We start from the raw sequence: 113,898 nt of genomic DNA, 5'->3' as shown, positions 1-113,898 counted from the left end.
CCCCCGAGGAGCCCGCTGCCACCGCCGAGAAGGTGGCCGCGGACGCCGACGCCGACGAGCAGCCGGAGTCCGAGGCGGAATCCGAGGTCGAGGAGGACGACGGCCTGCCCGTCTTCGAGATCTCCGACCGCCGCGGCTCGATCACGGCCGACCGTACGGGCATCACCTTCCGGCTGGACGGCGAGGAGGCCGACTTCCACTGGGACGAGATCGGCGCGGTGGAGATCGACACACCGCGCTTCGGGCGCAGGTTCACCGTCACGGTGTACGTGAGCACCCGCCGGTGGTTCGAGGCGAACGTCGACGCGACGTCCCGGAGCCAGCTCAAGGAGTGGGCGGCGCAGCTCGACGCGGTCCTCGACGCGCGCTTCGAGGACGCCGACGCGGAAGAGGCCGAGGAGCCCGCGGCTGTCGACGCGGCCGACGCGGCCGACACAGAAGCGGACGCCGAAGCCGAGGTCGACGCCGACAACGACGCCGAGCGGAAGGCCGAGAGCGCCGACGCCGAGCCCGCCGACGAGACCCCCGCCGCCAAGGCCACCCGCCCGTAACCGCACCTCACCACCCCGAGGCGGCCCGCGTCCCCCCGACGCGCGGCCGCCTTTCGGCGTCCCCGCGCCAAGGGCCGCCCGCCCGGCCCGCGCCCGGCCCGCGCCCGGCTCCCGCCCGGCTCCCGCCCGGCTCCCGCACGCCCCCGTAGGGCCCGAAACACCCAGGCCAGAGGGCCCTTTCCGGCGTTTGCACTGTGCAAAGACGGGACTACCCTGGAAGAAGCCGAAGGGAGTCCTCATGACACATTTCGGTACCGTACGACAGCGCCTTGCCAACCCGCGCGTCGCGGCCATGGCGGCGGACCCCGCCGACGAGGAAGGCAGCCGACGGCGCGCCGAGGTCCTGGGAGAGGTCGCCGCGGAAGGCACCGTGGGTCTGTTCCGCGTGCTGCGCCGGGCGACGGCCCGGGACCGTGAGGTCGCCGACATCCGCGCCAGCGCGCTCGTCCACGCCCTGCCGTGGATCAGCGCCCTCGACGGGCACGACGTGCTGCTCCGGGCGCACGTCCACGACAAGCAGACCGTCGGTGACCTCAGCTCGGGCGAGCGGGTGGAGCTGTGCGAACTCGTCGCCCGCGCGGAGCACGAACACAACCGCCAGGGAGCCTGATCCGAGGCGAGCACCCATGATCGCCGCCCGCATACCCGCCCCGACCCCCGCGCCCGGCCCCGCTTCCGGGCACGAAGAAGCCGAAGCGCTGGCCGACGCGCTGCTGACCGCGTCCCGGCTGCTGGTGACCGTCACCGTCCGCTCGCTGCACACCGTGGCGGAGGCGCTGACGCTCCCGCAGTTCCGGATGCTGACCGCGCTGTACGAGCGGGGGCCGCTGAACCTGTCGACGCTGGCGGAGGAGTTGGACGTACAGCCGTCCACGGCCATGCGGATGAGCGGTCGGCTGTCCGCCGCGGGTATGGTCGCCCGGGACACCCTCCCCGACGACCGCCGGGCCTGCGTGATCTCGCTGACCGGTGAGGGGCGGCGGACCGTGGCCGAGGTGACCGAGCGCCGCCGGGGCGCGGTCGCCGGGATCGCCGCCCGGATACCGCCGCGGCAGCGGTGCGTCCTGATCGAGGGGCTGCGGACGTTCACCGCGGCGGGCGGGGGACCGTACGACAGGGGCGCGGGGCCGTAGGAGGCACGAGGATCGGCCCGCGCGCGAGTCCTCACCCCAGGGCGAAGTAGCGCACCCACACGTACAGTCCGCTCACCGCGACCGTCACCGCCGCGACCGGAGCGCCGTACCGCGTGAACGTCCAGAAGGAGATCGGCGTCCGGTTGCGTTCCGCGATGCCGAGCACCACGACGTTCGCCGACGCGCCGATCGCCGTCGCGTTGCCGCCGAGGTCGGCGCCGGCCGTCAGCGCCCACCACAGAACATGGCCGTGTCCTGGCCCGACCGTGTGGACCAGGTCCGCGGTGACCGGCGCCATCGTGGCCACGTAAGGGATGTTGTCCACGATCGCCGACAGCGCCGCCGAACCGCCGAGCAGCAGTGCCGAGGCGCTCAGCGCGTCACCCCCGGTGGCGTCGGCCAGCGCGCGCGACACCGCGCCGACCACCCCGGTCTCGATCAGCCCGCCGACCATCACGAACAGCCCCGCGAAGAAGGCCAGCGTCGGCCACTCCACCTCGGCCAGCACCTCCTCCGTACGGACCGGGGTGACCGCGATCAGCACCCCGGCGCCCAGCAGCGCGACGACGCTGGGCTCGTAGTGGAGCAAGGGGTGCGCCACGAACCCGGCCACGACGGCGGCGAGTACGGTCAGGCCCTGGGCGAGCAGCCGCCGATCGCGGATCGCGGCGCGCGGGTCGAGCGCCAGCACCGCGGCGGCGCGCTTCTCGTCGTACACAAAGGACTTGGCGAACATCACCCGGCACATCACGACCAGGACGGCGGTCAACAGCGCGGCCAGCGGGGCGAGATGGACCAGGAAGTCGTTGAAGGTCAGGCCCGCGCGGGTGCCGACGATGATGTTCGGCGGGTCGCCGACGAGGGTGGCGATGCCGCCGATGTTGGACGCCAGCACCTCGGAGATCAGGAACGGCGCCACGGGCAGGGCCAGTTGCTCGCACACCAGCAGGGTGACGGGCGCGACCAGCAGGACCGTGGTGACGTTGTCCAGCAGCGCGGAGGCGGCCGCGGTGATCACCACGAGCATGACCATGACCCGGAACGGCCGCGCTCTGGCCCGGCGGACCGCCCAGATCGCCAGGAACTCGAAGAGGCCGGTCCGGCGCAGCACTCCGACGATCATCATCATGCCGAGCAGCAGGAAGACGACGTTCCAGTCGATGCCCGCGCGGGTGGAGAAGAAGGCCGCGTCGGCGTCGGTGGCCCGCAGCGCCAGCATCGCGGCCGCGCCGCCGAGCGCGGCGGCCACCCGGTGCACCCACTCGGTGACGATCAGGACGTACGCGCCGGCGAAGACCGCGAGGGCCGCCCACGCCTGCCAGCCGCTCACGCGGGGTGCGCCGGGTGGGGTATCAGGCTTGCGGCGGCGGTGAGTTCGAGCACGGGAGGTCCCTCGGTCCGGCGGCAGGGGTCGCCGAAGCGACCGCCGACCAGACTTCCCGGCACACCGGGGACGACCTTACGCTCCGGCGCGGCCGCTCACCAGCGTCCGCCGGGAGTTGACGGCCGACGCCGGAAGTTGGCGGCGTCCGCCGTAAGTTGGCGTTGGCAGCGGACGCCGGGGGGCACGGCCGGTCACGACCAGCCGTACAACTCCTTGAGGCGGTCCACCACGAGGTCGAAGCGGGCGCGGTCCAGGGCGCAGGCCTCGCGGCGCATGCCCTGGTCGTGCAGGCGCAGCACCCGGTCGAGGGAGACCCAGGAGTCGCGGCCCTCGCGGTCCCAGGGGCCCGCGCCGATCCCGACCCACTCGCGGTCCTGGTCGTGCCGCTTGCTGGAGAGCTGCACGGCCAGCAGCGTGCCGCCGCTCTCCCGGGCGACGACGAGCACCGGGCGGTCCTTGCCGCGCCCGTCCCGCTCCTCGAACGGGACCCAGGTCCAGACGATCTCGCCCGGGTCGGGGTCGCCGTCGTGGACCGGGGAGTATTCGGTGCGGACCCGGCCCACGGCGTTCGGGTCGGCCTCGGTGGTGGCGTACGGGCCGGCGGCGCCCGGGAATTCGGCGTGATCGTCAGTGAAGGTGGTCATTCGCAAGACGGTAGCCGTACCCGCCGGGCGGGGTGCCCGGTGGGTACGGCTTTGGGTACAGCTTTGGGTACGACCTGCGGGTGCGGCTTGCGGGTGCGGCCGTGCGGCCTGCCGTTGGCCGCGTCCGTCACCAGCGGGCGTGCACCTGGGCGCGGATACGGCGGTCGTACAGGTCGCGTACGGCGGCCAGCGTCGTGTCCGGCAGCGGCGGCAGCGCGGCGGCGCTCGCGTTGGCGCGGGCCTGCTCCACCGAGCGGGCGCCCGGGATGACCGAGGTGACGCCGGGCTGCTGGATGATCCAGCGCAGCGCGGTCTGCGCGGACGTCGCACCCTCCGGGGCGAGTTCGGCGAACTCGGCGGCCGCCTCCAGGCCCGTGTCGTACTCGACGCCGGAGAAGGTCTCGCCCTGGTCGAACGCCTCGCCGTGCCGGTTGTACGTCCGGTGGTCGTTCGCGGCGAAGACGGTCTCGCGCGTGTACTTGCCGCTGAGCAGGCCGGACGCGAGGGGGACGCGGGCGATGATGCCGACGCCCGCCTCCGCGGCGGCGGGCAGGACGTCCTCAAGCGGCTTGAGCCGGAACGGGTTGAGGATGATCTGCACGCTGGCGACGCCCGGGCGGGCGATGGCGGCGAGGGCTTCGGCGCAGGTCTCGACACTGACCGCGTAGGCGGCGATCCGCTTCTCCGCGACGAGGGTGTCCAGCGCGTCGAAGACGGCGTCGGTCGAGTAGACGGGGGTCGGCGGGCAGTGCAGCTGTACGAGGTCGAGCGTGTCGACGCCGAGGTTGGCGCGGGAACGGTCGTTCCAGGCACGGAAGTTGTCGAGGGAGTAGTTCTCCGGGAGCTGGTCGGCGCGGCGGCCCATCTTGGTGGCGACGAAGATGTCCGCGGCGGGGCGGTCGCGGAGGTAGCGGCCGATCAGCTGCTCGCTGCGGCCGTCGCCGTAGACGTCGGCGGTGTCGAAGAAGGTGACGCCGGCGTCGACGGCGGCGTCCAGTACGGCGATGGCGTCCTCCTCGCGGACGTCACCCCAGTCGGAGCCCAGTTGCCATGTCCCCAGTCCGACGACGGAGACGTTCCGGCCGGTCTTGCCCAGTGGTCGCTGTTCCATCCCCCGATGCTACGAGTTCGGCCTCCGGCCTTTCCCCGCGAGCCCACGTTCCGCGACGACGCGCACCCCAAGGCCAGGCAGCGCGAGCCCGCTGCGCGAGCACCCGCCAAGCCCGGCACCGCCGATCCGGCCCCTCCCGCGTCCCACCGCGGCGGCGAAAAAAGAGCGAACGCCCGCCCTGCCCTCGCGCTGACGCGCCCCTACGTCGCCGAATTCGTCATCGCCCGGCGAGCGGCCCCGCAGAGTCGTCACGCCAAGATGGGCGCCCACCCTCTCCCCGCCGCGACGGCGGCACGCGAATGGGACCGACCCGGCGGTGCCAGACCCGGCAGCAGCCTCGCGCAGCGAACCCCGCAAGGTCGTCAAGCCGAGGTCGGCGCCCACCATCCCCCCGCCGCCACGGTGGGACGCGAACAGGGCCGACCCGGCGGTGCCCGACCCGGGGTCAGCTCGCGCAGCGAACCCCGCAAGGTCGTCACGCCAAGGTCGGCGCCCACCCTCTCCCCGCCGCCGCGGCGGGACGCGGACTGTACCGACCCGGCGGTGCCCAACCCGGCAGCAGCCTCGCGCAGCGGCTCGCGCCGAGGGGCGCGGCGCCCCTACTGGTCCGCGCCGCGAGGGCTCACGTGCGGTGACGGGCCCAGCTCAGGGCCGCTACCGCGCCGACCGTGACCGTCGCGGCCGCCGCCGGCAGGTAGACATGGCGCCACTGGTCGTCGGAGACGCGGCTCAGCCGGGCCCCCGTACGTGCCACGGCGTCGTGCCCGACCTCGGCCAGGTGGGAGCCGGAACCCAGGGCGGCGGGGCCGGACCCGGCCCCGATCGCACGGTGACCGGCGCCCCCGCCGGGCAACCGGGACTTCAGGCCCACCGCGGACTGCCGCACCCGGTCCTCCGCCTTCGTCGCGGACCCCCGCAACCGCTCCGCCGTCTCCTGCGCCTTCGCCTTCGCCCGCGCGGGCACATCCACCTTCGCGGCCAGCTCCTCGACGGTCGCGCCGAGCCGCGCCCGCGTCTCGGCGATCTCCCGTTCCAGCTCGGCGAGTACGGGGTCGGCGCTCACCACGCCGGGGGTGTGACCGTTGTCGCGCGTCATCGCTTCGCCCTCTCCCTGATCGTCTCCAGGTCGTGCCGCATGCTGCCCATCGCCTCGCCCGGCACGGGCGGCACCGCCCGCTTGACCTCGTGCCTCCCGATCAGCGCCATGACCCCCGCGAGCAGCATCAGACCGCCCGCCACGATGAGCGCCGCGGCCCACAGCGGCAGCGGCATCGCGAGGGCGGCGATGGCGCCGAAGATCAGTACGGCCAGGCCGAAGAAGGCCATCAGCCCCGCGGCGCCGAAGAGACCGCCGCCGATCCCGGCACGTTTGCCCTTCCGCGTCAGCTCGGTCTGTGCCAGCCGCAGCTCCTGCCGGATCAGGTCCGAGAGCTGCTCGGTCCCGTCCTTCACCAGCGTGCCCACGGATCGGCTGGACCCGTTCCCATTCGCCACGACCCTCACCTCCGTCGCCGTCGTCGCGGGCGCCCCGCGACTCGGGGCTCCTTTGTCGCGTCTTTCCGTTCCACGCGCTCGGAAACGGAGCAAATCCCTCCACCCCTCCCCACGTCACCACGCAAAGGAGCCTCGGAGCCACACTCGGTCACCATCTACGTCCCGGTTGACCGCCTCCGCCGCAGGCGTACGCTCATGCATAAAGTGCGTAAATGTGCGTAAAAAGGAGCGAGGTGGAGTCATGACGCCGTCCGGCTCGGACGCCAGACACCGCAGAGCGCTCGTGCTGAGCGAGGTCGTCGCGGAGGGGGTGCCGGGGCTGTCCCGCGTACTGCGGCGGGCCGCCGCGGGGGACGAGGACGCCGCCGGGATCCCCGTCGCCGCCCTGGTCCACGCGCTGCCCGGCGTCAGCGCCCCGACCGGCCTGGAATTCCTCGTACGCGCCCGTATCGGCGACACTGACCTGGCCGGCGACCTCACCCCGGGCCAACGCGTCGCCCTGCTCGAACAGCTCGACCACGCCCCCTGCCTGAACCACCCCCTCCCCTGACCTGCCGAACCGCCCGGAGGCCCCGGCCCGCGTACGGCCGTATCACTCGGTGTGTTCCACGTGGAACACACCGAGTGATACGGCCGGCACCCGTACGCCGCCGGAAAGGTCGGCCCGAGGGGGGTCGCGTCAGTAGGGGGGTTGGCGGGCGGAGGGGAGGCGGAGGCGGAAGGTCGCGCCCTCGCCGGGCGCCGTGTCCAGCTCGACCCGGCCGTGGTGCGCCGTCGCCAGCGCCGAGGCGATGGCCAGCCCGAGGCCCGCGCCCCCGCCCTGCTGGCGGCTGCGCGACGCGTCCACCCGGTAGAAGCGCTCGAAGACCCGCGCGGCCTGCGCGGCGGTCAACCCCGGCCCGGCGTCCGCGACTTCGAGCACCCCGCTGCCCGCCTGCGTACCGACACCGATCCGTACCGGCGTGCCCGGCGGCGTGTGCGCGACCGCGTTCCCGACGAGGTTGGTGACGACCTGCCGCAGCCGGGCCTCGTCGCCGAGCACGGGCGCAGGACCCGGCGGGGTGCCGGGGCCGCCCGGCCCGGTGAGGGAGACCTCGCGGGTCGGGTCGAGCGCGGTCGTGTCGTGCAGCGCGTCCACCGCGAGCGTGCGCAGATCCATCGGCGCAAGCTGCACCGGCCGCTGCTCGTCCATCCGCACCAGCGTCAGCAGATCCTCGACCAGACCGCCCAGCCGTACGGACTCGCTCTCGATCCGGGCCATCGTCCGCTTGACGTCGGCCTCGTCGGGCAGCGCGCCCATCCGGTACAGCTCGGCGAAGCCCCGGATGCCGGCCAGCGGGGTGCGCAGCTCATGGCTGGCGTCGGCGACGAACCGCCGCATCTGCTCCTCGGACTCGGCGCGCGCGGCGAACGCGGACTCGATCTGCGCGAGCATGCCGTTGAGCGCGTACGACAGCCGCCCGGCCTCGGTCCGCGGGGACACCTCGGGCATCCGGTGGGACAGCGGGCGGCCCGCGGCGATCTCGGCGGCGGTCGCCTCGATCCGCCGCAGCGGCCGCAGCCCGGCCCGGACCGCGAACCAGCTCGCCACCCCGAGCAGGGCCGCAACCACGGCCCCGATCAACCAGAAGCCGGTGCTCAGCCTGCTCGTGGTGGACGACACCTCGTCCAGGGAGGCGGCCACCACGATCCCTGCGGGCAGCACGGTCGTGCCGTAGCGGGCGACGGCTCCCGGCGGTACGGCCCGGCCGGCGGTGTCCACCGGGTCCACCGGCACGATCAGCACCCGCCAGCGCCCGCCGCCGTGGTCGCTGGCGACGTCGAAGGGCTTGTCGAGCCGCGCCCGGAGTTCGGTCGCGTCCATCGCGGGCCACAGCGGCCGCGGGTCGCCCACGGCCACCGGCAGCCGGAACTGCTCGGCGATCCGCCCGTCGGCCGCCGCGAAGGCCACCACGAACTGGCTCGGCAGCCACGGCCTGGCGCCGTCCGGCCGGTCCGCCCTCGGCGGCGGGATGCCCTCGGTGCCGAGCCGCTGGGCGAGCGGCTGACCGTACCGCTGGAGCTGCTGGTCGACCCGCTCGACGAGCTGGCCGCGCACCGAGCCGAGCACCACGGTGTCGCTGACCGCGAGGCCCAGCAGCACCAGCACCATCGACAGCAGCACCAGCCGGGCCCGCAGCGACAGCGCCGACGGGCGGAACGCGGACAGCGGCGCCCGGCGCACGGCTCAGTCCTGGCCGGGCGCGGGGCGGCGCAGCACATAGCCGACGCCCCGCACGGTGTGGATCAGCTTGGGCGCGCCGTCCGCGCCGGAGTCCACCTTGCGGCGGACGTACGAGATGTACGACTCGACGATGCTGAGGTCGCCGCCGAAGTCGTACGCCCACACGTGGTCGAGGATCTGCAGCTTGGAGACGACCCGGTCGGTGTTGGCCATCAGATAGGCGAGCAGCTTGAACTCGGTGGGGGACAGCGAGACGGGCCGGCCGCCGCGGAGCACCTGGTGGCCGACCGGGTCGAGTTCCAGATCGCCCGCGACGAGCCGACCGTCGTCGGTCGGGCCGCCGGTCCTGCGCAGTATCGCCCGGATGCGGGCGATGAGTTCCTCCAGGCTGAACGGCTTGGTGACGTAGTCGTCGCCGCCCGCCGTCAGCCCGCTGATCTTGTCCTCGACGCCGTCCTTGGCGGTGAGGAAGAGCACGGGCAGCCGGTCGGGCGCGCCGGAGGCGGACCGCGCGTGCGGCCCGGACTCCTCGCGCAGCCGCCGTACGACGGCGAAGCCGGTCATGTCCGGGAGCATCACGTCGAGCACGACCAGGTCGGGCCGCTCACGGGCGACCGCGGCCAGCGCGTCGGCGCCGGACGCGGCGGAGACGACCTTGAAGCCGACGAACCGCAGGGACGCGGAGAGCAGTTCCCTGATGTTCGGCTCGTCGTCGACGACCAGCAGACTGGCCTCGGGCGTGTCCATGAGCGCTCCTCCCCTCCGGGGTCGGTCGTACGGCACCGCACGCGCGGCGGTACGGGGACGGTGGTTCGCCCACCGCCGACGGTGGCCCACTCGGACTCACGGTCATACGGTACGACCGTCGTACGTTCCGGAGCCGTACCGTACGCCCTGGCAGCGTAAGCGGAGGATCAGTTTCCGGTACCCCCGGTGGCGCCCGCGCGGCCCGTACCGCCTCCGCCGAACCCTCCGAAGCCGCCGAACCCGCCCGGGGCGCCGCTGCCCTGGGTGACCGTGGTGGCCGCGATGTCGCCGTCGGCGTTCTTGCTGCCGAGGACGGTGACGCTCTGCCCGGCCTTGAGGTCGGAGACCTTGCCCTCCTTGGACTCGGTCACCTTCGTGGACTTGCCCGTGGTGATCTTGACGATGTTGCCCTGCGCGTCGGTGACATAGATCGTGCTGCCGTCCACCAGCTTGACCGTGCCGACGGTCAGGGCGCCGGCCGCCCCCGTACCCGAGCCGGTACCCGCGCCCGCGCCCGTACCCGTACCTCCGCCGAAGCCGCCGAACGTACGGCCGCCGCCCGCGCCGCCGGTCGCGCCCGCCGTCGGGAAGCTGAAGCCGCGGCCGGCCGTCGGGGAGTTCTGGAGGTGGTGCTTCTCGACCAGCGCGCCGACCGAGAAGGCGCCCGCGGCCACCACGCCCGCCGACAGCAGCAGCGTCAGCCACGGCAGCTTGCGCCGCGGCGGGGCCGCCAGCTCGGCGGAGATGTCCCGCGCGTCCGGCGGCTCGGCCAGGATGTCCTCCGGCCGCTCGGCGAGCACCCCGGTGGGACTCTCCAGGATCTCGCCCCGTTCCAGTACCTCGATCTCCCCGACCCCGGGCGCGGTGTCCGGCCGGGGCTCGGTGACGCGCGGCAGCAGGTCCGTGTCGGCGTCGGCCTTGACAAGCTCGGTGCGGCGTCGCGCCATCTCGGCTTCTCCCTTGTCTCTTAGTGAAGTCACTCGTGCCGCAGGGCCTCGATGGGCCGCAGACTCGCCGCGCGGTTGGCCGGGTAGCTGCCGAAGAACAGCCCGATGGCGACGGCGATGGCGAACGCGCCCCACACCGACTCCGGGATGATCACCGGTTTGATGCCGACGATGGTGAAGCGTGAGCCGATCAGCCCGGCCAGCACCCCGAGCCCGCCGCCGACCAGCGACAGCAGGGTCGACTCGGCCAGGAACTGCCCGAGGATGACGCCCTTGGGCGCCCCGATCGCCTTGCGGATGCCGATCTCCCGGGTCCGCTCGGTCACGGTGACCAGCATGATGTTGGTGATCCCGATCCCGCCGACCAGCAGCGAGATCGCGGCGACCGCGCCGAGCAGGACGGTGAAGGTCTTGTTGGTGTCGGCCTGGGTGTCCAGCAGGGACGCCTGGCTGCTGACCCGGAAGTCCAGCGCGTTGGCGTTCTTGATGCCGTGGGTGCCCATCAGCACGGTGGTGATCTCGTTCTGCGCCGGCGTGGTGGCGTCCGCGGACTTGGCCTCGACGAGGATCTGGCTGATCGGGCCGAAGCCGGTGAAGGCGTTCTGCACGGTCGGCAGCGGCGCGACCACCGTGTCGTCCGGGTCCTGGAAGCCGGTACCGCCCTTGGTCTCCAGCACACCGACCACGGTGAACGGGGTCCCGCCCAGGACGATCTTCTTGCCGACCGGGCTGACCGCCCCGAACAGATCGGTGGCCGTGGTCGAGCCGATCACCGCCACCTTCCGGGAGTTGAGCACGTCGTCGGCGCTGAAGTAGTCACCCTTGGCGACCTTGCTGTTGGACGCCTTGAAGTACGCCGGGTAGGTGCCGACGACCTGGCCGACGGTGTGCGAGGTGCCCTCGTACAGCGCGGTCTGCGAGGTGGTGACCTCGGGCGCCACCGAGTCGATGTCGGGCGCGTCGGCCGGGTCGGCCAGCGCCCGCGCGTCGTCCACGGTGAGCGGCTTGGTGCTGGTGGCCCCGGAGGAGCCGAAGCCGCCGCCCGAGGAGACGGTCAGCGAGTTGGTGCCCAGCTTCTCGATCGAGTCCTTGACGGACTGCGAGGAGCCGTTGCCGACCGCGAGCAGGATGATGACCGCGGCCACGCCGATCAGCACCCCGAGCATCGTCAGCGCGGAGCGGACCTTGTTGGCGGCGAGCCCGCCGAAGGCGAACCGCAGCGTCTCGAAGGGGTTCACCGGGAGGCACCTCCGCCGGTCAGCGCGCGGGACCCGCTCCGGCTGGTGTGCGGTGCGTCCGCGGCGGCCTGCCGTACGTCCTCGACGACCTGGCCGTCGACCAGCCGGATGACCCGCTTGGCGTGCCGGGCCACCTCGTCCTCGTGGGTGATCAGGACGACGGTCCGCCCGGAGGCGTTGAGCCGGTCGATGATGGCGAGCACGTCCTCGGTGCTGTGGCTGTCCAGGTTTCCGGTCGGCTCGTCGGCGAGCAGCATCGCCGGGGCGGTGACCAGCGCGCGGGCCACCGCGACCCGCTGCTGCTGGCCGCCCGACAGTTCGTTGGGCCGGTGGTCGACGCGGTCGGCGAGGCCGACCAGGGCGAGCGCGGCCAGCGCGCGCCGCCGCCGCTCGGCGGACTTCACCCCGGCGTAGGCGAGGGGCAGTTCGACCTGGGCGAGCGCGGGGGTGCGCGGCACCAGGTTGAACGACTGGAAGACAAAGCCGATCTTGCGGTTGCGGACCAGCGAGAGCTGGTGCTCGTCCAGCCCGCCGACGTCGATGCCGTCCAGCAGATAGCGGCCGGAGGTCGGGACGTCGAGGCAGCCAAGGATGTTCATCAGGGTGGACTTGCCGGAGCCCGAACTGCCCATGACCGCGACCATGTCGCCCTGCTCGACCACCAGGTCGACGCCCGGCGACTCACCGGTCGCCGGGTCCACCGGACCGCCCAGCGCGCGGACGGTGGCGTCGCCGTGCCCGTACGTCTTCAGCAGCGCGCGCACCTCGATGACCGGCGCGGGACCCCATGGGCTCTCCGCCGGCTCGTCGGGGACGTCCGCCCGGCGGTGGAGTCCGGTCCGGCCCAGGCCCAGCCGCCTGCTCAGGGCCGGTGTCATCCGCGGCCACCTCCGCCGCCGAAGCCGCCGCCCGCGGACCGGAAGCCGCCGGCGCCGCCCGCGCCGCCGAACCGGCCGCCGCCCGCGCCGATACCGCCGGGGAAGGCGCCGCTCGGGAAGCCGCCGTTGCCCGAGGAGGCGACCGTCGGGATCTGCACCTGCTGGCCTTCCTTGAGGCCGCCGGTGATCTGGTCGGTGCTGTCGCCCTCGACGCCCACGGTGACATCGGTCCGGGTCGTGGAGCCGTCCGCGTTGACCACCAGGACGGTACGGGCCGCGCCGGTGCCGGAGACCGCGGCGGTCGGCACGCTGAGCGCGTCGCTGACCGTACCGGTGACGACCTGGATGCTGGCGCTCAGCCCGGTCCGCAGATTCGACGTGTCACTGGTGATGCCGAGCGTGGCCGCGTACTGCACGGCGCTGCCCGACGAGCCGCTGCCCGAACTGCTGACCGGGAGCGAACTGACCGAAAGCACCTTGGCGTCCAGCACGGTGCCGGACTCGGCGTTCAGCGTGACGGTGGCGGTCTGGCCGGGCTTGACCTTCAGCGAGTCGGCCTCGGAGAAGTCCGCGGTGACCTGCATACCGCTGGGGTTGGTCAGCACGACGAAACCGCTGAGCGTGCCGGAGGACGAGGAGGAAGAACTCGACGAACCGCCGCTGCCCGAGCCGGAACCGGCGCCGGAGCCGCTGCCGCCCGTCCCCGAGACCGTGTCGCCCTTGGCGGCCGCCACCGAGGCGACCGTGCCGGACACCGGGGCCTTGAGCACACAGCCGTCCACCGCGCGCCGGTCGGCGGCCACGGCGTTCTCCGCCTGCGTCACCTGGGCCTGCGCCTGGGCCAGTTGGGCCGGGTCCACGGTGGGCGTGGGGTCCGGGGTCGGGGTCGCCGCCTCGGCGCCGCGACCCCCGGAAGAGCCGGCGGAGCCGGAGTTCGCACCGGTCGAGGCCGGCAGCTCGCCCTCCTCGACCTTCGTCAGATTGGCCTCGGCGGCGGTCAGTGAGGCCTCGTCCTGCTGGAGGGCCGCCTCCGCCGAGGTCGGGTCGACCTTGGCCAGCACCTGGCCCTTCTTCACCTTGTCGCCCGGCTTGACCTTGACCTCGGTGAGGGTGCCGCCGGTGGTGAAGTTCAGACCCGCGTCGCTGGGGGAGGAGAGGGTGCCCGAGCCGGAGACCGTGGCCTGCACCGTGCCCCGGGAGACGGTCACCACCCGCGCGCCACCGGTGTTCGGGGACTTGTCGCCGTCGTCGTGCACCGCCGCGTAGGCGCCGCCGGCGGCCGCGAGGACCACCACGCCGAGCACCGAGTTGATCAGGACGGCCCTGCGCCGCCGTGGGAGCACCTTCATGGCGCGCATCCTGGCCGCCGCCGCCTTTGAAGCCCTGGGAGAACCCTGGGAGTTCCCTGGGAACCGGCACCTCCCGTACACCTTCGGGACACCCGGCGAAACGGTCCGTTTCCGGCGAAAAGGTCCGGAGCACGCGGTTCCGGGGCGCCGGGCGGGCCGGGATTCCCCGGAAACTCACAGCTCGGTCCCCGACAGTCCCCACCTGCGTGCGGTTCAGTCTGGCCGTCGCCTGCGTGCTGTCCGTGTCCCGCGCGCGCACGCGGGCGGCATCTCTCATTGCAGCGCCTTCCCGAGGAGACCACGGACATGACCTGGACCACCGGCCGGCCGTCCGCACCGCTGACGGACGCGCCGCACACTGACGGACACGGCGATTCGCGCGGCAGCGGCGGCGCACCCGGTACGGACCGGCGGCTCACGGCCGCCGGGCGCAACGCGCTGCGGGCCGGAGCGGGGGTCGCCCTGCTCGCGTCGGGGGCGCTGCTGCTCACCGCCTGTTCCTCGGGCTCGTCCTCCGCGCAGGCCAAACCGTCCGGCTCGGCGTCCGGCGCTCCGTCCGACGCCGGCAAGGGGACGGGCACGGGTGAGCAGTCCATGGAGGCGTACCGGACCTGTCTGTCGCAGCACGGCCTGAAGATCCCGACGTTCGCCCGGCGCTCCCCCGGTGAGTCCGGGGGCCCGGGAGGCGGCGGCTTCCGCGGCGGGCAGGGCGGCTCCGGGCGGCCCAGCGGCGGCTTCGGCGGCGGTGGTGGCGGCTTCGGCGGCGGTGGCGGCTTCCCGGGCTTCGGCGGGGCCTCGCCGGACGCGGCCACCCAGAAGGCGCTGGATGCCTGCAAGTCGCTCCAGCCGAAGTTCGACGGACAGGGCGGCGGGCAGGGCGGCGCGAACAACAGCGCCTTCCAGGCGTTCACCAGCTGCCTCAAGGACCACGGGGTCGTGCTGCCCACGCCGTCGCCGGGCGCGACCAACGGCCGCGGCGGCGGGGGTTTCGGCGGCTTCCGCGGCGGGTTCGACACCTCCGACCCGAAGACGGCGAAGGCGTACGACACCTGCAAGGCCCTGCTGCCGCAGCGTCCCTCCGGCGGCCCGGCCGGCGCCACCCCGACCGCGACGACCTGACGCCAGGAGTCCCCCGGGGCGGCCGCCCGAACCGCGGCCGCCGCCGGGGCACTTGCGCCCGCTCGGCCCAAAGGCGGAGGGCCCGCTACCAGGCGAAGGACTCCGGCGCCGGACCCGGCCCCGGGAAGATCCCGTCCAGCGCGTCCAGCAGCTCGGCGGACAGCGTCAACCTCACTGCCCGCAGCGCCGATTCCAGCTGCTCCGCGGTCCGCGGCCCGACGATCGGCCCGGTCACCCCGGGCCGGGTGAGCAGCCAGGCGAGCGCCACTTCACCGGGCGCGAGGCCGTGCTTGTCGCACAGCTCCTCGTACGCCTCCACCCGCGCCCGTACCGCCGGATCGGCGAGACCGGCGGCCGAGCGGCCGCCCGAGGTCCGGGCGCCGCCGCCCTCGCGCTCCTTGCGCAGCGCCCCGCCGAGCAGCCCCTGGTGCAGCGGCGACCACGGGATGACGCCGAGGCCGTACGCCCGGGCCGCCGGGATCACATCGGTCTCGGCGCTGCGCTCGGCGAGGTTGTACAGGCACTGCTCGCTGACCAGGCCGAGCGAACCGCGCCTGGCGGCGGCCTCGTTGGCCTGAGCGAGATGCCACCCGGCGAAGTTGCTCGATCCGGCGTAGAGGATCTTGCCCTGGCGGATCAGGACGTCGATCGCCTGCCAGATCTCCTCCCACGGCGTGGCCCGGTCGATGTGGTGGAACTGGTAGACGTCGATGTGGTCGGTGCCCAGCCTGCGCAGGCTCGCCTCGACCTCGCGGCGGATGTTCAGGGCGCTCAGCCGGTGGTGGTTGGGCCAGGACTCCTCGTACCAGGGGGTCCCGTCGTTCGTCATGTTCCCGTAGAGCTTGGTGGCCAGCACCACCTTGTCGCGGCGGCCGGGGTCGCGCGCGAACCAGCTGCCGAGGATCTCCTCGGTGAGGCCCTTGCGCTCGTCGATCCCGTAGATGTTCGCGGTGTCGAAGAAGTTGACGCCCGCCTCCAGGGCGGCGTCCATGATCGCGTGCGAGTCCGGCTCGTCGGTCTGCGACCCGAAGTTCATCGTGCCCAGCACGAGACGGCTGACCTTGAGCCCGGTGCGTCCGAGCTGCGTGTACTCCATCGCCCCAGCCAACACCTTGGAGTGCGCTCCATCGCAAGCCCCGGACCCGGACCGCTCCCGCCGCCGGGGACACGGAACGGCCCGCCGTCGTATCGAGGGCTCACGACGGCGGGCCGGACACAGGGCCGGAGACCGCGCGGCTACGGCAGGGTGAGGATCTGGTACGAGTCGCCGTAGGTCTTCCACTTCAGCGGCGGGTCGAGGTTGAGGTTCCCCGCCTGGAGGAAGACCCGCTGTTCGGTGTCGACGCGGCTGGTGTCGTCGTGGGCGTCCTCGGTCTTCATCGCGGCCTTGCGGGCGTCGAGGAAGGCGTTGAGGTAGGTGGTCTCGTTGCCGCCCTGGGCCGGCGTCTTGGCCTTCTTCATCGCGGTCTTGCGGATGCCGCCGAAGCTGGTCGAGTCGTCGCCGGGGCCGTGCATGACGATGGCGTCGTAGTAGATGAACTGGCCCAGCGTGCCCAGGCCGTCGGACTTGGCCTGGTCGACCGACGGGTTGAAGTACACCCGGTCGCGCTCGTCGTTCTGCGCGGTCTGGAAGACGGTGTCCTTGGCGGCGGTCTTCCACGCGCTCTCGAAGGCCGAGCCGAGGCCGGAGTGCGAGTCCGAGCCGTTGACCTTCTTCAGCGCGGGCAGGTACTTGGCCAGGCCGTTGCCCGGCTCCAGGTCGGTGTAGTGCTGGACGAGGTCGAGCATGTCGCCGGTGCCCGAGCAGAAGCCGATGATGCCCGCGGTGTAGCCGCGGCCGTCGCCGATGTCCTCGATGTACTTGTACTGGCCCTTCCAGTCGAGCGAGGAGTTCTCCGCGGAGGAGACCAGCTCCATCGCGATCTCCTTCTTGTGCGGGTCGGCCAGACCCGCGGCGCTCGCCTTCGGCGTGACGGCGGCCGGGTGGACGGTGGCCGCGTCGCTCGTGGCGGCCAGCGAGAGCGAGGCACCGCCCGCGGCGAGTACGCCGACGGCGGCGATCATGGCGATCCGGCGGCGGGAGCGGCGGTGGAGGGGAGCCCCGGTGGGGGTGCGGGGGGAGTGCTGCATGTGCGTCTCCGTTTCCGGCCGTCGGTCGAACGACCCCTGCGGGAAGCTAGGTTAGGAAAGGTTCCTAATCAATGGAGAGCATTGAAGCACCGGGACGGCCGCCCGCCAAGAGGCCGGAACGAAGACACCTCGACCGGGTGATCCTCACCCACCCGCCACAGCCGCCCCTCCGACACCGCCGTCACAACGGGCCGGGCCGCCTCCGCTGACCTAGCCTGGCGGGCATGGAGCAGATGACTGACGCCGAATGGCGTTCCTTCGCAACGACCGGCACCCGCACCGGCAAGCTCGCCGTCACGCGCAAGGACGGCCGCCCGCATGTGACCCCCGTCTGGTTCCAGCTGGACGACACCGACCTCGGCAACCCGGTCGTGGTGTTCAACACCGGACGCGACTCGCTCAAGGGCCGGGCACTGCGCCGCGACCCGCGCTTCGCGCTGTGCGTGGACGACGAGCGGCCGCCGTACTCCTTCGTGCTGCTGGAGTGCACGGCCGAACTCGTCGAGGACCTGGCCCCGCTGAAGACCTGGGCGATCCGGATCGGGACCCGCTACATGGGCCCCGAGCGCGGCGAGGAGTTCGGCGCGCGCAACGCCACACCCGAGGAGTACCTGGTACGCGGCCGGGTCGACCGGGTCACCGCGCACCGGGACGTGGCGAGCTGACCACCGGCCCGGCTCACCCGTAGGAGAGCTTGGAGCAGGGGTCGGCGTCCGCGGCGCGGGCCTGCTCGGTGACGGTCTTCGGCAGCGCCTTGGGGGTCGCCGTCTTCTCCGCGCTCTTCGCGAAGTCCTGGCCGACCACGAGATTGATGCCGCTGATGTCCAGCGGCACGAGCTGGGCGCCGGGGAAGAGCGTCGCGAGCGACTTGGCCCCGGTGGCGTTCGCGGATCCGTACTCTATGCGGGTCGTCGGGTGGTCCTGCGACTTGGCGGTCGCGGTGCCGGTGACGGTGAAGTCGTCCGCCGTGAGCTTGTCCGCGGCCTTGCCCGCCAGGCCGTCGGTGGTCGTGCCGTTGAAGACGGTGACGGCGATGCCGGTGCCGTCGACGGTCGGCGTCGGGGTGGGCTTGGGGGTGACCTTGCCCGAGGCGTTGACGCCTTCCAGGGTGCGGTCGGCCCGCAGCTCCGCGAAGAGGTCGTCGACGTCCGGGTGGACCAGGTCTATCCGCGCGCCGGCGTACTTCCAGGGCGCGGTGATGAACTGGATGTTCTTCAGGTCGATGTTCTTGAGCGACAGCCCGAAGGACACCAGCTTGGCAGCGGTGCCCAGACCGGGGTCGACGGTGAGCGAGCTGGTGGCCGCGTTCGCCAGCGGCAGCAGGGTGGTCGGGTCCATGCCCTCGCCCTTGACCTTGCTGATCAGCGCGGACAGGAACGCCTGCTGGCGCAGCATCCGGCCGACGTCGGAGTTGTCACCGATGCCGTGCCGGATACGGACGTAGTCCAGGGCCTTCTGGCCGGAGAGATTCTGCATGCCCTTGCTCAGGACGACCGAGCCCTTGTAGCGGAGATTGGGGTTCAGATCGCCCTGGTGGATGTCATTGGGCACGCACACCTCGACGCCGTGCACGGCGGAGGTCATGGCCGCGAACCCGGCGAAGTCGACCACCATGGTGTGGTCGATCCGCAGGCCGGACAGCTTCTCGACGGTGTTCTGGGTGCAGGCCGGGTTGCCCTTGGCGGTGTCGCCCACGGAGAACGCGGAGTTGAACATCGCACTCGGCTGGTCCGGCGACCAGCTGCCGTCCGGCAGCAGGCACTTGGGTATCTCGACCAGTGAGTCACGGGGTATGGAGATCCCGACCGCGTGTTTGTGGTCGGGGTAGATGTGCAGCACGATCGTGGTGTCCGAGCGGCCGATCGGGCCGGACTTGGCACCACCGAGCTTGGCGTTCTCGCCGGAGCGGGAGTCGGAGCCGATCAGCAGGACATTGACGGGCTTGTCACCGTTCGCGTCCGCCTGCGCCGCCTTGGGGCGGTCCTTGCTGAGTCCGGCCGCGTCGAAGGTGTCGATATTCGCGTTCAGTTTGAGATAGACCGCGCCCGCCGCGCCGGCCACCAGCACGACGAAGGACACCACGATCGCGGTGATCCAGCGCTTCTTGCTGCGCTTGCGCTTGCGCGCACGAACGCCCATTCCCACACCTTCGGTCCGGTGGCTTTCGCGCACACGACGAGGCCCCACATTTATCACTTGCCCCGGCCCGAATGTATGACGCCGGTCACACCAACCACCGGGGTACGGGCGGAAGACCGGCGGCCACTGTACGCGCCGAGAATGTGAGTAACCGCAAATGCGAGAAGCGTGACGACCGGGGAAGCCTTTCCGGCATTTCCCCGATTACGGCCGCCGGGCTTACGGGCGGCGGACTTACCCGCTCCGGGGCTTACGGAAGCCGCGCTTACGGGCGGGGGCGTACGGGAGCCGTGCTTACGGGTGCGAGGCGTACAGGAGCGGGGCTTACGGGAGCCCGGCTCACGGACTCCCGGCTTACGGCAGGAGCGCTTCGTCGAGCGTGCGGACCGGGTGGAAGAGCCCGTCGAGTCCGGTCAGGGCGAGCAGCTTCCTGGTCGGCCGGTGGACGCAGACCATCCGCACCCGGCCGCCGTTGTCCAGCACCTGGTGCCGGGCGCGGACCAGCAGCGACAGGCCGTAGCAGTCGATGAACTCCACCGCGCCGAGGTCGAGGACGACCAGCAGCGGCTGCGGCCAGAGCGCCGCGGCCGTCAGATGCGGGTCCACCTGCCCGGCGCTGCCCAGGTCGATCTCGCCGCGCAACTCCACGACGACCGCCCCGCCCCGCCGGTGGGTGCGGGCGTACGGGGTCGGCGGCGGGACGCCGTCACCGGGCCGGCTCGCCTGCTCCGGCCGCTGTTCCCCCTGCTGCAACCCGAATCCCTCTCGTCACATCGGCCCCCTGAGTGACCTACGGTAACCGTATCCACGCGGACGCGACACACGGGAGGGCACCGAGGGTACCGGGGGTGGTTATTCACCCGTACGGGTGCGGATCGCGGTTACTCCGCGTCACAGCTCGCGCTGGAGGGAATTCAGCCAGTCCACGGATTCGGCGGGGGTCAGGGCCACCCGGTCGAGCGCGTCCATCGCCTTGGTGTACTCCACGACCTCGTCGTGCTTGTCGATGTAGAGCGCCCCGGTGAGCTGCTCCAGATAGACCAGGTCGGGCAGGTCGGACTCGGGGAAGCTCAGCAGGGTGAAGGGACCGCCGCCCGCCGCGTGCCCGCCGGTCGAGAACGGCAGGATCCGTACGTCCACATTGGGCGCCTCGGCGGCCTCCAGGATGTGGCGGACCTGGTCGCGCATCACCTCGCGGCCGCCGAACGGCCGTCGCAGCGCGCCCTCGTCCATCACCGCGACGAAGTGGGGTGCCCGCTCCGACACGAGGAGCTTCTGCCGCTCCAGGCGTAGACCGACTCGTCTTTCCACCCAGGGTTCGGCTGCCTCGGGATGACCAAGCCGGATCACCGACCTTATGTACTCCTCGGTCTGGAGAAGGCCGTGCACGAACTGGACCTCGAAGACACGGATGAGCGCCGCCGACTCCTCCAGACCGACGTACGTCTGGAACCAGGTCGGCATCACCTCGCCGTATCCGTGCCACCAGCCGGCCGCGTTGGCCTCCCGGACCAGGCCGAGCATGGCCAGTCGCTCGCCCTCCTCGCTGACGCCGTACAGGGTCAGCAGGTCGGCGACGTCCCGCTCCTTGAAACTGACTCTGCCCAGCTCCATGCGGCTGATCTTCGACTCGGAGGCGCGGATCGAGTAGCCCGCGTCCTCCCTGGTGATGCCCCTGGACTCACGCAGCCGCCGCAGCTGCGCTCCGAGCAGCATTCGTCGCACGATGGACCCGCCTCCCGGCTGCCCTGCGCTCATAGGTCACGCTCCGCCCTTAGCTCATCAGCAGTCTGCCACTAATGCACTGCGCGCAGTACCCATTCCGTCACTCTCCATCGTCACGTGCATCAATTCCTTGCAGATGCACGTGCAGACGCTCTTGCATCGCGGGGTACTGATCCATGAGCATGGTGGCTGTGCAGATACTTCGGGGGCACGTATGAGGGCTGAGGCCGCGGCCGTGCTGGAGCCGTTATGGCAGGGTGTGCTCGCGCCCGAGCGGCTCGCCGCCGGCAACGGAGCGACCTGCGAACTCCCCGCCGCCCTCGAATCGGTGCGCGAAGCACGCCAGTTCACCCGCAGTACGTTGCAGCGCTGGGACCTTTCCGGGCTGCGCGACTCCATGGAGCTGGTCGCCTCCGAACTCGTCACCAACGCGCTGCGCTACGCGGTGCCGGTCGGTACCGCCGGCGCGCCCGTACGGCTGAGCCTGGTCCGGTGGACCTCACGGGTGGTGTGTGCGGTGCGTGACCCCAGCGGGGTCGCGCCGGTCACCAAGGACCCCGATTTCGTGGCCGAGACCGGCCGCGGACTGCACCTGGTCGACTCGTTCAGCGAGAACTGGGGCTGGCACCCGCTGAGCGGGGCCGGAAAAGTCGTCTGGGCACTCTTCCTCGCGCCCGGCGGCGGCCGGGATTAGCGGCCGACGGCCGGGATTACCGGCCCTTATGTCGCCATTACTTCCGACCGTTACAGCGCAAGATGGTCGAATTCGCCTGCCTTCACACCGATGATCATCGATTCGATCTCGGCCCGGGTGTAAATCAGCGCGGGACCGTCCGGAAAGCGTGAATTGCGCACGGCGACCTCGCCGTCGGGCAGCGCCGCGAACTCCATGCACGTTCCATTGGCATTGCTGTGGGCGCTCTTCTGCCAGACCGCGTCCGCAAGGTCCGCTGCGGCCATTCCATTGTGCGTCCGGCGCATCAGCCACTCCTACCAAGTGCCTTGTCTGGTACCGGAGATGATAACTCGTAAGGGAGGCACGTGCATGTGCACGTGCATGTGCACGTGCAGTCACGCGGGGTGATCTTCAGGGGGGACCGTACAGCCCGTCCGGGGGGCGGAAAACCACGACGGATACGCCCGTTCGGTCGGATACGATATTGACAGTCCGTAGACGCTTTATTCACTCCGCGCAACGAAATGGGAGCAGCCTGCAATGGCTCGTCACCTCATCACCTCCGCCCTGCCCTATATCAACGGGATCAAGCACCTGGGCAACATGGTGGGGTCCATGCTCCCGGCGGACGTCTACTCGCGGTATCTGCGCCAGCGCGGCCACGAGGTGCTCTACATCTGCGCGACCGACGAACACGGCACTCCCGCCGAACTCGCCGCCAAGGAGGCCGGACTGCCGGTCGACGTCTTCTGCGCCCAGGCGCACGACGCGCAGAAGGCGATCTACGACGGCTTCGAGCTGTCCTTCGACTACTTCGGCCGCAGTTCCTCGGCGCAGAACGTCGACATCACCCAGCGCTTCGCCCGCCGCCTCCAGGAGAACGGCTTCATCGAGGAGCGGGCGATCCGCCAGGTCTACTCGCTGACCGACGAGCGCTTTCTGCCCGACCGCTACATCGTCGGCACCTGCCCGCACTGCGGCTACGACAAGGCGCGCGGCGACCAGTGCGAGAACTGCACCCGGGTGCTCGACCCGACCGATCTGATCGACGCGCGCTCGGCGATCAGCGGCAGCAGCGCCCTGGAGGTCCGCGAGACCAAGCATCTCTTCCTCCTCCAGTCGAAGCTGGCCGGCGAGGTCGAGGCGTGGATCGACGCCAACAGCGAGGACTGGCCGACCCTGGCGTCCTCGATCGCCCGCAAGTGGCTCACCGAAGGGCTCCAGGACCGGGCGATCACCCGCGACCTCGAATGGGGTGTCCCCGTCCCCGCCGACACCTGGCCCGAACTGGCCGCCGAGGGCAAGGTCTTCTATGTCTGGTTCGACGCCCCGGTCGAGTACATCGGTTCCACCAAGGAGTGGGCGGACGCCGCGCCCGCCGGCGAGACGCGGGACTGGAAGTCGTGGTGGTACGAGGCGGACGACACCGTCCGCTACACCCAGTTCATGGCGAAGGACAACGTCCCCTTCCACACCGTGATGTTCCCGGCGACCGAGCTGGGCACCCGCGAGCCGTGGAAGAAGGTCGACTTCGTCAAGGCGTTCAACTGGCTCAACTACTACGGCGGGAAGTTCTCCACCTCGCAGCGCCGCGGCATCTTCACCGACGCGGCCCTGGAGCTGCTGCCGGCCGACTACTGGCGCTACTTCCTGATCGCCAACGCGCCGGAGTCCGACGACACGTCCTTCACGTGGGAGCTGTTCGCGTCCTCCGTCAACAAGGACCTCGCCGACACCCTCGGCAACTTCGTCAACCGGGTGCTGTCCTTCTCGCGCAAGCGGTTCGGGGACGAGGTGCCCGCGGGCGGCGTCGCCGGGGACGCCGAGGCCAAGCTCGGCGAGCAGATCGCCGGGCTGCTCGCGGAGTACGAGGGGCATCTGGAGGCCGTCCAGTTCCGCAAGGCGGCCCAGTCGCTGCGGGCGCTGTGGAGCGCGGGCAACTCCTACCTGGAGGAGAAGGCCCCCTGGCTGGAGATCAAGACGAATCCCGAGGGCGCGGCGCTCACGCTGCGCACGGCGATGAATCTGATCCGGCTCTACGCGGTGGTCTCCGCGCCCTTCATCCCGTCCTCCGCGGCCGCCATGCGGTCGGCCTTCGCGCTGCCCTCGGACGACGCGCCCTGGATCACCCCGGAGGAGGCCCGCGCCCTCACCGCGGTCCCGGCCGGCACGCCCTTCACGGTCCCCCCGGTCCTCTTCGCCAAGATCACGGAAGAAGACCTCGACTCCTACACCACCCGCTTCGGCGGCGACCCCGAAGTAGCTGCGTAGTCACGCTGCTACGTACGGTACTGTCTGATCACGGGAGACGGATATGCCCAGGAGGCCCGCGATGACGTGGACGGATGTCCTGAACGGCAAGGCCGAGCACATGGCCACGGATCTCGAGGGTTTCAAGGTCGAGGTCGTAGGGGGGCGGATCATCGTGACGCCGCAGAGCAATGTGCAGAGCTGGACCATCTTCGAGGTCCATGACGCCCTGCGTGCCGCCGGAATCGGCCGACGGCAGATCCTGTCCGACGTGCTGTTCACCTTCCCCGGCGAGGGCGGCCGTTGCCCGGACATCGCGGTCGTGGAGGAGGGAGCCGCGACGCCGTACTCGTACGAGGATCTGCTCGCCGCCGTGGAGATCGTGTCCACGAAGGAGGACGTCAACGACTACGAGATCAAGTTCCTCCAGTACGCGACCTACGGCGTCCCCGTCTATCTGCTCATCGACCCCTTCCGCGCCGAGTGCCTGCTCTACACCCGGCCCGAGGGCGGCACGTACCAGAACCACCAGAAGTTCATCTACGGCGAGACCGTCCCCCTCCCCCTCCCGGAGGGCATCACGGTCGCCATCCCGACAGAGGAGTTCCAGCGCAAGGACTGACACGCCGGCGCAGGCACGCGGCTGCCCGTGGCGGGCGCACCCGCGCGTGGATGCTGCGGACCGCCGAAAAAACGAGCCCCGCCGGCGACTGAGGCGACAGACCAGCCCCGCCGGCGATTGAGGCGGAGGAGAAGCCGGGCCGGCGGGGCGGGTCGAGGTGGGCGGGGGAAGCGGACCGCGGGTCAGGGGGTCTTGGGGGCCGGCCTGCGCAGCTGAATGTGCAGCTCGCGCAGCCGCGCCTCCTCGACCTCCGAGGGCGCCCCCATGAGCAGATCCTGCGCGTTCTGGTTGAGCGGGAACGCGATCGTCTCCCGGATGTTGGGCTCGTCCGCGAGCAGCATGACCATACGGTCCACGCCCGGCGCGATCCCACCGTGCGGCGGCGCGCCGAAGTGGAACGCCCGCAGCATGCCGCCGAATTCGGCCTCGACCGTCTCCCGCGAGTACCCGGCGATCTCGAACGCCTTGTACATCACCGCGGGTTCGTGGTTCCTGATGGCGCCGGAGGACAGCTCGATGCCGTTGCAGACGATGTCGTACTGCCAGGCCAGGATGTCCAGCGGGTCCTTGGTCTCCAGCGCTTCGAGCCCGCCCTGCGGCATCGAGAACGGGTTGTGCGAGAACTCGATCGCGCCGGTGTCCTCGTTCTTCTCGAACATCGGGAAGTCCACGATCCAGCAGAAGCGGAAGACGTTCTCCTCGAAGTGGCCCGCGCGCTTGGCCGCCTCGACCCGCACCGGCCCCATGATCTTCGAGACCTCGTCGAACTCGCCGGCCCCGAAGAAGATCGCCGTGCCGGGCTTGGCCCCGACCGCGGTGACGAGCGCGGCCACGTTCTCCTCGGTGAGGAACTTCGCGATCGGCCCGGTGAGCGCGTTGTCGTCGCCGACCCGCACCCAGGCCAGGCCCTTCGCGCCGAGCGAGACCGCGTACTCGCCGAGCGAGTCGAAGAACTTGCGCGGCTGCTCGGCCGTGTCGGGCACCGCGAGCGCGCGGACGTGCTTGTCCGCGAAGGCCTTGAAGCCGGATCCGGCGAAGATCGCGGAGACGTCGACGAGCTCCAGCGAGGTGCGCAGATCGGGCTTGTCGTTGCCGTACTTGACCATCGACTCGCGGAACGGGACCCGCGGGAAGGGCGAGGTGACGGTACGGCCGCCGCCGTACTCGTTGAAGAGGTCGGTCATGACCTTCTCGATGACCCCGAAGACGTCCTCCTGCTCGACGAAGCTCATCTCGACATCGAGCTGGTAGAACTCGCCGGGCGAGCGGTCCGCGCGGGAGTCCTCGTCACGGAAGCAGGGCGCGATCTGGAAGTAGCGGTCGAAGCCGGAGATCATCAGCAGCTGCTTGAACTGCTGGGGGGCCTGCGGCAGCGCGTAGAAGCGGCCGGCGTGCACCCGGGAGGGCACCAGGAAGTCACGGGCGCCCTCGGGCGAGGTGGCCGACAGGATCGGGGTGGCCATCTCGTTGAAGCCGAGCGCGGTCATCTCGCGGCGCAGGAAGGAGATGACCTGGGTGCGCAGCATGATGTTGCGGTGCATGCGCTGGCGGCGCAGGTCGAGGAAGCGGTTGGTGAGCCGCATCTCCTCGTTGGCGTTGTCCTCGGGGAAGACCGGGAACGGCAGCGGGTCGGCGGCGCCCAGCACCTCCAGGGAGGTCACCTCGACCTCGACCTCGCCGGTCGGCAGCTCCGGGTTGACGTTCTCCGCCGAGCGGGCCACGGCCCGGCCGTCGACGCGGACCACGGACTCCTTGGACTGGCCGCTGAGCTGGTCGTACACCGCGGAGCCGGGGCGGACGACGAGCTGGGTGAAGCCGTAGTGGTCACGCAGGTCGACGAAGAGGATGCCGCCCAGATCGCGGCGATTGTGCAGCCAGCCGGACAGGCGGACGTCGGAGCCGACGTCGGTGGCGCGCAGTTCGCCGCAGGTGTGGGACCGGTACCGGTGCATCATTCGTCCTCGACGCTGGTGTGGTTCGGGATGGGGGGTGGCCGGGCCAGCGGCCTCGCACAGCCTACCGGCGCGCCGGGCCGGTGCCCCATCGGTATACGTTGCCCCACATCGGGTCAATCCACATAAACTGTAAAAATGCGCACCGAGGACGTCCTTGCGGCAGTGGGCTGCGGCCTGTGGCAGTGGGACTGGTCGACCGGCACCGCGACGCTGGACAACCGGATGGTCCGGCTGCTGGGACTGTCCGGCGGTGCCTGCACGATCGCCACCTCGGCCGTCAAGGAGCGTCTGCACGCCACCGACTACGCGAGCCTGGCCTGGGAGATCTCACTGGCCAGGGCGGACGGCACGGTGGCCGAGGCGCCGGTGCGGGTGGTGGACGAGGAGGGGGCCGTACTGCGCACGCTGCGCATCCGGGTGCGGCCGCAGGGGAGGCTGGTCTCCGGCACCGCCTGCGAAGTGCGCGCTTCGGCGGACGACACCACGGACAGCCGCAGCTGGGGTCTGCGGCGCGCCCGGGAGGCGTTCCTGCTGGACGCCGGGCGCGCGCTCGCCGAGGCGGATTCCACGGCGGAGGTGCTGCGGGTGGCGGCGACCCTGTCGATGCCCGGCTTCACCCCGGACGGGCTGGCCGTCTTCGCGGTGACCGGCGACCGGCTGACGATGATCGGTCACCACGGGCAGGAGTCCGTCTCGGCTTTCATGATGGACATGCCGCTGACCACCGACTATCCGGCCGCCGCGGTGGTCCGCGCCGGGCAGGCGGTGTACCTGCCGAGCCCGGAGTCGTACGAGCAGCGGTTCCCGGTCACCTGGCCGATGGTCAAGCCGTACGGGCGCAGGTCGTGGGCGTATCTGCCGCTGGTGGTGGCCGGGGTCACGATCGGCGCGTGGATGGCGGCCTTCCGCGACCCGGTGGAGTTCACGCCGGACGAGCGCTCGGTGCTGACCACCGTCGCCCGGATGCTCGCCCAGGCGCTGTCCCGCGCCCATCTGCACGAGTCCGAGCGGGCGCTCTCCGACGGTTTGCAGCGGACGATGCTGCCGGCCCGCGAGCCGGGCATCACCGGTATGGCGGTCGCGGCCCGCTACGTCCCCACCGGCGGCGGCCTCCAGGTCGGCGGCGACTGGTACGACGTGATCGCCCTGCCCTCGGGCCGTACCGCGCTGGTGATCGGCGACGTCCAGGGCCATGACGTACGGGCCGCCGGGCTGATGGGCCAGCTGCGGGTGGCGCTGCGCGCGTACGCGGCCGAGGGGCACGGGCCCGACGCGGTGCTCTCCAGGACCTCCCGCTTCCTGGCCGGCCTCGCCGAGGAGTCCCAGACGGACGACGTACGGTTCGCGACGTGCCTCTATCTGGAGGTCGACCCGGCCGACGGCACTCTCGACGTCGCCCGGGCCGGCCACCCGGAGCCGGCGATCCGGCTGGGCGACGGCACGACGATCATCCGCCGTACGCCCGGCGGTCTCCCGCTCGGTGTCGCGCCCGACACCGACTACCCCACCACCCGGCTGGTCCTGGAGCCGGGTGAAGTGCTGATGCTGTGCACCGACGGGCTGATCGAGACCGGCGGCCACGACCTGGAGACCGGCTGGGACCGGCTGCGGCAAGTCTTCGAGAACGGCAACGCCGACGATCTGGAGGGGCTGGCCGACTCCATGGTCCGGGCCGTGCACGGCCCGGCCTCCCATCACACGACCGGCCCGCTGACCGACCGCCGCGAGGACGACATCGCCCTCCTGCTGCTGCGGCGTGACCCGGACGGCCCCACCTGCGCGGTCCCGGTCCGCCGTACGGTCATCACCGTCGCGCAGTCCGACCCCGGGCTGGTCCACTCGGCCCGGGAGGACATCCGGGAGCTGCTGCACGACTGGACCTCGCCCGACCAGCTGGAGTCCGCGGTGCTGCTGGTCTCCGAGCTGGTCACCAATGTGCTGGTGCACACCGACGACGAGGCGGTGCTGATCGCCCACGTCACCGGGATGCCCGGCACCCGGCGGCTGCACATCGAGGTCGCCGACCGCTCCGACGAGATGCCGCACCGGCGCTCCCCCGGCGAGATGGCCTCCTCCGGCCGCGGTCTGCTGCTGATGGAGGAGCTCGCCGACTCCTGGGGGGTCGACCCCCGAGGCGACGGCAAGTGCATCTGGTTCGAGCTCTACGAGGTCAGGCAGCAGTCCGAGCGGTGAACCGCCGGGCGGCGACCGGGCTCACTTCCCGTACGGGGAGTCCGCGGGGATCGTGCCCAGCCGGCCGGCCTGGAAGTCGTCGAAGGCCTGGGCCAGTTCGGCGTGGGTGTTCATGACGAACGGGCCGTACTGCATCATCGGCTCGCGGATGGGCAGGCCGCCGAGCAGCACGACCTCGAAGTTGGGCGAGCGGGACTCCTGGGTCTCCGCGGCCCGCAGGGTGAGCGCGTCGCCCTTGCCGAAGACGACCGCCTGGCCCATCCGGAACGGACGGGACTCGGGACCTGCGAAGCCGCGCCCGGCGAGCCCGTAGGCCAGCGCGTTGAAGTCGGCCCGCCAGGGCAGCGTGACCTCGGCGCCGGGGCTGACCGAGACATGGATCATCGTGATCGGGGTGTGGGTCGAGCCCGGACCCGGGTGGCCCCCGAGGTCGCCCGCGATCAGCCGGATCAGCGCGCCGCCGTCGCCCGAGGTGAGCAGCTTGAGGCCGTCGGCCCGGATGTCCTGGTACTTGGGCGCCATCATCTTGTCGGCCTTGGGGAGGTTCACCCACAGCTGGAGGCCGTGGAAGAGGCCGCCGCTCATCACCAGCGACTCCGGCGGCGTCTCGATGTGCAGCAGCCCGGACCCGGCGGTCATCCACTGGGTGTCGCCGTTGGTGATGGTGCCGCCACCGCCGTGCGAGTCCTGGTGGATGAAGGTGCCGTCCATGATGTACGTGACGGTCTCGAAGCCGCGGTGCGGGTGCCAGGGGGTGCCCTTGGGCTCTCCCGGCGCGTACTCCACCTCACCCATCTGGTCCATCATGATGAACGGGTCGAGGTGCCGGTAGTCGATGCCCGCGAGGGCGCGGCGGACCGGGAAGCCCTCGCCCTCCAGGCCGCTGGGCGCGGTGGTGACGGCCAGCGCCGGGCGCGGCCGCGCCTCGGCGGGCGCGGTGACCCGCGGCAGGGTCAGTGGGTTCTCTACGGTCACGGCGGGCATGACGGCCTCCTTCAGGATGCTTCGCGTCCAATTTAGTTGAAGGCTTAACATCTAGCAAGGCGTGACTATTCCGTCACCCACTTCCGGGGGGAGACGGCTCAGCCGTACATCCGGCGCATGGTGAAGTCGACCATCTGCTCGACCGCCTTGGCGTCGAAGACCATCCGGTGCTGCCCGTCGATGTCGAGCACGAAGCCGTACCCGGTCGGCAGCAGGTCAAGCACCTCGGCCCCGGTGATCACGAAGTACTTGGACTCCTTGCCCGCGTACCGGCGCAGCTCCTTGAGGGAGGTGAACATCGGGATGACCGGCTGCTGGGTGTCGTGCAGCGCCAGGAAGCCCGGGTTCTCACCGCGCGGGCAGTACACCTTGGAGGTGGCGAAGATCGCCTGGAAGTCCTCGGCCGACATCGAGCCGGTGGTGAAGGCGCGCACCGCGTCGGCCAGCGACGGCGGGGACGGCTCGGGATAGGCGGGCGACGGCTCCGGATAGCCGCCGGACATGGGTGCGGACCCCGGGACCGGGCCGCCGGGACCGGCGTTCACACTCTGCTCGTAGCCGTACACGGCCCCCAGCCTAACGAAGCCCGCAACCGCCGGGACGAGTAAGTCGTCACATCGACCGGGCGAGGGGTTGCGTCTTATTACCGACGGGTAGCATGATTTTGTACGACCACTTGTCCCCTTCACCCCCCGATTCACACCCCCGACCGGTTGTGACAGCAGCAGCAGCGAGACGGAGCCGTCGTCATGGGCCACTACAAGTCGAACCTCCGCGACATCGAGTTCAACCTCTTCGAGGTCCTCGGCCGCGACCAGCTCTACGGCACCGGTCCGTTCGCGGAGATGGACGTGGAGACCGCGAAGGACATCCTCGGTGAGCTGGCACGCCTGGCCGAGACCGAGCTGGCCGAGTCCTTCGCCGACGCCGACCGCACCCCGCCGGTCTTCGACCCCGAGACCGGCACCGCGCCGCTCCCGGAGAGCTTCAAGAAGAGCTACCGGTCCTTCATGGCGGCCGAGTACTGGCGGCTGGGGCTGCCCGAGGAGATCGGCGGCACCACCGCGCCGCGCTCACTGATCTGGTCGTACGCGGAGCTGGTGCTCGGCGCGAACCCGGCGATCTGGATGTACTCCTCGGGCCCGGCCTTCGCCGGCATCCTCTACGACGAGGGCACCGAGGAGCAGAAGAAGATCGCCGCCCTCGCCGTCGAGAAGCAGTGGGGCTCCACGATGGTCCTCACCGAGCCGGACGCGGGCTCGGACGTCGGGGCCGGCCGCACCAAGGCCGTCGAGCAGGAGGACGGCAGCTGGCACATCGAGGGCGTCAAGCGCTTCATCACCTCGGGCGAGCACGACCTGGCCGAGAACATCATCCACTACGTGCTGGCCCGTCCCGAGGGCGCGGGCCCCGGCACCAAGGGCCTGTCGCTGTTCATGGTCCCCAAGTACGAGTTCGACCCCGAGACCGGTGAGCTGGGCGAGCGCAACGGCGTCCACGCCACCAACGTCGAGCACAAGATGGGCCTCAAGGCGTCGAACACCTGCGAGATGACCTTCGGCGACAAACACCCCGCCAAGGGCTGGCTGATCGGCGGCAGGCACGACGGCATCCGGCAGATGTTCCGGATCATCGAGTTCGCCCGCATGATGGTCGGCACCAAGGCCATCGCCACCCTGTCCACCGGCTACCTCAACGCGCTGGAGTACGCCAAGGAGCGGGTGCAGGGCCCGGACCTGGCGCAGTTCATGGACAAGACCGCGCCCAAGGTGACCATCACCCACCACCCCGACGTACGCCGCTCGCTGATGACGCAGAAGGCGTACGCCGAGGGCATGCGCGCCCTCGTCCTCTACACCGCCTCCGTCCAGGACGCGATCCAGGCCGCCGAGGCCGCGGGCGAGGACGCCGGGCAGCTGCACGGGCTCAACGATCTGCTGCTGCCGATCGTCAAGGGCTACGGCTCGGAGAAGTCCTATGAACAGCTCGCCCAGTCGCTCCAGACCTTCGGCGGCTCCGGATACCTCCAGGAGTACCCGGTCGAGCAGTACATCAGGGACGCCAAGATCGACACCCTCTACGAGGGCACGACCGCGATCCAGGGCCAGGACTACTTCTTCCGGAAGATCGTCCGCGACCAGGGGCAGGCGCTGACCGGCCTGAGCGAGGAGATCAAGAAGTTCCTCGCCGAGGCCACCGGCGGCGAGGAACTGGCCGCCGCCCGCGACCAGCTCGCCAAGGCCGCGGTGGACCTGGAGGCGATCGTCGGCACGATGCTCGCCGACCTCGCGGCCACCGAGCAGGACGTCCGCTCCATCTACAAGGTGGGGCTGAACTCCACCCGGCTGCTGCTCGCCTCCGGCGACGTGGTGATCGCCTATCTGCTGCTGCGCGGCGCGAGCGTGGCCGCGGCCAAGCTGCCGGACGCCTCGCCGAAGGACGCCGCCTTCTACACCGGCAAGATCGCCGCGGCGAAGTTCTTCGCCACCGACATCCTGCCCGGTGTCGGCACCCAGCGCGCGCTGGCCGAGGCCGTCACCCTGGACGTCATGGACCTGCCGGAGGAGTCCTTCTGACCCACGGCCCCGACGCCGCCAAGAACAGCGCGGGAGGGGGAGCGGAAGAGGGTTGGAAGAAGAGTCCAGGAGTGCCGTCACCCGTCCGGTGACGGCACTCCGGCATCCCTGTGGGTCGTCCCGGCGGCCGAATCTATGCTGGCGGTCATGAACCCTCAGCACCTTCAGCACCATGGCTTCGACCGCACCCACACCGATGATCTCGCCCTGTTCGTCCAGGCCGGCCCCTCTCCGTACCACGCGGTGGCGGCCGCGGCGGCGCGGCTGGAGAAGGCCGGGTTCCGTCAGGTCGAGGAGTCGGAGCGGTGGGAGGGCGGGCCCGGCGGCAGGTACGTACTGCGCGGCGGCGCGATCGTCGCCTGGTACGTGCCGGAGGGCGCGCGGCCCGAGACGCCGTACCGGGTGATCGGCGCGCACACCGACTCGCCGAACCTGCGGGTCAAGCCGCGCCCGGATATGGGCTCCGCCGGCTGGCGGCAGGTGGCCGTGGAGGTCTACGGCGGCCCGCTGCTCAACAGCTGGCTCGACCGCGATCTGGGCCTGGCCGGGCGGCTCAGCCTGCGCGACGGCTCCGCCGTGCTGGTGAACGTGGACCGGCCGCTGCTGCGGGTCGCCCAGCTCGCGATCCACCTCGACCGCGGGGTCACCGACAACGGGCTGCTGCTGGACAAGCAGCGGCACCTCCAGCCGCTGTGGGGGCTGGGCGAGGCGGACGACGGCGATCTGATCGACTTCCTCGCCGCCGAGGCGGGGGTGGCCGCGCGCGAGGTCGTCGGCTGGGACCTGATGACGCACGATGTGCAGCCGCCCGCGTATCTCGGCCGGGACCGCGAGCTGTTCGCGTCGCCGCGGCTGGACAATCTGCTGTCCGTGCACGCCTGCGTGGCCGCGCTCGCCGCGGTCGCCACCGGACCCGCCCCCCTGCCGTACATCCCGGTGCTGGCCGCCTTCGACCACGAGGAGAACGGCAGCGAGTCCGACACCGGCGCCCAGGGGCCGCTGCTGGGCAACGTCCTGGAGCGCTCGGTGCTGGCCCGCGGCGGAACGTCCGAGGACCGGCTGCGGGCGCTGGCCGGTTCGGTCTGTGTCTCCTCCGACGTCGGCCACGCCGTGCACCCCAACTACGCCGAGCGGCACGACCCGACGCACCACCCGCGGGCGAACGGCGGGCCGATCCTCAAGACGAACGTCAACCAGCGCTACGCCACGGACGGAGCCGGGCGGGGGATCTTCGCCGCCGCGTGCGAGCGCGCGGGCGTGCCCTTCCAGCACTTCGTGTCCAGCAACGCGATGCCGTGCGGGACGACCATCGGTCCGATCACGGCCGCGCGGCACGGCATCACCACCGTCGACATCGGTGTCCCGATCCTGTCGATGCACTCCGCCCGCGAACTGTGCGGCGCCGACGACCCGTTCCTGCTGGCGAACGCGCTCAAGGCGTTCCTCCAGGGCTGATTGCCGGACCCGCGACGCGGCGGCAGCGTGGACATCGGGGACCGGGGTAGGCGAGCCGATGACCGCATGACCGTCACATCGACTGAGGGAGGCGGGCGTTGTGGGCATCGGAGGCTGCATCATCCTGATCGCGATCGGCGCGATCGTCACTTTCGCCACGGACTGGCACGCGAAGGGCGTCAACCTGGATCTGCTCGGCCTGATCATGATGGCCGTGGGCATGATCGGACTGGCCGCCTATGTGAGCATCTTCAAACGCCGGCGGATACCCCCGACGGCGGACGGCGACGTGCCGCCCGTCGTGGAGGAGCGCTACTACCCGGGCGGCCGTTACTGAGCCGGTGACTCCCGCGGCCCTTCGTCCATGCCGGCGAGCACCAGGGCCAGCCGGGAGTCGCCGTCCACCGTGATCCGCACCGGAACACCCCAGTCCTGCTGATGCACATGGCAGGCCGGATATTCGTTGTCAGCGTCGTCGTCGCAGGAGGCGGCCATCGCCGAGACATGCAGCACACCCTCGGGCACCGAGGGGTCGAGGACGAGGTCACGGAACAGATCCGTGCCCTTGCCCGCGCCCTCCGCCAGCAGCTCCGGCGGGGTGGCGCCGACCAGCAGCCGGGTCGAGGGGCCGTACCGCTCGTCCAGCTTCTGCCCGGCGGGCGCGGAGAAGACCACGTCCAGCCGGAAGGCCCCGGCCGTGACCTCGGTGGCGGCCCGCTGCGTACGGTGGGCGACCGGCTCCACGCGCACCGCCTCCTCGGGCAGGTGCAGCCGGGTCAGCCGGTGCCGGGCGGACTCCACCACCACGATGTCGTCGTCCACCACCATCGCGTCGGACGGCTCGCGCAGATCCGTCGCCAGCGTGGTGACCTCACCGCTCACCGGGTCGTACCGCCGCAGCGCGTTGTTGTACGTGTCGCTGACCGCGACCGAGCCGTCCGGCAGCGCGGTGACGCCCAACGGGTGCTGGAGCAGCGCCTGTCCGGCCGGGCCGTCACGGTGGCCGAAGTCGAACAGCCCCTTGCCGACGGCCGTACGGACCACATGGCCGTCGCCGTCCGTGGCCCGCTCGACCCAGCGCAGCGCCGAGGTCTCGGAGTCGGCGATCCACAGCCGGGCGTTCTCGCCCTCGCCGCCGGTCGCGGACAGCCCGGACGGCTGCGCGAACCAGGCGTCGCCCGCGCGCCCGTCGACCAGGCCCTCGTTGGTGGTGCCCGCCGCGACCTCGACCCGCTCGGTGGCCGGGTCGTACGTCCACAGCTGGTGGACGCCGGCCATCGCGATCCACACCCGGCCGTCGAACCAGGCCACGTCCCACGGCGAGGACAGATCCACCTCGCGGGCCGGACCGGTGGTCGGCGAGCCCTGCCACCACTGCTTGCCGGTACCGGCGACGGTGGTGACCCGGCCGCTCTCGACGTCCAGCCGGCGCAGCGCGTGGTTGACCGTGTCGGCGACGATCACGCTTCCGTCGGGCAGCAGCGCGAGGCCCTGCGGTTCGCTGAACCGGGCGGTCGCCGCGTCCCCGTCCACCAGCCCGCGGGTACCGGTGCCGATCCGCCGTACGACGCTCTCGCCGTCGGCGGCCAGCTCCACCAGCGCGTGCCGGGTGGAGTCCGACACCAGGTAGTGGCCCGAGCCCGGCAGCGCGACGCCCTTGCCCGGGAAGCGCAGATCGGTCGAGACCGGCTCGGGCGGTACGTAGGGGCCGTCGCCGCGCCGCAGCGTGCCCTTGGCGGCGTGCTCCTGCTCCAGCCGGGTGATGAGCTTCTCCAGCGCGTGCGCGTGGCCCTCGCCCGCGTGCTGCGCGACGACGTATCCCTCGGGGTCGATGACGACCAGCGTGGGCCAGGCCCGCACCGCGTACCGCCGCCAGGTGGCCAGCTCCGGGTCGTCGAGCACCGGGTGGTGCACCTCGTAGCGCTCCACCGCGTCGACGACCGCCTGGTGCTCCGCCTCGTGCACGAACTTGGGGGAGTGCACACCGACGATCACCAGGGTGTCCCGGTGCCGCTCCTCCAGCTCCCGCAGCTCGTCGAGCACATGCAGACAGTTGACACAGCAGAAGGTCCAGAAGTCGAGGATCACGATGGATCCCCGCAGGTCGGCGAGGGTGGGTTGGTTCTCGCCTGTGTTCAGCCAGCCGCCCTTGCCGATCAGCTCGGGGGCCCGGACGCGTGCACGTGCAGTCATATCCCCATCCAACAGCATCACCGGGGGTAGGCATTCCCTCATGAAATACGTGGTGCGGGAGAAGATGTTCGCGATCGGCGACGACTACTGGATCGAGGACGAGTCCGGCCGCCGGGCGTTCTTCGTCGACGGCAAGGTGCTGCGGCTGCGGGAGAACCGGGAGAACACAGACGCGTCGATGCTGATCGCCATCGCGGTGTGCGTCGACCGTCTGGTGGAGCGCGAACACGAAGAAAAAGAGCACGGGGAGAGGTGAATCCGGCGGCCGCGCGCCCCCGGCCTCCCCCGGCCCCCGGTCCGGCCGCGATCCGCCGCGGCCGGACCGGCTACGGCGTCGGCAGCCCCAGCACGCGATCGCGCAGCACCGGAAAATCCGCCCGGGTGGCCGTCACCCGGGCGGGGTCGATTTCGACGGTCAGCACCTGCTCGCCGGGGCCCGCCTCGGCGAGCACCTCGCCCCACGGGTCCACCACCATGCTGTGCCCGGCCTGCTCCACCCCGGCGTGCGTCCCCGCCGTGCCGCACGCCAGGACATACGCCTGCGACTCGACGGCCCGCGCCTGGACCAGCACCCGCCAGTGCGCCAGCCGCCGGGCCGGCCACCCGGCGGGAAGCACCAGCATCTGCGCCCCGGCGGCGGTCAGCAGCCGGAACTGCTCGGGAAAGCGCAGGTCGTAGCAGGTGGCGAGGCCGAGCACGGTCTCCGGGAGGCGCGCGGTGACGATCCGGGTGCCCGCCGACATCAGCACCGCCTCGCCCTCGTCGAAGCCGAAACGGTGGATCTTGCGATAGGTCGCCCGCAGCTCTCCGTCGGGTCCGAAGAGCAGCGAGGTGTTGTAGAGCGATCCGTCCAGGTCGCGTTCCACCACCGAACCGGCGTGCAGCCACACCCCCGCGGCGCGCGCGGCGGCGCCCATAGCGGTGGCTGTCGGGCCGTCAACCGCGCGTTCCGCGGCCGCCGCGAAGTCGTCAACGGCGAACGCGCCGACCGGCCACAGCTCCGGCAGCACGACAAGATCCGTGCCCACCTGGCCGCGTACGAGAGCCGCCACTCGGTCCCGGCGGTCGCCGGCCGACTCCTTCGGGTCCACATCGATCTGCATCAGCGTTGCGCGCATCTGTACACCGCCCATACGTTGGGTCGTCAAGCCGGGCCTACCATCGTCACTCGAAAGCACTGCGTGGGCGCCCGCGCGCAGCGTAACTTAGGCGCCAACCACCACGACCGCGCACCGACCGTCGAGGGGTCCCGTGACCGTCCACAGCAAGCTCCAGCCGTACATCGACGCCTGGACCCACTCAATAGAGTCCATCAACGAACTGGTGTCGCCGCTGACCGAGGGGGAGTGGAACCGCCCCACGGAGTGCCCCTACTGGTCGGTACGTGACGTCGTGTCCCACATCATCGGCTTCGAGTGCGAGCTGCTGGGCGATCCCCGTCCGATCCACAGCCTGCCCAGCGATCTGCGGCACATCACCAGTGAGACCGCCCGCTACACCGAGGTCCCGGTCGACATCAGGCGGCACCACACCGCGCCCGAGATGACCTCGGAGCTGGAGTACACGATCATCCGCCGCTCCCGGCAGCTGCGGAACGAGTCCCGGCAGCCCGACGCCGACGTGCGCGCGATCAGCGGCGGGCAGACCACCCTCGAAGACCAGTTGTGGGGGCGGGTGTTCGACGTGTGGGTGCACGAGCAGGATCTGCGCCGGGCGCTCGACACTCCGGGCAACCTCGCCTCGCCCGCCGCCGTGTTCGCCCGCGACCGGCTGCTGGGCGCGCTGCCGAAGCTGGTCGCGCACGACGCGGGGGCCAAGCCCGGCTCCGCGGTGGTCTTCGACGTGCACGGCCCGCTGGAGTTCATGCGGACCGTACGGGTCAACGCGGAGGGCCGCGGTTCCATCGACTCGGCGGTCTCGCTCGGCCCCGCGGTGACCTTCGTGGTCGACTGGGAGACCTTCCTGCGGCTGCTCGCGGGCCGGGTCAAGCCCGCGGCGGTCCGTGACGAGCGGCTGAAGGTCGAGGGCGACCCGGAGTTGGCGGAGTCGATCCTGGCCAATATCGCGGTCACCAACTGAGCCACCGCGGAGGCCGGTTGGGCCTCCGCGGTCGCCGACCGCGCGTCCTCGGGGTCCGACCGGGCCGTCGCGGTCGCCAACCGGGGTGAGGGACCAGGAGAGTTGAGGGAAGGCCGGTCATTGTACGGGCAGTGACCGGCCGACCACGCAGGACCGGGGTTCCCGGTGGGAGAGCGGGGGCGGGCGAGTAGGGTGAGGCGCACTCACCCGCACCGCTTGAACGCCGGCGCCCGCACGCCACCCGCGTACGCCGCCGGCAGGTCAACGCCCCGGCACGGCGGTCGGCTCGCGGGCCCCGCCATGAGGTACCGACTGATGTCAGCCCAAGGCTCTCCGTTATCCGGCCCGTCGGCCTCCGCCGCGCCCGTTCCGGACGGCGGTTCGCGTGAGCGGTCCGCCGTCCGGACGGTGGGACCACCGCTGGCCGCCGCCATGGCGGCGGGCGCGGCCTGCGCCTGGGCGGCGGTCCGCGCGACCGCCGGGGACCGCCCGGTGGTCACCGCCGCGGGCGCGCTGGCCGCGGTACTGCTCGGCGTCGCCGTGGCACTGGCCATGTCCCGGCACCGGCTGACCCGTGAACTGCGCCACCGTACCGACGCGTTGCGCGCCGAGGCGGCCCGTACGGCCACCGCGCACGCCGTCGCGGCCAAGCGCGCGGCGATCGAACTCGACGCGGCCCGGCGGGCGGTGCGCTACGCGGAGGTGCGGCGGCGTACGGCGGCCGAGGCCGAGGCGTCGCTGCGGGCCGCGCTGCGCACGGAGACGGCCAGGGCGGCGGTGCTGGAGGGCGAGACCGCGCGACTGGCCGAGGTGACCGTGCCGCTGGCGCTGGAGGGGCTGCGGGCGGGCGGTTCGGCCGAGGACGTGCTGGCCGGGCTGCCGCGGCCCACCGGGGTCGCCCATCAGCGGCTGCTCGACGTGGTGGTCCGCGAGATCGGCGCCGCCGAGCGGATGCGGGCCGCGGGGACGGCCGCGTGCGCGACCACCGCGGGCCGGATAAGGGCGCTCACCGCGGCCACCCTGGCCGATCTGCGGCAGATGGAACGCCGGCACCGCGACCAGGTGCTCGGCGATCTGCTGCGCCTCGACCACCGCACCGCGCAGGCCGGCCGCCTGGCCGACCGCATCGCGGTGCTCACCGGGTCGCCGCCCGCCCGCAGTTGGGCCGAGCCGGTGATGATCGGCTCCGTGCTGCGCGGCGCCTCGGCCCGGATCGACGGCTGGCGGCGGGTGCGGCTGCACCCGGCCGGTACGGCGGCGGTGGCGGGTGACGCGGCCGAGGGCGTCATGCACGCGCTGGCCGAACTCATGGACAACGCCTGCGCGTTCTCCCCGCACTCCCGTGAAGTCCATGTGCGGGTGCGGGAGTCGCACGCGGGCGTGTACGTCGTCGTCGAGGACGCCGGGGCCGCGATGCCGGACGACACCCTGGCCCGGGCGCAGAAGCTGGTCTCCGGCGACCCGCTGGACGCGCGGGCGCTGTCGGGTCCGCGGCTCGGTCTCGCGGTCGTCGGCTGCCTGGCCGGGACGTACGGGCTGCGGGTGACCTTCCGGCCGTCGTCGCTCGGCGGTACGGCGGCGGTGGTGCTGATCCCGCCGGGGATCGTCACGCCGGGCGCGGTGGAGGAGCCGGGCGCCGGCGCGGGGCGGTACGCGGACGGCGGCGGGCCGGTCGCCGAGGCGGCCGGGCCCGCGGCGGGCGCCTCGGCGCAGGTGCCGGGACAGGCGGCGGGGCCGGTGCCGGGGGCGGTCCCGGGGCCCGTGGCCGGGCCGCTGCCGCGGCGGGCGCGCGGGCACTCGCTGGGCGCCTCGCGCCACGACGACCTGGCCGCCGATCCGCCGGCCGCGTGGCTGGAGCCGTCGGGGGACGGGCCGCCGCGGCCGCGGCCGCCGAGGGAAGACCCGTCGGCGCCCTCCCGCTGAGGACTCGGTCCCGCCCAGGGGTTCAGTCGCTGACCGCCGCCCGGTCCGAGCGGTGCACGCTCTCCACGCGGCTGACCGCGATCCGCTCCCGCTCCAGCCGCTCACTGCGCCGCCGCAGCCGCAGGATCTGTGTGGTGCCGACGGCCTGGAGGACGAAGACGCTGCTCCAGGCGATGCGGTAGTTGTCGCCGGTCGCGTCCAGCAGCACACCGATCGCGAAGAGCGTGATCACGGACGCGGTGAAACCGCCGATGTTGACGATCCCGGAGGCCGTCCCGAAGCGCTCGGGCGGATTGGCGGGCCGCGCGAAGTCGAAGCCGATCATCGAGCCGGGCCCACAGGCGCCGAGCACCACGCACAGCACGACCAGCAGCCACAGCGGATCGTGGCCGCCCGGCCAGCCGAGCACCACCACCCACATGACCGCCGTCGCGCCGATCACCCCGAGGGTCAGCGGCATCCTGGCCTCGTGGTGACGGGCGATCAGCTGCCCGAAGAGCATCCCGAAGACCATGTTCGCCACCACCACGAGGGTGAGCAGCCCGCCGGCCGCGCCGCGCGAGAGCCCCTGGTCCTCGACCAGATAGGGCATCCCCCACAGCAGCAGGAACACCATCCCGGAGAACTGGGTGGTGAAGTGCGCCCACATGCCCAGCCGGGTGCCGGGTTCGCGCCAGGAGTCGGCGATCTGCCGCCGTACGTAGGCCATTCCGGCGTGTTCCGCGGGCGCGGGCTCGTATCCCTCCGGGTGGTCCTTGAGGAAGACGGCGACCAGGATCAGCACGAGGGCGCCGCCCAGCGCCGTGCCGAGGAAGGTCGGCGTCCACCCTGCGGAGTGCAGCAGCCGGGACAGGGCGACGGTCGAGATCAGATTGCCCGCGACGCCGAAGAGCGCGGCGCCCTGCGCGATCAGCGGACCGCGCCGGGCCGGGAACCACCGCGAGCCGAGCCGCAGCACGCTCACGAAGGTCATCGCGTCGCCGCAGCCGAGCACCGCGCGGGCGCCGAGCGCCATCCCGTACGAGTGGGACAGCGCGAACGCCCCCTGCCCGGCGGTGAAGAGCACCGCACCGAGCATCAGTACGCGCTTGGTGCCGAGCCGGTCCACCATCAGGCCGACGGGTATCTGCATGCCCGCGTAGACCAGCACCTGGAGGATCGAGAAGGACGACAGCGCGGAGGCGCCGATGTGGAAGCGGTCGGCGGCGTCGATCCCGGCCACACCGAGGCTGGTGCGGTGCACGACGGCGACGAGGTAGACGAGGGTGCCGACGCCCCACACGAGTACGGCGCGACGCCCTCCCGGTGGGTCGCCCGGTATCGGTCTCCCGGTCACGACTCGCCCCGGGCCAGCGTCTTGACCCAGGACACATGCCGGTCCACCAGCCGCGCGGCGGTGTCGGCGGAGCCGCCGCGCAGGGCTTCGAGGATCTCGGCGTGCTCGGAGATGTTCTTCGCGACCCGGCTGGGCACGGCGTGCATGGTGGCCACGCCCATCCGCAACTGCCGGTCGCGCAGCTGGTCGTAGAGCTGGGCGAGGATACGGTTGCCGGCCGCGCGGACGATCTCGGCGTGGAAGCAGCGGTCGGCCACGGCGAAGGCGGCGAGGTCGCCGGCCTCCGCGTGGCCGCGCTGCTCGGCGAGCGAGTCCTCCAGCCGTGTGATCAGCTCGGCGGGCGCCGCGCCGACCACCTTGGCCACGGCGTACCGCTCGACCAGCAGCCGGGTCTCCACGACGTCGGCGATCTCCTGCGCGGAGACCGGCAGCACCAGGGCGCCCTTCTTCGGGTAGAGCTTGAGCAGGCCCTCCGCCTCCAGCCGCAGCAGCGCCTCGCGCACGGGCGTACGGGACACCCCGACCGCGTCGGCGAGGTCCCCTTCGGTCAGCAGCGTGCCGCCCTCGTAACTGCGGTCGAGCACACCGGACTTGACGTGGAGGTAGACCCGCTCGGCGGCGGGCGGTGACTTGGGGGCGGCGGGCGGCGCGGCGACGGTGGCATCCATGATGCGCACATCATAGATACAACATGTATCCCGGCGTAAGACGGTCCGCGATTCGGACGGTCCGCGATTCGGACGTTCCGGGAGGCGGCCCTACGATGCCCTCCGGATGCCGCCCGGTGAGCGGGCGGCGGGGGAAGGGCGGGAACGTGTCGGACACGAAAGAGCACGTGGGCGAGGGCGTGGAGGTTCCGGCGGCGGCGCGGCCGGTGCGCCATGAGCTGGTGGTCGCCCTGGTGATCACCCTGGTGGGCGTGCTGGTGGCTGGCGGCGCCTTCGGTCTGTCGCGGGAGCGGTACAAGGTGCTGCGGACCACCAGCGGCACGATGCGGCCGACCTTCCCGGCCGGTACCGAGGTGGCCGTGCGGAAGGGCGGCGGCGCCGGCGTCCGGCGCGGGGACGTGGTCTACGTCTCCATCACGGGCTGGAACCCGGACCCCATGAACACGCTGCGGCGGGTGATCGGCGTGGGCGGCGACCATGTCGTCCTGGGCGCGGGCGGCCCGCTCCAGGTCAACGGCGAGGACGTCGACGAGCCGTATCTCTACCGCGGTGTCTCCAACGGCCCGTATGCCGTGGACATACGGGTCCCGCAGGGGCGGATCTTCCTGCTCGCCGACGACCGGACCGACTCGGTCGACTCGCGCATGCACCTGTCCAAGCACGACGGAACCGTCCCGGTGGCAGAGGTGATCGGCCGGGCCCAGCCCGGTGTGAACGCGCTGGTGCCGTACTTCGTGGTGATGCTCCTGGCCGCGCTGACCGCCTTCGCGTCCCTGGTCACGTCCCTCGTCCTCTGGTCCCGCACCCGCCGCGTCCGCCGCACCCCCCGCCCCACCCCCACCGTCACCTGGGGTCCCCGGCCCTGAGCGACTCCAACAGCGCGATCTGCCCCAGGTGGGCGAAGCAGTCGTCCAGTTGGCCGCCCAGCCGGTCCGCCACGCTGTGCGCGTTCCCCAGCGTGACGCTGACCACCACCCGCCCGAGGTCTCCGTCGGGCGCGGCCGCGAGACAGCGCTCGGCGATGCCGTGCGCGGCCTCCTGGTAGGCGAGCAGCGTGGCCCCGCCGGGACTCCGGAAGGCGGCGGCCGCCGCGGCCGAGTGACCGAATCCGGTGTCGGCCGGATCGGCCGGGCGCCCGAACCGGTCCGCCCAGCCGTCGGTCAGCCAGAGCTGCGGCAAGCCGGTCAGCTCGGACAGATTGCGGTCCTGGCCCCGGGCGATGTGCCAGGCGAGCCACCCGACGCTGTTGGTGGCCGGGGTGAGCCGATGCTCCAGAGCGGTGTCGGTCAGGCCCTCGACGGCCGCGACGAACTCACGGCGGACCCGCCGGAAAAGGGTCAGCGTCAGGCTCTGCCAGCCGTGCTCGATCGTCACCGGTCCACCGGTCCTTTCGCCTGCCGCTGTGGGACAGCGCGGGCATGGGCAAGGTGGGGGGAACGTACCAGGGGGCATCGAGCGTACCGGCGAGCGCCCACGCCGATGTCTTCGTGCGGGAGTTGGGCGCGCCGAGTGGCTGAGCGGCGGCGGGGTCAGGGCCTGATGGTGCTGACCAGGTCGGCCGTCGAGACCAGGGTGGACTGGATCGTCGGCGCCAGGCCGGTGGAGGCGAGGCAGAAGCCGATCAGCGCGCAGAGCACCGCGTGGCTCGGCTTGAGCGACCGGTTGCGCATCAGCAGCACGGCCATGAGCGCCAGAAACAGGACGACGGAGACGGAGACGACCATACGGCCGATGGCAGCACAGACCGGCGGGCCCGTACGGTCAACACGCAGACGGAGGGCCGGACGTCCACACGTCCGGCCCTCCGTTCCTTCGCGCCGAAGGGCGCTATGCCCAGGTGAGCAGCCGCTTGGGCTGCTCCAGGATCGCGGCCACGTCGGACAGCACCCGTGAGCCGAGTTCGCCGTCGACCAGCCGGTGGTCGAAGGAGAGCGCCAGGGTGGTGATCTGACGGACCTTCACCTTCCCCTTGTGCACCCACGGCTGTTCCCGGACCGCGCCGAAGGCGAGAATCGCGGACTCCCCGGGGTTGAGGATCGGCGTACCGGTGTCGATGCCGAAGACACCGACGTTGGTGATGGTGACCGTGCCGCCCTGCATCGCTGCGGGCGAGGTCTTGCCCTCGCGCGCGGTGCCGACCAATTCGCCGAGGGCGGCGGCCAGTTCGGGCAGCGTCTTGTCGTGCGCGTCCTTGATGTTGGGCACGATCAGGCCACGCGGGGTGGCCGCGGCGATCCCCAGGTTCACATACGACTTGTGGACGATCTCCTGATTGGCCTCGTCCCAGGCCGCGTTGACCTCGGGGTGCCGCCTGATGGCGACCAGCAGGGCCTTGGCGACCAGCAGCAGCGGACTGACCTTGAGGCCGGCGAAGGCCGGGTCGGCCTTGAGCTCCTGGACCAGCTTCATCGACCGCGTGATGTCGAAGGTCACGAACTCCGTGACGTGCGGCGCGGTGAAGGCGCTGGAGACCATCGCCTGGGCGATGGCCTTGCGGACACCCTTGATCGGCACCCGGGTCTCGCGCGCGTGGTCACCGGCGGGGATGGCGGCGGCCACCGGTGGCAGCGGGGCGGGCGGCGCGGCGGCCGCGCGGATGTCCTCGCGGGTCACCACGCCGTTGGGGCCGGTGGGAACGACCGTGGCCAGGTCGATGCCCAGGTCCTTGGCCAGCTTGCGCACGGGCGGCTTGGCGAGCGGCCGTTCCTTGCGGTCGTGGCCGTTGAGCCCGGCGGGCGCGGGCGCCTGCGCGGCCGGCGGAGCCGTGGGCTGGGGTTCCGCGGTCGCGGGACCCTGCGCCGCGGTGGCCGACTTGCGCGGTCGCCGGGTCGTGGACGACGGCGCGACCCCGTAACCCACCAGCACCGCCTGCCGCTTGGTCTCCGGCTGCGGCTCGGGCTCCACGGTCGCGGGCCCCTGCGGGGCCGCCTGCTGCGGCACTTCGGCCGCGGGCGCGCCCCCGGCCGACTCCCCCGCGTCCACCACGATGATCGGCGTGCCGACGTCCACCGTCGTGCCCTCGTCGAAGCGGATCTCGCTGACCACCCCGTCGTACGGGATCGGCAGCTCGACGGCCGCCTTGGCCGTCTCCACCTCGCAGATCACCTGCCCGTCGGTGACCGTGTCACCGACGGCGACGTACCACTTGAGAATCTCCGCCTCCGTCAGCCCCTCGCCGACGTCGGGCATCCTGAACTCGCGAAAGCGCTGTGCCTGTGCGGTCATGACTGTCACAACCCTCTCCTCAGAACGCCAGCGCGCGGTCGACGGCGTCGAGTACGCGGTCCAGGCCCGGGAGGTACTCCTCCTCCAGGCGGGCCGGCGGGTACGGCGCGTGGAAGCCGCCCACCCGCAGCACCGGGGCCTCCAGGTGGTAGAAGCTGCGCTCGGTGATCCGGGCGGCGATCTCGGCTCCGGCGCCGTAGAACACCGGGGCCTCGTGCACCACGATCAGCCGGCCGGTCTTCTCGGCGGACTCCTGGATGGTGTCGAAGTCGATCGGAGACAGCGACCGCAGGTCCACCACCTCCAGGCTCCGGCCCTCGTTCGCGGCCGCGGCCGCCGCCTCCAGGCACACCTTCACCATCGGCCCGTAGGCGGCGAGGGTCAGATCCGTGCCCTGCTGGGCCACGACCGCCTTGTGCAGGTGGCCGGGGACGGCGGAGGTGTCGACCTCGCCCTTGTCCCAGTAGCGCCGCTTCGGCTCGAAGAAGATCACCGGGTCGTCGCACTCGATGGCCTGCTGGAGCATCCAGTAGGCGTCGTTCGGGTTGGACGGCGTGACGACCTTCAGGCCCGGAATGTGCGCGAAGAGCGTCTCGGGCGACTCGCTGTGGTGCTCGACCGCGCCGATGCCGCCGCCGTACGGGATGCGGATGACGACCGGCAGCTTGACCTTGCCGAGCGCGCGGGCGTGCATCTTGGCCAGCTGGGTGACGATCTGGTCGTACGCGGGGAAGACGAAGCCGTCGAACTGGATCTCCACGACCGGGCGGTAGCCGCGCAGGGCCAGACCGATCGCGGTGCCGACGATGCCGGACTCGGCGAGCGGGGTGTCGATGACCCGGCCCTCCCCGAAGTCCTTGTGCAGACCGTCGGTGATCCGGAAGACGCCGCCGAGCCGGCCGACGTCCTCACCCATGATGAGGACCTTCGGGTCGCTGTCGAGCGCCTTGCGCAACGACTCGTTGAGGGCCTTGGCGATGGCCATCTGGGTCATGTCAGTGCCCCTTTCCGTTGCCGTGCGCGGCCGCGTCCTCGAAAGAGGCCTGGTAGGCGGCGAACTGCGCGCGCTCCTCGTCGACGAGCGCGTGCCCGTCGGCGTAGACGTTCTCGAAGATCGCCATGGTGTCGGGGTTCGGCATGTTCCGCACACCCTCGCGCACCCGCTTGGCGAGCGCGTCGCTCTCGGCCGCCAGATCGGCGTAGAACGCCTCGTCGGCCACGCCCTCCTTGTCGAGGTGGACGCGCAGCCGCTCGATCGGGTCCTTCGACGCCCACTCCTCGCGTTCCTCGTCGCTGCGGTAGCGGGTCGGGTCGTCGGTCGTGGTGTGCGCGCCCATCCGGTAGGTGAACGCCTCGACCAGCATCGGGCCCTGACCACTGCGGGCGTGCTCCAGGGCCGCCCGGGTGACCGCGAGGACCGCGAGCACGTCATTGCCGTCGACCCGGACGCCGGGGAAGCCGTAGCCGGCCGCGCGCTGGTAGATCGGCACCCGGGACTGCTTCTCGGTCGGCTCGGAGATCGCCCACTGGTTGTTCTGGCAGAAGAACACCACGGGCGCGTTGTAGACGGCCGCGAAGGTGAACGCCTCCGCGACGTCGCCCTGGCTGGACGCGCCGTCGCCGAAGTACGCGATGACCGCCGAGTCCGCGCCGTCCTTGGCGACGCCCATGGCGTAGCCGGTGGCGTGCAGGGTCTGCGAGCCGATGACGATCGTGTACAGCTGGAAGTTGTTCTCGTTGGGGTCCCATCCCCCGTGGTTGACCCCGCGGAACATGCCCAGCAGGTTCAGCGGGTCCACGTCACGGGTCCAGGCGACCCCGTGCTCGCGGTAGGTCGGGAAGACATAGTCGTCCGGGCGGGTGGCCCGTCCCGAACCGATCTGGGCGGCCTCCTGGCCCAGCAGTGAGGCCCACAGCCCCAGCTCTCCCTGCCGTTGCAGGGTGATCGCCTCGGCGTCGAAACGGCGGGTCAGCACCATGTCGCGGTACAGGCCACGCAGCTCTTCCGGCGTCAGGTCGATGGAGTACTCGCTGTGCTCGACGCGCTCGCCCTCGGGGGTCAGCAGCTGTACGAGCCCGGGCTCGCCCCCACGGCGCTTCGCGCCACCGCGGGTGGTCCTCCCCCTGCCCTTGGCGGGGGGGCCCCCAGCGGCAGTGCTCTTCACGCTCACGTTCGCTCCTCCGTCTGTCCGGCCCCCGGGATCCGCCGGGCGACCAGTGCGGCTCACCTGGTCCGACGTGACGCACGGGGTGTGTGCGGCATGGCCGAGCCAGGCGTGACAGTGCCCTGGCGAGTGGCCTGCAACTCAGACGTTACCTATAACGGAAGACCTCTGCGTACGCGTAGCGCACAGTTTCTGACCTGCGGTTTTGCTTGGATCTCCTAGTAAGTGCGCGTTACCGCAGGCCATCGCCGGGACAACGGCACCGTATCCCGGAAACGGACAGTCCGTAAGAGGCGAGGAGATCACGGGAGTGCGACGCTGGGAGCGTGGACGGAAACGGAAGTATCCGGGTATTCCTGCTCGACGATCACGAGGTGGTCAGGCGAGGCGTTCACCACCTGCTGTCCGGCGGGCGCGAGGACGGTGACGGCTCCGGCATCGAGATCGTCGGCGAGGCGGCGAACGCGGCCGAGGCGATGGCCGGCATCCCCGCCGTACACCCGGATGTCGCACTGCTGGACGTACGGCTGCCCGACGCCAGCGGGGTCGAGGTGTGCCGCGACATCCGCTCGCACGACCCGTCGGTGAAGTGCCTGATGCTGACCTCCTACGCGGACGAGGAGGCGGTCTTCGACGCGGTCATGGCGGGCGCGTCCGGTTACGTGCCGAAGGTGATCCGCGGCGACGAGCTGACCGCGGCGGTCAGGGCCGTGGCCACCGGGAAGTCGCTGCTCGACCCGTCGGCGGCGCGCGAGGTGCTGGAACGGCTGCGGAAGGGGGGCACCCGGGCCGGGGCCGCCACCGGGCCGGCCGGCGAGGCCGAGGCTCCCGGGGCCTCCCCGGGCCGGGAGGCCCGTTCGGGGGCCGCCGGGCTGACGGACGTGGAGCGGCGGACCCTGGACCTGATCGGCGAGGGGCTGACCAACCTCCAGATCGGGGAGCGGCTGGGGCTGGCAGAGAAGGCCGTGAAGAAGCAGGTCGCGTCGCTGCTGACCAAACTGGGGATGGAGCCGCGGTCGCCGCTCGCGGACGTGTACACGACGCGGACGCACGGGGGCGGAGGCCGAGGCGGCGGCGGAGGCGGCGACGCCTCGCACGGGGAGCGCTGAGGGCATACGGCGGGGCCCGGGGGCGCGCCGGACGGGCGGGGGCGCGCGACCCGGCCGCGGGGCGCACATGATCATGGGCCGCCATTACCAGGTGGCGACCACCCGGCGCCACTCCGCGTGATCGCGTCCTTTTGGTGATCTACGCTGAGCCGCGTGAAGGGCACGGCAAAGCGGCCGCCCGCGCTGACCGCTCTGCTGCGCCGCTACGAGCATGCGGGTACCCCGCTGACCTGCGATCCAGTCCCCCAGGGCTTGCTCAACCAGGGCTGGCGGATCACCACTACCAGGGGTGTTTTCTTCCTCAAGCAATACATTGCCCCGGATACGGCCGATCCGGGGATCATCGTGCGGCAGCACCGGGCGACAAGGGGCCTGGTCAGACTGGGTGTACCGGCCGCCGCGCCGCTCGCGGACGAGGACGGGCACACGGTCGCCACGATCGGCGGCCACGGTTACGCGCTGTTCCCCTGGATCGACGGCAGACACCGCGAGGGCACCGAACTCAGCGAGGTCCAGTCGCAGCGGCTGGGCGACCTGCTCGGCCGGGTGCACACCGGCCTCGCCCGGGTCCAGCCGCCCGCGCACGCCGGGCGCCATCCGAGCGCCGACCCGGGCCGTACCCACGCCCAGATCGACCAACTGCTCGCGCTGGTCCGCGGACACCGGCCGTACGACTCCTTCGACGAGCTGGCCGAGCACCGGCTGCTGGAGCGCCGCTCGCTGCTGAGGCGCCACGCCCACCGGCGGCCGCCCGCCGCGGAAGGGCAGGTCAGCGGCTGGGTGCACGGCGACTTCCACCCGCTCAACCTGCTCTACCGCGGCGAGGAGCCGGCCGCGATCGTGGACTGGGACCGCCTGGGCGTACGCCCGCGCGCGGAGGAAGCGGTCAGGGCGGCCGCGATCTTCTTCGTGCACCCGGTGGACGGCTGTCTCGACCTGGGGAAGGTACGGGAGTACGCCCGCGCGTACCGGCGGGCGGCGGGGATCGCCGTCGCGGAGGTGGCCGCCGCCGTGCACCGGGTGTGGTGGGAGCGGCTGAACGACTTCTGGATGCTGCACTGGCGCTACCAGCGGCGCGATCAGCGCTCCGACCCGCTCTTCCCGGCCGCCTCCGCGCTCGCGGTGTGGTGGACGCAGGAGTTCGGGGCGGTCCGGGACGCCTTCACCGACTAGAACGCCCGGCTGAAGGCGTCCTCAGCCGGGCGGTCAGGGATCGTGTACGGCGGCTACGGGGTCGCCGGGCCGCCGTCGGCGCCGCCGTCGGCCGGGTCCGTGGGCGGGTCCGTCGGGATCGTCGGGTCGGTGGCCGGCGGGGTCGTGGGCGCGGTGGTGGGCGGACTCGTCGGCGCCTTGGTCGGCGGGGTCGTGGTGGCCGACGGCGGCGGGGTGGTGGTCGGCGCCGTCGTGGTGGGGGTCTCGGTGGCCGTCCGCGTCTCGATACCCGTCGGGTTCGTGTTCAGCTCGCCGTTGCCCGTCGGCTCGCCGGTGGGCTCGTCGTCGGGCTGACCGGCGGTTTCCTGCGTGGCTGTCGGCGAGGTGGTGTCCGAGGGCGTGCCCCCGCCGTCGCCGTCGCCGCGGGTCGCCAGAAAGACGCCCAGGGCGATGACGACAATCGCGACGATCGCGAAGAGCACCGGCTTGAGCCAGGGGTTGCCACCGCCACCGGACGGGGGACGCCCGTCGTAGCCGTGCACGTCGTCGTGGCCGCCGCCGGACAGGCCGGCGAGCAGCGGCGGGCCGAGTTCCGCGGTGTTGCCGCTGTGGGCGCCGCCCTGGGCGACGACGGTCGGCCTCGTGGGGTACTGCGTCCGGGGGGCGACGGCGGTGACGGCGCCGGTGTTCCACATGCCGCCGGTCCAGCCGCCCTGCTGGGTGAGCGCCTGGTGGGCGTAGCCGACGACGGCCCGCATCTCCTCGGCGTTCTGGAAACGATCCTCGGGCTGCTTGGCCAGCGCCCGCAGCACCATCCCGTCCAGCTCCGGCGGCACCCGCTCATTGGCCTGCGAGGGGACCGTCGGGTCGTCCTGGACATGCTGGTAGACCACCGACAGCGGGCTCTCCCCGGTGAACGGCGGGCGCAGCGCGAGCAGTTCGTAGAGCAGACAGCCGGTCGCGTACAGATCGCTGCGGTGGTCGACGGTCTTGCCGAGCGCCTGCTCCGGCGACAGATACTGCGGGGTGCCCATGACCATGCCGGTCTGCGTCATGGTGCTCGCGGCGCCGTGCAGGGCGCGGGCGATGCCGAAGTCCATGACCTTGACCGCGCCGGTCATAGTGATGATCACATTGGCGGGCTTGATGTCCCGGTGCACGATGCCGTGCTCATGGCTGTAGGCGAGCGCCTCCAGCACCCCGGAGACGATGACCAGCGCCTGGTCGACCGGCGGCGGGGTGGGCCCGGTGAGCAGGTCCTTGATGGTGTGGCCCTCGACCAGCTCCATGACGATGTAGGGGACGGTACCGGTGGCCGTACGGTCCTCGCCCGAGTCGTAGACGGCGACGACCGCGTGGTGGTTCAGGCCCGCGACGGCCTGTGCCTCGCGGGCGAACCTGGCCTTGGAGACCGGGTCCTCCGCCAGATCCGTCCGCAGCAGCTTCACCGCGACGATCCGGCCGAGCCGTACGTCCTCGGCGGCGAACACCTCGGCCATACCGCCCCGGCCGAGCTTGCCGGTGAGCCGGTAACGGCCTTCGCCGACCAGGGTGCCCACACCCCACTGGCCGGAGCTCTCCGGCGCTCCGGTGGCGGCGGTCGTCTCGTTCGGGTCGACCATCAGTCCTCGGTCCTCGCCGTCGTTCGTCCATCGTCGTGTGCGGGCGCGGGAGGTGTGCCCTGGTGCGCCACCGTACCGCTTTTCGCCGTCCGTACCGGCCGGTCCAGCGGGCGGGGGCGGCCCGGAACAAGGCTGTGACAAGCGGTCCCGGCTTTGTGCGCGGACGATGCGCATCAGGTGACGAGATGGTCAACGAACTTGACGTGCCGGTGCGATCGACCAGACTTGGCGGGCGGGCTCGGGGACAAGTGTGTCCCGATAGCACTTCCAGGGGGTAGCGGTACCGATGAGCGGGGACGCCACGCAGGGCGAGTACGGGGGGCGCTCGGTCGGCGGCGGGCGGTACGTACTGCGCGACCTGCTCGGCCGGGGCGGTATGGCGTCGGTGCACCTGGCTCACGACACCGTGCTCGACCGGCCGGTGGCCGTCAAGACCCTGCACACCAACCTCGGCAACGAGCAGTCCTTCCGCGAACGCTTCCGCCGCGAGGCGCAGTCCGTCGCCAAGCTCAACCACACCAACATCGTCTCCGTCTTCGACTCCGGAGAGGACACGATCGACGGCCACCATGTGCCGTACATCGTCATGGAGTACGTCGAGGGCAGTCCGCTCGGTGACGTGCTCGCCGCGGACATCGCCCGGCTCGGGGCGATGCCCGCCGACAAGGCGCTGCGGATCACCGGCGACGTACTGGCCGCGCTCGCCGTCAGCCATGAAATGGGCCTGGTGCACCGGGACATCAAGCCCGGCAATGTGATGATCACCAAGCGCGGCGTGGTCAAGGTCATGGACTTCGGCATCGCGCGGGCCATGCAGTCGGGGGTGACCTCGATGACGCAGACCGGCATGGTGGTCGGCACCCCGCAGTATCTGTCCCCCGAACAGGCGCTTGGCCGCGGGGTGGACGAGCGGTCCGATCTGTACTCGGTCGGCTGTCTGCTCTTCGAACTCCTCACCGGGCGGCTGCCGTTCGACGCGGACTCACCGCTGGCGATGGCGTACCAGCATGTGCAGGAGATCCCGCCGGCGCCGTCCGCCTTCAACCGGGCGCTGAGTCCGGCCGTGGACGCGCTGGTCGCCCGCGCGCTGCGGAAGAACCCGGCCGAGCGCTTCCCGACGGCCGACGCGATGCACGACGAGACCGACCGGGTGCTCGCGGCCACGCAGGCGGGCACCCCGCCGCGGATATCCGGCGGTCCCGCGCCGACCGGCCGGGGCGAGGCCGTGTCCGCCTCGGTCTTCCCGCCCGCGCAGGGGCCGGTGCGGACCCCGCCGCCGCAGATCCACACGCCGTACGCGCCGCCGCCGCAGCAGCAGGGCGGTTTCGGCCCCTCGACCCCGATACCGTCGGCGTACGGCTATCCACAGCAGGGCCCGCAGACACCGCCGCCCAACTCCGCGTACGGCACGACACCGCCGCCGAACCCCGCGTACATGGCGCCGCAGCCCGGTCCCGGCTCCGTGCCGCCGCAACAGCGGCGGCCGGTCGGCGTCGGAGGGCCGGGCGGGCCCGGCGGGCGCGGTGGCAGGTCCTCCAACGCCACCGTCGCCATCGGCGCCACGGTCGCGGTGGCGGCCATCGCGGTGATCGTCGTGGTCATCGTCGCCATGACCCGGGGCGGCTCGGACGACAGCGCGGACCCGGGCGAGAGCACACCGCCGGTCACCACGGCCGCCACCACGGCGACCACCCCGAGCCAGGCGGAGGCCACGGACGAGGTCGTCAAGGGCGACCAGAGCCGGACCATCGACCCGGAGAAGTGCACGAACTCCCACAACGACCTGATCAACCCCGGCAAGCCCGACATCGTGACGATGCCGAACTTCCAGTTCCTCTACGTCGACTCGGTGGTCGCCTGCGTCAAGGCCGCCCACTGGAGTTACCACATCAACTACGTGGACGAGCAGCAGTGGGGCAAGGGCGCGGTCGTGTCGCAGTCGCCGAAGTACCTGGACGACTACAACCCGAAGACGGACGGCGAGATCCAGATCTCGGTCTCCACGGGCAAGGGCGCCAGCTGACGTCCCGACCGCGTCCCGCACCTCCCGCATCTCCCGTACCGACACCCGCGCCCCCGCCGTTTCCCGGCGGGGGCGCGCTGGTGCGGGGACGCGCGGCGCCCGGCCGCGCGGGGCCCGCTAGAGGTACGGGCCCGAGTGCGCGCCCTGGTGGGGGTGCTGCTCGTCGTCGTGGCCGCCGACGCCCGGCGGAAGGGCGCGGCGCATCTGCTCCAGCTGGGCGCGGGCCGCCATCTGCTGGGCGAACAGCGCGGTCTGGATGCCGTGGAAAAGACCCTCCAGCCAGCCCACCAGCTGGGCCTGGGCGATCCGCAGCTCGGCCTCGCTGGGCACGCTGTCGTCGGTGAACGGCAGCGACAGCCGGTCCAGCTCCTCCACCAGCTCCGGCGCGAGCCCGGCCTCCAGCTCCTTCACCGAGCTGGCGTGGATCTCCTTGAGCCGCACCCGGCTGGCCTCGTCGAGAGGAGCCGCCCGCACTTCCTCCAGGAGCTGCTTGATCATGCTGCCGATCCGCATGACCTTGGCCGGCTGCTCGACCATCTCCGTCACCGGGATCTCACGGCGCTCCTCCCCCTCACCCGCGGGTGCGCCGCCCAGCGCCATACCGTCGGGCCCGACGACCAGGACCTGCGGATTCTGCGCGTTCTCCGGCGACCGTTCGTTCATCGGCATCTCCATACCTCCATTGTCCCGCACCGGGCGAGCGCCCGGCCGCCTGCCCCCGGAGCATCCCTCGTCAGGTGAGCGTACGAACGAAGGCCGTGGGCCGGGCGATCCGTGGGCGCCCTCCGGCCGGGCGCGTACCCACGGCCCCGCCGGTCATGTCCGCCGCAGTCTCAGCGCCAGGAACCCCAGGCCCAGCCCGACCAGCAGCAGCCCGGCGCCGATCAGCAGCACCCGCATCACCCGCCGGGCGGGACCGTCCGTCCGGTCCGACGGCGCGTCGTCCCGCTGCCGGACCTGCTCGGCCGCACCGTCGGGAGCCTCCGCCGGGGCGGAGGTGGGGCTGACGGCGGCCGGTACGAGCGAGGGCGCCAGATCCGTCCGGTCCGTCGTGCTCGGGCTGCTCGTCCGGCCGTAGCCCTGCTCGTAGCCCCAGCCGTACGGCGGTGCCTGCGGGCGGGCCCCGGACGTCGGGGGGCCGGACGGCCGTGGCGGCGTCAGCGGGCCCGCCGGGTGGGGCGGGCGCGGGGGCCTTGGGGCATGCGTCGGGGGAGCGGGCGGGGGCGCGGAGGGAACGGCACTCGGGCTCGCGGTCCCGGTGGGCGGCGGGCCGGGGACGGGCGCGGCGGCCGGGGGCGTCGCCGTCGGGGTGAGGGGGACCGTGCCGACCGGCGGAACGGATGGCGCCACCGAGCCGGCCGGATCGTGCGCGGCCGGGGAGGGGGTCGGGGACGGACCTGTCGGGGAAGGGGGCCGGCCGACCGGCGGGTCGGGCACGGGCACGGTCGGCGTGGGGGCCTGCGAGGCACCGGGCGACGGGGGCGGCAGCCCGGCGGCCCCCGACGGGACGCCCGCCGCGAGCAGCGCGCCCGCGACGAGCGCGGGTGCGCCGACGCGTACCGCCGCCGTCGTGACCGCAGCCCGCAGGGCGCTTCGCCGCCTGCCCGCCGCCGCACACCGCACGTCCGCCGCCTCCCGCCGAACCCTGAGTGTCCTCAGCGTCACACGCGGCGATGTTTCCGGCATCGCGGGCGGCGGGCAGGCGGAGCGGGGGCGGCTCCCGGTCGGATGATCAGACCGTGAGCAGCACCTTTCCGATGTGTGTGCTCGCGTCCACGATCCGGTGGGCCTCGGCCGCTTCCGCGAGCGGCAGCGCGCGGTCCACGACCGGGCGGACCGTACCCGCCTCGATCAGCGGCCAGACGTGCTCGCGCACCGCGCCCACGATCGTGGCCTTCTCGGCGGGCGGACGGGGGCGCAGGGAGGTCGCGACCAGGGCGGCGCGCTTGGCCAGCAGGGTGCCGAGGTTGAGTTCGCCCTTGACGCCGCCCTGGAGGCCGATGACGACGAGCCGGCCGTTGACGGCGAGCGCGTCCACGTTCCGCTGGAGGTACTTCGCACCCATGATGTCGAGGATGACATCGGGGGTGACGGCCTCGGTGAAGTCCTCTTCGCGGTAGTTGACGAGGATGTCCGCGCCCAACTCCCGGCAGGCGGCGAGCTTGTCCGCGGTGCCGGCCGTGACCGCGACCTTCGCGCCGACCGCCTTGCCGAGCTGGATCGCCATGGTGCCGATACCGCTGGACCCGCCGTGCACCAGCAGCGTCTCGCCCGGCCGCAGATGGGCGACCATGAACACATTGGACCAGACGGTGGCCGTCACCTCCGGCAGCGCCGCGGCCGTGACCAGGTCGACGCCCTTGGGGACGGGCAGGAGTTGGCCGATGGGGACGGCCACCTTCTGGGCGTAGCCGCCGCCCGCGAGCAGGGCGCACACCTCGTCGCCGACCGACCACCCGGTCACACCGGGTCCGACCTCGGCGATCCGCCCCGAACATTCGAGGCCGGGGTAGGGGGAGGCGCCGGGCGGTGGCGCGTAGAAGCCCTGGCGCTGGAGGAGGTCAGCCCGGTTCACGGCCGTCGCCGCCACATCCACGACGACTTCGCCGTCGCCCGCCACCGGATCGGGTACCTCTGCCCAGGTCAGCGCCTCCGGTCCGCCGGGCCGGGGAATCGTGATCGCGTACATGCAGGCGAGGCTACTCCGGCTGAACGCGCGGGCCGGTGCTCCCTTCGCCGTTCACCGCCCGGGTGATCCCCGCCAGAGTGTCGCGCAGCCAGCGGTGCGCCGGGTCGGTGTCGTGCCGCAGGTGCCAGGCCATGGCGAGTTCCATGGGCGGCAGCCGCAGCGGGATGTCGTGCACGGTCAGCGGCATCACCCGGGCGGCTCGGTCCGCGAAGGCCGAGGGCACGATGGCGAGCGCCGCCGATTCCAGCGCGAGGAAGCAGGCAGCGCTGAAGGTCGGGACGGTGGCCAGCACATGGCGGCTCAGCCCGAGTTCACGCAGCCGGTCGTCCACGACGCTGTGGGTGCGGCCCCGGCGGGAGGCCGTGATGTGGGGGAGCGCGGCGAAGCGTTCCAGGGTGAGGGGAAGGCGCGGCGCGGCGCCGTGCCGAAGGTCCGACGACCGTACGGGCGCGTCCGACCGTACGACGGCCACGTACTGGTGCTCGTAGAGGAACATGCTGCGGACGTCCGGCGGGAGTTCGGGCAGCGCGCCGAGGTCGAGGTCGACCCGGTCCCGCAGGTCGGCGGGGTTCTCGTCTCCCTCGGGAAGGATGCGCAGCCGGACGCCGGGGGCCTCGCGGGCGACGCGCGCGGTGAGTTCCGGGCCGAGGACGACCGCCACCCCGTCGTTCGTACGGAGGGTGAAGTCCCGCCGGAGGTCGGCGATGTCGACGGGCGGGGGTGGCCGGAGCGCGGCGAGCGCCTGGGCGAGCGCGGCCTCGACCTGGGGGCGCAGCTCAAGCGCGCGCGGGGTGAGGGTCAGCCCGCGGCCGGACGGTACGAGCAGCGGGTCGCCCACGACGCGGCGCAGCCGGGCCAGGGTGCGGCTCATCGCGGACGGGGAGACGTTCATGACGGTCGCGGCCCCGGTCACTCCGCCTTCGCGCAGAAGGGCGTCGAGGGCGGGCAGCAGGTTCATGTCCGGCAGGAGCATTCCTCCAGTGTGGCATCCATCGTTGCGTTCGACGCAAGGGTCACTTGACAACCAGGACCTTGTGATCAAAGGTGGTCGGCCCGCAGTCTGGACGGGTGATCGACAACCTGCATCGGATCAGCCCCCGGAAGCGCGGTATCGCGCTCCTGGTCGCGGGCTGCTTCTTCATGGAGAACCTGGACGGCACCATCGTGTCCACGGCCGCCCCGCGGATCGGCGCCTCACTGGGGGTGTCCGCGACCGCGATCGGCCTGGTCATCACGGCGTATCTGCTGACGCTCGCCGTACTGATACCGCTGAGCGGCTGGCTCACCGCGCGCTTCGGCGCCCGGCGGGTCTTCCTGGCGGCGATCGCGCTGTTCACCCTCGCGTCCCTGGCCTGCGCGGCCGCGTCCGACCTCGGCGTCCTGGTCGCGCTGCGGGTGGTGCAGGGCGCGGGCGGGGCGATGATGGTCCCGGTCGGACGGCTGGTGGCGATGTCCGGGGTGGCCAAGCCGGACCTGCCGCGGATCGTGTCGTACATCGTGTGGCCCGCGCTGCTCGCACCCGTGATCGCGCCGCTGCTCGGCGGTGTCATCACCACCTACGCGAGCTGGCGTTGGCTCTTTCTGATCAACATCCCGCTGGGGATCCTGGCCTTCGCCGTCGCCTGGCGGCTGATCGAGGGCGGGCCCGCGGCCGAGGTGACGAAGCTGGACTGGCTCGGGGTGGTGTGGACGTCGGCCGGGCTTGGCGCGCTCACGTACACCGGCCATCTGCTGTCGGGGACGGGCGGCTCGTGGGCCGCGCCCACGGCCTTCGGCGCCGCCTCGGTGCTGCTGCTCGCGCTGGCGGTCCGTCATCTGCTGCGTGCCGGTGATCCGTTGATCGACCTGGGGACGCTGCGGACGCAGTCCTTCCGGGCGTCGGTGTCGGGCGGTTCGGCGTTCTGGGTCGCGGTCGGGTCGGTGCCCTTCCTGCTGCCGCTGCTCTTCCAGGAGGTGTTCGGCTGGAGCGCGGTCAGGTCGGGGTCGCTGGTGCTCTTCGTCTTCGTCGGCAACATCGGGATCAAACCGGCCACCACCTATCTCTTCGGCCGGTTCGGCTACCGGCCGCTGCTGGTGGTCTCGGGCGTGGCGCTGGCCGGGTCGATGGTCTGCTGCGCCTTTCTGACCGCTGGCACACCGCTCTGGCTGATCGGCGCCATCGCGGTGGTGAGCGGCGCCGCCCGGTCGCTCGGTCTGACCGGATACTCGACGCTCGCCTTCGCGGACATCCCGCAGGAGCGGATGCGGGACGCCAATACGCTCAACGCCACGGCGAACCAGATGGCAGCGGGCCTGGGCATCGCGGCGGCCACGGTGGCGCTGCGGCTCGGCGGCCCGATCGCCGACGGACTCCTGGGCCGTACATCGGCGGCGCTGTCGTACGGGGTCGCCTTCTGCCTGCTCGCGCTCGCCGCGCTGGCGGCCGTGGCGGGGGCGGCGCGGCTGCATCCCCGGACCGGGGACGCGCTGCGCGGGCGCGTACCGGCTCCTCGCGAGCGGGCGCGGGCGACCCGGGTCGGCCCTCCGGGGGCCGGCGGGGACCGCTGATCCTGTCGGCCGGGCCGGTGCCGCACCCGGTGGCCCTCCATGGCGGCGGAACCGGGTTCGCGGCCATGGTGGCGAGCCGCGTTCGCGCCCATGGGCGCGGAATGCGGTGGGGACTACGCCAGAGGCGCGGTCGCCGGGCCCGCGCGGTGGATCGCGATCACCCGGTCCGTCGCCTGGAGCGCGCCGGCCTCGGGGTCGTCGTGGTCGAGCAGCCGGTGGCCGCGCTTGATCGAGACGACCAGGTCCTGGATCTCCCGGGGCGCCTTCCCGACCTCGGCTTTGGTCACCGGGCGTTCTATCAGGTCGAGGCCGCTGCCGTAGGTGATCAGATCGTCCATCACCCGGCCGACGCTCGGGCTGAGCATGGAAAGACCGAGCAGCCGGCCCGCCGCGCTGGAGCTGGTGATCACCGCGTTGGCGCCGGACTGCCGCAGCAGCGGGGCGTTCTCCTCCTCGCGGACCGAGGCGACGATGTGGGCGCGCTTGTTGAGCTGGCGGGCGGTCAGCGTGACCAGGACGGCGGTGTCGTCGCGCTGCGCGGCGATCACGATCTCCTTGGCGCGCTCGACCTCCGCGCGCAGCAGCACGTCATTGCGGGTCGCGTCGCCGGTCACGGCCACGAAGCCCTCGTCCGCGGCGGCCTGCACGACCTTGGGGCTGGGGTCGACGATCACGATCCGGTTCTGCGGGACACCGCGCCCTATCAGGGTCTGCGCCGCCGAACGGCCCTTCGTGCCATAGCCGACGATCACCACATGGTCGTACAACGTGCTCCTCCAGCGCTTGAGACGGAACTGCTCCCGGGTGCGCTCGGTCAGCACTTCCAGGGTGGTGCCGACCAGGATGATCAGGAAGATCACGCGCAACGGCGTGACCAGGAAGGTGTTGCTCAGCCGCGCACCCGTGCTGTACGGCACGATGTCGCCGTAACCCGTCGTCGACAGCGTCACCGTCGAGTAGTAGAGCGAGTCCAGGAACGACACGGAGCCGTTGGCGTTGTCGTGGTAGCCGCCCCGGTCCGCGTACACGATCACCACGGTGGCGGCGAGCACCAGCAGCGCGAGGAACAGCCGGCGGCTGACCTGGAGCAGCGGACCCGCGGCCGGGCGCGGGAAGCGGACGCGGAACGCCGTCTGGGCCCGAGGCGTCACCTCGGCGCGGCCCGCGGCGGCGTCGTGACCGGGCAGCTTCACAGAGCGTTCCCCCATGCCGGGCCGAGCACTCCGGTGTCGAGCACGGCCGTCTCCTGTCCTGCGCGGGCACCATGTGGCGGAATGACCGCCATGCCTTCGGCGGCGGCCAGTCCGCGGAGCATCGCCGGGCCCGCGAAGTGCAGGGGGCGGGCGGCGGACTCGTCGTCGAAGACTACCGGGACCAGTCTGGTGTCCACCGGGTGCCCCGGCACATCCGTGGTGAGCGGCGCCGCGTACGGGGCCGGCGCGGGGCGGCCGGCGAGCGTGCCCAGCAGGGGGCCGACGAGCGTCAGCACCCCGCACACGGCGGCCAGCGGATTACCCGGAAGCCCGATCAGATGACCGTTCCCGGAGGGGAGTTCGGCCAGCAGCATGGGGTGGCCCGGGCGTACGGCGACCCCGTCGACCAGCAGTTTCGCACCCATGGCGACGAGCACCGAGTGGACATGGTCGACCGGGCCGCCGGCGGTCCCGCCGGTCGTGACCACCAGGTCGGCGGAGCTCACGGCGATCGCCCGGCGCAGCACCTCGGCGTCGTCCACCAGCCTGCGTACGGCGGTCACTTCGGCGCCGAGCCCGCGCAGCCAGGAGGGCAGCATGGGGCCGAGCGCGTCCCGTACCCGGCCGGAGCGCGGCACCCCGTGGTCGAGCAGTTCGTCGCCGAGCACCAGCACCTCGACCCGCGGCCGGGCGGTGACGGTCAGCTCGTCGTACCCGGCGGCCGCCGCCAGGCCCAGCACGGCGGGCGTCACCACCGTGCCCGCGGGCAGCAACTCGTCGCCGCCGCGGCACTCCTGGCCCCGCTGCCGCACCTCCTGACCCGGCGTCGGCGCGGTGTGCGGCGGCCGCACCCGCAGCCACTCGCCGTCGGTGCGGTGCTCGGTCCTGCCGTACTCGCTTCTGAGCACGGCGGTCGCGCCGGGCGGCAGGGCCGCGCCCGTGGCGATACGGACGGCGTGGCCGTCGAGCAGCGCGCCGACCGCCCGCTGGCCCGCGAGCAGTTGGCCCTTCAGCCGCCAGGGGCCCGGGCCCGCCACGGCCCAGCCGTCCATCGCCGAGGAGTCGAACGACGGCAGGTCGGTCAGCGCGGCGAGCCCGCGCGCCAGCGCCATGCCCAGCGCCTCCTCCCCCAGCGGGACCACCCGCGCGCCCAGCCGCCGGGCCGCCAGCCGCGCGGTCCGCCGCGCCTCGGGCCAGGGGGTGGCGGGGATCGCGTGGGTTGCGCGGGTCGCGTGGGTTGGGTCGGGGGTCTGGGCGCGGGCGGCCGACGCTTGGGCGCGGGGCGCCGGGGCCTCGGCGGGGGCCGGAGTCCGGGCGGTGGGCGCGGGCGTCGGTGTGGGCGGCCGGGGAACCGTGTCGGCGTCGTGGCCGAGCGCCACCGACAGCGGGTCGTTGACGGACGGGCGGCCCGCGGCGGGCGCCCGGCGCCGGTCGTTGGCCAGGGCGAGGGCGTCGTCCATCGCGCGGTCGGCGGGGTCGCCGCCGGGCCCGGTCATCTCGCGGGGTCCGATTCGCCGGCGGACTCCTCGGCCCAGCGGTTGGCCAGGGCCGCGGCCTTGGCCGCCGCCTCCTTCACGGCCTCCGGGCCGCCGCCGGCCCGCGCCGCCGCGTAACCCACGAGGAAGGTGGTCAGTGGAGCGGCCGGACGGGCGACGCCGTGCGCCGCGTCACGGGCCAGATCGAGCAGGACATGGATGTCCACGTCCAGGTCGATACCCAGTTCGGTCTTGGCTGCTGTGATCCATTCGTCCAACACACGCCCATGGTCCCCGATCCGCGCCCCGGCGCCGGTGAGGCTCACCCCTCGGATCCGTTGTCCAGCCGGGCGCGCGCCACCGCCACGTCCTCCCAGGTGTCGCAGTCGAAGGACGCGTCCCCCGTCGGGTCGGCGATCCGGCGCAGGGTCAGCTCCTCGGTGAGCAGGCGCAGCGGCAGCCCGGTCAGGCCGCCGTGCTCGGCGCCGAGCAGGGCGAGTTCGCGGCGCAGCGGCTCGATCCGGTACACGGCCGCCAGCGGCTGGTCCCGTCCGCCGGGGTCGACGAGCATCACCCCTTCCCACTCCGTTGTCCCGCCTCCCGCTCCGGGTCCTGACGCCGGTCCTGGTCCTGGCTCCTCGCGCGGCCCTTGCGCGGCGGTGAGCGTGTCGGCGAGGGCGTCCACGGTCTCCGCCGTCAGGAACGGCAGGTCGGCGGCCAGGATCAGGACCACCTCCGGCCGGCCGGGCGCGGCCGGGCCGTCGGCGGCGGGGCGGCGGTCCCGGTCGAGCGCAGCAAGCCCGGCGGCGAGCGCGGGCAGCGGACCGCCGCCCGGGGGCTCCTCGCGGGTCCACAGGACCGGCCGGGCGGTGGGGCGGCGCGGCCCCACCACCACCGTGCGGTCGGCGGCCGCGCACGCCGTGAGCACCCGGTCGAGCAGCGGGTGCCCGCCGACCGGCAGCGCGGGCTTGTCCGCGCCGCCGAGCCGCCGGGCCGCGCCGCCGGCCAGCACCACCGCGTCGTAGCTCCTCGTCATGCCCGCGAGTATCCCCCGGGCGTGTTACGGCGCGGTCCGGTACGGCTCACACCGAGGCGAGCAGCACCGCGGGGTTCTCCACGCAGTCGGCCACGAACCGCAGGAAGCCGCCCGCCGTGCCGCCGTCGCACACCCGGTGGTCGAAGGTGAACGACAGCTGCACCACCTTCCTCACGGCCAGCTCGCCCTGGTGCACCCATGGCTTGGGCGCGATCCGGCCGACGCCGAGCATCGCCGCCTCGGGGTGGTTGATGATCGGCGTCGAGCCGTCGACGCCGAACACCCCGTAGTTGTTGAGCGTGAACGTGCCGCCGGTCAGCTCCGCGGGCGTCAGGGAGCCGGTCCTCGCCGCCTCCGTCAGCCGGCCGATCTCCGCCGACAGCTCCGCGGTGGTCCTGCCCTGCGCGTCCCGTACGACGGGCACAACCAGGCCGCGCGGGGTCTGGGCGGCGAAGCCGAGGTGCACGGCCGACAGCCGTACGATCTCGCGCCGCTCGGTGTCCACCGTGGCGTTGAGGTCCGGATACCGCGCCAGGGCGGCCGTCGTGATCCGGGCCAGCAGGGCGAGCACCGATATCCGCTCGGCGCCCGTGGCCTGTCCCACGGCGTTCATCGCCGCCCGCACCGCGAGCAGTTCGGTGGCGTCCGCGTCCACCCAGCAGGTGGCGTCCGGGATCTCCCGGCGGCTGCGGGCCAGCTTGTCCGCCACCGCGCCGCGTATGCCCCGCAGGGGGACGCGCACGGCGCCGTCCTCGACCGACCCGGCCGGGGCCTGCGCCGGGGCGGGGGCCTGGGCCTGTGCCTGTGCGTGGGCGTCCGTACCGGCGACCGCGCGCTCGACGTCCGCCCGCAGGATCAGGCCGTCGGGGCCCGAGCCGGTCAGCTCCCGCAGGTCGAGACCGTGCTCCCGGGCGATCCGCCGCACGAGCGGCGAGATCACGGCCACCGGGCCGCCGTCCTCCGCACGCGGCGCCAGGGGCGCGGGTTCGGTGGAAGCGGGGGCCGGAGCCTCAGCAGGGGCCGGGGCCAGGTCCTGCGCCGGTGCCGGTGCTGCGGAAGGGGCCGCGGGGCCCCCGGGCGCCGCCGTGACCCCATGGCCGGCCACCGCGCTCACCGCCCGTACCCGGTTTCTGCGCCGGGCCACCGCCGTGCCGGTGCCGTAGCCCACCAGGACATTGCCCGAGCCCTCGTCGGTCCCGCCGCCCTCGTCCGTCCCGCCGTCCGCGCGGGAGGGCGTGCCGGAGCCGACCGCGACCGTCACCAGCGGGCGTCCGACCTCCAGGTTCTCGCCCTCCTCGCCGAAGCGGGCGGTGACCACCCCGCCGTACGGGCAGGGCACCTCCACGACCGCCTTCGCCGTCTCCACCTCGACCACCGGCTGGTCCACGGCGACGACCTCGCCGACCTCCACCAGCCAGCGGACGATCTCCGCCTCGGTGAGCCCTTCGCCGAGGTCGGGCAGCGTGAACTCCTTGACGACCGCCATCACCCCTCCTCCCACTGCAGGCGCCCGACGGCGTCGAGAATCCGGTCGACGCCGGGCAGGTGATGCCGCTCCAGCATCGGCGGCGGGTAGGGGATGTCGAATCCGGCGACCCGCAGCACGGGCGCCTCCAGGTGGTGGAAGCACCGCTCGGTGATCCGGGCGGCTATCTCCGCGCCCGCGCCGCCGAAACCGGACGACTCGTGGACGACGACCGCGCGCCCGGTGGCGCGCACCGCCGCCGCGACCGTCTCCTCGTCAAAGGGCACGAGGCTGCGCAGGTCCACCACGCCCAGGTCCCAGCCCTCGGCCTTGGCCGCCTCGGCGGCCTCCAGACAGACCGGGAGCGAGGGGCCGTAGGTCACCAGGGTGGCCGTGCGCCCGGTGCGGCGCACCACGGCCCGCCCGATCGGCGCGACCTCGCCGGGCTCCTCGGGCGACCAGTCGGCCTTGGACCAGTACAGCCGCTTCGGTTCGAGGAAGACCACCGGGTCGTCGGAGGCGATGGCCGACCGCAGCAGCCCGTAGGCGTCCTCCACGGTCGCCGGGGTGAGCACGTGCAGCCCGGGGGTGTGCAGGTAGTACGCCTCGGAGGAGTCGCTGTGGTGCTCGACTCCCCCGATGCCGCCGCCGTAGGGGATACGGATGGTGATGGGCAGCGGGAGCGCGCCCCGGGTGCGGTTGCGCATCCGGGCCACATGGCTGACCAGCTGCTCGAACGCGGGGTAGGCGAAGGCGTCGAACTGCATCTCGACGACCGGCCGCAGCCCGTACATCGCCATGCCGACGGCCGCGCCGAGGATGCCGGCCTCGGCCAGCGGGGTGTCGGTGCAGCGGTTCTCGCCGAAGTCCCTGGTGAGCCCGTCCGTGATCCGGAAGACGCCGCCCAGGGCGCCGACGTCCTCACCCATCACATGGACGGCGGGGTCCGCGGCCATGGCGTCGCGCAGCGCCTGGTTGAGGGCCCGGGCCATGGTGGCGGGCTTGCGGGCGGGCGCCGCTGCCCGGTCGGCGGCGGGGGTCGCGGTGGTCATGACTGCCGCTCCGCTTCCAGCTCGGCCCGCAGCAGGGCCTCCTGCTCGCGCAGTTGCGGGGTCTGCTCGGCGTAGACGTGCGCGAACAGGTCCATCGGGTCGAGGTGAGGCTCGGAGTGCATCTGCTCGCGCAGGGACGCCGCCATCGTCTCCGCGTCGTCCCGCGCGGCCTGCCGCAGGGAGTCGTCGAGCAGACCGCGCCCGGTCAGCTCGCGCTCCAGCAGCGTGATCGGGTCGTGCTCCCGCCAGGCGGTGACCTCGTCGTCGTGGCGGTAGCGGGTGGCGTCGTCGGCGTTGGTGTGGGCGTCGATCCGGTAGGTGACCGCCTCGACGAGCGTGGGTCCGCCGCCCGCCCTGGCCCGCTCGACGGCCTCGCCGAGCACCTGGTGCGCGGCCGCCGCGTCGTTGCCGTCCACCAGCCGCCCGGGCATGCCGTAGCCGACCGCCTTGTGGGCGAGCGTCGGGGCGGCGGTCTGCTTGGCGAGCGGTACGGAGATCGCGAAGCCGTTGTTCTGCACGAGGAAGACCACGGGGGCCTGCCAGACGGCCGCGAAGTTCAGCGCCTCGTGGAAGTCCCCCTCGCTGGTGCCGCCGTCGCCGACCATGGCCAGCGCGACCACGTCGTCCCCGCTGAGCCGGGCGGCGTGGGCGAGGCCGACAGCGTGCGGCAGCTGGGTGGCCAGCGGGGTGCTCAGCGGGGCCACCCGGTGCGCACGCGGGTCGTAGCCGGTGTGCCAGTCGCCGCGCAGCAAGGTCAGCACCTCGACCGGGTCCACCCCGCGGGCGACCACGGCGAGGGTGTCGCGGTAGCTGGGGAAGAGCCAGTCCTGCGGCCGCAGCGCGAGGGCGGCGGCGACCTCGCAGGCCTCCTGGCCGGTGCTCGACGGGTAGACGGCGAGCCGGCCCTGCTTGGTCAGGGCGGTGGCCTGCTGGTTGTAGCGGCGGCCGCGGACGAGCTGCCCGTACAGCGTCCTGAGCAGGGCGGGGTCGAGCCGGGCGGCGTCGGGGGTGCCGAGCAGCCGGTACGGTTCCGGGTCGGGCATCAGCGGCGCGGCATCGGTGCGGGGGCGCCAAGCAGGGGTGTCCAGCACGGTCATCGCGAGCACCTCCTTGTGATCGTTGACCGAAAGCAGTCGGGGGGCGGGAGCGGGTCTCGCTCTCCCAACCGATTGTTCGGTCGACGGAGGCATTTTGGCTACGGGGTGATTGCGCCTGTGGACAAACGGTTCTGCACAGCCTGAGATGGGGCCAGTACGTCCATGCTAGGGAGCTCCGGGGGGATGGCGAGAGAACAGATGGCCGAAGACGAACAGGGGGTCCGACCTCTGGACCCGATCGACCGCACGATCCTGCGGCTGCTCCAGGAGGACGGCCGGGCCTCGATACGCTCCGTGGCCGAGCGGGTACACGTGTCCCGGGCGAACGCGTACGCCCGGATCAATCGGCTGATCGAGGACGGAGTGATCCGAGGTTTCACCGCGCGTATCGACCACGAGCGGGCGGGCCACGGCGCTTCCGCGTACATCACGCTCAAGATCGTCCAGAACTCCTGGCGGACCGTCCGGGAAAAACTCGTCACTCTTCCGGGTGTGGTCCACATCGCGCTGGTGAGCGGGGACTTCGATGTCCTGCTGCTGGTGCACACGGTGGACAACCGCAGTCTGCGCGAACTCGTGCTGACCCGGATCCAGGCCATCGAGGAAGTGCTCAGCAGCCGTACGCTGCTGGTCTTCGAGGAGACCGACCTGGTCGTCGGGGACTGAGCCGCCGACGGCCGGGCCGGGCGGCCCCCGTCAGCCGCCGTACTTCTTCAGGAACGCCTCGACCAGCGCGTAGTTCGCCGGATCGGCCAGCATGCCGACGCCGTGGTTCGAGCCGCCGACGACCCGGTAGCCGTCCTCGGCCAGGTCGAGCGCCTTCGGCACCCACTGGCAGACATCGCCGTCGGCCTGGTGGGCGAGGACGAGCGCGGTGTCGCCGGTGCCGGTCGCGAAGGCCCCGACGTCCTGCCCGTCGGCGCTCCGGAAGGTCACCGAGCCCGCTTTCGCCTGTTCGGGTGACAGACAGCCGAAGTCGTCGGCCGGGGCGGAGGGGGAAGGGGCGGCCGTGGCCTTGCCGTCATCGCCGCCGCCACCGCATCCTGCGAGGAGCAGGGACGACACGACCAGCGCGGAAGCGGCCGCCGCCCGCAGCGGCGCGCGGAATCGTAGGGAAGATCGATCAGCCGTGAACATGGCTGGATCGTGACGCCCGGCAGCCTTGGGGGTCAATGGTCTGGACCATTAGGCCGCGCTCATGTCCGTCCCCCGACCGGCCGTCTACGTACGCAGCCCGTCGAACGCCAGCCGCACCACGGCGTCCGCGACCTGCTCGCCGACCACCGTGCCCCTGCCGTCAGGCCGGTACCACTCGACTATCGAGTTGATCATCCCGAACAGCAGCCTGGTGGCCAGCTTGACCTCGACGTCCTTGCGCAGATCGCCCTCCGCCACGGCCGCCCTGAGCAGATCGGCGACCCGCTGGTCGAACTCCCTGCGGCGTTCCATCGCCCACCGCTCGGTCCTGGTGTTGCCGCGAACCCGCAACAGCAGAGTCACGTAGGGAAGTTCGTCCATCAGTACCCCGGCCGTACGTCGGGTGACGTACTCCAGTCGCTCGACCGCGCGCCCCTCGCCCGCGCCGGGCTCCTCCAGGATGGCGAAAAGGCCGTCGAGGGCGCGGCCCACCGCCCTGTTCAGCAGCTCCTCCTTGCCGCGCACATGGTGGTAGATCGACGACTTGGAGATGCCCGCGGCCCGTGAAAGGTCCTCCATGGACGTGCCGTCGTAGCCGCGCTCGTTGAAGACCTCGACGGCGACGGCGAGCAGCGAATCGGGCGTATAGGTGTCGCGCTTGGGCGTGGTCATGAGGAGACCTCGTCCTGCTCGGCGAGCGTGCGCCGCACCAGGCCCGGCGAGGGGGCGTAACGGCCGGTGGGGTACGAGTCGTGCAGGTTGTACAGCAGGTCGATCACCCATCCGGTGGAGAGCCGCTGGCCCCACTCCAGCGGGCCGAGCGGATAGTTCACACCGAGCCGCATCGCGGTGTCGACATCGTGCGCGGAGGCGACCTCCCGGGCGACGGCGTCGGCGGCGAGGTCCACCAGCATGGCGACCGTCCTCGCCACGACCATGCCGGGCACGTCGCGGATGACACTGACCTGCTTGCCGAGCGCCTGGAACAGCCCGGTGGCCGCCGCCAGGGCCGCGTCGGACACGTCCGGCATCGGCGCGAGCGCGATCCTGCCCGCCGTGCGGTAGTCCAGCGCGAGATCGAAGTGGATACCCGGCTCCAGGTCGCCCTCCTCAAGGCGCACAGGAGTGCCGTCGGGCAGTTCGAGCAGCCCGGGAGAGCCCTCCACCCTCCGCACCTCGATCCCCGCCTCCCCGAGGAGCCCGACCAGCTCCCGCGCCGGGCCCAGGTCGCCCCGTAGGACGACGTACGGGGGCGCGGCGGCCGGCGCGGCGGTGTGCGGCCCGGCGGCGCCCTCCGCGCCCTCTCCGTAAGGGAACCAGCCGTGTCCCGTCTTGCGGCCCAGCCGCCCCGACTCGACCAGGCGGCGCTGGGCGAGCGACGGCGTGAACTTGGGGTCGTGGAAGAAGCCCTCCCAGACCGAGCGGGTCACGGCCTCGTTGACGTCCTGGCCGATCAGGTCCATCAGGGCGAAGGGGCCCATGGCGAAGCCGCCGCACTCGCGCAGCACCGCGTCGATCGTGGCGGGGTCGGCCGCGCGCTCCTCGTACACGCGCAGGGCCTCGGCGTAGAAGGGGCGCGCGACGCGGTTGACGAGGAAGCCGGGGGTGTCGGCGCAGCGGACCGGGGTCTTTCCCCAGGCCGCGGCCGTGTCGTACGCGTCGGTGACGGCGGCCGGGTCGGAAGCGGCGCCCGCGACGACCTCGACCAGGGGAAGCAGCGGGGCGGGGTTGAAGAAGTGCAGGCCGACGAGGCGTCCCGGCAGCCGGAGCGCGCCCGCGACAGCGGTCACCGACAGCGAGGAGGTGTTGGTCGCCAGCAGGCAGTCCTCGGCGACCAGGCCCTCCAGCTCGGCGAAGAGCCGCTGCTTGACGGCCAGGTCCTCCACGACGGCCTCGACCACGAGCCCGGCCCCGGCCAGGCCGCCGATGCCGTCGGCGGCGTCCAGCCGGTCGAGCGCGGCCTTGTGCTCCGCGGCGTCGAGACGGCCCTTCTCGGCGAGCCGGTCGAGGCGGGCGGCCACACCGGCGACGCCCTTCCCCGCCAGGCCCGGTCCGGCGTCGTGCAGCAGCACCCGGTGCCCGGCGAGCAGCGCGACCTGCGCGATTCCCTGGCCCATGGTGCCGGCGCCGACGACTCCCACGGTGCGGCTGCGGTCAAGTGCGGTCACGCTGTCCACAACTCCCTGCCGAGTTATCCACAGGCCGGGAACGTCCACCTTGTCCCGACCGAACATTCGGTTAATCTAGCGTTGTCTCTTCCACTCAGCCCAACTCGACGAGGAGTTGGTTCCATTGCCCGCCGATCTTTCCACTGTGCTCCTGATCGAACGCCACCGCGGCACGCTCGACAAGGCGCTTGAAGCTGTCAGGACCCGTGAGTACTGGTCGCCCCACCCCGAGCACCCCAAGGCGTACGCGGACGCCGAGGCCGGCCGTGCCGCCTTCGAGGCGCTGCTCGGCCGGAGGTTCGAGCTGGACCAGCCCGGCACCGACGAGTGGACGGGCGACGAGCGCTCGCCCTACGGGATAGACCTCGGTGTGAGCTATCCACACGCCGACCCGGAGGTGCTGCTGCCCGCGATGCGCGCGGCGGTGCCCGCCTGGCGTGACGCCGGGCCCGAGGCACGCGCCATGGTGTGCCTGGAGATCCTTTCGCGGATCAACGCGCGGACGCACGAGTTCGCGCACGCCGTGATGCACACCTCCGGCCAGGCCTTCATGATGGCGTTCCAGGCGGGCGGCCCGCACGCCCAGGACCGCGGTCTTGAGGCGGTGGCGTACGCGTACGTGGAGCAGGTCCGCACCCCCGACACGGCGGAGTGGATCAAGCCGCAGGGCAAGCGCGATCCGATCGTCCTGCGCAAGTCCTTCACGGCGGTGCCGCGCGGTGTCGGTCTGGTGATCGGCTGCAACACCTTCCCGACCTGGAACGGCTACCCGGGCCTGTTCGCCTCGCTGGCGACCGGCAACGCGGTCCTGGTGAAGCCGCATCCGCGGGCCGTCCTGCCGCTGGCGCTCACCGTGGCAGTGGCCCGTGAGGTGCTGGCGGAGGCGGGCTTCCCGCCGGACCTGGTGTGCCTGGCCGTCGACCGGCCTGGCGAGGGGCTGGCCAAGACGCTCGCCCTGCGGCCGGAGGTCAGGATCATCGACTACACCGGCTCCACCGGCTTCGGCGACTGGCTGGAGGCCAACGCCCGTCAGGCGCAGGTCTTCACCGAGAAGGCCGGCGTCAACACCGTGGTCGTCGACTCCACGGACGACTACCGCGGCATGCTCGCCAACCTCGCCTTCTCGCTGTCCCTCTACAGCGGCCAGATGTGCACCACCCCGCAGAATCTGCTGATCCCCCGCGACGGCATCGACACGGACGCGGGACCTCGGACCTACGAGGAGGTGGTCGCCGACCTCGCCGCCGCGGTGGACGGGCTGCTCGGTGACGACGTCCGGGCCAACGCGCTGCTCGGCGCCCTGGTGAATCCGGAGGTCGAGGCGCGGCTCGACGCCGCCCCCGGCACAGGGGACATCGCCCTGGCCTCCCGGTCGGTGACCCACCCGGAGTTCCCGGACGCGGTCGTCCGCACCCCCGCACTGGTGAAGCTCGACGGGGCGAAGCCGGACGCGGAGGCGGCCTACATGTCGGAGTGCTTCGGCCCGGTCTCCTTCGCGGTGGCCGTCGACTCGACGGCCGACGCGCTGGAGCTGCTGCGCCGCACGATCCGGGAGCAGGGCGCCATGACGGTCGCCGGCTACACCACGTCGGAGGAGGTGGAGCGGCAGCTGGAGGAGGTGTGCTTCGAGGAGTGCGCCCAGCTCTCGCTGAACCTCACCGGTGGGGTGTACGTCAACCAGACGGCGGCGTTCTCCGACTTCCACGGCTCCGGCGGCAATCCCGCGGCCAACGCGGCGCTGTGCGACGGGGCGTTCGTCGCGTCGCGCTTCCGGATGGTGGAGGTGCGCCGGTCGGTCTGAGCGGCAAGGGCCCCGGGGGCCAGGGCTCACGGGAGCCGGGGCCGGCCCTCTCGGGGCCAGGAGCCCCGGGGCCCGGGGCCGTTCCTTCCCGGCCGCCCCGGCCGCCCCGGCGTGGCCCGGTCAGCGCTCAGGCGCGGCCCGGGACCAGCGGGGAGCGGGACGTGGCGGCCCAGTGGTAGAGCGCCATGCCGACGCTGGTGGCGAGGTTGTAGCTGGAGACCTGGGCCCGCATGGGGAGCGCCACCAGAGCGTCGGCCCGGCCGCGCAGTTCGTCGGAGACTCCGTGCCGCTCGGAGCCGAAGACGATCAGCGCGTCGTCGGGCAGATCGGTGGCGCGGATGTCCGTGCCCTCCGGGTCGAGGACGTACAGCGGGCCGGGCGGCAGCGCGTCCGGCGCGGTGCGCTCCACGGCTGTGGCGTAGTGCAGCCCGGCGCCGGAGCGTACGGCGTTGGGGTGCCAGGGGTCGAGGTCGCCCGTGGTCACGACGCCGGTGACACCGAAGCCCGCGGCGAGCCGGATCACCGCGCCGACGTTGCCGAGGTTGCGGGGGCTGTCCAGGACGACGACGGGCGCCCGGCGGGGGAGCAGGGACAGCGCCACCAGGTTCGCCGCCCGCTCCCGGCGGGCGGCGAGCGCGGCCACGGCGGTGGGGTGCACCCGGGCCACCAGTTCCCGCAGCACCTGGCCGGGGACCTCGACGACCTGGGTCGTGAGGTCCCCGGCCAGGTCGGGAGCCAGTTCGGCCGCGAGCCGCAGCGTGGCCGCCTTGTCGGCGGTGACCGCGACGCGGACCTCGGCCCCGAAGCGCAGGGCGTGCTTCAGGGCGTGGAAGCCGTCGAGCAGCACCGCGTCCGGGGCGGCCTCGCGCCAGCGGCGTACCGCGTCCTCGGTCATGCCGTCAGCCTACGGTCCGCCGGGACGGCCGATCACGTCACGGCGGTGGTCGGGGGCGGTCCGACGGCGGGCTCCGGTTCGTCCGCCGGCTCCGGGGTGTCCGGGGAGCGCTGCGCGTGGATCACCGCGGCCGGCGGTTCGGTACGCGCCCGCAGCGGCCGTACGAGCTGGGCGGCGGCCCAGAGCAGGAAGCCGGTGGGCAGGAAGACCGCGTCGGCGGCGATCATCGCGAGGGAGAAGAAGGGAAGGCCCAGGACGACGGCGATGGAGGCGTGTTCGATGATCATGGCGACCAGCAGCACGTTCTTCACCCGGCGGTTGAACAGGGTGAAGGGGAAGGCCACCTGCACGATGACCGTGCCGTAGGTGATCAGCATGACCATGATGTCGCTGCCCCCCAGCGTGTGGGACAGCGCCGGCCAGGGGGTGAAGTCGTCCAGACGCAGCGGGTAGTAGAGCGCGGTGCCGTCCTGCCAGCGGCTGCCCTGGATCTTGTACCAGCCGGCGGTCGAGTAGATCAGGCACACCTCGGCGACGATCACGAGCATCGCGCCGTTGTGGATGACGTTGCCCATGATGTCGAGCACGGTCCGCGGCTCGCCGGGGGCGTAGCGCCGTACCGCCCACCACACGGCCTGTCCGACCCAGCAGGCCCAGAAGATCAGCGACCAGCCCGTGCTGAGCCTGTCCCCGAAGGAGGCGGCCAGCAGCGCCGCGCCGAACAGCGTCCACAGGGCGATCCCGACCGGGTCGGCGTCGGCCAGGGTCCGCCCGGGAGCCGCCGTCACGCCGGCCCCGTCCGCGCCGAGGTCCGCGGCCGTGCCCTCCGCCGAGTCGAGCGCCGCGTCCCCGGCCGCTTCCCGGGCCGCCTTCTCGGCCGCCGCCTGCCGTACCGCCCGGCGGTGGTCGAGCGACCAGACCTGGCCGCAGCGGGTGAAGGCGAGATAGATCGCCATGATGTGGACGACGTTGTCGCCGCCGTCGCCCACGAAGATGGCGCGGTTCTGGAGGGAGAGCACTCCGACCATGAACAGCAGCGCGGAAGTACGGGTACGCCAGCCCAGCAGCAGCGTCGCGCAGGAGACGATGCCGACCGCGTACACGATCTCGAACCAGGTGCGGCTGTCGCTCCACATCAGCACGGTGAAGGCGTGGTTGCCCGCGATGAGCCGCTTGGCCAGGTCGAAGGCCCACGGGCTGTCCGGGCCGTACAGCTCGGAGCGGTGCGGCCACTCGCGCAGCATGAACAGCAGCCAGGTCAGCGAGAAGCCGATCCGGATGATCGCGCTCTGATACGGCGCGACCGCGCTGCCGGTGACCCTGGTCAGCCCCCGCGACACGGCGCGGTCCAGGCCGGCGCTCAGTCCCGCGAACGGCGAGGGGACGGACGGTTCGGACGTATGGGTGCGGGGGGCGCTCATGAGGCGTTCTCCTGCCCGGACGACGTGGTGCTCACGATCCACCAGGGCAGTTCGCGGTACTGCGTGCTGGTGTCGGACGAGCCCGCGATCCACGAGGGCTGAGGAACGGGGGTGGTGGCGGCGCGCGCCTGCACACGGACGACGGTTCCGCCGTTGAGCCGCGGACCGAAGCGCCGCTCCAGGATGTTCTGCAGATAGGTACGGCTCAGATCGCTGCGGTCACCTGAGGTCGGCTGCTCCTGGGTGTCGTGCGTGTCGGTGTAGAAGCCCCAGGCACGCCGCAGTTCGTTCTGCTGGGAGTGGCTGGGCACGGGGTTGTGCCGCATCGCGGCGACATCCATGCCGGTCAGGTCCACCCAGCCGGTGGTCTCGACCTCGCCGCCGGGCTTGCGCACCTCGGCGCGGGCCTGGACATGCACGTTCTGCTGGAGCGGATCCGGTGCGAACAGCTTCCAGTTCTGCTCGAACTCCGGATAGATGTAGTCGCTGACCGTCGTCGCGTGCTCCTTGCTGAGCGTGTTCGACGGCGCGACGTGCAGGAACACCATGGCGAGGTGGTAGAGCGCGGCAACCACCACCGCTCCCACCGTCACCGCCACGGTTATACGTGCGGGCAGCGACAGCGCCGCTCCCTGGGGCGGCGGCCCCTCCTCCGTTGACTCCATGGTCTCTCCGCTCTCGCCTGCTGCTCCGGCACTCGGATACCGGGCAGCACGGTATCCACGACGGGCTCCGGCGGTGACCATACCGAGGTATCCACAGGCTCAGGAATGCCTTGGCACCCCATCTCGCACGAAACGATCAGGGAGTGACGCGATGTCGCCGGCCCGACGAGGCGGCGGAGAGCGGACGGGCTAGTGCCGTGGCCGGAAAGGTTTGCCTGGTTCGCGGCGTCCGGTGCGGTGCATCGCAAGGCGGAGAATCGCCCTCGTACTGGGCGTACTCGGGCGACTTCGACAACGCAGCGAGGTGCCGTGCAGGGCGTCGCGAAGCGGTGAACCTTTCCGGTCACGGCACTAGAGGACGTAGCCCTCGGCGCCGCCGCCGTCGACAACCGGACGGCCGGACGCCGCCCAGTCGAGCATGCCGCCGCTGACATTGACGGCGTCCACGCCCTGCGCGATCAGATACTGGGTGACCTGCGCGGACCGTCCGCCGACCCGGCAGACGACATGGACCCGGCCGCCGTCCGGCACCTCGGCGATCCGGGCGACGACCTCGCCCATCGGAATGTGCACGGCCCCGTCCGCGTGCCCGGCGGCCCACTCGTCGTTCTCACGCACGTCCAGCAGGATCGCGTCGGCCGGTACGGCGGCGGCATCCACCGCGGGGAGCTGGGAGCGGAACATCGGACGCGGCCTCCTGAGGCACGGGAAACACGAGACGGTCCGCGAAAGGCGCGGACCGCTCGCAGGGAACGTGGAAAAGCTACCTCAGCCGAGCACGTCACCGACGGCTCGGAGCTGGTCGCCGAACCCCTATTACCCACCGGTCACCCACCGGCGCCCCTATGACATCGGCCACTCGTAGGGCCCCGGCCGAGCCCGCCGGCCGTTCGTACCCCGCGGGCCCGCTCAGCTGCCGGCCGTCCGCCGGACCAGCTCCGCCAGCTTCGCCTCCCGCTGGGCGACCTGCGTCAGCAGCTGCTCGGCGATCTCGTTGAGCAGCGCGTCCGGGTCCTCGGGCGAGAGCTTCATCATCTGGCCGATGGCGCTGTCGGCCAGCTCCGCCGCGAGCGCGGCCAGCTTCTCCTTGCGGTCGGCCAGCCACTCCAGCCGGGCGTAGAGCACCTCGGCCTCGCTCGGCAGGGCCTCCTCCGGCACCGGCCCGGCGTCCCACTCGTCGGACAGGGCGCGCAGGGTGTCCTCGTCGGCGTAGGCGTACGCCTCGTTGACCCGCGCGATGAAGACGCTCCGGCGCTCCTTCTCCACCTCGTCCTGGGCCAGGTCGGGGTGGGCCTTGCGGGCGAGCTCGCGGTAGAGGCGCTGGGCCTCCTTGCCCGGCCTGACCCGGCGCGGCGGATTCGGGTCGTCCACCGGCCGTACCCCGTCGGAGCCGAGCAGCCCGCCGAACAGCTCCTCGATCCCCGGCATCGGCATGACCAGCGCCCTGGCCTCCCAGGCCCGCTCGATGTCGGCCCGGTCACCGCTGTGCGCCGCGACGGCCTCCGCGATCAGCGCGTCCAGCTCGTCGAGCCGGGCGTACATCGGGCCGAGCCGCTGGTGGTGCAGCCGGGAGAAGTTCTCCACCTCGACCCGGAAGGTCTCCACGGCGATCTCGAACTCGATGAGCGCCTGCTCGGCCGCGCGCACCGCCTTCGCGAGCCGTTCCTCCGCGCCGGACGCGGGCGCGGCGGCGGCAGCGGATGCGGCGGTGGAGGATTCGGTTCCGGAGGTGTTCGTCACTCGGACAGCCTAGGGCCTACCGCGGGGATCTTCGTGGGAGCGCGTCCGCGTCGCCGCCGCGTCCGCTGCCGCCGGCCGCGCCCGTCCGACGCCGTATCGGCTCGACCGCCGTGGACGCCCGCGTCAGCCGACGGCCCGTCACCGTCCCACGACCGGGGGCCAATCCGGCCGTTCGGGCGTCCCCACCCGAGGTTTCGTGCTTGCCTTGGGTCAGGAAACCCCTCTCAGCGCCGAACCGCAGGTGCACGACGTTGGACGAGATCACCAGGCATTCCGCAGCCACCGACGCAGATCATCACACCGACCGTCCCGGCGGCCACGACCAGCGCGAGGACCGGCAGCCGCCCGGCCGGCCCGAAGCACCCCGCCGGCCCGACACGCCCGGCCGTCCCGGGGCACCGGCCCAGCCGGAAGCACCCCGCAAGGACGACTCCCGCGAGCGGCCGCCCGGTGCCGACGACGTGGACCGCCGGATACCGCGCCCCTCGTCCGGGAGCGGCGTACGGGCCCCCGCCGCAGCCCTCTCCTACGCCGTCCCCCTCCCCGTCCCCATCCCTGGAGTGGCCGCCCTGCTGCGCCTCGCGGTGCTGTGCGTCGACCCCGACGGCCGGATCTCGTACTGGAACCGCGGCGCCGAGGAGCTCTTCGGCCACCGCTGGGAGCAGGTCTTCGGCCACCGCGCCTCCGGGCTGCTCACCCCGGCCCGCCCGACCACGGGCCCGTCCGCCGGTACGCGGTCGGCCGGGTCGTACCAGGACGCCCTGGAGGTGCTGGACGACCTCACCTACTCCTCGTGGGCCGGGGCGCTGGCGGCGACCGACCGGGAGGGCACGCTCAAGGACGTCCTGTGGTGGACCTACCGCATCGTGGAGCCGGGCGGCCGCAGCCTGCTGGCCCTCGCGACGCATGCCAAGCCGCTGCGTACGGGCGGCCTGCGGATCGCCCTCGGCGGGCGGCTGCTGCCGTACACCGCGGAGGGACCGCAGCGCCAGGACATCGCGATCGCCGCGGTGCTCGCCCCCGCCGCCGATCCCGCGCAGGGCCAGGCGCTCACCGCCCGGCTGCGTACGGTGCTTCCGGGCATGGGCACCGGCCGGCTGGACCGGGTCGTCGGGCAGATCGCGCCGCTGGGGCACCCCTGCCTGGAGGTCGAGAGCGGCACCCGGCTGCCCGTCATCCCGCACGACTACGCCCGGACCGCCGCGGCCTCCCCCACCGGGACGTCCATACGCCGCGAGCTGCCGCCGGGGCCGCGCTCGCGCACCGCGGCCGGCGGTACGGCCCCGCCGGGCGCCGAGGGCCCGCCGGCCACGGATCTCGCGAGCGCGTCCGCGCTGACCGCCGTACCCCCGCCGTCGCTCACCCCGGCGCCGCCGTACGCACCCGGGTCGCCCGGACAGGACGGCCCGGGCCGCACGACCCAGGGCACCGCGCTCGACGAGCAGCTGGCCCTGCTGCGCGAGGCCGGTTCGGTCGTCGGCTCCACGCTCGACCTGCACACCACCGCGCGCGAGCTGTGCTCGGTGACGGTGCCGCGCTTCGCCGACTTCGCCGCCGTGCTCGTGGTCGACCAGCTCTTCTCCGACACCGAGCCGCCCAAGGACGACCGGCCCGCCGACACCGTGCTGGTCCGCCGGGTCGCCGTCGCCCGTCCGGGCCCGCCCGGGCCGTGGGAGGCCGCGCTGCCCGAGGGCGAGCTGCTGACGCTGGCGGCCGACGAAATAGTGCCGAGGCTCGGCGAACCCGTACTCGTCCCCGTCGTGGACCCCTCGCTCGCCCCCGACATCGCCCTCGACCTGGGTGTGCCCGCGCTCGGTCCGCTGCTGCCCGGGCACTCCATGATCGTGGCGCCGCTCACCGCGCGCGGCACCGTGCTGGGCCGGGTCTGCTTTCTGCGCGACCCCGGCCGCCGCCCCTTCGACGCCAGGGATGTCGCCACCGCCACGGAGATCGTCGCGCGCGGCGCCGTGCACATCGACAACGCCCGGCTGCACCGCCAGGAGTCGCGCGCGGCCGCCACCTTGCAGCGTTCCATGATGCCGACCCGGCCGCCCCGGATTCCCGGCGTCCGTATCGCCCATCACTACATGCCCGGGGACCGGCAGGCCCAGGTCGGCGGCGACTGGTTCGACGCGATCCAGCTCCCCGGCGGCCGGGTGGCGCTGATCGTCGGCGATGTGATGGGGCACGGGCTCCAGGCCGCCGCCGTGATGGGCCAGTTCCGCACCTCGGTGATCACCATGGCCGCGCTCGACCTGCCGCCCGCCCAACTGCTGCGCCACCTCGACAACCTCGCCCACCGGCTCGGCCCCGAACACCTCGCCACCTGCGTCTACGCGGTCTACGACCCGATCCACCGCACCCTGACCCTCGCCAACGCCGGCCACATCCCGCCGGTGCTGGCCGGTCACGACGGGCACGGCGAACTGCTGCGGATCCCGGGCGGCGCGCCGATCGGGGTCGGCGGGGTGCCGTTCGAGACCGTGGAGATCCCGGCGCCGGACGGCAGTTGGCTGGTGCTGTGCACGGACGGCCTGGTCGAGGTGCGCGGCCAGGGCATAGACGCGGGGCTCGCCGCCCTTTGCGCCCATGCGATCGAACCGCGGCAGACGCCCGAGGACGTCTGCGCGCAGATCCTGGCCCGGCTGCACTCCGAGGACCGCAGGGACGACGTGGCGCTGCTCGTCGCGCGGTTCGAGGGCGTCGACGAGCAGGACGTGGTGCGCTGGTCACTGCCGCTCGACCGCAGTGCGGTGGCCACCGCCCGCGAGTCGACCCGCCGTCAACTCGCGCTGTGGGGGCTGGACAAGCTCAGCGACACGGCGGAGCTGCTGGTCAGCGAGCTGGTGACCAATGCGATCAGGGCGGCCTCGTACGAGGTGGAGCTGCGGCTGATGCGGGTCGGCAAGCTGCTGGTCGAGGTGAGCGACGACAACCACAACCTGCCGCAGTTGCAGCGCGCGGACCCGGACGACATACGGGGACGCGGGCTGGCGCTGGTGTCGCATCTGTCGCGGCGCTGGGGGACCAGCCGCAAGGCGGTCGGCAAGGTGGTCTGGTTCGAGCTTCCGCTGCCCGCCTGATATTGTTGCATTCTGCAACATGTTGCGCAGAGGTCAGGGAAGGTCGAGGAGCAGCCGCGATGTCCGCAACCGAGACGTCACAGGAACCGTACGGGGGTTCGCCCGCCGAGCCGCCCGCCGGTTCGGCGGGCGAACCGTCCACCGAGGCGGCAGCCGAACCGTCCACCGGGCCCTCGCTGGAGACCATTCAGCGCGAGCTGACCGCCTTCGCACGCCGGGCGCGGGCCACCGCGGCGCGGATGCACCCGGAGCTCTCCCTCGTCGCGTACACGATCCTTTCGCACCTGGAGGAGCAGCAGGGGTGCCGGGCGACCGATCTGGCCGCGCACTATCTGCTGGACAAGTCCACGGTGAGCCGGCAGGTGGCGGCGCTGGAGCGGCTCGGCTTCATCGAGCGGCGGGTCGACCCGGCCGACCACCGGGTGCAGGTACTGCACCTGGCACCCCGGGGGATCGAGATCCTGGCGGCGGCCCGGGTACGGCGGCAGGAGTCGTTCAAGGAGCGGCTGGCGGAGTGGGATCCGGCCGACCTGGCACGGTTCGCGGACTACCTGGTGCGCTACAACGCGGACGCGGCGGCCCATCCGTAAGCGGCCCATCCCGTAAGGGGCCCGATCCTGGCGGCGGGGGCTTACCCGCCGGTGGTCATAAAGGGGAGCGGCACGGGATACCGGCCCGGCTGACGTGGCGGCCCGGCCGGTGCGGCGTATGCGGACCGCGCAAACCGCCCGCGCAGCCGTCAGGCGCTTTCGCCACACTCCCCGGGCCGCAGGCCCACGACCGCCGCGGCGTCGGGGTCGGGCTCGGTGCACGGGCTGCCCTCGGGCAGATAGGTCTGCGCCCACTTCCCCAGCTCGTGGAGCGCCGGGCGGATGGCCTGGCCGGCTTCCGTGAGCCCGTAACTGACCCGCAGCGGCGGACCGTGGTCGACCTCACGGACGACAAGACCGGCGTCGACGAGTTCGGACAGCCGGTCGGAGAGCATGCGCTCACTGATCTTGGGGATGGCCCGGCGCAACTCGGCGAAGTAGGCGGGCCGCTGTGTGAGGACCGCCACGATCAGCCCGGTCCACCGCTTGCCGAACAGCTCGAAGACCCTGGTCAAGGCCACATCGACTCCGACACAGGGCGTGCGTGCCTCAACTTGCCGTCCCCGTTCCATCTGCTCACCTTACTCCGCCGTAAGATGGAGCTGCAAAAAAGTAAGCTCCTGTGTTATCAATAGCTACGTACGAACTTGCGCAGCCGTGGGCGTGCACCACGCCGACGCGGCGACGCGCACATTCCGAGCTACCCGAATGAGGCTTCCCCATGGCCACGCTGCTGCACATCGATTCCTCCGCCTTCCACGAGCCCTCGGTCTCCCGTGAGCTCACCGCCACCTTCCGCAGGGAGTGGGAGAGCCGGCACCCGGACGGCACGGTCGTCTACCGCGATCTCGCGAAGAACCCGCTGCCGCATCTGACCGCCGACGGAATCATCGGTGCCGCCACCCCGGCCGAGGCGCGCACACCCGGGCAGGCGGAAGCGGCCGCGCTGCGGGCGGAACTCGCCGAGGAACTGGAACGGGCCGACGCGATAGTGATCGGCACCCCGATGTACAACTTCACGATCCCGTCCGCGCTCAAGGCGTGGCTGGACCAGGTGATCATCGCCGGACGGACCGGGGGCCCGGCGCCGTCGGCGGCCGGGACGCCCACCACGGTGATCGCCGCGCGCGGCGGCGGCTACGGGCCGGGAACGCCCCGCGAGAGCTTCGAGTTCGTGGCGACCTACCTGGAGAAGGTGCTCACCGCGATGCTCGGCCTGGAGGTGGACTTCGTCATCCCCGAACTGACGCTCGCCAGGAGCAAGCCGGAGATGGCCGAGCTGGTCGACCTGGCGGACGCCTCCCGGGCGCAGGCGCAGGAGGACGTGGTCCTGAAGGCGAAGACGCTGGCGGAGCGCTTCGTCGCCTGACGCCGCCCCAAGAAGTCGCCTGACGTCCTCCCGTGACGTCCTGCCGGAAACACGACGCCGCGCTCCCCGGCACCTCGGCCGGGTGAGCGCGGCTCCGTATGTCAGGCCCGTGGGTCCCCGTACGTCAGAGGTTGACGCCGAAGTCCTGTGCGATGCCGCGCAGGCCGGAGGCGTAGCCCTGGCCGACGGCCCGGAACTTCCACTCCGCCCCGTTGCGGTACAGCTCGCCGAAGACCATGGCGGTCTCCGTGGAGGCGTCCTCGGTGAGGTCGTAGCGGGCGATCTCGGCGCCGCCGGCCTGGTTGATGACGCGGATGTACGCGTTGCGGACCTGGCCGAAGCTCTGCTGGCGGGTCTCGCCGTCGTAGATCGAGACCGGGAAGACGATCTTGTCCACGTCGGCGGGCACACCGGCCAGGTTCACCTTGATCGACTCGTCGTCACCCTCGCCCTCACCCGTGAGGTTGTCCCCGGTGTGCTCGACGGAGCCGTCGGGGCTCTTGAGGTTGTTGAAGAAGACGAAGTGCTTGTCCGAGACGACCTTGCCCGTCGTGTCGAGCAGCAACGCGCTCGCGTCGAGGTCGAAGTCCGCGCCCGTGGTCGTACGCGCGTCCCATCCCAGGCCGACGGTGACCGCCGTGAGTCCGGGGGCCTCCTTCGTCAGCGAAACATTGCCGCCCTTGGAGAGGCTGACACCCATGGTGGATCTCCCTGCTCGGTTCGGCGCGGGCCGCGCCGCTTGACGATTCCTTTGCCCAATGGCTCCAACGGACACCACCCTGCCCCGGTTCCCGGTCGCCTGCCACCGTTGAGCCGGGCGACAAGGAGACCGCCGGGGCGCTCCGGGCTCCCGCACGGTCCCGGTCCCGGTTCCGCACCCGTCCCACGGCGCCTCAGACCGAGGGCGGACGCGGCGAGTTGTCCCGGCCCCGCTTACTCCGCCCGACGGTTCTCGATCTCGCCGACCGCCCAGCGCGCCCATTCCTCCCGCATGGCCGTCAGACGCAGACCGAACTCCAGGGCGAGGCGCCCGTACACCGATATGTCGTCGTCCCCCCAGTCCACGGTCCCCTCCAGGTCCTGGAGCGCGGTGTGCTCCGCGGCGGCCCGGGACGCCTCAAGACCGAGATACGCGGTGGCCTCCACCGGAGTGAGAACGCCGAGGAAGAACACCCGCAGCAGCATCTCGCTGCGGCGGGTCCGCTCGGGCTCGGTCCCGGTCAGCCAGTGCCGCAGCTCGGCCAGGCCCTCGTCGGTGATGGCGTACTCCTTGCGCCCGCGCGGACCCTCCGCGGACACCGTGAGCAGACCCGACGCGGCCAGCTTGCCCAGCTCGCCGTAGACCTGGCTCTGCGTGGCCGGCCAGGCGTTGGCGAGCGACGTCTCGAACAGCTTCATCAGGTCGTAGCCGCTGGCCGGACGCTCGGCGAGCAGCCCCAGGACCGCGTGGCGAAGGCTCATGGAAGACATCTTACCTTCCACTCTTGACAGGTCAACAGGAGACCTTCTACTTTTGACCTGTCACCAAGAAAACAACGGCCCGTCACAACCCGTCGGCCGACCCCCGTGAACGCAGAAACCCCCGCCCCGGGTTTCCCCGGGACAGGGGTCCTGATCACTGTGCGCGAGGGGGGAGTTGAACCCCCACGCCCTTTCGGGCACTGGAACCTGAATCCAGCGCGTCTGCCTATTCCGCCACCCGCGCATGGGTGTTGTCGCTCGAACCTCTCACACCGGGAACCGGCCGGTTCCGATGGTGTGGGATCGCCTCCCGACATGCAGAAGATTAGCACGGTGCCAGGAGTGGAATCACATCCGTTTCGGCGCGGGGCGGGCATGGTGGGAGCACCCCGGGGGAGGCGGAACGGAGCGGGCGTGGCGGTGCGGGACACTGGGGACACTGGACTGGGGACCGGTGAATGGGGAACGAGGGACAGACACCGCATCTACCATCGCAGTGGGCAGGGGATGGGCAGGCGCGGCGCGGTGTGAGGGTTGACACTGCCCTGTCCAGCAAGATCGGGGAACCAGCTCTTTTTCCCACGCGTGGATACGATCAGTGAGCAGTTTCGGAAATGACTCGTAAGGAAGGCCCCGAGGAGGGAGGTGCCCGGTGGGTGTACTGAAGCGCTTTGAGCAGCGGCTGGAAGGCCTGGTGAACGGCACCTTCGCCAAGGTGTTCAAGAGCGAGGTCCAGCCCGTCGAGATCGCCGGCGCGCTCCAGCGCGAGTGCGACAACAACGCGACGATCTGGAACCGGGACCGCACCGTGGTGCCGAACGACTTCATCGTCGAGCTGAGCGCCCCGGACTACGAGCGGCTGAGCCCGTACTCGGTGCAGCTCGGCGACGAACTGGCCGGCATGGTCAGGGACTACGCCAAGCAGCAGCGCTACACCTTCATGGGCACCGTCAAGGTCCATCTGGAGCGGGCCGCCGACCTCGACACCGGTCTGTACCGGGTCCGCAGCCGCACCCTGGCCTCCAGCGAGTCCCAGCACGCGCAGCCGGGCCACCCCGGCCAGCCGCAGCCCTCGCACCAGCAGGGCCCCCCGGCCCAGCAGGCGCGTCCGGGCTACCCGCAGCCCCAGCAGCCGGGACCCGCCGCTCCGCAGCGCCCCGCGGCCCCGCCGCCGATCCCGGCGGGCCCGCCCCCCGGGGCGGGACCCCGCTCCGGCCCGGCGCCGGTGACCCGGCTGCCCGGCACCGGCGTCCCTGCGGGCTCCCCCGCGGCGAACGCCCGCCGGTGGATCGAAATCAACGGCACCCGCCACCAGATCTCGCGCGCGACCCTCGTGCTCGGCCGTTCCACCGAGGCCGATGTACGGGTCGACGACCCCGGCGTATCGCGCCGGCACTGCGAGATCCGGGTCGGTACGCCCTCCGTGGTCCAGGACCTCGGATCAACAAACGGCATCGTGGTGGACGGACAGCACACCCAGCGCGCTACGCTCCGCGACGGCTCCCGCATTGTCGTGGGGAGCACCACCATCGTGTACCGGCAAGCCGAAGGGTGAAGCGGGGGCAATGTCAGAGCTGACCCTGACGGTCATGCGGTTGGGTTTCCTCGCCGTGCTGTGGCTGTTCGTGATCGTCGCAGTACAGGTCATCCGCAGCGACCTGTTCGGAACCCGGGTGACCCAGCGCGGCGCGCGCCGCGGGGACGACCGCTCACGTCCGCCGCAGCAGCGGCAGCAGCAGGCACCGCCGGCCGCCCGCCAGCAGCCGCAGAACAACCGCCAGCGCCGCGGTGCCCCCACCAAACTGGTGGTCGCCGAGGGCTCGCTGGCCGGCACCACCGTGGCGCTCCAGGGCCAGACCATCACCCTGGGCCGCGCACACGACTCGACGATTGTGCTCGACGACGACTACGCGTCCAGCAGGCATGCCAGGATCTACCCGGACCGCGACGGACAGTGGATCGTCGAGGACCTGGGGTCCACGAACGGCACCTATCTGGACCGGAACCGGCTGACCACGCCCACGCCGGTCCCGTTGGGTGCGCCGATCCGCATCGGCAAGACCGTCATCGAGCTGCGGAAGTAGTCGCACAATGGGGCAGCGGAGCCACGACGCGCGAGCGAGAGGGTGGGCAGCGTGCGGATGTACCCGGAGCCGACGGGGGAGGTACGCATGTCTCTGAGCCTGCGTTTCGCCGCCGGTTCGCACAAGGGCATGATCCGCGAGGGGAACGAGGACTCCGGCTACGCCGGCCCCCGTCTGCTCGCGATCGCCGACGGCATGGGCGGCCAGGCCGCCGGTGAGGTCGCCTCCTCCGAGGTGATCTCCACCATCGTCACGCTCGACGACGACATTCCCGGCTCCGACATCCTCACCTCGCTGGGCACGGCCGTGCAGCGCGCCAATGACCAGTTGCTGCACATGGTCCAGGAGGACCCGCAGCTGGAGGGCATGGGCACCACCCTGACCGCCCTGCTGTGGACCGGGCAGCGGCTCGGTCTGGTCCACGTCGGCGACTCCCGCGCCTATCTGCTGCGCGACGGTGTGCTGACCCAGATCACCCAGGACCACACCTGGGTGCAGCGGCTCGTCGACGAGGGCCGGATCACCGAGGAAGAGGCGACCACCCACCCGCAGCGCTCCCTGCTGATGCGCGCGCTGGGCAGCGGCGAGCGCGTCGAGCCCGATCTGTCGATCCGCGAGGTCCGGGTCGGCGACCGCTATCTGATCTGCTCCGACGGCCTGTCCGGCGTCGTGAGCCACCAGACGCTGGAGGACACCCTCGCCGGCTACCAGGCGCCGCACGAGACCGTGCAGGAGCTGATCCAGCTCGCCCTGCGCGGCGGCGGCCCGGACAACATCACCTGCATCGTCGCCGATGTCCTCGACACCGACGACGGCGACACGCTGGCCGCGCAGCTCAACGACACCCCGGTCGTGGTCGGCGCCGTCGCCGAGACCCAGCTGCCGCTGAGCGACCCGCGCCACCTCCAGACCCCCGCCGGCCGCGCCTCCGAACTCGGCCGCACCCCGCACCAGGCCGGCCCGCCCGGCGCCTTCGGCCCGCCCGGCAGCGGCGAGCCGGTCCCCGGCGGCGGCCCGCTCGGCTCCTTCGGCGCCTATGACGACTCCGACTTCGACAAGCCCGGCAAGCGCGCCTGGCTCAGGCGGAGCCTGATCACCGTGGCCGTGATCGCGGTGATCGGCGGCGGCCTGTACGGCGCGTACGCCTGGACCCAGACGCAGTACTACGTCGGCGCCAAGGGCGACCATGTCGCCGTCTACCAGGGCATCGACCAGAAGCTCGCCTGGATCAACCTGTCGAAGGTCCACAACGACCGCACCGACGTCAAGCTCAAGTACCTCCCGGCCTATCAGCGCAAGCAGGTCGAGGACACCATCGCCGTCGGCAGTCTCGGCCAGGCCGACGACAAGGCCGACGAGCTGGCCCAGCAGGCCGGTGTCTGCCAGAAGGTCGCCGACTCCAAGACCGTCACCGACAAGGCCAAGGACGCCACCAAGGCTGCCGAGGACCAGGTCGGCGCGGGCGCCGCCACGGGCTCGGCGGGCGCCAAGCCCGGCGCGAAGAAGAGCACCACGAGCGACACCCCGACGACCGCCCCGACCCCGTCCCTGACGCCCGACGAGAAGAAGCTGGCCCAGCAGTGCGGTTCAGGCCAGCAATAGCACGGGGACCAGCAGGAGGAGCCGGCTCGTCATGAGCGCCAGCAACACCACCACCATCACGTCGATCGGCGCGCCCAACCGACGCAACACCGAGCTGGCCCTGCTCGTCTTCGCCGTGGCCATCCCGGTGTTCGCGTACGCCAATGTCGGGCTCGCCAAGAACGACGCGGTGCCCGCCGGGCTGCTCGGCTACGGTCTCGGGCTCGGTCTGCTCGCCGGCGTCGCCCATCTGCTGGTCCGCAAGTTCGCCCCGTACTCCGACCCGCTGATGCTGCCGATCGCCACTCTGCTCAACGGCCTCGGCCTGGTGCTGATCTGGCGGCTCGACCAGGAGCCCCGGCTGGGCAGGGCCATGGCGCCCAACCAGCTGATGTGGTCCACCCTCGGCGTCGCCCTGTTCGTCTGCGTGCTGGTCTTCCTCAAGGACCACCGCATCCTCCAGCGCTACACGTACATCTCGATGTTCGCCGCGCTGATCCTGCTGGTGCTCCCGATCTTCTTCCCCGCGGTCTACGGCGCCCGGATCTGGATCACCATCCCCGGAGTCGGTTCGCTCCAGCCGGGAGAGTTCGCGAAGATCATCATCACGGTCTTCTTCGCGGGCTATCTGATGGTCAAGCGGGACGCCCTCGCGCTGGCCAGCCGCCGCTTCATGGGTCTGTACCTGCCGCGCGGCCGCGACCTCGGTCCGATCCTGGTCATCTGGGCCATGAGCCTGCTGATCCTGGTCTTCGAGACCGACCTGGGCACCTCGCTGCTCTTCTTCGGCCTCTTCGTGATCATGCTGTACGTCGCCACCGAGCGGACCAGCTGGATCGTCTTCGGCCTGCTGCTCAGCTCGGCCGGAGCGGTCGCCGTCGCCTCCTACGAGTCGCATGTGCAGGTCCGCGTCCAGAACTGGCTGCACCCGCTGGCCCTCCAGCACGGCGACGTCACCGAGACCGCCCAGGCGATGTACGCCTTCGGCTCCGGCGGCCTCTTCGGCTCCGGCCTCGGCCAGGGCTACTCCCGGCTGATCGGCGGCATCGCACCCAAGAGCGACTACATCCTGGCCACCGTCGGCGAGGAACTGGGCCTGGCCGGACTGATGGCCATCCTGCTGCTCTACGCGTTGCTCATCGAGCGCGGCATACGTACCGCGCTGGCCGCCCGTGACCCCTTCGGCAAGCTGCTCGCCATCGGTCTGTCCGGCGCCTTCGCGCTCCAGGTCTTCGTCGTCGCGGGCGGCGTCACCGGGCTCATTCCGCTGACCGGTATGACCATGCCGTTCCTGGCCCAGGGCGGCTCCTCGGTCATCGCCAACTGGGCGCTGGTCGCGATCCTGCTGCGGATCAGCGACACCGCCAGGCGGCCGGCCCCCAGCCCCGCCCCCTCCCCCGACGCCGAAGCGACCCAGGTGGTGCGTACCCAGTGAACAAGCCCCTGCGACGGGTCGCGGTCTTCTGCGGTCTCCTCGTCCTCGCCCTGCTGCTGCGCGTCAACTATGTGCAGTTCGTCCAGGCCGACCAGCTCTCCAACGACGTGCACAACCGCCGGGTGGCCATCAACCAGTACGCCCAGCCGCGCGGCGACATCATCGTCGACGGCAAGGCGATCACCGGTCACACCACGACCACCGGCAGTGACTTCAAGTACAAGCGCACCTACACCAACGGTCCGATGTGGGCCCCGGTGACCGGGTACGCCTCGCAGGCGTACGGCACCACCATGCTGGAGGGCGTCCAGGACAAGTTCCTGACCGGCGACGACGACCGGCTGTTCTTCAACCGCACGATCGATCTGCTCACCGGCAAGGAGAAGAAGGGCGGCAACGTCGTCACGACGCTGAACGCCAAGGCGCAGGAGGCCGCGTACAAGGGGCTGGGCGCCAAGAAGGGCGCGGTCGCCGCGATCGACCCGCGCACGGGCGCGATCCTCGCCCTGGCCAGCACCCCGTCCTTCGACCCCTCGACCATCGCGGGGAACTCGCAGACCGACGCCAAGAACTGGGTGGCGCTGGACAAGAAGAACGACCCGGACGACCCGTCGCTCAACCGGGCGCTGCGCCAGACCTACCCCCCGGGCTCGACGTTCAAGCTGGTCACGGCCGCGGCCGCGCTGGAGACCGGGAAGATCACCGACATCGACAAGGGGACGGAGTCCCCGGACCCGTACACCCTGCCGGGCACCACGGTCCCGCTGCCCAACGAGGGCAACATCCCGTGCAAGAACGCCACGCTGCGGATCGCGCTCAGGTACTCCTGCAACAGCGTCTTCGGCAAACTCGGCGCCGACATCGGGCTCAAGGACATGACCGACGAGGCCGAGAAGTTCGGCTTCAACCAGGAACAGTTCGTCCCGGTCCGGGCGAACGCCGGCAACTTCGACACCAAGATGAGCCCGGACCAGGTCGCGCTGTCCTCCATCGGCCAGTTCGACACCGCGGCCACCCCGCTGCAGATGGCCATGGTCGCCGCGGCGATCGCCAACAACGGCACCCTGATGCAGCCCTACGAGATCGACAAGCTCGTCGCCCCCAACCTGAGCACCATCGCGCAGACCAGCCCCAAGGAACTGTCGAAGCCGCTGTCGCCGGAGAACGCGCAGAAGCTCCAGTCGATGATGGAGACCGTGGTCAACGAGGGCACCGGCACCAACGCCCGGATCCCCGGGGTCAAGGTCGGCGGCAAGACCGGCACCGCGCAGCACGGTCTGAACAACGACCAGAACCCCTACGCCTGGTTCGTCTCCTACGCGATGACCGACCAGGGGTCCCCGGTCGCCGTGGCGGTCGTGGTCGAGGACAGCTCCGCGAACCGCTCCGACATCACGGGCGGCGGGCTGGCCGCGCCCATCGCCAAGAAGGTCATGGAGGCGGTCCTCAACAAGTGAGACAAGCGTCACCAGGGACGCGGGAGCAGCCACTACGGCGTGCGCGGGCCGCCTCCAGATACCGGTCAGGTATCAGCGGACGGCCGGGGCGGAGTTGCGCGGGATACGCCCGGTAGCGTATTCCCGAGCAGGCGCAGGGCATGGGTTAACGCGATCCGGGTCAACGCGACTCGATCTGAGAACGGGTTTGAGGAGAGGGCAGAGCTATGGAAGAGCCGCGTCGCCTCGGCGGCCGGTACGAGCTGGGCTCGGTGCTCGGCCGTGGTGGCATGGCCGAGGTGTACCTCGCCCACGACACCCGACTCGGCCGCATGGTCGCCGTGAAGACGCTGCGGGTGGACCTCGCCCGTGACCCGTCCTTCCAGGCCCGCTTCCGCCGTGAGGCCCAGTCCGCCGCGTCGCTCAACCACCCGTCGATCGTCGCCGTGTACGACACCGGTGAGGACTATGTCGACGGGGTCTCGATCCCGTACATCGTCATGGAGTACGTGGACGGCTCCACCTTGCGCGAGCTGCTGCACTCCGGGCGCAAGCTGCTGCCCGAGCGGGCCATGGAGATGACCGTCGGCATCCTCCAGGCGCTGGAGTACAGCCACCGCGCGGGCATCGTGCACCGGGACATCAAGCCGGCCAACGTCATGCTGACCCGGACCGGTCAGGTCAAGGTCATGGACTTCGGCATCGCCCGCGCGATGGGCGACTCCGGTATGACCATGACCCAGACCGCGGCCGTCATCGGCACCGCCCAGTACCTCTCCCCCGAGCAGGCCAAGGGCGAGCAGGTCGACGCCCGTTCCGACCTGTATTCGACGGGTTGCCTGCTCTACGAGCTGCTGACCGTACGGCCGCCCTTCGTCGGCGACTCACCGGTCGCGGTGGCGTACCAGCACGTGCGCGAGGAACCGCAGCCGCCGTCGGTGTACGACCCCGAGGTCACGCCCGCGATGGACGCGATCGTCCTCAAGGCGCTCACCAAGGACCCGAACTACCGCTACCAGTCGGCCGACGAGATGCGGGCCGACATCGAGGCGGCGCTCGACGGCCAGCCGGTCGCCGCGACCGCCGCGATGGGCGTGGCCGGCTACGGCTACCCGCACCAGTACGGCGACGGTGGCCAGACCACCGCGCTGCCCCCGCAGACCGACGCCCAGCACACCTCGATGCTGCCCCCGATGCGGGACGACGACGGGGGCTACGGCTACGAGGACCGCCCGGACCGGCGGCGCCAGAAGAAGAGCAACAACACCTCCACGGTGCTGCTGGTCATCGCCGGCGTCCTCGTCCTGGTCGGCGCGATCTTCCTCGGCAAGGCGGTCTTCGGCGGTGACTCGCCGTCCGGCAACGACACCGTGCCGAGCTTTGTGAACAGCTCCATGGCCGACGCGCAGATCAAGGCCACCAATGTCGACCTGAAGCTCGTCAAGGGTCCCGCGGAGTACTGCGACAACGTGGAGAAGGACCTGATCTGCAAGCAGGCCCCCGCCGCCGACGCCCCGGTCCCGTCCGACAAGACGATCACGGTCACCCTGTCCAAGGGAGCGGCCCCGGTCGCGGTCCCGGACGTCACGACCGACAAGCTCACCGACGCCCAGCAGCAGCTGACCGACAAGGGCTTCACGTACTCCGTGAAGTACAAGACGTCGACGACCTCCGACCCGGACATCGTGCTGAGCCAGGACCCGTCGGGCGGCGAGAAGAAGGCCAAGGGCACCAAGGTCGTCCTCACCGTGGCGCAGGCCCCGAAGCAGGAGGAGGTGCCGAACCTCCAGAACATGACGGAGGACGCGGCACGCTCCCAGTTGCAGAAGGACGGCTTCACCAACGTCACCTCGTCGCGGCAGCCCTCGGACAGCGTCCAGGAGGGCAATGTGATCAGCCAGACCCCTGCTCCGTTCAGCGAGCAGACCCTGGACACGCAGATCGCCCTGGTCATCTCCAGCGGTCCGCAGCCGACGCAGCAGCCGTCGCCGATGCCGGACATCCGGAACAGGACCGTCGCGGAGGCCAGCGCGGCGCTACAGGGCCTGAATCTGGACCTCCAGATCTCGGTCCAGGGCAGCCAGGATCCGAACGCGCGGGTCTTCGACACCGACCCGCCGGCCGGGACGCCGCTCCAGGAGGGCCAGCCGATCACCCTCAAGGCGTTCGGCGGCGGCGGGGGCTGACCGTCGGCTGACCGATGAACGGTGAAGGGGCGGCCCGCACACGGTGTGCGGGCCGCACCTTCGTCATGCGGCGCTCTTCGACTGCCTCGGATGTGTCGCCTCGGCTCGGGTGCTATCTCAGCTCGGGCGGCGGCGTGCGCTGCGGGTCGACCTTCTCGGTGCGGACCAGCTGGCCCCAGACGATGTAGCGGTAACGCGAGGTGTAGACCGGGGTGCAGGTCGTCAGGGTGATGTAGCGGCCCGGCTTGGACTTGCCGGACTCCTCGGGGACCTGGTCGGTGACGGCCACGTTGTACTTCGAGGTCTGGTCGAGGATCTTGTAGACCTTGTAGACGTACCAGGTGTCCTTGGACTCGAAGACGACCGGGTCACCGTCGTGGATCTTGTTGATGTTGTGGAACTTGGCGCCGTGGCCGTCGCGGTGGGCGGCGAGGGTGAAGTTGCCGGTCTTGTCCCACGGCATCGCGGCGGGCGTCGGGTCGGTGTAGTAGCCGGCCACGCCCTCGTTGAGCACATCGGTCGAGGTGCCCTTCTTGACCAGCACCTCGAAGTTCCTGCCCATCGCCGGGACGTGCAGAAAGCCGATGCCGTCCTTGGTGTCGAGGCCGATCGCGGGCGCGTCGCTGCCCTTGTGGCCCTGGCCCTGCGCCCACTCCTGGCGGACCTTGTCGCCCGCCTTCCGCTCGTGGCGGTCCGCTATCACATTGGTCCACCACAGCGAGTAGGCGACGAACAACGCCAGGACGAGCCCGGCGGTGATGAGCAGCTCGCCGAGAACGCTGATGGTGGCCGCGACACGTCCCCGTCCACCGCGGTTGCTGGTCGTCACACTGTTCCGTTCTTCGAGTCGGGCTTCGAGTGCGGGCTCGACACAGCGACGCGCGAGCCCCCGGCTATTCGACCAGCGCGTCGGGCTTGCCCTTGCTGCGCGGCCGTTCCTCGATCAGCTTGCCCCAGACGATCAGCCGGTTGGTGCTGGTGAACTCGGGCGTGCAGGTGGTCAGGGTGAGATAGCGGCCCGGCCCGGTGTACCCGGAACCGACCGGGACGGGCCGCAGGACGCTGACATTGCTCGGCGGGGTCGACGGCAGCGACGAGGTGATCCGGTACGTGTAGTACGTACTGCCCGTCTCGACCACCACCTTGTCACCCGGCACCAGGTGGTTGATGTAGCGGAAGGGCTCACCATGGGTGTTGCGGTGGGCGGCGACCGCGAAGTTGCCGGTCTTGTCCCACGGCATCGCGGTGTTCAGGGCGCCGTCGTAGTGGCCGATCATGCCCTTGTCGAGCACCTTGTGCTTGGAGACGCCCTGCGCGATGGGCGCCTTGACGTCAAGCTTCGGGATGTACATGATCGCGAAGCCCTGACCGGGCGAGAAGGCGCCGGCCGCGCGTTCGGGGTCGCCCTGTTCGGTGTCCCACTGGTGTTCGAGGTGGTTGGAGGCGCTGTTGGCCTGCTGGTGGGCGCGGACGTTGGTCCACCACAGCTGGTAGGTGACGAACAGCAGCATCAGCACACCGGTGGTGATGAAGAGTTCGCCGACGATCCGGCTGGCGATGACCGCGGGGCTCTCCTTGGCCGCCTTGGCGGCCCTGCGCGCCTCGACCCGGCTCAGCGGACCGGCGGGCTCGGCTCCGGCGCGGCCGGGCGCGGCGGGGGTACGGTTCCGGGCCCGATGGCCGCCGCCCCCCTTCTGCGCGGCCTTGCGGCGGGCGGCCCGGCCGCCGTCCGAAGGGGGAGGCGCGAGCAGCGGGGCCGCGCCGGGATCCTCGGGGGCCTCGGGGTCCGCCGGGGGGTCCATCACCTCGGAGATCACCGGCAGCCGCGCGGTCTCCTCGACCCCGGCCCGCCGCGGGGGCTCGGGCCGCATGGGTCCGGCCTGCCGCGGGGGCTCGGGGCGTACGGGCTCGGCCTGCCGCAGCAGCTCGGGTCGTACAGCCTCGGGGCGTACGGCCTCGGGGTGCGGGGCCTGGGGCCCCTGCGGCGGGTCGGGGTGCGTGACCTCGGGGTGCGGCGGCTCCGGGCGCCGGTGCGAGGGACGCCGTACGAGGGCGGGGCTTACGGGCGGGGGGCTTACGGGCTCGGATCGTACGGGCGCGGGCGGCGGGGCGGGCTCCGGCGGTGCCTGCTGGGCGCGGAACCACGGCGACGCGGGCGCTTCCGGCGCGAGGGCCTCCGGAACGGCGGCTTCCGGCGCGGTAGCGGTCCCCGCCGCCTCCGCGTAGGCCGGGTAGTCCGGCGCGGCCGGGGGGTGGCCGGGCAGCGGGTCGTTGAGGGGGTCGTTCAGCTGCCCCACGACAGCGGCGAACTGCCCGGTGTCCTCGTAGGACATCGGGCCGTCGGCGGGACGCTCCGGCCGGAGCGTGGTCACGCCCCGGCCCTCCCCGTGGGACCGCCCGCCCCCACCACCGGGGCGAGCCCGCCCGAGCGGCCGACCGCACCCGGGTCACCGCATTCGGCGAGCCAGTTGGCGAGCATCCGGTGACCCCATTCGGTGAGCACCGACTCGGGGTGGAACTGCACACCCTCGACGGCGGCGTCCCGGTGACGCAGTCCCATGATGATCCCGTTCTCCGTCCAGGCGGTGACCTGCAACTCCTCGGGGAGCGTGGCGCGCTCGACCGCGAGCGAGTGGTAGCGGGTCGCGGTGAAGGGCGACGGCAGCCCGGTGAAGACCCCGGTCCCCTCGTGCGTCACGAGGGACGTCTTGCCGTGCAGCAGTTCCGGCGCGCGGCCGACGACCCCGCCGTACGCGACCGCGATGGACTGCACTCCGAGGCAGACGCCGAAGAGCGGCACTCCGGCTTCCGCGCAGTGCCGCACCATGTCGACGCAGACCCCGGCCTGCTCGGGGGTGCCGGGCCCGGGAGAGAGCAGCACGCCGTCGAATCCGTCGCGGGCGTGCCCCAGCTCGACCTCGTCGTTGCGCAGCACCTCGCACTCGGCGCCGAGCTGGTAGAGGTACTGGACCAGGTTGAAGACGAAGCTGTCGTAGTTGTCGACCACGAGAATGCGTGCGCTCATCGGACGGCGGCCATCCCGTTGTCGACGGTGACATCGTTGAAGGGCAGCAGCGGCTCCGCCCAGGGGAACACGTACTGGAAGAGGGCGTAGACGACGGCGAGGACCAGCATGAGGGAGAGCACTGCCCGCACCCATGAGTTACCCGGCAGATGCCGCCAGATCCAGCCGTACATGCGCTGCCTTCCTTGTGGTTCCCCGGAACAGAGTAAAGGGAGATCGGCCGGTGAGGGAGGACGGCCGGTCAAAGCTTCCGCATGGGTTCATCCGCGGCCGCGCCCGTGTCATGGCGGGCTCACAGGCTTCGCGTAGTGAAGGTCGACCGCGCCCGAGTAACCGGGAAGAGTGACCTTCCGATCCGCGGCGACCTTCCAGCCGAGGCCGTACGCCTCGACGTACTGGAGGTAGTTGCGGATCGCGGGGCTGGCGTCGAGGGCCGCGCGGAGCTTGTCGCGGTCGCCGACGGCGGTGATCCGGTAGGGCGGCGAGTAGACCCGGCCCTGGAGGATGAGGGTGTTGCCGACGCAGCGGACCGCGCTGGTGGAGATCAGCCGCTGGTCCATGACCCGGATGCCGCGCGCGCCGCCCTGCCACAGCGCGTTGACCACGGCCTGGAGGTCCTGCTGGTGGATGACCAGGTCGTTCGGCTGCGGGTCGGGGACGCCGGGAACGAGCGGGCCGGCGTTCGGCGGGGCGTCGTCGAGGGTGACCTCCAGCCCCGGACCGGTCAGCGGGTCGGTGCCGGCCGCTCGGTCGAGGGCGTCGATCCGCGCGCGCTCGGCGCCGCTGAGACCGCTGCCCTGCCGGGTGAGCCTGTCGACATCCGAGCGGATTCCGCTGAGCTGGTTCTCCAGCTTCTCATTACGGCTGTTCTTGGTGCGAACCGTGTCGGAAAGCTTCGGAAGCGGGTCGTCACTGCGGATGTCGACCCCCTTCGCGGTGTCGAAACTCGTCCAGAAGATCAGTCCGGCCAGCGCGAAGACTCCCGCACTGAGCACTCGCAGCGCTACCGTGCGGTGAACAGAACGGGAGGAGGGGGTGGGGGAGGTGCCACCGGATTCGGTTACCAAATACCCTGTCTCCTTACAACCCGAGGAAGCACTACGCTAACGGACGCCCGGAAGCGGCAGCGCCTCCATATCCGCCCATCCGCCCGGCTAACCTCACACACCCGCGCGGTTACGCAGAGCATCGACAGGAGAGTTCCTCGTGCCGAAGTCACGGATCCGCAAGAAGGCCGACTTCACCCCGCCGCCGGCCAAGTCCGCCACGGCGATAAAGCTCGGTGGTGGTATCAACTGGGTCGCGCCGGTGATGCTGGCGTTCTTCATCGTCGGCCTGGCATGGATCGTCCTGTTCTATGTCACGCAGGGCAGTCTGCCGATCGACGCCCTCAACAACTGGAACATCGTGGTCGGGTTCGGCTTCATCGCGGGTGGGTTCGTCGTCTCCACCCAGTGGAAGTAGGCGCGCCGATCGGGCCGGGACACTCCCCGGCCGGTGGGTCAGCGCACTTGTCCACATGGTTATCCACAGTGGGGAAAAGGTCAGAAGATCTGTGGATAACCTCTACGAGGTTGACGCCGGTACGACCGGTGGCCGCACTGTCGGCCACCGGTCTTTCGTTGATCTTGCAGGGCAAACGTCGATCGGTGACCCTCCGCACAGCAGTTCCCACAAGTTGTGCACACCTTGCGGAGGATCCTGGGTCCGCTGTGGATAACGTGTGATCAACGCCAGGGACACGGGTGGGCGCGAAGCTCAGGGAGTGATCTGCGCCACTGCTACCAGCGTCAGGGCGACGGAGGCGATCAGCACGGCCGCGGTCGCCCCCCACTGCACGAGGTTCCGGTGTTCCCGGGGCGCGTACATTATCCCCACCGCCACCAGCACGCCGGCGACCAGCCCGCCCAGGTGGCCCTGCCAGCTCACATTGGACCAGGTGAAGCTGAAGACGATGTTCAGCGCCAGCAGGACCAGGATCGGGCGCATGTCGTAGCGCAGCCGCCGCATGTAGATCGCGGTCGCGCCGAAGAGACCGAAGATCGCACCCGAGGCACCGATGGTGAGCGTGCCCGGCGCGAGCAGCAGCACCGCCGCGCTGCCACCGAGCAGGGAGACGAAATACAGCGCGCTGTAGCGGGAGCGGCCGAGCCGCTGTTCCAGCGGGCCGCCGATCCACCACAGCGAGAGCATGTTGAAGCCGATGTGCAGCGGAGTCGGCTGGTCGTGCACGAAGGCCGAGGTCAGCACCCGGTACCACTGGCCGTCGGCCACGCCTCCGCACACATGCCCGTACTGCGGGGGCGCGCACACCGCGTACAGGCCGAGATCGCCGGCCAGCCGGTTGCCGATCGCCAGCTCCAGCACGAAGACCAGGACGTTCAGGGCGATGAGGATCTTGGTGATCAGGAACGGGTCGCCCGGCGTCACCCGCCCGCCCGCGACCGTACGCGGCCCGCGGCTGTGCCGGGTGCCTTCGCGGACGCAGTCCGGGCACTGGAAGCCCACGGACGCGCTGATCATGCACTCGGGGCAGATCGGCCGCTCGCACCGGGCGCAGCGTATGCCGGTCTCCCGGTCCGGGTGCCGGTAGCAGCAGACCGCCTGCTGTTCCATGATCCACTCCCCTGGTGACGCCACGCCTGTCCATTCACGCGCCCCGTCCGCTTCTACGTGCGGACGGGGCGCGGTGTTCCCGAAGGGTACGGGAGGCGTGCTGGAAGGCTACGGGATCAGGAAGTGCGCTTCTCCACCACCACGGTGTCGATCACGACGTCTTCCAGAGGACGGTCGGTGCGGGGGTTGGTGGGAGCGCCGATGATCCCGTCCACCACCTTCTTGCTCGCGTCGTCCGCGACCTCGCCGAAGATGGTGTGCTTGCGGGTCAGCCACGTGGTGGGGGCGACCGTGATGAAGAACTGCGAGCCGTTGGTGTTGGCGCCCGCGTTGGCCATCGCCAGGAGGTAGGGACGGTCGAAGGCCAGGTCGGGGTGGAACTCGTCGGCGAACTCGTAACCGGGGCCGCCGGTGCCGTTCCCCAGCGGGTCGCCGCCCTGGATCATGAAACCGGAGATGACACGGTGGAACACGGTGCCGTCGTAGAGCTTGGCGTGGGACGGCTTGCCGGTGCGCGGGTCGGTCCACTCGCGGGTGCCCTCGGCGAGTCCGACGAAGTTCTCCACCGTCTTCGGCGTGTGGTTCGGCAGCAGCCGGATCACGATGTCGCCGTGGTTGGTCCTCAGAGTGGCGTAGAGCTGCTCAGCCACGATCTACCTTCCCTAGTTTTCACTGTCTTCACTGACAGGGGACAAATCCTTGCACGGCACGGCACCCCGGGAGAGCGCTCTTCCAGGGCGTGATCGCCGGATCCCGCCGTAATCAGGCCCAGTGACCCGTATGCCTTGCCGCACATGCCGTACCTCGCGTGGCCGGGCATGATTTCAAACCGGGTGGAAAGGCGAAAACAGTACGCCACCGAGGAGTACGCCACCGAGGAGGAGGTTCCTGTGACCCGCATCGACAGCGTGCGCCACGCGGCCGACGTGACGAAGGACAGCGTGCGGCACGCCGCGGAGGTGGCGGCACCGTACGCGAACACGGCCAGGGAAAGCGCCGTGCACTACGGCAAGCAGGCCGGCTGCTACAGCCGCAAGGCCGGACTCGCCGCCAAGCAGCACTACGACACGCGGCTCGCGCCGCAGGTCGGACAGGCCCGCGACCAGGTCTGGTCCGCGATGCCGCCGAAGGCCACGAACGCCGTGGAGACCGCCGCCCGCCGTACCCGCGAGGGCACCAGGGCGGCCGCCGACTACACCGCGCCCCGGGTCGGCTCCGCGGTCGCGGCGACCCGGTCGGTGGCCGGACCGGCCAAGGACGAGGTCGTGGTGCGCGGCGCCGCCGCGCTCCAGGCGCTGCGCGGTCAGGTGACCGCCACCGAGATCGACCGGCTGGTCCGGCGCCGGATCCGCCGGCAGAAGACCGGCCGCGCCCTGCGCGACGCGCTGATCGCCGGATTCGCCTTCGGTGCCGCCGTCGCGGCCTGGAAGTGGTGGAGCAAGCAGTCCAACCCGGACTGGCTGGTGGAGCCCCCCGAGCCGACCGAGGTCGGCGACCGGGCGTCGATGAACGGCAGCGGCACCCTCACCGTGGTCGACCCGCTGGACGACCACCGCGGCTCGGTCAACGGCTCAGGACCGCGGGTGGACCGGGTGGACGGCTCGGACCTCGACCCCGGGGTCGAGGCCAAGCGGTCCGACGAGGAGGGCGACCGCTAGGGAGAGCAGGGAGACAGAGAGACAGGGAGCCGCCTCAGACCGCCGCGGGTTCCACCGCCTCGGGTACGTCCTCGCCGTGTTCCGACAGCACGGCGGGGACGTTCCTGAGTGTGCGGAGGGCGGCGAGCGCGCCGAGCGTCATGAGCCCCGCGGCGACCAGCGTCGTGGTGTGCAGGCTGTGGGTGAACGCCCACCTGGCCGCGTCGACCAGCTGGGCTCCGAGCCGGCCCGGCAGTCCGGCGCCGGTCTCGACCCCGCCGCTGACCGACTCGCGGGCCGCCGCGCTCTGGGCGGGGGTCAGCCCGGGCGGCAGGGTCAGATCACTGCGGTAGAAGGCGCTGAGCACCGAGCCGAGCACGGCGATGCCCAGCGCGCCGCCCAGCTCCATCGCGGTCTCCGAGATCGCGGCGGCCGACCCGGTACGGGACCTGGGGGCGCTCGCCATGATCGTGTCCGAGGTGACGGCGAAGGTGAAGATGATGCCGACGCCGTTCACGACCAGGATCGGCAGCAGCCGCCAGTAGGCGGTGTGCGGGGTGACCATGCCGAGGCCCGCGGTGCTCACGGCCATCAGGAACAGGCCGAGCGCGACCGTACGGGCCCGGCCGATCCGCGCGATGAGGACCGAGGCGAGCGGGGCGGCGAAGGCCGCGGACAGCGGTCCGGGCAGCAGCGCGAGGCCCGCGGTCAGCGGAGACCAGCCGCGCACCACCTGGAAGTACAGCGAGCAGCCCAGCGACAGCGTGGACGAAGTGAACATCGTCACCACGTTGGAGGCGATCGCGCCGGAGAACGCCGGGTTGCGGAAGAGCCGCAGTTCCAGCAGGGGTTCGGCCAGGGTCGACTGGCGGCGCAGGAAGGCCACCAGGGCGGCGGCGCCGATCGCGGCGGCGATCCACCCGGAGTGCTCGCCGACGCCGTCGCGGGCGGCGGTCTTGACGGCGTAGATGATCCCGAACATCCCGGTGATCGACAGAGGGACGCTCACCCAGTCCAGCCGGCCCGGCGCCGGGTTGCGGGACTCGGGCAGGATCAGCGCGCCCGCGACCAGGACCAGGGCCATCACCGGCACGTTGATCAGGAAGACCGAGCCCCACCAGAAGTGGTCGAGCAGCAGACCGCCGACGACCGGGCCGAGCGCGAAGCTGGCCGCGGCCACCCCGCTGCTCACGCCGATCGCGGTGGTGCGCTCCTTGGGGTCGGTGAAGACCGTACGGACCAGGGAGAGGGTGGACGGCATGATCGTGGCGCCCGCCAGGCCCAGCAGCGCGCGGGCGGCGATCAGCGTCGCGGGGCTGCCCGCGTAGGCGGTGAGCGCGGAGGCGGCGCCGAAACCGGCGACGCCCAGCAGCAGGAGCCGCTTGCGGCCGATCCGGTCGCCGAGGTTGCCGGCCACGATCAGCAGACCGCCGAGCACGAAGCCGTAGATGTCGACGATCCACAGCAGTTGGGTGGAGGTGGGGCCGAGCTGCCGGGACAGGGAGGGGACGGCGTAGTTGAGGACGCTGTTGTCGATGCCCAGCAGCGCGGCGGCCACGCAGCAGATGGCCAGGACGGCCCAGCGGCGGTCGTGCGCGCGTGCGGTGGCGCGCGAGCCGCGGGTCGGGGTCTTCTGGTGCGGCGGTGGGCTCGTGGTCATGGTCCGGAGCGTGCGCCCGGCCGCTGACCGGGCCCTGACGGCCGGCGCACCGGGGGCTGACCGCCACCGGATCAGCCGGGCCGGCCGGCCGTGAGGTAGTCGGTCACGACAGCGAGGGCCGCGTCGCGCGGGAGGTCCGCCGTGGTCGCGAGGGCCGCCCGGTACGCGGCTGCGCCGAGCGCGGTACGCGCCGCGTCCGCGATGGCCTGGGTGTCCGGGCCGCCGAGCGCGCTGCCGCGCAGGGCCGTCGCGGCGCCGAGGAGTACGGCGGCCCGGTGCGGGTCCCGCTCCAGCAGGGCGAGCCCGGCGGCGGCCTCGGCCGCGGCCCAACCGGTCGGCGGCAAGTGGAGGGAGAGCCCGTCCGCGGTGGCCGCCTCACGGAAGCGGGCGTGGGCGGCGGCCGGGTCGCCCTCCGCCACGGCGATCCGGCCGAGGGCGACCAGCACGGACGAGCGGACGCTGTTGCCGGAGAACCAGCCGGTCGGGCACTCGGCCAGTGCCTGTTCGCACAGGTCGCGGGCGGCCGCCAGGTCGCCGCGCAGCCGGGCGGATTCGGCCAGGCCCAGATGGGCCATGGCCAGCGTCTCGGGGGCGCCCGCCCGACGGGAGAGCTCCACGGCCCGCTCGCAGTACGCGGTGGCGGCCGCGTGGTCGCCCACCCGCAGGCTGTACGCGGCGCGGTTGCAGAGCAGTTCGGCCATGTCGAGGGCCGAGTCCAGTTCCTCGGCGAGCACCAGCGCGCGGCCGAGGAGGGTGATCGCGTCCTGGAGCTCACCGCGGTAGTCGGCGAGGTCGGCCAGCACATTGAGACTGGTGATCATGCCCCAGCGGTCGCCCTGGCGCCGGAAGCCCTCGTAGGACGCCTCGCACTCGTGCCGGGCCCGCTCCGCGTCCGCCTCGACCATCCAGGACTGGAGGCCGAAGCCGAGCCGTCCCAGCGCCCGGTACCAGGGGTCGTCGCGGCCTTCGAGGAAGTCCTCCAGGACGGCCACGGTGTCCGTGCCCTCCTCCGGCGCCCCGGCGAAGGGCGCCCACAGCACGGTGAGCGCGGGGAAGCGCCGGGCCAGCCGGTTCATGGCCTTCACCACGCGGGTCGCCGCCGCCACATGATCGGTGAACCCCTCCGGGTCGGTCAGCGTGCCGACCACGGCCATCACGCACAGCGCGTACTCCTCCTCCATGCCCTCCGGCGGATGCGGGCCGATGGCGGCGAGCACCTGGCGGGCGGGCCCCACACCCTCGTGACGCACCCCGCGCAGCAGCCAGTAGGACGAGAGCGCCGAGATCAGCCGCATCGCGGTGGGGATGTCGTCCGCGGCGAGGCTTCGGTGCAGCGCGGCCTGGAGGTTGTCGCGGTCGTCGGAGAGCAGCCGCAGCCACTCCAGTTGCTCGGTCCGGCGCAGATGCGGGTCGGCGGTGAGGGCGAAGTCGAGGAAGTACGCGATGTGCGCGGCGAGGGCTGCCTCGGTCCCGCCCGCCTCGGTGAGCCGTTCGGCGCCATAGGCGCGGATCGACTCCAGCATGCGGTAGCGGACCCGGCCGGCGCCGTCCGGCTGCTGGGCCACGACGAGGGACTTCTCGACCAGGGCGGCGACCAGGTCGAGCACGTCCTCGGGCGCGATGCCCGCGCTGTCCTCGCCGGTACGGGGGCTGCCGTCGTTCCGGCCGTTCCGGTCGTCGGCGGCAGCGTCGGCGCAGACCGCCTCGGCCGCGGCCAGCGTCCAGCCGCCCGCGAAGACCGAGGCGCGGCGCAGCACCGCCCGCTCGTCGTCGGGCAGCAGGTCCCAGCTCCACTCGACCACCCCGCGCAGGGTGCGCTGGCGCGGCTGGGCGGTACGGCTGCCGCGCGACAGCAGCCGGAAGAGCGCGTCGGGCCGGACCCCGAGGCTGTAGGGGGCGCCGTCGTCGGGGAGCGCGCCGAGCCGGTCCGCGATCTCGGTGACGGACAGCGAACGCAGCCGGGCGGCGGCCAGTTCGATGGCCAGCGGCAGACCGTCGAGCGCGGTGCACAGCCGCAGCACGGCGTCGACGGTGGCGGGATCGGCGGCCGGGTCGAAGTCGGGGCGCACGGCGGTGGCCCGCTCGACGAAGAGCCGTACGGCCGGGGAGGCGAGGACATGGGCCCGGTCGGCGCCCGGCCGGGGCAGTCCGAGGGTGGGCACCGGGCAGAGCGCTTCCCCGCCGATGCCCAGCGCCTCGCGGCTGGTGGCCAGCACACGCAGTCGCGGCGAAGAGGCCAGCAGCCGTTCGGTCAGCCGCGCGGCATCCTCGACGACGTGCTCGCAGTTGTCGAGGACGAGCAGCATCGGGCGGCCGTCCAGGGCGGCGGTGATCCGCGCGACCGGATCGGGGCCGGCCACGGTGGACGCCGGGGCGCCGGGTCCGCCGGGTCCACCGGTGGGCAGCAGTCCGCCCTCGCGCAGTCCGAGCGCGCCCAGGACGGCCTGCGGGAGTTCGGCGCCGCCGGTGAGGCCGGCCAACTCCACGAAGGTGGCGTCGTACGGGTGGCGCCCGGCCGCCTCCACCGCGAGCCGGGTCTTGCCCGCGCCGCCCGGGCCGATCAGGGTGACCAGCCGTTGGCGTGTCAACTGTTCTCCGACGCGGTCAAGTTCCGCGGCGCGGCCCACGAAGCTGGTGAGCTGCGCGGGCAGTTCATGGCGGGCGGCGGTGGGTACGGCGGTCGGGTCGGTCGCGGGCGGGGTTCCGGTGGGCGGCGGCGTGGGCGGGGTTTCGGTGGCCGGCGCGGGCGATGTTTCACGTGGAACATGTCCGCCCGTGTCTGTTTCACGTGGAACATGACCCGCGGAGAGCCTGCCGCTCGCCGAAGTACCGGCGCTCCCGCCTCCGCCCGGCAGCAGCCCCCGATCACCGCGCAGTACGGCCAGATGGACCGCCGCCAGCTCCGGTCCCGGGTCGGCGCCGAGCGAGTCCGCCAGCTCGCGGCGCGCGGCCTCGTACGCCTCCAGCGCCTCGCCCTGCCGACCGCTGCCGTACAGCGCGCGCATCGACTGGCCGCGCAGCCGTTCCCGCAGCGGGTGGGCGGCGACGAGTTCGCCCAGCTCGGCCACGAGCGCGCGGTGCCTGCCGAGGCCGAGGTCCGCCTCGATCCGGTCCTCGACGGCCCCGACCCGCAGCTCCTCCAGCCGTACGGCCTGCGCGGCGGCGAAGGGCGCGGCGCCGACGTCGGCGAGCGCCGGGCCGCGCCAGAGCGCGAGGGCGGACCGCAGTTGCGTGGCGGCCTGTTCGGGGTCGCCCGCCGCAAGCGCGTTCCGGCCGTGCGCGGCGAGCCGCTGGAAGCGGTGGGCGTCCACCTCGTCCGGGTCGACGGCGAGCAGATAGCCCGCGGGCCGGCCCTCGATCGGCGCGGGCAGCACCTGGCGCAGCCGTGAGACCTGGGACTGGACCGCGTTGCCCACCCCGGCGGGCGGTTCCTCGCCGTACAGCCCGTCGATCAGCCGCTCGACGGTGACCACCCGGCCGGCGTCGAGCAGCAGCAGCGCGAGCAGCGCGCGGCGGCGCGGACCGCCCAACGCGACCTCGGCGCCGTCCGCGCCCAGGACTCGTGTCGCGCCGAGGATGCCGAACATCACGCCCCGATTCTGTCGCACGGCCCCGGCTCCCGCCCCTACGCGCCCAACGAGCCCCCGCCCCCACCACACAGGACGCGCCCGACCCGCCCGACACCTGACACTCCCCGGAGGCCACGTACGCACGCCCCCGCGACGGCCGGCCCTACGCCGTGACCGGGCCCGGAGGAGCCCGGAACCACGGCAGACAGGCAGCCCTGCCGCACCGACCCGTACGCCCTACGGGCCCCACCTCCTCGCGGAGCGCACAGCACGTATCCGCCAGCAGCCGCGAGACGCCGTGACCGACCCGGTCGTAAACACGGCCGCACGAGCCCCGACACAGACCGAGCACCGAATCCGACACCGGGCCGAACACACGGTCCCGGCCCACCACGACCCGGACGCCCTGCGGGCCACACCCCACCCCCTCGCGGAGCGAACAGCCCGCATCCGCCAGCAGCCACGAGACGCAGAGGTGTCCCGGACGAGCCCGGCCGCGCGGGGCGCGGGATGCGGGGTGCGCCGCTACAGGGCGGCCAGGGTGGGGAGCAAAGTGGCGGCCGCTGTCACGTCCGCGGTCAGGGGGCGGTCCTCGGTGCCGGCCGGGAGGCCCGCGTCGAGGACGGCGGAGACCGGGCCGGCCGGCGCGACGCCGTGCAGACGTGAGGCGCGGACCGCGGCGACGAGTTCGCAGGCGAGTACAAGACGGTAGGCGTCGACCGTGCGCTGCGCCTGGCGGACGGCCTGGGACGCGAAGCTCGCGGCCTCCTCCAGGCCGCGGGACAGCACGACGTGGCCCAGCGACGCGGGCGTCGCGCCGGCCCGTACCTCGGCCAGGGCGGACGCCGCGCTGTACTCCAGGATCATCATCCCGGAGCTGGCCGCGGGCCCGCCCGCGAGGAACGGCCGCAGGCCGGTGAGGTCGGGATCGCCGAGGTGGGACAGCCGGGCGGCGGAGAGCTGGCCGGTCTGCAGGACCGCGAGGCACAGATGGTCGAGCGCGAGCCCCAGGGGCGCGGCGAAGAAGCCGCCGTGGTGGTAGGCGGCCGGGCCGCCGTCCGGGCCGTCCTCGCTGATCAGCGGGTTCTCCGAGGGGCAGTTGACCTCGACGTCCAGGATGCGGCGCAGCGCGCCGACCGCTTCGAGCGCCGGGCCGTGCACCTGCGGGAAGGCCCGGAAGCCGTACGGGTCCTGTATGCGCCGGGCCGGCACCCGCGGCCGCTCGGCCACGCCCAGCAGTCTGCGCACCTCGGCCGCCGCGTGGCGTGCCCCGGGGTAGGGGCGCAGGGCGTGCACGGGGGCCGCGTACGCCTCCAGGGAGCCCGAGACGGCGGCCAGCGAGAGGGCCGCCACGGCGTGCGAGGCGCGCAGCAGCAGGTCGATGTCGTGGCAGACCAGCGCGGCCTGACCGAGGGTGAGGGCGTTGCTGCTCATCAGCGCGAGCGCGTCGCCGGGTTCGAGCACCACGGGCGCGGGTACGGCGAGCGGCGGGTCCGTCTGCGCGGCCGCCGTGTCGTCGCTGAGCCAGGGCCGTTCGCCGACCAGGGTGAGCCCGGTCTGGGCCAGCGCGGTGAGGTCGCCGGTGCCGACGGCCCCGTACTCGTTGACCGCCGGGTGGACGCCGAGCCGCAGCGCCTCGGCCAGGGCCCGTATGAGGTCGGGCTGGCCGCCGGAGCCGCCCGCGAGCAGCTGGCCGACGCGGACCGCGAGCATGGCCCGGACCTGACGGGCCGGCAGCAGGGCGCCGACGCCGCCCGCGTGGCTGCGCAGCAGCCGCAGATCCTGGCCGGCCCGGTCCTCGTCGCCGACGGGCACCATGCGGTTGGCGCCGACGCCGGTGTCACGCCCGTACAGGCGGTCCGAGGCCGCGAGCCGCCGTGCGGTGCGCCAGGAGCGTTCCGCCCGGGCGAACGCTTCGGGGGGCAGGGTGAGTTCGGCCGTCCGGTCGGCTATGGCGGCCACCGCGCCGGCGTCCAGATCGCCGCCCGCACCGGCACCCGTAGTGCCGAGGCCGGGCACCGCGAAGGCACCCTCCTGGGGGGAGGGTGCCTTCGCGGGGTGCCGAGGGGCCTCGGACGTCGTTCCCATGGTGCTCCTCGGGCGGGGACGCGCGGCTCAGCTCAGGCCGACCGACTTCAGCCAGGCCTGGGCGACCGCCAGCGGGTCCTTGTTCTCGCTCTGCACCTGGGTGTCCAGGTTGAGCAGCGTGACGGTGTCGAGCTTGGCGGACACGGCGTTGAGCGCGTCCACCCCCGTCTGGGACAGCCCGGACTTGTAGACCAGCGGGATCACGTTCGCGAATCCGAAGAGGTTCTCCGGGTCCTGGAGGACGACGAACTTCTCCTGGGAGATGGTCGGGTCCGTGGTGAAGATGTCCGCGGCCTGGACGTTGTTGTTCTTCAGTGCGGCCTCGGTCAGCGCACCGCCCGCGTCGAGCGCCTTGAACGACTTGGGGACCAGCCCGTAGACCGACTTGAGGCCGACCAGGCCCTGCTGGCGGGTCTGGAACTCCGGCGACGCGCCCAGGGCGATGTCCGGGCCCGCCTTGACGAGGTCGGCGATGGTCGAGTCGGCGGTCAGGTGGTACTTCGCGGCGGTGGCCGCGTTGACCGTGACGGAGTCCTTGTCCTGCGCGGCCGCCGGTTCGAGCAGCGTCAGTTTGGGGTCGAGCTTCGTGACGATCGCCGCGTCGGTGGTCTCGACCGTGGTCGGTACCGCCTTGGGGTCGAGGTACGCCAGCAGCGAGCCGTTGTACTCGGGCAGTACGGTCAGCGAGCCGTTCTTCAGCAGGCCGTAAGTGACTTCACGGGTGCCGATGTTCGGCTTGTACGTGACCTTGATGCCCTTGGCCTTGAGGGCCTCCCCGTAGATGTCCGCGATCAGAATGCTCTCGGCGAAATTGTTGGAGCCGACGACCACGGTGTCGCCGCTCGACTTGTTTCCGGCCAGCGGGTCGCTGGGACTGTCGGAGGAGGACGAGGAACAGCCCGCCATCAGCGGTGCCGCCGTGACAGCCGCTACGGCCACCACCGCCACTCGGAGAAGTTTCGGGCTGGACCAGGTGCTCTTCGCGTGAGAAGTCACGATTTCCCGTTCCGGGCTCAGAAGGTTCGAATGGTGATCGGGTGTGATCGAAATATGCGGTACCCACCGATCCAAGCCAGCGGGTTCCGGCCCAGTCAAGGGAACCCTGGTCACCGATCGGCATCGATGTACAACTGCTGACTCCGGGGCTGGGGTTGCCTGGCGAGGCGTCAGTCCAGTCCTTGGAATCAGGCAGGAGGCGGTCGAGTCCCGGCCATCAAGAGACGGTAGTCTCGCCGCTGTTGGAAGCGATGCTCGGACAACTGTGGTGCCTGTCCGGTCGATTCGTTTCCACACAACGGGTCGAAGCGATCAATTTCAGCCTCGGCCCCGTCCTCGCCCAACGCCCGGTCCCCCCGTCGTGCGGCAGCACCGTCGGCCGTGGGACCGCGCCTGGTTCTCGCTAGGAAGTCACGGAGGAGGACTGGTGTCCGTGAACGAGGTGGACGCGTCGGCACGGCCGGAGCCGGCGCCGCCGGTCCGGGGCGGTGTCAGCAGCTTCGCCGACCGCTGGCCGTTCCGGCGCAAACTCAATGTTCTCGTCGGTGTGCCGCTCGTCGTGGTCACCCTCCTGCTCTCCTATGTGATCACCGGCCTGGTGGGCCAGGCCCAGGACGCGGCCGCCGCGGCCAGGCTGGTCCGTGACAGCCGCCAGGTCGCCGAACTCGTCGACCGGGTGGAGACCGAGCACCAGCAGGCGGTACTGCTCTCCGTGCGCTACGAGTCGGCCACCTCCGGCAAGCGCCCCTCGCTCACCGCCTACCGCAAGGCCCAGGCCGCCGTCGACACCCAGGTGGACCGGGTCCGTTCGGCCTTCGGGTCACGGCTGCCGGACGCCGAGGCGCAGATCCTCCGGGAGATCAACGGCCTCGGCAGCCTGCGCGCCACCATCGAGCAGAGCTATCTGCCGGTCGACAACATCGACCCGGCCTACACCTCCGCCGTGGACGGACTCATCGACGGCCTCGGCCTCGATCTGAACGGAAACCTCAACTCCACCCGCACCGGCAGCCTGCTGGACTCCCTGCTGCGCGCGGAGGCCGCCCACGCCTCGCTGGAGACCAGCGTCTTCTCCGCGCAGACCGGCGACAGCAACGCGCTCATCGAGTTCATCCACGCGGTCGGCTACGACCGGCTCTACGTCTACCAGGCCGACCGCTTCGGCCGGTTCGCCACCGACGAGCAGCGCGCCCAGCTCGCCGGGATCGAGCAGAACACCGCCTGGAACGCGATCTCGCTCCAGTACGCGAGCCTCCAGATCGACCCCAGCGCCCTGGAGGCCAAGACCCCGGCGCGGGTACGGACGGCGTTCACCACGGCGCTCAAGGCGTACCCCGGCTACCAGCAGGTGGCGCAGACCCGGCTGCGGATCACCGGCTCGCTGATCGACCAGATCGCCGACCGGGCCGACCACGCGTCCACCCGGGCCTGGCAGCGGGCCGCCTGGCTGCTCGGCTGCGCGCTGCTCGGCTTCGCGCTCTGGCTGGCCTTCACGGTGGCCGTCCGCCGCTCGGTGGTCCGCCCGATGCAGGCCCTGACCGGCGCCGCCGTACGGGTCGCCGATGTCGCCGGGCAGGAGCTGGCCCGGGTCGCCGACGACGACGCGGCCGACGCCGGACCGCCGCGGCTCCAGGAGGTGCCGGTCACCGTACGCGACGAGATCGGCGATCTGGCCGACGCCTTCAACCGGGTGCAGACCACCGCGGCCGCGCTGCTCGAACGCCAGGTGCTCAGCCGCCGCAACGTCGCCGAGATGTTCGGCAACGTCGGCCGCCGGGTCAGCAATCTGACCGCCCGCCAGCTGACCCTGATCGACGCCATCGAGCGCGGCGAGACCGACCCCGCGCTGCTCGACCGGCTCTACCGGATCGACCACCTCGCCGTACGCCTCCAGCGCAACGCCGACAGCCTGATGCTGCTGGCCGACATCCGCGAGACCGGCATGGAGGCCGAACCCAGCGCGCTCACCAATGTGGTCCGCGCCGCGCTCGGCCAGATCGAGGGCTACCAGCGGGTCTCGCTGATCGCCGAGACCGATGTCACCGTCGCGCCCGACATCATCGCCGACCTGACCCTGATGCTCGCCGAACTGGTCGAGAACGCCGTGTCGTTCTCGCCGGTCCGCAGCCCCGTCGAGGTGTCGGTGCGCACCGGTCCCGACGGCGCGCTGATCGAGATCTCCGACCACGGCCTGGGCATGAGCGCGGAGCGCCTCGCCGAGGAGAACGCCCGGCTGATCCGCCGCGAACGCCTCGACCTCGTGCCCACCAAGGTGCTCGGGCTGTTCGTCGTCGGCAGCCTGGCCCGCCGCTGGGGCGTCCGGGTCACCCTGACCCGCACCCCGGGCGGCGGCGTCACCAGCCAGGTGCTCATCCCGTCCTCGCTGCTGCTGCTCATGAGCCCGTTCGCGCCCGCGGGGCCGTACGAGGAGCGCGGCGGCGGGCGGACCTCGCCCGCGAAGGTGCCGCTGCCCGAGCGCCGCACCCCGCCGGCGCCGGAACCGGCCGCGACGCCCGCTCCCGCACCGGCCGCCGACCCGGCGCCGACGACGGGCGAGCGGCGGACGGACGACTTCACGCTGCCCCGGCGCGTCCCCGGCCGCCAACTGCCCGCCACCCCCGGGACCGCGGCCGGCGCCGCTGCTCCGGCACCGGCCGCGCCCGAAGCGCCCGCCGCCCCCGAAGCGCCGCGCGCCGACCACGAGCGGGACGAGTCGCGCGACCACGCGCGGGACCTCCCGAGGGAGCAGGAGGACACGCGGGACGACGCCGCCGCGGCCCGCCCGCTGCGCCGCCGGGTCCGCGGCGCCACGCTCAGGACGACATTGACCGACGCCGAACGGCACGCGGCGCGCCAGGCGCCCCGCACCGTCGACGCGGAAGCGGTCCGCTCGGAGCTCGACGCGTTCGAAGCCGCAGTGGAACGGGCCCACCGTGACAGCGCCACGGCCCCCCGTACGACGACCGATCAAGCAGGGCTACCGGAAGGAGCGGAACAGTGACAACGCCGACAGGTGACACCTCGGTTGGGCAGCCCGCGCCCGCCGATCTGCGAGCCGCCGCAGCCGACTTCACCTGGCTGCTGAGCCGATTCGCCGCCGAGACCGCGGGGGTGGTCGACGCCATCGCGGTGTCCTCCGACGGATTGCTGATCGCCGTCTCCCAGCTGCGCGACCACGCGGACTCCGAGCGGCTGGCGGCCATCGTCTCCGGCATGACGAGCCTCGCGGCCGGCGCCGCGGGCAACTACGGCCTGGGCGCGCTCAACAAGGTGATCATCGATCTGGAGGACGGCCACATCCTGGTCTCCGCGATCGGCAGCGGCGCCGTGCTCGGCGTCGTCACCTCCAAGGAGGCGAAGCTCGGCAACATCGCGTACGAGATGACCGTCTTCGCCAACCGGGCCGGGGCCGCGCTCAGTCCGCAGCTCGTACTCGAACTCAAGAACAGCGTGGGTTCCCCATCCGCCCGCTGACCGGTCCTGCGGGGGGTGAGGGAAAGGAACGCCCATGACGACCGGTGACACACCAGCCGGTGCGGACGCCTTCACGGGACCGGCGGCCGATCCGGTCGGCCGCGCGCCCGCGGTCCGGCCGTTCCTGGTCACCGCGGGCCGGGTCGCGGGCACCAGGTCCGGACCGCCGATCCCCGTCGAGACCCAGATGGTGACGACCGTGGCGGGGATCGAGGAGCTCGACCAGCTGTCGTTCGAGCGGCGCGACATCGTCGCGCTGTGCCGGCGGCCGCAGTCGCTCGCGGAAGTCGCGGCCAAGCTGCGGCTGCATCTGAACGTGGTCCGCGTCCTGGCCGAGGACCTCCAGTCCAGCGGGCAGCTCTCGGTGTACATACCCCACACCGACACCGCCCAGGACGTCTCCGTACTGCGAAGGGTTATCGATGGTCTCCGCACCATCCCCGACTCCCGGGGGGCACTCCGTGACACCGACTGAACCACTGGCCCACAGCTCCGCCCGTTACGGCGACGCCCAGTACGCCGAGAACCGGTACGCCGACACGCGGTACGCCGACGCGCGCGGGACCGGTGTACGGCACACCGACGTACGCGGCACCGGCACGCACACCGACGCCCGGTACGGCGATCCGCGGCAGAACACCGTACGGCCGCCGCTGCCGGTCAAGATGGTCATCGCGGGCGGCTTCGGCGTGGGCAAGACCACCGCCGTCGGGGCGATATCCGAGATCGCGCCGCTCACCACCGAGGCCGCCATCACCGAGGTCGCGGCCGGGGTGGACGACCTCAGCCACACCCCGCACAAGACGACCACCACGGTGGCCATGGACTTCGGCTGCATCACCATCGACGCGGCCCTCAAGCTCTATCTGTTCGGCACGCCCGGCCAGGAGCGGTTCGGCTTCATGTGGGACGACCTGGTGGAGGGCGCGCTCGGCGGTCTGGTCATCGTCGACACCCGGCGGCTCGACGACTGCTACGCGGCCGTCGACTACTTCGAGCACAGGCGCATTCCGTTCGCCGTCGCGGTCAACGCCTTCGACGGCAGGATCGAGCACGACCTCGACGAGGTCCGCTGGGCCCTCGACGTCTCCGAGCAGGTCCCGGTGGTCGCGTTCGACGCCCGCGAGCGCGGCTCCGTACGCGACGCCCTGCTGGTCGTCCTGGAACTGGCGCTGGCCCGGGCCGAGGCATGAGGGCCCCGGCCCGGAGGCGTACGGCGGCGGTCAGGTCCTGACCGCTCCGCGGCCGGGCCCGTGACGGTGTGCGTCACCGGGGCCGTACCCCCCGTGCGTCAGCTCCGGCGCACTCCCGGGGACACCACGAGCCGCGAGATCAGCGCGAACACACCGATCGTGGCGATCGCGACCACGACGATCACCGTGGCGCCGCCCACCACTTTCTCGTAGTTGCGCTGGTAGAGGCCGTCCAGGATGTAGCGGCCGAGGCCGCCGAAGCTGACGGCCGCGGCGATGGCGGCGGTGGAGACGACCTGGATGGCCGCCGAGCGCAGACCGCTGAGGATCAGCGGGAGGGCGGCCGGCAGCTCCACCTGGAACAGCACGTTCGCCGGGTCCATCCCCATCCCCCGGGCGGCGTCGACCGGCGCGGGGTCGACCGTGCGCATGGCCTCGTACGTCGTCACCAGGATCGGCGGGACCGCGAGGACGACCAGCGGGATCATCACGGGCAGCAGTCCGAGCCCGAACATGATGAACATCAGCACCAGCAGGCCGTAACTCGGCAGCGCCCGCGCCCCGGTGGCGATCAGCGCCAGCACATTGCCGCCGCGCCCGATGTGACCGGTGATCAGCCCCACCGGCAGCCCGATGGCCGCCGCGATACCGAGCGCCATCAGCGAGTACTCGACGTGCTGGAGCGTCCGGTGCGGGATGCCGTCGTCGCCGTGCCAGTGCGAGCCGTCGCTGAAGAACGCGTTGACGAAGTGCAGGACGTTCATCGGACGGCCTCCTCCAGTGCGGGGGCGAGGGGTTCCGTCGACGCGGCCGGGGACGGCTCGGCCGGCGGCGGGGTACGCCGGTTCGCGCCCGCGCCGCGCGGCATCCACGGCGTCAGCAGCACGCGCAGCCCGATGAGCAGGCCGTCGATGGCGATCGCCAGCAGCGCGCTGGTCACGACGGAGTTCACCGCCAGGGCCGGCCGGTGGTAGAACTGCGCGTCGGACAGCAGATTGCCCAGCGCCCCCTGGTTGCCGATGATGGTGCCGACGCTGACCAGGCTGATACTGGACACCGTGGCCACCCGCAGACCCGCGATGATCGCCGGCACCGCGATCGGCAACTGCACCCGCAGATACCGCTGCACCGGCCCGAACCCCATCGCGGTCGCGGCGGCCAGGGTCTCCCCGGGGACCGATCGCACCCCGTCCACGATGGCGGGGATGAGCAGCACCAGGCTGTAGACGGTCAGCGGAATCATCACCGTGGTCTCGGTGGCCCCGGTGTAGTCGATGAGGAAGACGAAGAAGGCGATCGACGGGATGGCGTAGAGCGCCGTCGTCACCCACAGCACCGGCGGGTAGATCCAGCGGAAGCGCACACAGAGCTGGGCGATCGGCAGCGAGAGCACCAGTCCGATGGCCACCGGGATCAGCGCTTCGCGCAGATGCAGACCGATCAGGCCGAGGTAGGAGTGCTGGAGGTCGCTCGGGATGTCGAAGAAACCGTTCATCGCGTGACCCGGTCCCGGCCGCCGGAGCCCTTGCCGCCGGGCCCCTTGGCACCCTTGCCGCCAGGGCTCTTGGCGGCGTTGCCGCTGCTGCCGGAGCCCTTGGCGAGGGAAGCCCCGGCCTCGCGTTCGGCGTGCGCCCCGCGGATGGCCGCGGCGATGGACTCCTGCGAGGTCACGCCCACCACCCGCCCGTCGCCGTCCACCGCGACGGCCCAGCCGGTGGGGGAGAGCACCGCGCAGTCCAGCGCGTCCCGCAGCGACTCCCGGCCGAACTCGAACGGCCGCCCGTGCGAGATCAGTTCATTACGGGTGAGCTTCGCGCCGCCGCCGACCGCGTTCTTCGGCTCCGTCCAGCCCAGCGGCCTGCCGTCGGTGTCGGTGACCAGCAGATACGGCACGCCCGGCGTGGTCCGCTCGGCGACCTGCTCGGCGCCGGCGTCCACCGCGATGACCGGCGCGGTGGACAGCTCAAGGCCGGCGGAGGTGAAGAACGACAGCCGCCGCATACCCCGGTCGGTGCCGAGGAAGTCCTCGACGAAGGCGTCGGCCGGCGAGGCGAGGAGTTCGGCGGGCGAGGAGAACTGGGCCAGCTTGCCACCGGTCCGCATCACCGCGATCAGATTGCCCAGCCGGATGGCCTCGTCGATGTCGTGGGTCACGAAGACGATGGTCTTGCCCATCTCCTCCTGAAGACGCAGCAGTTCGGCCTGCAATCCCTTGCGGACGACCGGGTCGACGGCCGAGAACGGCTCGTCCATCAGCAGCACCGGCGGATCCGCCGCGAGCGCCCTGGCCACGCCGACGCGCTGCTGCTGACCGCCGGAGAGCTGGTACGGATAGCGCTTGGCCAGCGAGGCGTCCAGACCGACGCGTTCCATCAGGTCCATCGCCCGGCTTCTGGCCCGGCCGCGGTCCCAGCCGAGCATGCGGGGGACGGTGGCGATGTTGTCCACGATGGTCCGGTGCTGGAAGAGACCGGCGTTCTGGATGACGTAACCCATCGAGCGCCGCAGCGCGTTGACCGGCTGCTGCTGGATGTCGTTCCCGTCGAGCAGTATGCGTCCCCCGCTCGGCTCGACCATCCGGTTGATCATGCGCAGAGTGGTGGTCTTCCCACAGCCGGACGGTCCGACCAGCACGGTGATCGAGCCGTCGGGTATCTCCAGGGACAGTTCGTCGACCGCCACTGTGCCGTCGGGATACCGCTTGGTCACTGACTCTATGCGTATCAAAGTCGGAATCCCCTTCGGGACTGGGCATGGTGCGGCCTGCTCCCGGCACGATCACACAAGCCGTCGCGGGGGAGAGTTTAGACCGCCCGTGTTTCGGCCCGGCACGGGCGACACGGGCCGGACCGCCGGGATCGCCGGGACCGCCGCGGCGTTCGGCGCCGGGCCCAGGGGTACGGCGTCACCTGGCGGCGCGAACCGCTAACGCATGCCGAGTCGGCGCCGTCTCGTGACGAGGAGAAAGGTGACGGCCACGATGGTGACAGCCTGCACGATGGCGGCGAGCTTCTT

General features: G+C 72.0%; 103 protein-coding genes, 1 tRNA gene and 1 pseudogene (2 of these 105 cut by a window edge). 38 read left to right on the top strand and 67 right to left on the bottom strand.

All coding sequences use genetic code 11. The features are described from left to right. The 3 genes from OHA30_RS18025 to OHA30_RS18015 all read left to right on the top strand — a co-directional run. Positions 1-551: the 3' portion of a hypothetical protein gene (locus OHA30_RS18025; protein WP_328914881.1), read on the top strand. Its footprint begins 148 nt before the window's first position; only the last 551 of its 699 coding nucleotides appear in the window; the start codon falls outside the window, past its left edge; its stop codon occupies positions 549-551. Between the two features lie 238 nt (positions 552-789). Beyond that, entirely contained in the window at positions 790-1,161 is a 372-nt protein-coding gene (locus OHA30_RS18020; RefSeq protein ID WP_328914880.1) for a hypothetical protein, read from the top strand. A 16-nt stretch (positions 1,162-1,177) separates the two neighbouring features. Then, on the top strand, positions 1,178-1,684 hold the full coding sequence (locus tag OHA30_RS18015; protein ID WP_328914879.1) for a MarR family winged helix-turn-helix transcriptional regulator: 507 nt from the start codon (positions 1,178-1,180) through the stop codon (positions 1,682-1,684). A 31-nt stretch (positions 1,685-1,715) separates the two neighbouring features. Here the strand turns inward: OHA30_RS18015 and OHA30_RS18010 are convergent, their stop codons facing one another. The 5 genes from OHA30_RS18010 to OHA30_RS17990 form a co-directional block, all read right to left on the bottom strand. Then, the gene (locus OHA30_RS18010; RefSeq protein WP_328914878.1) at positions 1,716-3,014 is read right to left on the bottom strand and encodes an ArsB/NhaD family transporter; all 1,299 of its coding nucleotides are present in this window, start codon (positions 3,012-3,014) and stop codon (positions 1,716-1,718) included. A gap of 245 nt (positions 3,015-3,259) precedes the next feature. Continuing rightward, positions 3,260-3,712 carry a type II toxin-antitoxin system PemK/MazF family toxin gene (locus OHA30_RS18005; protein WP_328914877.1) on the bottom strand — a complete coding sequence of 151 codons (453 nt, stop codon included), beginning with the start codon at positions 3,710-3,712 and terminating at the stop codon, positions 3,260-3,262. Positions 3,713-3,839: 127 nt separating this feature from the next. Further along, on the bottom strand, positions 3,840-4,823 hold the full coding sequence (locus tag OHA30_RS18000) for an aldo/keto reductase (protein ID WP_328914876.1): 984 nt from the start codon (positions 4,821-4,823) through the stop codon (positions 3,840-3,842). Between the two features lie 622 nt (positions 4,824-5,445). Next, a complete protein-coding gene (locus OHA30_RS17995) occupies positions 5,446-5,919 on the bottom strand; it encodes a DUF3618 domain-containing protein (protein ID WP_328914875.1) in 474 nt (157 codons plus the stop codon). Next, positions 5,916-6,317, bottom strand: a complete 402-nt coding sequence (locus OHA30_RS17990; RefSeq protein ID WP_328914874.1) for a phage holin family protein — start codon at positions 6,315-6,317, stop codon at positions 5,916-5,918. Before OHA30_RS17990 ends, OHA30_RS17995 begins: the two co-directional genes overlap by 4 nt. Positions 6,318-6,558: 241 nt before the next feature. Between OHA30_RS17990 and OHA30_RS17985 the strand changes: the two genes are divergently transcribed. Then, positions 6,559-6,867: a hypothetical protein gene (locus OHA30_RS17985; protein ID WP_328914873.1), complete on the top strand. Its 309-nt coding sequence runs from the start codon at positions 6,559-6,561 to the stop codon at positions 6,865-6,867. A 129-nt stretch (positions 6,868-6,996) separates the two neighbouring features. Here OHA30_RS17985 and OHA30_RS17980 read toward each other — a convergent pair whose 3' ends face one another. From OHA30_RS17980 to OHA30_RS17955, 6 genes are all read right to left on the bottom strand, one after another. Next, entirely contained in the window at positions 6,997-8,541 is a 1,545-nt protein-coding gene (locus OHA30_RS17980; protein ID WP_328914872.1) for a sensor histidine kinase, read from the bottom strand. 3 nt (positions 8,542-8,544) lie between these two features. Beyond that, positions 8,545-9,288, bottom strand: coding sequence for a response regulator transcription factor (locus OHA30_RS17975; protein ID WP_328914871.1), 744 nt, complete (start codon positions 9,286-9,288; stop codon positions 8,545-8,547). Between the two features lie 167 nt (positions 9,289-9,455). Then, complete coding sequence (locus tag OHA30_RS17970) at positions 9,456-10,235, bottom strand: hypothetical protein (protein WP_328914870.1); 780 nt, start codon at positions 10,233-10,235, stop codon at positions 9,456-9,458. 29 nt (positions 10,236-10,264) lie between these two features. Continuing rightward, positions 10,265-11,473: an ABC transporter permease gene (locus OHA30_RS17965; protein ID WP_328914869.1), complete on the bottom strand. Its 1,209-nt coding sequence runs from the start codon at positions 11,471-11,473 to the stop codon at positions 10,265-10,267. Continuing rightward, positions 11,470-12,351 carry an ABC transporter ATP-binding protein gene (locus OHA30_RS17960; protein ID WP_328914868.1) on the bottom strand — a complete coding sequence of 294 codons (882 nt, stop codon included), beginning with the start codon at positions 12,349-12,351 and terminating at the stop codon, positions 11,470-11,472. Before OHA30_RS17960 ends, OHA30_RS17965 begins: the two co-directional genes overlap by 4 nt. Continuing rightward, positions 12,348-13,700, bottom strand: coding sequence for an efflux RND transporter periplasmic adaptor subunit (locus tag OHA30_RS17955; protein WP_328914867.1), 1,353 nt, complete (start codon positions 13,698-13,700; stop codon positions 12,348-12,350). Before OHA30_RS17955 ends, OHA30_RS17960 begins: the two co-directional genes overlap by 4 nt. A gap of 306 nt (positions 13,701-14,006) precedes the next feature. Between OHA30_RS17955 and OHA30_RS17950 the strand changes: the two genes are divergently transcribed. Then, complete coding sequence (locus OHA30_RS17950; protein WP_328914866.1) at positions 14,007-14,819, top strand: hypothetical protein; 813 nt, start codon at positions 14,007-14,009, stop codon at positions 14,817-14,819. 85 nt (positions 14,820-14,904) lie between these two features. Here the strand turns inward: OHA30_RS17950 and OHA30_RS17945 are convergent, their stop codons facing one another. Both OHA30_RS17945 and OHA30_RS17940 read right to left on the bottom strand, forming a co-directional pair. After that, on the bottom strand, positions 14,905-15,915 hold the full coding sequence (locus OHA30_RS17945) for an aldo/keto reductase (RefSeq protein WP_328914865.1): 1,011 nt from the start codon (positions 15,913-15,915) through the stop codon (positions 14,905-14,907). Between the two features lie 140 nt (positions 15,916-16,055). After that, positions 16,056-16,949: a chitosanase gene (locus OHA30_RS17940; protein ID WP_328914864.1), complete on the bottom strand. Its 894-nt coding sequence runs from the start codon at positions 16,947-16,949 to the stop codon at positions 16,056-16,058. Between the two features lie 224 nt (positions 16,950-17,173). Here OHA30_RS17940 and OHA30_RS17935 point away from each other — a divergent pair, with 224 nt between their 5' ends. Then, positions 17,174-17,614 carry a PPOX class F420-dependent oxidoreductase gene (locus OHA30_RS17935; protein ID WP_328914863.1) on the top strand — a complete coding sequence of 147 codons (441 nt, stop codon included), beginning with the start codon at positions 17,174-17,176 and terminating at the stop codon, positions 17,612-17,614. A 13-nt stretch (positions 17,615-17,627) separates the two neighbouring features. Here the strand turns inward: OHA30_RS17935 and OHA30_RS17930 are convergent, their stop codons facing one another. From OHA30_RS17930 to OHA30_RS17920, 3 genes are all read right to left on the bottom strand, one after another. Further along, on the bottom strand, positions 17,628-19,088 hold the full coding sequence (locus OHA30_RS17930) for an LCP family protein (protein WP_328914862.1): 1,461 nt from the start codon (positions 19,086-19,088) through the stop codon (positions 17,628-17,630). 354 nt (positions 19,089-19,442) lie between these two features. Next, positions 19,443-19,841 carry an anti-sigma factor antagonist gene (locus tag OHA30_RS17925; protein ID WP_328914861.1) on the bottom strand — a complete coding sequence of 133 codons (399 nt, stop codon included), beginning with the start codon at positions 19,839-19,841 and terminating at the stop codon, positions 19,443-19,445. A gap of 138 nt (positions 19,842-19,979) precedes the next feature. Next, positions 19,980-20,846: a helix-turn-helix domain-containing protein gene (locus OHA30_RS17920; RefSeq protein WP_328914860.1), complete on the bottom strand. Its 867-nt coding sequence runs from the start codon at positions 20,844-20,846 to the stop codon at positions 19,980-19,982. Positions 20,847-21,027: 181 nt separating this feature from the next. On the opposite strand from OHA30_RS17920, the gene OHA30_RS17915 reads away from it, so the two are divergent. After that, positions 21,028-21,507 (top strand): ATP-binding protein, encoded by a 480-nt coding sequence (locus OHA30_RS17915; protein ID WP_328914859.1) that lies wholly within the window; start codon positions 21,028-21,030, stop codon positions 21,505-21,507. A 50-nt stretch (positions 21,508-21,557) separates the two neighbouring features. Here OHA30_RS17915 and OHA30_RS17910 read toward each other — a convergent pair whose 3' ends face one another. Then, positions 21,558-21,794, bottom strand: coding sequence for a DUF397 domain-containing protein (locus tag OHA30_RS17910; protein WP_328914858.1), 237 nt, complete (start codon positions 21,792-21,794; stop codon positions 21,558-21,560). A 235-nt stretch (positions 21,795-22,029) separates the two neighbouring features. Between OHA30_RS17910 and metG the strand changes: the two genes are divergently transcribed. Next, a complete protein-coding gene (metG, locus tag OHA30_RS17905) occupies positions 22,030-23,760 on the top strand; it encodes a methionine--tRNA ligase (protein ID WP_328914857.1) in 1,731 nt (576 codons plus the stop codon). A 61-nt stretch (positions 23,761-23,821) separates the two neighbouring features. Then, positions 23,822-24,361: a Uma2 family endonuclease gene (locus OHA30_RS17900; RefSeq protein WP_328914856.1), complete on the top strand. Its 540-nt coding sequence runs from the start codon at positions 23,822-23,824 to the stop codon at positions 24,359-24,361. A 182-nt stretch (positions 24,362-24,543) separates the two neighbouring features. Here the strand turns inward: OHA30_RS17900 and aspS are convergent, their stop codons facing one another. Then, positions 24,544-26,313, bottom strand: coding sequence for an aspartate--tRNA ligase (gene aspS / locus OHA30_RS17895; RefSeq protein ID WP_328917898.1), 1,770 nt, complete (start codon positions 26,311-26,313; stop codon positions 24,544-24,546). Between the two features lie 138 nt (positions 26,314-26,451). Between aspS and OHA30_RS17890 the strand changes: the two genes are divergently transcribed. Continuing rightward, positions 26,452-28,509, top strand: a complete 2,058-nt coding sequence (locus tag OHA30_RS17890) for an ATP-binding SpoIIE family protein phosphatase (protein ID WP_328914855.1) — start codon at positions 26,452-26,454, stop codon at positions 28,507-28,509. Positions 28,510-28,530: 21 nt separating this feature from the next. On the opposite strand, the gene OHA30_RS17885 is transcribed toward OHA30_RS17890, so the two are convergent. Next, positions 28,531-29,493, bottom strand: coding sequence for a pirin family protein (locus tag OHA30_RS17885; RefSeq protein ID WP_328914854.1), 963 nt, complete (start codon positions 29,491-29,493; stop codon positions 28,531-28,533). Between the two features lie 98 nt (positions 29,494-29,591). Next, positions 29,592-30,059: an SseB family protein gene (locus OHA30_RS17880; protein ID WP_328914853.1), complete on the bottom strand. Its 468-nt coding sequence runs from the start codon at positions 30,057-30,059 to the stop codon at positions 29,592-29,594. 183 nt (positions 30,060-30,242) lie between these two features. Here OHA30_RS17880 and OHA30_RS17875 point away from each other — a divergent pair, with 183 nt between their 5' ends. The 3 genes from OHA30_RS17875 (at position 30,243) to OHA30_RS17865 (ending at position 33,861) form a co-directional block, all read left to right on the top strand. After that, complete coding sequence (locus OHA30_RS17875; RefSeq protein WP_328914852.1) at positions 30,243-32,069, top strand: acyl-CoA dehydrogenase; 1,827 nt, start codon at positions 30,243-30,245, stop codon at positions 32,067-32,069. Between the two features lie 147 nt (positions 32,070-32,216). Then, positions 32,217-33,524, top strand: coding sequence for a M18 family aminopeptidase (locus OHA30_RS17870; protein ID WP_328914851.1), 1,308 nt, complete (start codon positions 32,217-32,219; stop codon positions 33,522-33,524). A 100-nt stretch (positions 33,525-33,624) separates the two neighbouring features. Further along, positions 33,625-33,861, top strand: a complete 237-nt coding sequence (locus OHA30_RS17865) for a hypothetical protein (protein ID WP_328914850.1) — start codon at positions 33,625-33,627, stop codon at positions 33,859-33,861. On the opposite strand, the gene OHA30_RS17860 is transcribed toward OHA30_RS17865, so the two are convergent. Continuing rightward, complete coding sequence (locus tag OHA30_RS17860; protein ID WP_328914849.1) at positions 33,855-35,717, bottom strand: NHL domain-containing thioredoxin family protein; 1,863 nt, start codon at positions 35,715-35,717, stop codon at positions 33,855-33,857. The two genes, OHA30_RS17865 and OHA30_RS17860, sit on opposite strands and share 7 nt — an antisense overlap. Positions 35,718-35,757: 40 nt before the next feature. Between OHA30_RS17860 and OHA30_RS17855 the strand changes: the two genes are divergently transcribed. After that, positions 35,758-35,973, top strand: a complete 216-nt coding sequence (locus tag OHA30_RS17855) for a hypothetical protein (RefSeq protein ID WP_328918108.1) — start codon at positions 35,758-35,760, stop codon at positions 35,971-35,973. Between the two features lie 70 nt (positions 35,974-36,043). Here the strand turns inward: OHA30_RS17855 and OHA30_RS17850 are convergent, their stop codons facing one another. After that, a complete protein-coding gene (locus tag OHA30_RS17850; RefSeq protein WP_328914848.1) occupies positions 36,044-36,835 on the bottom strand; it encodes a carbon-nitrogen family hydrolase in 792 nt (263 codons plus the stop codon). Positions 36,836-36,968: 133 nt separating this feature from the next. On the opposite strand from OHA30_RS17850, the gene OHA30_RS17845 reads away from it, so the two are divergent. Both OHA30_RS17845 and OHA30_RS17840 read left to right on the top strand, forming a co-directional pair. After that, positions 36,969-37,796: a maleylpyruvate isomerase family mycothiol-dependent enzyme gene (locus tag OHA30_RS17845; RefSeq protein ID WP_328914847.1), complete on the top strand. Its 828-nt coding sequence runs from the start codon at positions 36,969-36,971 to the stop codon at positions 37,794-37,796. Between the two features lie 408 nt (positions 37,797-38,204). Then, a complete protein-coding gene (locus OHA30_RS17840; protein WP_328914846.1) occupies positions 38,205-39,719 on the top strand; it encodes a sensor histidine kinase in 1,515 nt (504 codons plus the stop codon). A 22-nt stretch (positions 39,720-39,741) separates the two neighbouring features. On the opposite strand, the gene OHA30_RS17835 is transcribed toward OHA30_RS17840, so the two are convergent. Then, complete coding sequence (locus tag OHA30_RS17835; protein ID WP_328914845.1) at positions 39,742-41,055, bottom strand: MFS transporter; 1,314 nt, start codon at positions 41,053-41,055, stop codon at positions 39,742-39,744. Beyond that, positions 41,052-41,723, bottom strand: coding sequence for a GntR family transcriptional regulator (locus tag OHA30_RS17830; RefSeq protein ID WP_328914844.1), 672 nt, complete (start codon positions 41,721-41,723; stop codon positions 41,052-41,054). The genes OHA30_RS17835 and OHA30_RS17830 overlap by 4 nt, the downstream gene beginning before the upstream one ends. A gap of 146 nt (positions 41,724-41,869) precedes the next feature. Here OHA30_RS17830 and lepB point away from each other — a divergent pair, with 146 nt between their 5' ends. Continuing rightward, positions 41,870-42,589, top strand: a complete 720-nt coding sequence (gene lepB / locus OHA30_RS17825) for a signal peptidase I (protein ID WP_328914843.1) — start codon at positions 41,870-41,872, stop codon at positions 42,587-42,589. On the opposite strand, the gene OHA30_RS17820 is transcribed toward lepB, so the two are convergent. From OHA30_RS17820 to pdhA (OHA30_RS17800), 5 genes are all read right to left on the bottom strand, one after another. After that, positions 42,567-43,097: a DinB family protein gene (locus OHA30_RS17820; protein WP_328914842.1), complete on the bottom strand. Its 531-nt coding sequence runs from the start codon at positions 43,095-43,097 to the stop codon at positions 42,567-42,569. The genes lepB and OHA30_RS17820 overlap by 23 nt on opposite strands. A gap of 155 nt (positions 43,098-43,252) precedes the next feature. Further along, positions 43,253-43,447 carry a hypothetical protein gene (locus tag OHA30_RS17815; RefSeq protein ID WP_328914841.1) on the bottom strand — a complete coding sequence of 65 codons (195 nt, stop codon included), beginning with the start codon at positions 43,445-43,447 and terminating at the stop codon, positions 43,253-43,255. 103 nt (positions 43,448-43,550) lie between these two features. Beyond that, a complete protein-coding gene (locus OHA30_RS17810) occupies positions 43,551-44,948 on the bottom strand; it encodes a dihydrolipoamide acetyltransferase family protein (protein WP_328914840.1) in 1,398 nt (465 codons plus the stop codon). 19 nt (positions 44,949-44,967) lie between these two features. Further along, a complete protein-coding gene (locus OHA30_RS17805) occupies positions 44,968-45,942 on the bottom strand; it encodes an alpha-ketoacid dehydrogenase subunit beta (protein ID WP_328914839.1) in 975 nt (324 codons plus the stop codon). Between the two features lies 1 nt (position 45,943). Then, a complete protein-coding gene (gene pdhA, locus OHA30_RS17800) occupies positions 45,944-47,119 on the bottom strand; it encodes a pyruvate dehydrogenase (acetyl-transferring) E1 component subunit alpha (RefSeq protein ID WP_328914838.1) in 1,176 nt (391 codons plus the stop codon). 320 nt (positions 47,120-47,439) lie between these two features. On the opposite strand from pdhA (OHA30_RS17800), the gene OHA30_RS17795 reads away from it, so the two are divergent. After that, complete coding sequence (locus OHA30_RS17795; protein ID WP_328914837.1) at positions 47,440-48,222, top strand: response regulator transcription factor; 783 nt, start codon at positions 47,440-47,442, stop codon at positions 48,220-48,222. Positions 48,223-48,375: 153 nt separating this feature from the next. Continuing rightward, the gene (locus OHA30_RS17790; protein ID WP_328914836.1) at positions 48,376-49,395 is read left to right on the top strand and encodes a phosphotransferase enzyme family protein; all 1,020 of its coding nucleotides are present in this window, start codon (positions 48,376-48,378) and stop codon (positions 49,393-49,395) included. 53 nt (positions 49,396-49,448) lie between these two features. Here OHA30_RS17790 and OHA30_RS17785 read toward each other — a convergent pair whose 3' ends face one another. After that, positions 49,449-50,996 (bottom strand): protein kinase domain-containing protein, encoded by a 1,548-nt coding sequence (locus OHA30_RS17785; RefSeq protein WP_328914835.1) that lies wholly within the window; start codon positions 50,994-50,996, stop codon positions 49,449-49,451. A gap of 286 nt (positions 50,997-51,282) precedes the next feature. Here OHA30_RS17785 and OHA30_RS17780 point away from each other — a divergent pair, with 286 nt between their 5' ends. Continuing rightward, positions 51,283-53,019: a protein kinase domain-containing protein gene (locus OHA30_RS17780; RefSeq protein WP_328914834.1), complete on the top strand. Its 1,737-nt coding sequence runs from the start codon at positions 51,283-51,285 to the stop codon at positions 53,017-53,019. 117 nt (positions 53,020-53,136) lie between these two features. On the opposite strand, the gene OHA30_RS17775 is transcribed toward OHA30_RS17780, so the two are convergent. The 4 genes from OHA30_RS17775 to OHA30_RS17760 all read right to left on the bottom strand — a co-directional run bounded on the left by OHA30_RS17775 (position 53,137) and on the right by OHA30_RS17760 (position 56,681). Further along, positions 53,137-53,694 carry a bacterial proteasome activator family protein gene (locus OHA30_RS17775; RefSeq protein ID WP_328914833.1) on the bottom strand — a complete coding sequence of 186 codons (558 nt, stop codon included), beginning with the start codon at positions 53,692-53,694 and terminating at the stop codon, positions 53,137-53,139. A gap of 141 nt (positions 53,695-53,835) precedes the next feature. Continuing rightward, a complete protein-coding gene (locus tag OHA30_RS17770; protein WP_328914832.1) occupies positions 53,836-54,684 on the bottom strand; it encodes a hypothetical protein in 849 nt (282 codons plus the stop codon). 67 nt (positions 54,685-54,751) lie between these two features. Continuing rightward, positions 54,752-55,708, bottom strand: a complete 957-nt coding sequence (locus OHA30_RS17765; protein WP_328914831.1) for an NAD(P)H-quinone oxidoreductase — start codon at positions 55,706-55,708, stop codon at positions 54,752-54,754. Positions 55,709-55,718: 10 nt separating this feature from the next. Next, entirely contained in the window at positions 55,719-56,681 is a 963-nt protein-coding gene (locus OHA30_RS17760; RefSeq protein ID WP_328914830.1) for a LysR family transcriptional regulator, read from the bottom strand. Positions 56,682-56,776: 95 nt separating this feature from the next. Here OHA30_RS17760 and OHA30_RS17755 point away from each other — a divergent pair, with 95 nt between their 5' ends. Further along, entirely contained in the window at positions 56,777-58,255 is a 1,479-nt protein-coding gene (locus tag OHA30_RS17755) for an MFS transporter (protein WP_328914829.1), read from the top strand. A gap of 113 nt (positions 58,256-58,368) precedes the next feature. Here OHA30_RS17755 and OHA30_RS17750 read toward each other — a convergent pair whose 3' ends face one another. From OHA30_RS17750 to pdhA (OHA30_RS17725), 6 genes and pseudogenes are all read right to left on the bottom strand, one after another. After that, on the bottom strand, positions 58,369-59,448 hold the full coding sequence (locus OHA30_RS17750) for a potassium channel family protein (RefSeq protein ID WP_328914828.1): 1,080 nt from the start codon (positions 59,446-59,448) through the stop codon (positions 58,369-58,371). Then, positions 59,445-60,944 (bottom strand): molybdopterin molybdotransferase MoeA, encoded by a 1,500-nt coding sequence (locus tag OHA30_RS17745; protein WP_328914827.1) that lies wholly within the window; start codon positions 60,942-60,944, stop codon positions 59,445-59,447. The genes OHA30_RS17750 and OHA30_RS17745 overlap by 4 nt, the downstream gene beginning before the upstream one ends. Beyond that, positions 60,941-61,959 (bottom strand): annotated as a pseudogene (locus OHA30_RS17740) (DUF6457 domain-containing protein). The gene OHA30_RS17745 and the pseudogene OHA30_RS17740 overlap by 4 nt, the downstream one beginning before the upstream one ends. A 46-nt stretch (positions 61,960-62,005) precedes the next feature. After that, entirely contained in the window at positions 62,006-63,445 is a 1,440-nt protein-coding gene (locus OHA30_RS17735) for a dihydrolipoamide acetyltransferase family protein (protein WP_328914826.1), read from the bottom strand. Continuing rightward, positions 63,445-64,476 carry an alpha-ketoacid dehydrogenase subunit beta gene (locus tag OHA30_RS17730; protein ID WP_328914825.1) on the bottom strand — a complete coding sequence of 344 codons (1,032 nt, stop codon included), beginning with the start codon at positions 64,474-64,476 and terminating at the stop codon, positions 63,445-63,447. Before OHA30_RS17730 ends, OHA30_RS17735 begins: the two co-directional genes overlap by 1 nt. Next, the gene (gene pdhA, locus OHA30_RS17725) at positions 64,473-65,573 is read right to left on the bottom strand and encodes a pyruvate dehydrogenase (acetyl-transferring) E1 component subunit alpha (RefSeq protein WP_328914824.1); all 1,101 of its coding nucleotides are present in this window, start codon (positions 65,571-65,573) and stop codon (positions 64,473-64,475) included. Before pdhA (OHA30_RS17725) ends, OHA30_RS17730 begins: the two co-directional genes overlap by 4 nt. A gap of 183 nt (positions 65,574-65,756) precedes the next feature. Here pdhA (OHA30_RS17725) and OHA30_RS17720 point away from each other — a divergent pair, with 183 nt between their 5' ends. Beyond that, entirely contained in the window at positions 65,757-66,239 is a 483-nt protein-coding gene (locus OHA30_RS17720) for an Lrp/AsnC family transcriptional regulator (RefSeq protein WP_328914823.1), read from the top strand. Positions 66,240-66,269: 30 nt separating this feature from the next. On the opposite strand, the gene OHA30_RS17715 is transcribed toward OHA30_RS17720, so the two are convergent. From OHA30_RS17715 to OHA30_RS17705, 3 genes are all read right to left on the bottom strand, one after another. After that, entirely contained in the window at positions 66,270-66,710 is a 441-nt protein-coding gene (locus tag OHA30_RS17715) for a hypothetical protein (protein WP_328914822.1), read from the bottom strand. A gap of 84 nt (positions 66,711-66,794) precedes the next feature. Then, entirely contained in the window at positions 66,795-67,382 is a 588-nt protein-coding gene (locus OHA30_RS17710; RefSeq protein ID WP_328914821.1) for a TetR/AcrR family transcriptional regulator, read from the bottom strand. Then, on the bottom strand, positions 67,379-68,878 hold the full coding sequence (locus OHA30_RS17705; RefSeq protein ID WP_328914820.1) for a 3-hydroxyacyl-CoA dehydrogenase: 1,500 nt from the start codon (positions 68,876-68,878) through the stop codon (positions 67,379-67,381). Before OHA30_RS17705 ends, OHA30_RS17710 begins: the two co-directional genes overlap by 4 nt. Before the next feature lie 124 nt (positions 68,879-69,002). Here OHA30_RS17705 and paaN point away from each other — a divergent pair, with 124 nt between their 5' ends. Next, positions 69,003-70,679 carry a phenylacetic acid degradation protein PaaN gene (paaN, locus tag OHA30_RS17700; RefSeq protein ID WP_328914819.1) on the top strand — a complete coding sequence of 559 codons (1,677 nt, stop codon included), beginning with the start codon at positions 69,003-69,005 and terminating at the stop codon, positions 70,677-70,679. A 127-nt stretch (positions 70,680-70,806) separates the two neighbouring features. On the opposite strand, the gene OHA30_RS17695 is transcribed toward paaN, so the two are convergent. The 5 genes from OHA30_RS17695 to OHA30_RS17675 form a co-directional block, all read right to left on the bottom strand. Continuing rightward, the gene (locus tag OHA30_RS17695) at positions 70,807-71,574 is read right to left on the bottom strand and encodes a TrmH family RNA methyltransferase (protein WP_328914818.1); all 768 of its coding nucleotides are present in this window, start codon (positions 71,572-71,574) and stop codon (positions 70,807-70,809) included. Positions 71,575-71,606: 32 nt separating this feature from the next. Further along, positions 71,607-72,995, bottom strand: coding sequence for an HTTM domain-containing protein (locus OHA30_RS17690; protein ID WP_405785558.1), 1,389 nt, complete (start codon positions 72,993-72,995; stop codon positions 71,607-71,609). Next, positions 72,992-73,660 carry a DUF5819 family protein gene (locus OHA30_RS17685; protein ID WP_328914817.1) on the bottom strand — a complete coding sequence of 223 codons (669 nt, stop codon included), beginning with the start codon at positions 73,658-73,660 and terminating at the stop codon, positions 72,992-72,994. Before OHA30_RS17685 ends, OHA30_RS17690 begins: the two co-directional genes overlap by 4 nt. 351 nt (positions 73,661-74,011) lie before the next feature. Continuing rightward, the gene (locus tag OHA30_RS17680; RefSeq protein WP_328914816.1) at positions 74,012-74,344 is read right to left on the bottom strand and encodes a rhodanese-like domain-containing protein; all 333 of its coding nucleotides are present in this window, start codon (positions 74,342-74,344) and stop codon (positions 74,012-74,014) included. A gap of 225 nt (positions 74,345-74,569) precedes the next feature. Beyond that, positions 74,570-75,400, bottom strand: coding sequence for a hypothetical protein (locus OHA30_RS17675; RefSeq protein ID WP_328914815.1), 831 nt, complete (start codon positions 75,398-75,400; stop codon positions 74,570-74,572). Positions 75,401-75,651: 251 nt separating this feature from the next. Here OHA30_RS17675 and OHA30_RS17670 point away from each other — a divergent pair, with 251 nt between their 5' ends. Both OHA30_RS17670 and OHA30_RS17665 read left to right on the top strand, forming a co-directional pair. After that, positions 75,652-78,483: an ATP-binding SpoIIE family protein phosphatase gene (locus OHA30_RS17670; RefSeq protein ID WP_328914814.1), complete on the top strand. Its 2,832-nt coding sequence runs from the start codon at positions 75,652-75,654 to the stop codon at positions 78,481-78,483. Between the two features lie 59 nt (positions 78,484-78,542). Beyond that, complete coding sequence (locus OHA30_RS17665; protein ID WP_328914813.1) at positions 78,543-79,073, top strand: MarR family winged helix-turn-helix transcriptional regulator; 531 nt, start codon at positions 78,543-78,545, stop codon at positions 79,071-79,073. Positions 79,074-79,222: 149 nt separating this feature from the next. On the opposite strand, the gene OHA30_RS17660 is transcribed toward OHA30_RS17665, so the two are convergent. Then, positions 79,223-79,645: a winged helix-turn-helix transcriptional regulator gene (locus tag OHA30_RS17660; RefSeq protein ID WP_328914812.1), complete on the bottom strand. Its 423-nt coding sequence runs from the start codon at positions 79,643-79,645 to the stop codon at positions 79,223-79,225. A 149-nt stretch (positions 79,646-79,794) separates the two neighbouring features. On the opposite strand from OHA30_RS17660, the gene OHA30_RS17655 reads away from it, so the two are divergent. After that, entirely contained in the window at positions 79,795-80,442 is a 648-nt protein-coding gene (locus tag OHA30_RS17655; RefSeq protein ID WP_328914811.1) for an FMN-dependent NADH-azoreductase, read from the top strand. Positions 80,443-80,566: 124 nt separating this feature from the next. On the opposite strand, the gene OHA30_RS17650 is transcribed toward OHA30_RS17655, so the two are convergent. From OHA30_RS17650 to OHA30_RS17640, 3 genes are all read right to left on the bottom strand, one after another. Beyond that, entirely contained in the window at positions 80,567-81,142 is a 576-nt protein-coding gene (locus OHA30_RS17650; protein ID WP_328914810.1) for a TerD family protein, read from the bottom strand. Between the two features lie 233 nt (positions 81,143-81,375). After that, positions 81,376-81,903: a PadR family transcriptional regulator gene (locus tag OHA30_RS17645; protein ID WP_328914809.1), complete on the bottom strand. Its 528-nt coding sequence runs from the start codon at positions 81,901-81,903 to the stop codon at positions 81,376-81,378. Positions 81,904-82,063: 160 nt separating this feature from the next. Further along, a tRNA-Leu gene (locus tag OHA30_RS17640) sits at positions 82,064-82,147 on the bottom strand. 408 nt (positions 82,148-82,555) lie between these two features. Here OHA30_RS17640 and OHA30_RS17635 point away from each other — a divergent pair. The 6 genes from OHA30_RS17635 to pknB all read left to right on the top strand — a co-directional run bounded on the left by OHA30_RS17635 (position 82,556) and on the right by pknB (position 90,625). After that, positions 82,556-83,458 (top strand): DUF3662 and FHA domain-containing protein, encoded by a 903-nt coding sequence (locus OHA30_RS17635; RefSeq protein WP_328914808.1) that lies wholly within the window; start codon positions 82,556-82,558, stop codon positions 83,456-83,458. 10 nt (positions 83,459-83,468) lie between these two features. Next, on the top strand, positions 83,469-83,987 hold the full coding sequence (locus tag OHA30_RS17630) for an FHA domain-containing protein FhaB/FipA (protein WP_328914807.1): 519 nt from the start codon (positions 83,469-83,471) through the stop codon (positions 83,985-83,987). A gap of 57 nt (positions 83,988-84,044) precedes the next feature. After that, complete coding sequence (locus OHA30_RS17625) at positions 84,045-85,589, top strand: Stp1/IreP family PP2C-type Ser/Thr phosphatase (RefSeq protein ID WP_328917897.1); 1,545 nt, start codon at positions 84,045-84,047, stop codon at positions 85,587-85,589. Positions 85,590-85,620: 31 nt separating this feature from the next. Next, positions 85,621-87,003, top strand: a complete 1,383-nt coding sequence (locus OHA30_RS17620; protein ID WP_328914806.1) for an FtsW/RodA/SpoVE family cell cycle protein — start codon at positions 85,621-85,623, stop codon at positions 87,001-87,003. Then, the gene (locus tag OHA30_RS17615) at positions 87,000-88,460 is read left to right on the top strand and encodes a peptidoglycan D,D-transpeptidase FtsI family protein (RefSeq protein WP_328914805.1); all 1,461 of its coding nucleotides are present in this window, start codon (positions 87,000-87,002) and stop codon (positions 88,458-88,460) included. The genes OHA30_RS17620 and OHA30_RS17615 overlap by 4 nt, the downstream gene beginning before the upstream one ends. Positions 88,461-88,666: 206 nt before the next feature. Continuing rightward, positions 88,667-90,625: a Stk1 family PASTA domain-containing Ser/Thr kinase gene (gene pknB, locus OHA30_RS17610; RefSeq protein ID WP_328914804.1), complete on the top strand. Its 1,959-nt coding sequence runs from the start codon at positions 88,667-88,669 to the stop codon at positions 90,623-90,625. Between the two features lie 112 nt (positions 90,626-90,737). Here the strand turns inward: pknB and OHA30_RS17605 are convergent, their stop codons facing one another. The 5 genes from OHA30_RS17605 to OHA30_RS17585 all read right to left on the bottom strand — a co-directional run bounded on the left by OHA30_RS17605 (position 90,738) and on the right by OHA30_RS17585 (position 94,645). Continuing rightward, complete coding sequence (locus OHA30_RS17605) at positions 90,738-91,454, bottom strand: class E sortase (protein ID WP_328914803.1); 717 nt, start codon at positions 91,452-91,454, stop codon at positions 90,738-90,740. A gap of 64 nt (positions 91,455-91,518) precedes the next feature. After that, complete coding sequence (locus OHA30_RS17600; RefSeq protein ID WP_443045090.1) at positions 91,519-92,997, bottom strand: class E sortase; 1,479 nt, start codon at positions 92,995-92,997, stop codon at positions 91,519-91,521. Continuing rightward, positions 92,994-93,650, bottom strand: a complete 657-nt coding sequence (locus tag OHA30_RS17595; RefSeq protein WP_328914802.1) for an aminodeoxychorismate/anthranilate synthase component II — start codon at positions 93,648-93,650, stop codon at positions 92,994-92,996. The genes OHA30_RS17600 and OHA30_RS17595 overlap by 4 nt, the downstream gene beginning before the upstream one ends. Continuing rightward, on the bottom strand, positions 93,647-93,823 hold the full coding sequence (locus OHA30_RS17590) for a hypothetical protein (RefSeq protein WP_328914801.1): 177 nt from the start codon (positions 93,821-93,823) through the stop codon (positions 93,647-93,649). Before OHA30_RS17590 ends, OHA30_RS17595 begins: the two co-directional genes overlap by 4 nt. 108 nt (positions 93,824-93,931) lie before the next feature. Next, positions 93,932-94,645, bottom strand: a complete 714-nt coding sequence (locus tag OHA30_RS17585; RefSeq protein WP_405785559.1) for a DUF881 domain-containing protein — start codon at positions 94,643-94,645, stop codon at positions 93,932-93,934. Between the two features lie 211 nt (positions 94,646-94,856). Between OHA30_RS17585 and crgA the strand changes: the two genes are divergently transcribed. Then, positions 94,857-95,114 (top strand): cell division protein CrgA, encoded by a 258-nt coding sequence (gene crgA, locus OHA30_RS17580; protein WP_328914800.1) that lies wholly within the window; start codon positions 94,857-94,859, stop codon positions 95,112-95,114. A gap of 294 nt (positions 95,115-95,408) precedes the next feature. Here the strand turns inward: crgA and OHA30_RS17575 are convergent, their stop codons facing one another. Continuing rightward, positions 95,409-96,266: a rhomboid family intramembrane serine protease gene (locus OHA30_RS17575; protein WP_328914799.1), complete on the bottom strand. Its 858-nt coding sequence runs from the start codon at positions 96,264-96,266 to the stop codon at positions 95,409-95,411. A 116-nt stretch (positions 96,267-96,382) separates the two neighbouring features. Then, positions 96,383-96,916, bottom strand: coding sequence for a peptidylprolyl isomerase (locus tag OHA30_RS17570; RefSeq protein WP_328914798.1), 534 nt, complete (start codon positions 96,914-96,916; stop codon positions 96,383-96,385). 183 nt (positions 96,917-97,099) lie between these two features. Here OHA30_RS17570 and OHA30_RS17565 point away from each other — a divergent pair, with 183 nt between their 5' ends. After that, positions 97,100-97,924, top strand: a complete 825-nt coding sequence (locus tag OHA30_RS17565; protein WP_328914797.1) for a DUF5324 family protein — start codon at positions 97,100-97,102, stop codon at positions 97,922-97,924. 34 nt (positions 97,925-97,958) lie between these two features. On the opposite strand, the gene OHA30_RS17560 is transcribed toward OHA30_RS17565, so the two are convergent. The 4 genes from OHA30_RS17560 to OHA30_RS17545 form a co-directional block, all read right to left on the bottom strand. Next, entirely contained in the window at positions 97,959-99,563 is a 1,605-nt protein-coding gene (locus tag OHA30_RS17560) for an MFS transporter (RefSeq protein ID WP_328914796.1), read from the bottom strand. A 71-nt stretch (positions 99,564-99,634) separates the two neighbouring features. Continuing rightward, on the bottom strand, positions 99,635-103,150 hold the full coding sequence (locus tag OHA30_RS17555; protein WP_405786079.1) for an AfsR/SARP family transcriptional regulator: 3,516 nt from the start codon (positions 103,148-103,150) through the stop codon (positions 99,635-99,637). Positions 103,151-103,657: 507 nt separating this feature from the next. Next, complete coding sequence (locus OHA30_RS17550; protein ID WP_328914794.1) at positions 103,658-105,220, bottom strand: aromatic amino acid ammonia-lyase; 1,563 nt, start codon at positions 105,218-105,220, stop codon at positions 103,658-103,660. Positions 105,221-105,247: 27 nt separating this feature from the next. Then, positions 105,248-106,216, bottom strand: coding sequence for an ABC transporter substrate-binding protein (locus tag OHA30_RS17545; RefSeq protein WP_328914793.1), 969 nt, complete (start codon positions 106,214-106,216; stop codon positions 105,248-105,250). 427 nt (positions 106,217-106,643) lie between these two features. On the opposite strand from OHA30_RS17545, the gene OHA30_RS17540 reads away from it, so the two are divergent. The 4 genes from OHA30_RS17540 to OHA30_RS17525 all read left to right on the top strand — a co-directional run bounded on the left by OHA30_RS17540 (position 106,644) and on the right by OHA30_RS17525 (position 110,883). After that, complete coding sequence (locus OHA30_RS17540) at positions 106,644-109,217, top strand: sensor histidine kinase (RefSeq protein WP_328914792.1); 2,574 nt, start codon at positions 106,644-106,646, stop codon at positions 109,215-109,217. Then, positions 109,214-109,690: a roadblock/LC7 domain-containing protein gene (locus tag OHA30_RS17535; protein ID WP_328914791.1), complete on the top strand. Its 477-nt coding sequence runs from the start codon at positions 109,214-109,216 to the stop codon at positions 109,688-109,690. The genes OHA30_RS17540 and OHA30_RS17535 overlap by 4 nt, the downstream gene beginning before the upstream one ends. A 34-nt stretch (positions 109,691-109,724) precedes the next feature. After that, positions 109,725-110,165, top strand: a complete 441-nt coding sequence (locus OHA30_RS17530) for a DUF742 domain-containing protein (RefSeq protein ID WP_328914790.1) — start codon at positions 109,725-109,727, stop codon at positions 110,163-110,165. Between the two features lie 178 nt (positions 110,166-110,343). Further along, positions 110,344-110,883 carry a GTP-binding protein gene (locus OHA30_RS17525; protein WP_328917894.1) on the top strand — a complete coding sequence of 180 codons (540 nt, stop codon included), beginning with the start codon at positions 110,344-110,346 and terminating at the stop codon, positions 110,881-110,883. Positions 110,884-110,981: 98 nt separating this feature from the next. Here the strand turns inward: OHA30_RS17525 and OHA30_RS17520 are convergent, their stop codons facing one another. The 4 genes from OHA30_RS17520 to OHA30_RS17505 all read right to left on the bottom strand — a co-directional run. Further along, positions 110,982-111,647: an ABC transporter permease gene (locus OHA30_RS17520; protein ID WP_328914789.1), complete on the bottom strand. Its 666-nt coding sequence runs from the start codon at positions 111,645-111,647 to the stop codon at positions 110,982-110,984. Next, entirely contained in the window at positions 111,644-112,378 is a 735-nt protein-coding gene (locus tag OHA30_RS17515; protein WP_328914788.1) for an ABC transporter permease, read from the bottom strand. The genes OHA30_RS17520 and OHA30_RS17515 overlap by 4 nt, the downstream gene beginning before the upstream one ends. Beyond that, complete coding sequence (locus tag OHA30_RS17510) at positions 112,375-113,610, bottom strand: ABC transporter ATP-binding protein (RefSeq protein ID WP_328914787.1); 1,236 nt, start codon at positions 113,608-113,610, stop codon at positions 112,375-112,377. The genes OHA30_RS17515 and OHA30_RS17510 overlap by 4 nt, the downstream gene beginning before the upstream one ends. 198 nt (positions 113,611-113,808) lie before the next feature. Beyond that, positions 113,809-113,898, bottom strand: the 3' end of a protein-coding gene (locus OHA30_RS17505) for a hypothetical protein (RefSeq protein ID WP_328914786.1). It continues 345 nt past the right edge of the window; only the last 90 of its 435 coding nucleotides appear in the window; its start codon lies off the right edge, out of view; it ends in the stop codon at positions 113,809-113,811.

Origin of the sequence: Streptomyces sp. NBC_00223, assembly GCF_036199905.1 — a bacterium.
In the GTDB taxonomy this organism is placed as follows: Bacteria; Actinomycetota; Actinomycetes; order Streptomycetales; family Streptomycetaceae; genus Actinacidiphila.
This window is presented reverse-complemented; position numbering and strand designations above follow the sequence as displayed.

Coding starts and splice junctions, on each gene's coding strand:
- OHA30_RS18020 (WP_328914880.1), top strand. CDS start 790: ATGACACATTTCGGTACCGTACGACAGCGCCTTGCCAACCCGCGCGTC.
- OHA30_RS18015 (WP_328914879.1), top strand. CDS start 1,178: ATGATCGCCGCCCGCATACCCGCCCCGACCCCCGCGCCCGGCCCCGCT.
- OHA30_RS18005 (WP_328914877.1), bottom strand. CDS start 3,712: ATGACCACCTTCACTGACGATCACGCCGAATTCCCGGGCGCCGCCGGC.
- OHA30_RS18000 (WP_328914876.1), bottom strand. CDS start 4,823: ATGGAACAGCGACCACTGGGCAAGACCGGCCGGAACGTCTCCGTCGTC.
- OHA30_RS17995 (WP_328914875.1), bottom strand. CDS start 5,919: ATGACGCGCGACAACGGTCACACCCCCGGCGTGGTGAGCGCCGACCCC.
- OHA30_RS17985 (WP_328914873.1), top strand. CDS start 6,559: ATGACGCCGTCCGGCTCGGACGCCAGACACCGCAGAGCGCTCGTGCTG.
- OHA30_RS17975 (WP_328914871.1), bottom strand. CDS start 9,288: ATGGACACGCCCGAGGCCAGTCTGCTGGTCGTCGACGACGAGCCGAAC.
- OHA30_RS17970 (WP_328914870.1), bottom strand. CDS start 10,235: ATGGCGCGACGCCGCACCGAGCTTGTCAAGGCCGACGCCGACACGGAC.
- OHA30_RS17960 (WP_328914868.1), bottom strand. CDS start 12,351: ATGACACCGGCCCTGAGCAGGCGGCTGGGCCTGGGCCGGACCGGACTC.
- OHA30_RS17955 (WP_328914867.1), bottom strand. CDS start 13,700: ATGAAGGTGCTCCCACGGCGGCGCAGGGCCGTCCTGATCAACTCGGTG.
- OHA30_RS17950 (WP_328914866.1), top strand. CDS start 14,007: ATGACCTGGACCACCGGCCGGCCGTCCGCACCGCTGACGGACGCGCCG.
- OHA30_RS17945 (WP_328914865.1), bottom strand. CDS start 15,915: ATGGAGTACACGCAGCTCGGACGCACCGGGCTCAAGGTCAGCCGTCTC.
- OHA30_RS17940 (WP_328914864.1), bottom strand. CDS start 16,949: ATGCAGCACTCCCCCCGCACCCCCACCGGGGCTCCCCTCCACCGCCGC.
- OHA30_RS17935 (WP_328914863.1), top strand. CDS start 17,174: ATGGAGCAGATGACTGACGCCGAATGGCGTTCCTTCGCAACGACCGGC.
- OHA30_RS17930 (WP_328914862.1), bottom strand. CDS start 19,088: ATGGGCGTTCGTGCGCGCAAGCGCAAGCGCAGCAAGAAGCGCTGGATC.
- OHA30_RS17920 (WP_328914860.1), bottom strand. CDS start 20,846: ATGAGCGCAGGGCAGCCGGGAGGCGGGTCCATCGTGCGACGAATGCTG.
- OHA30_RS17915 (WP_328914859.1), top strand. CDS start 21,028: ATGAGGGCTGAGGCCGCGGCCGTGCTGGAGCCGTTATGGCAGGGTGTG.
- OHA30_RS17910 (WP_328914858.1), bottom strand. CDS start 21,794: ATGCGCCGGACGCACAATGGAATGGCCGCAGCGGACCTTGCGGACGCG.
- metG (WP_328914857.1), top strand. CDS start 22,030: ATGGCTCGTCACCTCATCACCTCCGCCCTGCCCTATATCAACGGGATC.
- OHA30_RS17900 (WP_328914856.1), top strand. CDS start 23,822: ATGACGTGGACGGATGTCCTGAACGGCAAGGCCGAGCACATGGCCACG.
- aspS (WP_328917898.1), bottom strand. CDS start 26,313: ATGCACCGGTACCGGTCCCACACCTGCGGCGAACTGCGCGCCACCGAC.
- OHA30_RS17890 (WP_328914855.1), top strand. CDS start 26,452: ATGCGCACCGAGGACGTCCTTGCGGCAGTGGGCTGCGGCCTGTGGCAG.
- OHA30_RS17885 (WP_328914854.1), bottom strand. CDS start 29,493: ATGCCCGCCGTGACCGTAGAGAACCCACTGACCCTGCCGCGGGTCACC.
- OHA30_RS17875 (WP_328914852.1), top strand. CDS start 30,243: ATGGGCCACTACAAGTCGAACCTCCGCGACATCGAGTTCAACCTCTTC.
- OHA30_RS17870 (WP_328914851.1), top strand. CDS start 32,217: ATGAACCCTCAGCACCTTCAGCACCATGGCTTCGACCGCACCCACACC.
- OHA30_RS17860 (WP_328914849.1), bottom strand. CDS start 35,717: ATGACTGCACGTGCACGCGTCCGGGCCCCCGAGCTGATCGGCAAGGGC.
- OHA30_RS17855 (WP_328918108.1), top strand. CDS start 35,758: ATGAAATACGTGGTGCGGGAGAAGATGTTCGCGATCGGCGACGACTAC.
- OHA30_RS17850 (WP_328914848.1), bottom strand. CDS start 36,835: ATGCGCGCAACGCTGATGCAGATCGATGTGGACCCGAAGGAGTCGGCC.
- OHA30_RS17830 (WP_328914844.1), bottom strand. CDS start 41,723: ATGGATGCCACCGTCGCCGCGCCGCCCGCCGCCCCCAAGTCACCGCCC.
- OHA30_RS17815 (WP_328914841.1), bottom strand. CDS start 43,447: ATGGTCGTCTCCGTCTCCGTCGTCCTGTTTCTGGCGCTCATGGCCGTG.
- OHA30_RS17810 (WP_328914840.1), bottom strand. CDS start 44,948: ATGACCGCACAGGCACAGCGCTTTCGCGAGTTCAGGATGCCCGACGTC.
- OHA30_RS17805 (WP_328914839.1), bottom strand. CDS start 45,942: ATGACCCAGATGGCCATCGCCAAGGCCCTCAACGAGTCGTTGCGCAAG.
- OHA30_RS17785 (WP_328914835.1), bottom strand. CDS start 50,996: ATGGTCGACCCGAACGAGACGACCGCCGCCACCGGAGCGCCGGAGAGC.
- OHA30_RS17780 (WP_328914834.1), top strand. CDS start 51,283: ATGAGCGGGGACGCCACGCAGGGCGAGTACGGGGGGCGCTCGGTCGGC.
- OHA30_RS17775 (WP_328914833.1), bottom strand. CDS start 53,694: ATGGAGATGCCGATGAACGAACGGTCGCCGGAGAACGCGCAGAATCCG.
- OHA30_RS17765 (WP_328914831.1), bottom strand. CDS start 55,708: ATGTACGCGATCACGATTCCCCGGCCCGGCGGACCGGAGGCGCTGACC.
- OHA30_RS17760 (WP_328914830.1), bottom strand. CDS start 56,681: ATGCTCCTGCCGGACATGAACCTGCTGCCCGCCCTCGACGCCCTTCTG.
- OHA30_RS17745 (WP_328914827.1), bottom strand. CDS start 60,944: ATGACCGGGCCCGGCGGCGACCCCGCCGACCGCGCGATGGACGACGCC.
- OHA30_RS17735 (WP_328914826.1), bottom strand. CDS start 63,445: ATGGCGGTCGTCAAGGAGTTCACGCTGCCCGACCTCGGCGAAGGGCTC.
- OHA30_RS17730 (WP_328914825.1), bottom strand. CDS start 64,476: ATGACCACCGCGACCCCCGCCGCCGACCGGGCAGCGGCGCCCGCCCGC.
- pdhA (WP_328914824.1), bottom strand. CDS start 65,573: ATGACCGTGCTGGACACCCCTGCTTGGCGCCCCCGCACCGATGCCGCG.
- OHA30_RS17720 (WP_328914823.1), top strand. CDS start 65,757: ATGGCGAGAGAACAGATGGCCGAAGACGAACAGGGGGTCCGACCTCTG.
- OHA30_RS17715 (WP_328914822.1), bottom strand. CDS start 66,710: ATGTTCACGGCTGATCGATCTTCCCTACGATTCCGCGCGCCGCTGCGG.
- OHA30_RS17710 (WP_328914821.1), bottom strand. CDS start 67,382: ATGACCACGCCCAAGCGCGACACCTATACGCCCGATTCGCTGCTCGCC.
- OHA30_RS17695 (WP_328914818.1), bottom strand. CDS start 71,574: ATGACCGAGGACGCGGTACGCCGCTGGCGCGAGGCCGCCCCGGACGCG.
- OHA30_RS17690 (WP_405785558.1), bottom strand. CDS start 72,995: ATGAGCGCCCCCCGCACCCATACGTCCGAACCGTCCGTCCCCTCGCCG.
- OHA30_RS17685 (WP_328914817.1), bottom strand. CDS start 73,660: ATGGAGTCAACGGAGGAGGGGCCGCCGCCCCAGGGAGCGGCGCTGTCG.
- OHA30_RS17680 (WP_328914816.1), bottom strand. CDS start 74,344: ATGTTCCGCTCCCAGCTCCCCGCGGTGGATGCCGCCGCCGTACCGGCC.
- OHA30_RS17665 (WP_328914813.1), top strand. CDS start 78,543: ATGTCCGCAACCGAGACGTCACAGGAACCGTACGGGGGTTCGCCCGCC.
- OHA30_RS17660 (WP_328914812.1), bottom strand. CDS start 79,645: ATGGAACGGGGACGGCAAGTTGAGGCACGCACGCCCTGTGTCGGAGTC.
- OHA30_RS17655 (WP_328914811.1), top strand. CDS start 79,795: ATGGCCACGCTGCTGCACATCGATTCCTCCGCCTTCCACGAGCCCTCG.
- OHA30_RS17650 (WP_328914810.1), bottom strand. CDS start 81,142: ATGGGTGTCAGCCTCTCCAAGGGCGGCAATGTTTCGCTGACGAAGGAG.
- OHA30_RS17645 (WP_328914809.1), bottom strand. CDS start 81,903: ATGAGCCTTCGCCACGCGGTCCTGGGGCTGCTCGCCGAGCGTCCGGCC.
- OHA30_RS17630 (WP_328914807.1), top strand. CDS start 83,469: ATGTCAGAGCTGACCCTGACGGTCATGCGGTTGGGTTTCCTCGCCGTG.
- OHA30_RS17625 (WP_328917897.1), top strand. CDS start 84,045: ATGTACCCGGAGCCGACGGGGGAGGTACGCATGTCTCTGAGCCTGCGT.
- OHA30_RS17620 (WP_328914806.1), top strand. CDS start 85,621: ATGAGCGCCAGCAACACCACCACCATCACGTCGATCGGCGCGCCCAAC.
- pknB (WP_328914804.1), top strand. CDS start 88,667: ATGGAAGAGCCGCGTCGCCTCGGCGGCCGGTACGAGCTGGGCTCGGTG.
- OHA30_RS17595 (WP_328914802.1), bottom strand. CDS start 93,650: ATGAGCGCACGCATTCTCGTGGTCGACAACTACGACAGCTTCGTCTTC.
- OHA30_RS17590 (WP_328914801.1), bottom strand. CDS start 93,823: ATGTACGGCTGGATCTGGCGGCATCTGCCGGGTAACTCATGGGTGCGG.
- OHA30_RS17575 (WP_328914799.1), bottom strand. CDS start 96,266: ATGGAACAGCAGGCGGTCTGCTGCTACCGGCACCCGGACCGGGAGACC.
- OHA30_RS17560 (WP_328914796.1), bottom strand. CDS start 99,563: ATGACCACGAGCCCACCGCCGCACCAGAAGACCCCGACCCGCGGCTCG.
- OHA30_RS17555 (WP_405786079.1), bottom strand. CDS start 103,150: ATGTTCGGCATCCTCGGCGCGACACGAGTCCTGGGCGCGGACGGCGCC.
- OHA30_RS17550 (WP_328914794.1), bottom strand. CDS start 105,220: ATGGGAACGACGTCCGAGGCCCCTCGGCACCCCGCGAAGGCACCCTCC.
- OHA30_RS17530 (WP_328914790.1), top strand. CDS start 109,725: ATGACGACCGGTGACACACCAGCCGGTGCGGACGCCTTCACGGGACCG.
- OHA30_RS17520 (WP_328914789.1), bottom strand. CDS start 111,647: ATGAACGTCCTGCACTTCGTCAACGCGTTCTTCAGCGACGGCTCGCAC.
- OHA30_RS17515 (WP_328914788.1), bottom strand. CDS start 112,378: ATGAACGGTTTCTTCGACATCCCGAGCGACCTCCAGCACTCCTACCTC.